This window comes from Phenylobacterium sp. (genome assembly GCF_030698145.1).
GTDB lineage: Bacteria > Pseudomonadota > Alphaproteobacteria > Caulobacterales > Caulobacteraceae > Phenylobacterium.
Map to the genome: position 1 here is coordinate 1 of NZ_JAUYNW010000147.1, position 84,445 is coordinate 84,445.

Annotated in this window: 77 protein-coding genes; 33 read left to right on the forward strand and 44 right to left on the reverse strand. The window is 69.0% G+C overall.

The window, feature by feature from the left end:
• The 5 genes from Q8Q77_RS20270 to Q8Q77_RS20290 form a co-directional block, all read left to right on the forward strand.
• Positions 1–642: UbiD family decarboxylase (locus Q8Q77_RS20270; protein WP_305585870.1), on the forward strand; the 642-nt coding region annotated here is incomplete at its 5' end.
• 234 nt (positions 643–876) lie between these two features.
• Entirely contained in the window at positions 877–1,278 is a 402-nt protein-coding gene (locus Q8Q77_RS20275; protein WP_305585871.1) for an MAPEG family protein, read from the forward strand.
• 48 nt (positions 1,279–1,326) lie between these two features.
• Complete coding sequence (locus Q8Q77_RS20280; protein ID WP_305585997.1) at positions 1,327–2,658, forward strand: TldD/PmbA family protein; 1,332 nt, start codon at positions 1,327–1,329, stop codon at positions 2,656–2,658.
• Positions 2,658–3,452, forward strand: a complete 795-nt coding sequence (locus Q8Q77_RS20285) for a 3'(2'),5'-bisphosphate nucleotidase CysQ (protein WP_305585873.1) — start codon at positions 2,658–2,660, stop codon at positions 3,450–3,452. Before Q8Q77_RS20280 ends, Q8Q77_RS20285 begins: the two co-directional genes overlap by 1 nt.
• Positions 3,453–3,476: 24 nt before the next feature.
• Positions 3,477–3,716 carry a DUF4170 domain-containing protein gene (locus Q8Q77_RS20290; RefSeq protein ID WP_305585874.1) on the forward strand — a complete coding sequence of 80 codons (240 nt, stop codon included), beginning with the start codon at positions 3,477–3,479 and terminating at the stop codon, positions 3,714–3,716.
• Positions 3,717–4,236: 520 nt separating this feature from the next.
• Here the strand turns inward: Q8Q77_RS20290 and Q8Q77_RS20295 are convergent.
• The 3 genes from Q8Q77_RS20295 to Q8Q77_RS20305 form a co-directional block, all read right to left on the reverse strand.
• The gene (locus tag Q8Q77_RS20295) at positions 4,237–4,902 is read right to left on the reverse strand and encodes a beta-lactamase hydrolase domain-containing protein (RefSeq protein ID WP_305585876.1); all 666 of its coding nucleotides are present in this window, start codon (positions 4,900–4,902) and stop codon (positions 4,237–4,239) included.
• 63 nt (positions 4,903–4,965) lie between these two features.
• Positions 4,966–5,391, reverse strand: a complete 426-nt coding sequence (locus tag Q8Q77_RS20300) for a response regulator (RefSeq protein ID WP_305585878.1) — start codon at positions 5,389–5,391, stop codon at positions 4,966–4,968.
• A 45-nt stretch (positions 5,392–5,436) separates the two neighbouring features.
• Positions 5,437–5,829 (reverse strand): hypothetical protein, encoded by a 393-nt coding sequence (locus Q8Q77_RS20305; RefSeq protein WP_305585880.1) that lies wholly within the window; start codon positions 5,827–5,829, stop codon positions 5,437–5,439.
• Between the two features lie 149 nt (positions 5,830–5,978).
• Between Q8Q77_RS20305 and Q8Q77_RS20310 the strand changes: the two genes are divergently transcribed.
• The 5 genes from Q8Q77_RS20310 to lpxK are packed head-to-tail and all read left to right on the forward strand — an operon-like array spanning position 5,979 to position 11,697.
• Complete coding sequence (locus Q8Q77_RS20310) at positions 5,979–7,751, forward strand: ABC transporter ATP-binding protein (RefSeq protein ID WP_305585881.1); 1,773 nt, start codon at positions 5,979–5,981, stop codon at positions 7,749–7,751.
• A complete protein-coding gene (locus Q8Q77_RS20315; RefSeq protein WP_305585883.1) occupies positions 7,748–8,464 on the forward strand; it encodes a lysophospholipid acyltransferase family protein in 717 nt (238 codons plus the stop codon). The genes Q8Q77_RS20310 and Q8Q77_RS20315 overlap by 4 nt, the downstream gene beginning before the upstream one ends.
• Before the next feature lie 11 nt (positions 8,465–8,475).
• Positions 8,476–9,447, forward strand: a complete 972-nt coding sequence (locus Q8Q77_RS20320; protein ID WP_305585884.1) for a cation diffusion facilitator family transporter — start codon at positions 8,476–8,478, stop codon at positions 9,445–9,447.
• 7 nt (positions 9,448–9,454) lie between these two features.
• Entirely contained in the window at positions 9,455–10,711 is a 1,257-nt protein-coding gene (locus Q8Q77_RS20325) for a 3-deoxy-D-manno-octulosonic acid transferase (RefSeq protein WP_305585886.1), read from the forward strand.
• A complete protein-coding gene (lpxK, locus tag Q8Q77_RS20330) occupies positions 10,708–11,697 on the forward strand; it encodes a tetraacyldisaccharide 4'-kinase (RefSeq protein ID WP_305585888.1) in 990 nt (329 codons plus the stop codon). The genes Q8Q77_RS20325 and lpxK overlap by 4 nt, the downstream gene beginning before the upstream one ends.
• Here lpxK and Q8Q77_RS20335 read toward each other — a convergent pair.
• From Q8Q77_RS20335 to Q8Q77_RS20380, 10 genes are all read right to left on the reverse strand, one after another.
• On the reverse strand, positions 11,694–13,667 hold the full coding sequence (locus tag Q8Q77_RS20335; protein WP_305585890.1) for a transglycosylase domain-containing protein: 1,974 nt from the start codon (positions 13,665–13,667) through the stop codon (positions 11,694–11,696). The two genes, lpxK and Q8Q77_RS20335, sit on opposite strands and share 4 nt — an antisense overlap.
• A 65-nt stretch (positions 13,668–13,732) precedes the next feature.
• Positions 13,733–14,800, reverse strand: a complete 1,068-nt coding sequence (locus Q8Q77_RS20340; RefSeq protein WP_305585892.1) for a phosphotransferase — start codon at positions 14,798–14,800, stop codon at positions 13,733–13,735.
• Between the two features lie 136 nt (positions 14,801–14,936).
• On the reverse strand, positions 14,937–16,211 hold the full coding sequence (purD, locus tag Q8Q77_RS20345; RefSeq protein WP_305585894.1) for a phosphoribosylamine--glycine ligase: 1,275 nt from the start codon (positions 16,209–16,211) through the stop codon (positions 14,937–14,939).
• 31 nt (positions 16,212–16,242) lie between these two features.
• On the reverse strand, positions 16,243–16,716 hold the full coding sequence (locus Q8Q77_RS20350) for a VOC family protein (RefSeq protein WP_305585896.1): 474 nt from the start codon (positions 16,714–16,716) through the stop codon (positions 16,243–16,245).
• A gap of 74 nt (positions 16,717–16,790) precedes the next feature.
• On the reverse strand, positions 16,791–17,480 hold the full coding sequence (gene phoB / locus Q8Q77_RS20355) for a phosphate regulon transcriptional regulator PhoB (protein ID WP_305585898.1): 690 nt from the start codon (positions 17,478–17,480) through the stop codon (positions 16,791–16,793).
• Between the two features lie 11 nt (positions 17,481–17,491).
• Complete coding sequence (gene phoU / locus Q8Q77_RS20360; protein ID WP_305585900.1) at positions 17,492–18,187, reverse strand: phosphate signaling complex protein PhoU; 696 nt, start codon at positions 18,185–18,187, stop codon at positions 17,492–17,494.
• Between the two features lie 8 nt (positions 18,188–18,195).
• Positions 18,196–19,041: a phosphate ABC transporter ATP-binding protein PstB gene (pstB, locus tag Q8Q77_RS20365; RefSeq protein WP_305585902.1), complete on the reverse strand. Its 846-nt coding sequence runs from the start codon at positions 19,039–19,041 to the stop codon at positions 18,196–18,198.
• A 28-nt stretch (positions 19,042–19,069) separates the two neighbouring features.
• Positions 19,070–20,365, reverse strand: a complete 1,296-nt coding sequence (gene pstA / locus Q8Q77_RS20370) for a phosphate ABC transporter permease PstA (protein WP_305585904.1) — start codon at positions 20,363–20,365, stop codon at positions 19,070–19,072.
• Positions 20,358–21,800 (reverse strand): phosphate ABC transporter permease subunit PstC, encoded by a 1,443-nt coding sequence (gene pstC, locus Q8Q77_RS20375; protein WP_305585906.1) that lies wholly within the window; start codon positions 21,798–21,800, stop codon positions 20,358–20,360. Before pstC ends, pstA begins: the two co-directional genes overlap by 8 nt.
• Before the next feature lie 96 nt (positions 21,801–21,896).
• Entirely contained in the window at positions 21,897–23,327 is a 1,431-nt protein-coding gene (locus Q8Q77_RS20380) for an ATP-binding protein (protein WP_371130492.1), read from the reverse strand.
• Positions 23,328–23,537: 210 nt separating this feature from the next.
• Between Q8Q77_RS20380 and Q8Q77_RS20385 the strand changes: the two genes are divergently transcribed.
• The 4 genes from Q8Q77_RS20385 to Q8Q77_RS20400 all read left to right on the forward strand — a co-directional run bounded on the left by Q8Q77_RS20385 (position 23,538) and on the right by Q8Q77_RS20400 (position 28,998).
• Positions 23,538–25,049, forward strand: a complete 1,512-nt coding sequence (locus Q8Q77_RS20385; protein WP_305585910.1) for an OprO/OprP family phosphate-selective porin — start codon at positions 23,538–23,540, stop codon at positions 25,047–25,049.
• Positions 25,050–25,123: 74 nt separating this feature from the next.
• The gene (locus Q8Q77_RS20390) at positions 25,124–26,164 is read left to right on the forward strand and encodes a sulfate ABC transporter substrate-binding protein (protein ID WP_305585912.1); all 1,041 of its coding nucleotides are present in this window, start codon (positions 25,124–25,126) and stop codon (positions 26,162–26,164) included.
• A gap of 96 nt (positions 26,165–26,260) precedes the next feature.
• Positions 26,261–26,536, forward strand: coding sequence for a SemiSWEET family sugar transporter (locus Q8Q77_RS20395; protein WP_305585914.1), 276 nt, complete (start codon positions 26,261–26,263; stop codon positions 26,534–26,536).
• A gap of 146 nt (positions 26,537–26,682) precedes the next feature.
• Positions 26,683–28,998, forward strand: coding sequence for a tetratricopeptide repeat protein (locus tag Q8Q77_RS20400; protein WP_305585916.1), 2,316 nt, complete (start codon positions 26,683–26,685; stop codon positions 28,996–28,998).
• On the opposite strand, the gene Q8Q77_RS20405 is transcribed toward Q8Q77_RS20400, so the two are convergent.
• Genes Q8Q77_RS20405 through Q8Q77_RS20435 form a run of 7 tightly spaced genes read right to left on the reverse strand, consistent with a single transcriptional unit; the run spans position 28,995 to position 34,682 of the window.
• Entirely contained in the window at positions 28,995–29,810 is an 816-nt protein-coding gene (locus tag Q8Q77_RS20405; protein ID WP_305585918.1) for an NAD(P)-dependent oxidoreductase, read from the reverse strand. The genes Q8Q77_RS20400 and Q8Q77_RS20405 overlap by 4 nt on opposite strands.
• Entirely contained in the window at positions 29,807–30,298 is a 492-nt protein-coding gene (locus Q8Q77_RS20410) for a DapH/DapD/GlmU-related protein (protein ID WP_305585920.1), read from the reverse strand. Before Q8Q77_RS20410 ends, Q8Q77_RS20405 begins: the two co-directional genes overlap by 4 nt.
• Before the next feature lie 10 nt (positions 30,299–30,308).
• A complete protein-coding gene (locus tag Q8Q77_RS20415; protein WP_305585922.1) occupies positions 30,309–30,845 on the reverse strand; it encodes a dTDP-4-dehydrorhamnose 3,5-epimerase family protein in 537 nt (178 codons plus the stop codon).
• Positions 30,845–32,086, reverse strand: coding sequence for a class I SAM-dependent methyltransferase (locus tag Q8Q77_RS20420; protein ID WP_305585925.1), 1,242 nt, complete (start codon positions 32,084–32,086; stop codon positions 30,845–30,847). The genes Q8Q77_RS20415 and Q8Q77_RS20420 overlap by 1 nt, the downstream gene beginning before the upstream one ends.
• Positions 32,086–33,144: a CDP-glucose 4,6-dehydratase gene (rfbG, locus tag Q8Q77_RS20425; RefSeq protein ID WP_305585927.1), complete on the reverse strand. Its 1,059-nt coding sequence runs from the start codon at positions 33,142–33,144 to the stop codon at positions 32,086–32,088. The genes Q8Q77_RS20420 and rfbG overlap by 1 nt, the downstream gene beginning before the upstream one ends.
• Positions 33,141–33,914: a glucose-1-phosphate cytidylyltransferase gene (gene rfbF, locus Q8Q77_RS20430; protein ID WP_305585930.1), complete on the reverse strand. Its 774-nt coding sequence runs from the start codon at positions 33,912–33,914 to the stop codon at positions 33,141–33,143. Before rfbF ends, rfbG begins: the two co-directional genes overlap by 4 nt.
• On the reverse strand, positions 33,915–34,682 hold the full coding sequence (locus Q8Q77_RS20435; RefSeq protein ID WP_305585932.1) for a cephalosporin hydroxylase family protein: 768 nt from the start codon (positions 34,680–34,682) through the stop codon (positions 33,915–33,917).
• Between the two features lie 128 nt (positions 34,683–34,810).
• Here Q8Q77_RS20435 and Q8Q77_RS20440 point away from each other — a divergent pair, with 128 nt between their 5' ends.
• Together Q8Q77_RS20440 and Q8Q77_RS20445 are read left to right on the forward strand one after the other, a co-directional pair.
• Complete coding sequence (locus Q8Q77_RS20440) at positions 34,811–35,593, forward strand: sulfotransferase domain-containing protein (RefSeq protein ID WP_305585934.1); 783 nt, start codon at positions 34,811–34,813, stop codon at positions 35,591–35,593.
• 41 nt (positions 35,594–35,634) lie between these two features.
• Positions 35,635–36,681: a M23 family metallopeptidase gene (locus tag Q8Q77_RS20445; RefSeq protein ID WP_305585936.1), complete on the forward strand. Its 1,047-nt coding sequence runs from the start codon at positions 35,635–35,637 to the stop codon at positions 36,679–36,681.
• Positions 36,682–36,937: 256 nt separating this feature from the next.
• On the opposite strand, the gene Q8Q77_RS20450 is transcribed toward Q8Q77_RS20445, so the two are convergent.
• The 4 genes from Q8Q77_RS20450 to Q8Q77_RS20465 all read right to left on the reverse strand — a co-directional run bounded on the left by Q8Q77_RS20450 (position 36,938) and on the right by Q8Q77_RS20465 (position 44,086).
• The gene (locus Q8Q77_RS20450) at positions 36,938–38,620 is read right to left on the reverse strand and encodes a glycosyltransferase family 4 protein (protein WP_305585938.1); all 1,683 of its coding nucleotides are present in this window, start codon (positions 38,618–38,620) and stop codon (positions 36,938–36,940) included.
• Positions 38,621–38,739: 119 nt separating this feature from the next.
• On the reverse strand, positions 38,740–40,770 hold the full coding sequence (locus tag Q8Q77_RS20455; RefSeq protein ID WP_305585939.1) for a hypothetical protein: 2,031 nt from the start codon (positions 40,768–40,770) through the stop codon (positions 38,740–38,742).
• A 221-nt stretch (positions 40,771–40,991) separates the two neighbouring features.
• Positions 40,992–42,362, reverse strand: a complete 1,371-nt coding sequence (locus tag Q8Q77_RS20460) for an HlyD family type I secretion periplasmic adaptor subunit (RefSeq protein ID WP_305585940.1) — start codon at positions 42,360–42,362, stop codon at positions 40,992–40,994.
• Positions 42,359–44,086 (reverse strand): type I secretion system permease/ATPase, encoded by a 1,728-nt coding sequence (locus Q8Q77_RS20465; protein WP_305585942.1) that lies wholly within the window; start codon positions 44,084–44,086, stop codon positions 42,359–42,361. Before Q8Q77_RS20465 ends, Q8Q77_RS20460 begins: the two co-directional genes overlap by 4 nt.
• 10 nt (positions 44,087–44,096) lie before the next feature.
• Here Q8Q77_RS20465 and Q8Q77_RS20470 point away from each other — a divergent pair, with 10 nt between their 5' ends.
• On the forward strand, positions 44,097–45,068 hold the full coding sequence (locus Q8Q77_RS20470) for a DUF6270 domain-containing protein (protein WP_305585999.1): 972 nt from the start codon (positions 44,097–44,099) through the stop codon (positions 45,066–45,068).
• Here Q8Q77_RS20470 and Q8Q77_RS20475 read toward each other — a convergent pair.
• The 3 genes from Q8Q77_RS20475 to Q8Q77_RS20485 are packed head-to-tail and all read right to left on the reverse strand — an operon-like array spanning position 45,065 to position 49,208.
• The gene (locus tag Q8Q77_RS20475; RefSeq protein WP_305585944.1) at positions 45,065–46,246 is read right to left on the reverse strand and encodes a hypothetical protein; all 1,182 of its coding nucleotides are present in this window, start codon (positions 46,244–46,246) and stop codon (positions 45,065–45,067) included. The two genes, Q8Q77_RS20470 and Q8Q77_RS20475, sit on opposite strands and share 4 nt — an antisense overlap.
• A 2-nt stretch (positions 46,247–46,248) precedes the next feature.
• Positions 46,249–47,292, reverse strand: a complete 1,044-nt coding sequence (locus tag Q8Q77_RS20480; protein WP_305585946.1) for a hypothetical protein — start codon at positions 47,290–47,292, stop codon at positions 46,249–46,251.
• On the reverse strand, positions 47,289–49,208 hold the full coding sequence (locus Q8Q77_RS20485) for a hypothetical protein (protein WP_305585947.1): 1,920 nt from the start codon (positions 49,206–49,208) through the stop codon (positions 47,289–47,291). Before Q8Q77_RS20485 ends, Q8Q77_RS20480 begins: the two co-directional genes overlap by 4 nt.
• A 120-nt stretch (positions 49,209–49,328) precedes the next feature.
• Here Q8Q77_RS20485 and Q8Q77_RS20490 point away from each other — a divergent pair, with 120 nt between their 5' ends.
• From Q8Q77_RS20490 to Q8Q77_RS20500, 3 genes are read left to right on the forward strand one after another with little or no spacing between them, the layout of a single operon-like run.
• A complete protein-coding gene (locus Q8Q77_RS20490) occupies positions 49,329–50,387 on the forward strand; it encodes a sulfotransferase family protein (RefSeq protein ID WP_305585948.1) in 1,059 nt (352 codons plus the stop codon).
• Between the two features lie 10 nt (positions 50,388–50,397).
• The gene (locus Q8Q77_RS20495) at positions 50,398–53,598 is read left to right on the forward strand and encodes a glycoside hydrolase family 99-like domain-containing protein (RefSeq protein WP_305585950.1); all 3,201 of its coding nucleotides are present in this window, start codon (positions 50,398–50,400) and stop codon (positions 53,596–53,598) included.
• Entirely contained in the window at positions 53,595–54,734 is a 1,140-nt protein-coding gene (locus tag Q8Q77_RS20500; RefSeq protein WP_305585952.1) for a glycosyltransferase family 4 protein, read from the forward strand. The genes Q8Q77_RS20495 and Q8Q77_RS20500 overlap by 4 nt, the downstream gene beginning before the upstream one ends.
• Here Q8Q77_RS20500 and Q8Q77_RS20505 read toward each other — a convergent pair.
• The 4 genes from Q8Q77_RS20505 to Q8Q77_RS20520 are packed head-to-tail and all read right to left on the reverse strand — an operon-like array spanning position 54,731 to position 58,238.
• Positions 54,731–55,438 carry a hypothetical protein gene (locus tag Q8Q77_RS20505; RefSeq protein WP_305585954.1) on the reverse strand — a complete coding sequence of 236 codons (708 nt, stop codon included), beginning with the start codon at positions 55,436–55,438 and terminating at the stop codon, positions 54,731–54,733. The two genes, Q8Q77_RS20500 and Q8Q77_RS20505, sit on opposite strands and share 4 nt — an antisense overlap.
• An 8-nt stretch (positions 55,439–55,446) precedes the next feature.
• Positions 55,447–56,817, reverse strand: a complete 1,371-nt coding sequence (locus Q8Q77_RS20510; protein ID WP_305585955.1) for a hypothetical protein — start codon at positions 56,815–56,817, stop codon at positions 55,447–55,449.
• Between the two features lie 3 nt (positions 56,818–56,820).
• Positions 56,821–57,183 (reverse strand): hypothetical protein, encoded by a 363-nt coding sequence (locus Q8Q77_RS20515; RefSeq protein ID WP_305585956.1) that lies wholly within the window; start codon positions 57,181–57,183, stop codon positions 56,821–56,823.
• Positions 57,184–57,191: 8 nt separating this feature from the next.
• Positions 57,192–58,238 carry a glycosyltransferase family 2 protein gene (locus tag Q8Q77_RS20520; protein ID WP_305585958.1) on the reverse strand — a complete coding sequence of 349 codons (1,047 nt, stop codon included), beginning with the start codon at positions 58,236–58,238 and terminating at the stop codon, positions 57,192–57,194.
• A gap of 121 nt (positions 58,239–58,359) precedes the next feature.
• On the opposite strand from Q8Q77_RS20520, the gene Q8Q77_RS20525 reads away from it, so the two are divergent.
• The 8 genes from Q8Q77_RS20525 to Q8Q77_RS20560 all read left to right on the forward strand — a co-directional run bounded on the left by Q8Q77_RS20525 (position 58,360) and on the right by Q8Q77_RS20560 (position 66,408).
• Positions 58,360–59,397, forward strand: a complete 1,038-nt coding sequence (locus Q8Q77_RS20525; RefSeq protein WP_305585960.1) for a dehydrogenase — start codon at positions 58,360–58,362, stop codon at positions 59,395–59,397.
• A gap of 27 nt (positions 59,398–59,424) precedes the next feature.
• The gene (locus tag Q8Q77_RS20530) at positions 59,425–60,150 is read left to right on the forward strand and encodes a methyltransferase domain-containing protein (protein ID WP_305585962.1); all 726 of its coding nucleotides are present in this window, start codon (positions 59,425–59,427) and stop codon (positions 60,148–60,150) included.
• Between the two features lie 173 nt (positions 60,151–60,323).
• Positions 60,324–61,082 carry a hypothetical protein gene (locus Q8Q77_RS20535; protein ID WP_305585964.1) on the forward strand — a complete coding sequence of 253 codons (759 nt, stop codon included), beginning with the start codon at positions 60,324–60,326 and terminating at the stop codon, positions 61,080–61,082.
• Positions 61,083–61,210: 128 nt separating this feature from the next.
• Complete coding sequence (locus tag Q8Q77_RS20540) at positions 61,211–61,531, forward strand: hypothetical protein (RefSeq protein WP_305585965.1); 321 nt, start codon at positions 61,211–61,213, stop codon at positions 61,529–61,531.
• Positions 61,532–61,674: 143 nt separating this feature from the next.
• A complete protein-coding gene (locus Q8Q77_RS20545) occupies positions 61,675–62,508 on the forward strand; it encodes an ABC transporter permease (protein WP_305585966.1) in 834 nt (277 codons plus the stop codon).
• On the forward strand, positions 62,505–63,260 hold the full coding sequence (locus Q8Q77_RS20550; RefSeq protein WP_305585967.1) for an ABC transporter ATP-binding protein: 756 nt from the start codon (positions 62,505–62,507) through the stop codon (positions 63,258–63,260). Before Q8Q77_RS20545 ends, Q8Q77_RS20550 begins: the two co-directional genes overlap by 4 nt.
• A gap of 35 nt (positions 63,261–63,295) precedes the next feature.
• Positions 63,296–65,173 (forward strand): hypothetical protein, encoded by a 1,878-nt coding sequence (locus Q8Q77_RS20555; RefSeq protein WP_305585969.1) that lies wholly within the window; start codon positions 63,296–63,298, stop codon positions 65,171–65,173.
• Positions 65,170–66,408: a glycosyltransferase family 4 protein gene (locus Q8Q77_RS20560; protein ID WP_305585971.1), complete on the forward strand. Its 1,239-nt coding sequence runs from the start codon at positions 65,170–65,172 to the stop codon at positions 66,406–66,408. Before Q8Q77_RS20555 ends, Q8Q77_RS20560 begins: the two co-directional genes overlap by 4 nt.
• On the opposite strand, the gene Q8Q77_RS20565 is transcribed toward Q8Q77_RS20560, so the two are convergent.
• The 3 genes from Q8Q77_RS20565 to Q8Q77_RS20575 form a co-directional block, all read right to left on the reverse strand.
• Entirely contained in the window at positions 66,393–67,592 is a 1,200-nt protein-coding gene (locus tag Q8Q77_RS20565; protein ID WP_305585972.1) for an MFS transporter, read from the reverse strand. The two genes, Q8Q77_RS20560 and Q8Q77_RS20565, sit on opposite strands and share 16 nt — an antisense overlap.
• Before the next feature lie 73 nt (positions 67,593–67,665).
• Positions 67,666–67,935 (reverse strand): hypothetical protein, encoded by a 270-nt coding sequence (locus Q8Q77_RS20570; protein ID WP_305585973.1) that lies wholly within the window; start codon positions 67,933–67,935, stop codon positions 67,666–67,668.
• A 38-nt stretch (positions 67,936–67,973) separates the two neighbouring features.
• The gene (locus Q8Q77_RS20575; RefSeq protein ID WP_305585975.1) at positions 67,974–69,971 is read right to left on the reverse strand and encodes a TonB-dependent receptor; all 1,998 of its coding nucleotides are present in this window, start codon (positions 69,969–69,971) and stop codon (positions 67,974–67,976) included.
• A 101-nt stretch (positions 69,972–70,072) separates the two neighbouring features.
• Here Q8Q77_RS20575 and tauD point away from each other — a divergent pair, with 101 nt between their 5' ends.
• Both tauD and Q8Q77_RS20585 read left to right on the forward strand, forming a co-directional pair.
• Entirely contained in the window at positions 70,073–70,951 is an 879-nt protein-coding gene (gene tauD / locus Q8Q77_RS20580; protein ID WP_305585976.1) for a taurine dioxygenase, read from the forward strand.
• Positions 70,948–71,700, forward strand: a complete 753-nt coding sequence (locus tag Q8Q77_RS20585) for an N-acyl homoserine lactonase family protein (RefSeq protein WP_305585978.1) — start codon at positions 70,948–70,950, stop codon at positions 71,698–71,700. Before tauD ends, Q8Q77_RS20585 begins: the two co-directional genes overlap by 4 nt.
• Here Q8Q77_RS20585 and Q8Q77_RS20590 read toward each other — a convergent pair.
• The 3 genes from Q8Q77_RS20590 to Q8Q77_RS20600 all read right to left on the reverse strand — a co-directional run bounded on the left by Q8Q77_RS20590 (position 71,681) and on the right by Q8Q77_RS20600 (position 75,189).
• Complete coding sequence (locus Q8Q77_RS20590) at positions 71,681–72,193, reverse strand: hypothetical protein (protein ID WP_305585980.1); 513 nt, start codon at positions 72,191–72,193, stop codon at positions 71,681–71,683. The two genes, Q8Q77_RS20585 and Q8Q77_RS20590, sit on opposite strands and share 20 nt — an antisense overlap.
• A 135-nt stretch (positions 72,194–72,328) precedes the next feature.
• Complete coding sequence (locus tag Q8Q77_RS20595) at positions 72,329–72,835, reverse strand: gluconokinase (RefSeq protein WP_305585982.1); 507 nt, start codon at positions 72,833–72,835, stop codon at positions 72,329–72,331.
• Positions 72,832–75,189: a transketolase gene (locus Q8Q77_RS20600; RefSeq protein ID WP_305585983.1), complete on the reverse strand. Its 2,358-nt coding sequence runs from the start codon at positions 75,187–75,189 to the stop codon at positions 72,832–72,834. The genes Q8Q77_RS20595 and Q8Q77_RS20600 overlap by 4 nt, the downstream gene beginning before the upstream one ends.
• A 156-nt stretch (positions 75,190–75,345) precedes the next feature.
• Between Q8Q77_RS20600 and Q8Q77_RS20605 the strand changes: the two genes are divergently transcribed.
• Positions 75,346–76,593, forward strand: coding sequence for a DUF1254 domain-containing protein (locus Q8Q77_RS20605; RefSeq protein ID WP_305585984.1), 1,248 nt, complete (start codon positions 75,346–75,348; stop codon positions 76,591–76,593).
• On the opposite strand, the gene Q8Q77_RS20610 is transcribed toward Q8Q77_RS20605, so the two are convergent.
• The gene (locus Q8Q77_RS20610) at positions 76,590–77,279 is read right to left on the reverse strand and encodes a VOC family protein (RefSeq protein ID WP_305585985.1); all 690 of its coding nucleotides are present in this window, start codon (positions 77,277–77,279) and stop codon (positions 76,590–76,592) included. The two genes, Q8Q77_RS20605 and Q8Q77_RS20610, sit on opposite strands and share 4 nt — an antisense overlap.
• Positions 77,280–77,297: 18 nt before the next feature.
• Positions 77,298–77,942, reverse strand: coding sequence for a TetR/AcrR family transcriptional regulator (locus Q8Q77_RS20615; RefSeq protein ID WP_305585986.1), 645 nt, complete (start codon positions 77,940–77,942; stop codon positions 77,298–77,300).
• Positions 77,943–78,048: 106 nt separating this feature from the next.
• Between Q8Q77_RS20615 and Q8Q77_RS20620 the strand changes: the two genes are divergently transcribed.
• Positions 78,049–79,200: a S9 family peptidase gene (locus tag Q8Q77_RS20620; RefSeq protein WP_305585987.1), complete on the forward strand. Its 1,152-nt coding sequence runs from the start codon at positions 78,049–78,051 to the stop codon at positions 79,198–79,200.
• Between the two features lie 67 nt (positions 79,201–79,267).
• On the opposite strand, the gene Q8Q77_RS20625 is transcribed toward Q8Q77_RS20620, so the two are convergent.
• From Q8Q77_RS20625 to Q8Q77_RS20645, 5 genes are all read right to left on the reverse strand, one after another.
• Entirely contained in the window at positions 79,268–80,140 is an 873-nt protein-coding gene (locus tag Q8Q77_RS20625) for a PEPxxWA-CTERM sorting domain-containing protein (RefSeq protein WP_305585988.1), read from the reverse strand.
• A gap of 420 nt (positions 80,141–80,560) precedes the next feature.
• Entirely contained in the window at positions 80,561–81,358 is a 798-nt protein-coding gene (locus Q8Q77_RS20630) for an SDR family oxidoreductase (RefSeq protein WP_305585990.1), read from the reverse strand.
• 25 nt (positions 81,359–81,383) lie between these two features.
• A complete protein-coding gene (locus tag Q8Q77_RS20635) occupies positions 81,384–82,298 on the reverse strand; it encodes a hypothetical protein (RefSeq protein ID WP_305585991.1) in 915 nt (304 codons plus the stop codon).
• 346 nt (positions 82,299–82,644) lie between these two features.
• Positions 82,645–83,187: a putative toxin-antitoxin system toxin component, PIN family gene (locus Q8Q77_RS20640; RefSeq protein ID WP_305585992.1), complete on the reverse strand. Its 543-nt coding sequence runs from the start codon at positions 83,185–83,187 to the stop codon at positions 82,645–82,647.
• A complete protein-coding gene (locus Q8Q77_RS20645) occupies positions 83,184–83,519 on the reverse strand; it encodes a hypothetical protein (RefSeq protein WP_305585995.1) in 336 nt (111 codons plus the stop codon). Before Q8Q77_RS20645 ends, Q8Q77_RS20640 begins: the two co-directional genes overlap by 4 nt.
• A 571-nt stretch (positions 83,520–84,090) precedes the next feature.
• Here Q8Q77_RS20645 and Q8Q77_RS20650 point away from each other — a divergent pair.
• On the forward strand, positions 84,091–84,445 hold a 355-nt coding region (locus Q8Q77_RS20650; protein WP_305585996.1), incomplete at its 3' end, for an Arm DNA-binding domain-containing protein.

Consider the following 84,445-nt stretch of genomic DNA (forward strand, 5'->3'; position numbering starts at 1 on the left):
GACGAGTACGCCGACGAAGGCCCCTACGGCGACCACACCGGCTATTACAACACGGTGGAACAGTTCCCGGTGTTCAAGGTCAGCGCCATCACCATGCGCAAGGACCCGATCTACCTGACCACCTTCACCGGCCGGCCGCCGGACGAGCCCAGCGTGCTGGGCGAGGCCCTGAACGAGGTGTTCATTCCCCTGCTGCGCCAGCAGTTCCCGGAGATTGTCGACTTCTGGCTGCCGCCGGAGGGCTGTTCCTACCGCATCGCCGTGGTCTCCATGAAGAAGGCCTATCCCGGCCACGCCAAGCGCGTGATGATGGGCGTCTGGAGCTATCTGCGGCAGTTCATGTACACCAAGTGGGTGATCGTCGTGGACGACGACATCAACGCCCGCGACTGGAAAGACGTCATGTGGGCGCTCTCCACCCGCATGGACCCGGCCCGCGACATCACCCTCGTGGAAGGCACCCCCATCGACTATCTCGACTTCGCCTCGCCTGAGAGCGGGCTCGGCTCGAAGGTCGGTCTGGACGCCACCAACAAATGGCCGCCCGAGACCAAGCGGGAGTGGGGCGAAAAACTCGGCATGGATCAAGCGACCGTGGCGGCGGTGACCGCGAAATGGGCGCGGCTCGGCCTGCCGGAATAGTCGCGAGCGCCAGATGCTCCCCCTCTGGGGGAGCTGTCAGCGAAGCTGACTGAGGGGGACTTTAACCCTTGCTTGTGGACTTCAACCCCCTCCGTCACGTCGCCAAAGAGAGCGACGCGCCACCTCCCCCTCTACGCGCTACGCGCTGGGGGAGGATCCAAGCCCCTCTTGCCCTTCGCGACGTTCCGCGTCCAACTGCGCGCCATCGCGTGGGGCGACAAAGGAACATCTCACATGGACGCCGTCTCTTCGGGCCATGCGGCAGCGCTATGGACCGGGTTGCATCTCCTCCTCCTGCTGGTGCTGTCGCTGCTGGTCGTGCGCCAGCGCCAGCGTCACAAGGTCCTGCTGGGCGACGAGGGCGTGCCGGAGCTCGCCCAGGCGATCCGCGCCTTCGGCAACGCCACGGAATATATCCCGCCCGCCTTGATCGGGATCGCCGTCCTGGCCATCGTCGACGCCGCACCCCTGGCCATCCATGTGACCGGCTTCGTGCTGTTCGTCGGCCGGGCGCTGCACGCCTTTGGCCTGTCGCGCAGCGGCGGCGGCTCCTTCGCCCGCACCGTCGGCATGACCATGACCTGGCTGGCCTATGTGTTCGCCAGCGTAGCCTTGCTCTTCAACGCCGTCGTGTAGAGTTCGCTTCAGCTTGCCCAAGGGGCCGCATCCCGCCATATGGCCCGGATGGATGAGAGCCTGCTAGCCGATGTCGTGGCCGCCGCGCGCAAAGCCGGGGCCGATGCCGCCGAAGCCGTGGGCGCCGAGCGCCGAGCGCTGGGCATCAATGTGCGCCTGGGCGCGCTGGAAGAGGTGGAGCGCGAGGAGTCGCGCGACCTCGGCCTGCGGGTCTTCGTCGGCCAAAGGCAGGCCAGCGTCTCGGGCTCCGACATCTCCAAAGAAGCCCGCGCCAAGCTCGTGGAACGCGCCGTGGCCATGGCCAGGCTCGCCCCGGAAGATCCCTATGCGGGCCTCGCCATGCGCGAACGGCTGGCCAAGGCCCCCTTCCCCGAGCTCGACCTGCACGACGCCGAGGAGCCCTCCCCGGAATCCCTTGAAGAGATCGCCCGCACGGCCGAGGAGGCCGCCCGCGCCAACCCCGGGGTGACCAATTCCGAGGGCGGTTCGGCCTCGGCCTCCGCCAGCCAGTGGCGGCTTGTCACGTCCGACGGCTTCTCCGGCCTCTACGCGGCCTCGACCTTCTCTATCGGCGCCTCGGTGGTGGCCGGCGAGGGCGAGACCATGGAGAGCGGCTATGACGGTCGCTCCACCCGCTGGCGCGCCGACCTGCCGGCGCCCGGCGTGATCGGGACCGAAGCCGCCCGGCGCGCGGTCGCCCGCCTGGGCGCGCGCAAGATCGATTCGACCACCGCCCCGGTGATTTTCGAGAACCGCCTGGCCACCTCGCTGATCGGCCCGCTGATCGGGGCGATCTCGGGACCCTCCATCGCCCGCGGCACCTCGTTCCTGAAGGACAAGCTCAACCAGCCGGTCTTCGCCAAGGGCGTGAACATCGTCGACGACCCCCATGTCCGCCGCGGCCTGGGCTCGTCGCCCTTCGATGACGAGGGCGTTGCCAACCAGGCCCACAGCTTGATCGACGACGGGGTGCTGACCACCTGGCTGATGAACTCGTCGTCAGCGCGCCAGCTCGGCCTGGTCACCACCGGCCACGCCTCGCGCGGCCTGGCGGGACCGCCGGGCGTCTCCACCTCGAACCTGACCCTGCGCCCCGGCACGACCGACATGGCCGGGCTGATGGCCGACGCCAAGGCGGGGCTGGTCATCACCTCGATGTTCGGGCCTTCCCTGAACGGCAACACCGGCGACTGGTCGGTGGGCTGCGCGGGCTTCTGGTTCGAGAATGGGGAACTGGCCTATCCGGTCACCGAGATCACCGTGGCCGGCAACCTGATCGACATCTATGCGCGCCTGGTCCCCGGCTCCGACCTGGAGATCCGCGGTTCGGCCAACTCGCCCTCGATCCTGGTCGACGGCCTGGCGATCGCCGGCCGCTGATGCCGCACGCCGCCGCCGACCTGGCGCTGATCACCGAGGCGGCCCACGAGGCCGGCGCCCTGGCGCTGAAGATGCGGGCCGAGGGGCTGACGATCGAATACAAGGCCGGCGACTCCCCGGTCACCAACGCCGACCTGGCCTGCGACGCCCTGCTGAAGCAACGCCTTTCGGCCGCCCGGCCGGACTATGGCTGGCTGTCGGAGGAGACCGCCGACGACCCGCGCCGGCTGTCCAAGCGCCGGCTGTTCGTGGTCGACCCCATCGACGGCACCCGCGCCTTCCTCAAGGACCGCCCGTGGTGGGCGGTGTCGATCGCCGTGGTCGAGGACAAGCTGCCCCTGGCCGGCGTCGTGTTCGCCCCCGAGCTGGACGAGACCTACACCGCCATGGCCGGGCGCGGGGCCCGTCTCGACGGATTTGAGATCCACGCCTCGAGCTGCGATGTGGTGGAAGGTTGCGGCATGGTCGGCGACGCGCGGATGTTCGCCCACCCCGCCTGGCCCGCTCCCTGGCCCGACATGCGGATCGAGGCGCGCAACTCCACCGCCTACCGGCTGTGCGTCATCGCCTCGGGCGCCTTCGACGCCACCATCGCCATGGTTCCGAAGTTCGACTGGGACCTGGCGGCCGCCGATCTGATCGCGCGGGAGGCCGGCGCCTTCGTCGGCGACCATCACGGCCGCCCGTTCAGCTACAACGGCCCGAATCCGGCGCAACCGAGCCTCGTCTGCGCGGCGCCGCGTCTCGCCCCATTGATCCTGGAGCGCGTCTCGCATATCGCCCTCCCCAATTGAATCGTTTTGGGAAATGACCCGGCCATGCCTGACAGACAGCTCCTGCATCTCGTCATCGGCGGCGAACTCGAAGAGGTCGAAGGCGTAAAGTTCCGCGACCTCTCCAAGATCGATCTGGTGGGCGCCTACGCCAGCCACGCCGAGGCGCTCGCCGCCTGGCGCGCCAAGGCGCAGTCCACCGTGGACAACGCCCTGATGCGCTACTTCATCATCCATGCCCACAAGCTGCTCGATCCGCACGACGACGAGCCGCACGATCACTAGGCGCCGGGCGCGACCTGCGCGGCGAGGTGGACGGTGCAGCGTCCGCGCGTACTAGGGCGCTGCTCCTCCATGCCAGTTTTCCCAAGCTGCACTTTAGAAGAATCTTAGAATTCCGACGGGAGGCGACAGATAATTCTGACGTCACTCTAGATGCGTCAGAGTATCGCACCGCGCCCACGAATCCGTTAAGGGTTCCGGAGTGACACAGCCATAAGGTGATCGAACATACAGGAGCTCGTTTAGGGGGAGTCCGATGTTCAGAGTCCAATGGCGTTCGATGGGCGCTTCCCGATGGAATATCGGGCCCATAACCATAAGTTTGCCGGCTGCCACCGGTCTGGCGAGCGTGACGGGTCGACAGTCCGGTACGGCTGACGTCCATGTCGTGGAGGACGTGGGGACGCCCGTCGCACACAAGCCCTCGATTGACCATCGCGTTTGAATTGACTTCGGGCACCTGAGGTTCGACCGACGAAGACTGGAACCCGTCGCGCCGACATTGGGGTGAGGGGCCGCGGACCTACTCCCGCTTCAGCAAGCCCTCGGTCAGCAGGCGGCCCCACATCTGGCTGCGGAAGTCTGCCTTGATGGCGGCCTCGTCGTAGGCGTCGCTCCCGACCCAGTCGAGGAAGCTCTGGCCCTTGGGCTCACCCTCGGCCAGGTAGCGTTCGAAGGTGTAGTCCAGCACCCCGGTCTTGCCCTGTTTCACATGCAGGTACTTGAGCGAGAGCTGTTCCAGGGCCTCCCGGATTGGGACCCCCTGGCGGAAGTGCCTGTAGAACACGCTCATGATGCCGGCCCGGTCCGCGCCGGACTTGCAGTGCATCAGGGCCGGATACTCGATGCTCTCGAACAGCGCCTTGGCGCCCAGGACCCGGGCCCGGCTGGGGACTTCGCGCGAGGTGACGGTGAAGTCGACCATCGTCAGCCCCAGGCGCGCGCAGGCGTCCTTCTCCAGCGCATGGAAGCTGGCGTCGAACCCCCCGCGCAGGTTGATGATGGTCTTGATCCCACGCCGCTTCCACTCGGCCAGTTGGTGGGGCCAGGGCTGGTTGGTGCGCACCAGTTCGTCGCTGATCCAGTGGGCGTTCTGGAAGCCCAGCCGCAGATAGGCGTGATCCTTCCAGAGATAATCCAGATAGGTCGAGGTGCGCCCGGCGGGCGTGGTGAGGTCGAAATCGGCCAAGTTAGGTTCCTGCGTCACGCGCCCTAACTAGGGGTTTCGGGCGCCGAGCGGAAGCGCCGCGCGCTACGCGAAGGCGGTCGGCCGGGCGGGCGCGGCCGGTGGCGCGGGCTTGCGCAGCAAGCGGGTCACGCGGTCGAGGAAGTCGGCGCCGCTGAACGGTTTGGTCAGGCAGTCGCGCGCGCCGCGGTTGACGGCGCGCTGGATGTCTTCCGCGCCCAGCTTGCGGCCCATGACCAGGATCGGGAACGGAGGCTTGCAGCCCGGCGGCGTCAGGGCGGTGAGCACTTCGAACCCGTCCATCTCGGGGATGGCGAGCTCCATGACCAGAGCCGCGGGGCGCGTGTTGCGCATGATGTCCAGCGCCGCGCGGCCGGTGCGGGCCGTGGTGGTGTCGTAGCCGGCGACCTCGAGGCGGATCTGCAGCATCTCCAGGACGGCGCGATCATGGTCGACGACCATGAGCTTCAGGCCGCGGGTGTCGAACTGCATTGTCGAAAGCCCCTTCCTGAACGGGTGGCTCGGGCGCTCAAAACCCTAGAAGAGGTCGAGATCGCCCGCGTCCTCACCCTGGTTGACGCCCATCTCTTCGCCGCCGAACGCCGTGGACATGCGATCGGCCAGGACGCCCAGGGTGATGTCGTCGATGGCCGCCTGGACCGGGACCATCACCTCTTCGCAGACGTTCTCGCTGACCTTGCGGGCGAAAGCCGACAGGCCGGTCAGGTGCTGGCTGAGCAGGTCGACGGCCTGCATGCCCTCGATGAGGCGGGTGCGCTCCGACTCCGGCGTGGTCTTCATCAGTTCGCCGATCAGCTTGTCGAGGAAGATGCAGCGCGCGCCGGCCAGCTCGATCTCCCAGGCCAGGGCGTCGAACGTGGTCGCGGCGCTGGCTTCCAGTCCGCCCTCCGCCTGCCGCTGCGCCTGCATGCCGCTCTCCCCGCCTGAACCCGCAAGCTGCACGAGCGGCCTTAACGCCCAATAAACTCTGTCGAACACCGTTCAGTCCAGACGTCGCAGGTCCAGCGGGGCCCTCGGCTCCCTTGACTTCGGGGCCCCGACAGCCGACCCCAAGGGCGATGAGCGAGCCCGCCGCCGAGCTGCCCACCCGCGCCGTGATCGGCCGGATCGCGCGCGTCTATATGACGCCGCGCTGGAAGGGCTGGACCCTGGCCCTGGTCGCCGCCGTGGCCACGGCCTATCTCAGCGCCACCCTCATCCAGATGATGGAGCCGGCGATCAATGATCTGCTGGTGAACCACAAGCCCGGCGCCCTGGTGGCGATCCCGCTGACCATCGCGGCCCTCGCCATCGGCCGGGCCCTGGCCCAGGTGATCCAGGCCAGCGAGGTCAACCGCATCGGCAACGAGGTGGTGGGCCAGGTCCAGGTCCAGCTGTTCGGCAAGCTGGTGCGCGCCGACTTGGCGCGCCTGCGCAGCGAGCATTCCGGCTCGTTCGTCTCCTCGGTGCTCTATGATGCCGGCCTGATCCGCGAAGCCGCCACCTCGGGCGTGATCAACTACACCCAGCACCTGCTGACCCTGGTCGGCGCCTTCATCGTGATGAGCAGCAACGACCCGGCGCTGTCGGTGGCGCTGATCGTCGCGGCTCCCCTGGCCGGCGCCATCATGCGCCGGTTCTCCCGCCGGACGGTCAAGGCGACCAAGGGCGCCATGGTCGAGACCTCGGCCCTCTCCACCGCGATCATGGAGAGCCTGGACGGCGTCCGGGTGGTGAAGATCGAGAACCGCGAGGACTACGAGGAAGGCCGCGTGGCCGAGGTGGTCAAGCGCCGCCAGAAGCACCTGGTGAAGGGCGCTAACGCCCGCGCCCGCGCCGCGCCGGCCACCGAACTGCTGATGACCCTTATCACCGCGGCGGTCATCGCCTATGCCGGCTGGCGCTCGCAGACCGGGGCGATGAACGTCGGCGCCTTCGTCGCCTTCATCATGGCGCTGGGCCTGGCCAGCCAGTCCCTGCGTCAGCTCGCCAACCTGCAGACGGTGATGGCCGAGGGCCTAGCCGCCGCCCGCCGGCTGTTCTCCGCCCTCGACGTGCAGCCCGAGGTGCGCGAGCAGGCCGGCGCCAAGCCGCTGCCCCGCGGCGCGGCGACCATCGGCTTTTCCGCCGTGGGCTTCAGCTATGCGCTCGACGGGCCGCCGGCCCTGCAGGGCGTGAGCTTCGAGGTGCATCGGGGTGAGACCGTGGCCCTGGTCGGCCCCTCCGGTGGCGGCAAGAGCACCATCCTCAACCTGATCCCGCGTTTCTATGACGCCTCGGCCGGCGTGGTGAGCATCGACGGGATCGACGTGCGCGACGTGACGCTGGCTTCCCTGCGCGACCAGATCGCGCTGGTGACCCAGGAGCCGTTCCTGTTCGACGACACGGTCCGGGCCAACATCGCCTATGGGCGGCCCAGCGCCACGGTCGAGGAGATCGAGGCCGCGGCGTCGGCCGCCGCCGCCCATGAGTTCATCGGCGCCCTGTCCGACGGCTACGACACTCTGGTGGGCGAGGCCGGCGCCCGGCTCTCCGGCGGCCAGCGTCAGCGCATCGCCATCGCCCGCGCCTTCCTGAAGGACGCCCCGATCCTGCTGCTGGACGAGGCCACCAGCGCGCTGGACACCGAGAGCGAGGCCCAGGTGCAGGTCGCCCTGGCCCGCCTTATGGCGGGCCGCACCACGATCCTGATCGCCCACCGCCTGTCGACCGTTCGCGGCGCCGACCGCATCTATGTGATCGACAAGGGCAAGGTGGTGGAGACCGGCGACCATGAGAGCCTGGTCAAGGACCGCGGCCTCTACGCCCGTCTCGCCCAGAGCCAGGACCTTGAGGCGGAGAGCACGGCGTGAAGAAGCTGCTGCGCCACCCGGCGACCCAGGTGGCGCTGGGCTGGGTCCTGCACGCCTACATGGTCCTGGTCCGCCGCACGGTGCGCTGGCGCCACGAGAACATCGAATGCGTCGACGGGGTGCTCGCCTCCGACCAGGGCGCGCTGGCCCTGTGCTGGCACGGCCGGATCCCCGTGGCCCTGGCCGTGGCCAAGGTCTGGTGGCGCAAGCCGCGGGCCTGTCTGGTCTCGCCCTCCGGCGACGGCGAGTTCTTCGCCCAGGCCATGGCCCACGCCAGGTTCCCTTCGATCCGCGCCTCCTCCGCCAAGAAGGGTGACAGCGTCAAGGCCCGCGCCCTCGTCGCGGCCTTCCGCGAGGCGGTGAAGTTCGTCACCGGCGGCGGGGTGCTGATCGTCACCCCCGACGGCCCGCGCGGCCCGAGCGAGGTCATGGCGCCGGGCGCGGCCCAGATCGCCCGGCGCACGGGCGCGCCGGTGTTCATGATGGGGATCGCCGTCTCGCCGGCCAGCCGCGCCGGAAGCTGGGACCGGGCGATGATCGGACGGCCCTTCGGCAAGGGCGCGGTAGTCTGGGACGGTCCGTTCCACGCCCCGGCCGACGCCGACGACGCCACCATGGAAGCTCTGATCGCCGACTGGTCGGCGCGGCTCTCGGCGCTCACCCGCCGCGCGGAGGTGCTGGCCGGCTACGTTGATCCGCTAGCCGCGCGGTGACACATAGGGACATGGGCCAGGACCATCACCACGGTCACGATAACAGCCACCATGACCACGATCATGGGGGCCACGGTCATGCCCATGGTCCTGGCGGCCACAGCCACGCGCCCAAGGACTTCGGTCGGGCCTTCGCCATTGGCGTGGGGCTGAACTTCGCCTTCGTCCTGGTCGAGGTCGGAGCCGGCCTGTGGTCGGGCTCCCTGGCCCTGCTGGCCGACGCGGGCCACAACCTCTCCGACGTGCTCGGCCTGCTGCTGGCCTGGGGCGCGACGGTGCTGGCCAGGAGCGCGCCCACCTCGCGCCGCACCTACGGCCTGCGCAAGGTCACCATCCTGGCCTCGCTGGCCAACGCCGTGCTGCTGCTGGTCGCCGTCGGCGTCATCGCCTCTGAGGCCGTGCGCCGCTTCGCCGATCCCGCCGAGGTCGCCACCGGTCCGGTGATGATCGTCGCCGCCATAGGCGTGGCCATCAACACCGCCACCGCCCTGATGTTCATGAAGGGCCATGACGACCTGAACGTCCGCGGCGCCTTCCTGCACATGGCCGCCGACGCCGGGGTGTCCCTGGCCGTGGTGGTGGGGGCGGCCCTGATCGCGGTGACCGGCCTGCTGTGGATCGATCCGGCGCTCAGCCTGCTGATCGCCGCGGTCATCGTGCTGGGCACCTGGGGCCTGCTGCGCGACTCCGTGGACCTCGCCCTGGACGCCGCGCCCAAGGGCGTGGACGTCGAGGCGGTGCGGACCTGGCTGAGCGGGCGTCCCGGCGTCACCGAGGTCCACGACCTGCACATCTGGGCCATGAGCACCACCGAGACCGCCCTGACCGCTCACGTCATGCGGCCCGTCAACGACGACGGCGACGGCTTCCTGCACGAGACCTGCGAGGCCCTGGCCAAAAAGTTCGGCATCGGCCACGCCACCTTGCAGGTGGAGGTCGGCTGCGCCGAGCCCTGCCGGCTCGCTCCCGCGCACGCGGTCTAGAACCGCCTTGCGCCCCTTCTCCCTCGCGCTCTACGGCGCGGTCACCCAGGCCCTGAGCCCGCTCGCCGGCCTGGTGCTGCGACGGCGCGCGGCTAAGGGCAAGGAGGACCTGGTCCGCCTGCCCGAGCGGCTAGGCTATGCGGGCCTGGCGCGGCCGCAGGGCCCGCTGGTCTGGCTGCACGCGGTCAGCGTCGGCGAAAGCGTCTCGCTGCTGCCGCTCGTGGGGGCGCTCAACCGGCGAAGGCCCGACCTGACCCTGCTCGTCACCTCGGGCACCATCACCGCAGCGGCCCTGCTGGCCGAACGGCTGCCGCCGGGCGTGCTCCATCAGTACGCCCCCATCGACACCCCCAGCGCCGTGGGCCGTTTCCTGCGCCACTGGCGGCCCGGCCTGGTGGTCACCGTGGAGAGCGAGCTGTGGCCCAACCTGATCCTGGGGGCCAAGGACGCGGGCGCGAGCCTCGCCCTGATCTCGGCCCGCATGACCCAGACCAGCGCCGACGGCTGGGCGCGCTTTCCGGGCGCCGCTAGAATGCTGCTCTCCGCCTTCGACCTGATCCTGCCGCAGGAGCCGGAGACCGCGCGGCGCCTAGCCGGGCTGGGCGCGCGCCTGGGGCCGCGGCTCAACCTGAAGCAGGTCGGCGAGCCCCTGCCCTTCGACGCCGCCCAGTTCGCTCCGCTGCGCGCGGAGATCGGCGATCGCCAGGTGATCCTGGCCGCCAGCACCCATCCCGGCGAGGACGAGATCATCGCCGAGGCGGTGTCCCGGGCGGCGACCGGCGCCCTGCTGATCGTCGTGCCGCGCCACGTGGCGCGTGGCCCCGCCGTGGCCGAAGTCCTGCGCGCGGCCGGCTTCGCGGTCAGCCGGCGCGGCGCGGGCGAACCGATCGCCGGCGACGCCTATGTGGCTGACACCATGTTCGAGATGGGCCTGTTCTTTCGCCTGGCCGACGTGGTGGTCATGGGCGGCAGCTTCGTTCCCGGGATCGGGGGTCACAATCCGCTTGAGCCGGCGCGGCTGAAGCGGCCCATCGTCACCGGCCCGCACGCCTTCAACGCCGCCGCCATCTACGCCGAAATGTTCGACGAGGTCGCCGCCATCGAGGCGCCCGACGGCGAAGCCCTGGCCCGCCATCTGCGCGGCCTGCTAAGCGAACCGCTGATCGCGCCCCGCATAGCCCAGGCGGCCCTGGCCTACGCCAATCGCCAGCAGGGCGCGCTGGATGAGGCGCTGGCCCTGCTCGAACCCCTGGCGCCGGCATGAAGCTCGCCACGCCGCGTTGGTGGTATGTGCGCGACGGCGCCCCGGCCCCGGTCAGCCGCCTGCTGCTGAAGCCGCTCTCCTGGATCTGGACCTATGTGACGGCCCGGCGGATCGCCACCACCACCCCCGTCGATCCCGGCGTGCCCGTGATCTGCGTCGGCAACCTGACCCTGGGCGGGGCCGGCAAGACGCCGGTCGTGCGCGCCTTGCTGGAACGCCTACCCGGCGCCCACGCCCTGTCGCGCGGCCATGGCGGAACGCTCATCGGACCGGTCCAGGTCGACCCGAGTGTCCACACCGCCCGCGAGGTCGGGGACGAACCGCTGATGCTGGCGGCCGACGCCCCGGTCTGGATTTCCCGCGACCGCATCCCGGGGGCCCAGGCCGCGGCGGCGGCCGGCGCGCGAGTGGTGGTGATGGACGACGGCCACCAGAACCCCAGCCTGGCCAAGGCCCTGTCCATCGTCGTGGTCGACGGCGAGACCCGCGACAACGCCTGGCCCTTGGGCGACGGCGCGGTGTTCCCATCCGGCCCCCTGCGCGAGCCCCTGACCAGCGGTCTGGCCCGCGCCGACGCCGTGGTCCTGATGCTGCCCTCCGACCTGGCCGAGCCGGAGCCGGCGCTGCTCGCCGTGTTCAAGGGCAAGCCCGTGCTGATCGCGCGCCTGGAGCCCGCCGCCCCGCCGCCGCCTGGCCCGCAGCTCGGCTTCGCCGGCATCGGCATGCCCTGGAAGGTGGAGACCGCTTTGAAGGCCGCCGGCTGCGAGCTGGCCGACTTCGTGCCTTTCCCCGACCACTTCGCCTATGACGCCTCCAGCCTGAAGCAGCTGGCCGACCGCGCCGCCGTGTTCGGCGCGGGTCTTGTCACCACGGAGAAGGACTGGGTGCGGCTGCCACCGGCCTGGCGCGCGCAGGTGGTCGCTTGGCCGGTGCGGGCGGTGTTCCAGGACGAAGCAGCGCTGAGCGAGTTGCTGGCGCGGTTCTAGAACGGCGGCTGTTCTGGCGTGGGCGGTTCCGGCGGCGTCGGCTGCGCCGGCGCCTCGAGGGTCTCCGGCGCGACGCCGGGCTCGCCTTCCGCGCCCGGGACCTCCAGGCCCGGCAAGGCCTCCAGATCGACCGGGGCCTGGACCGCGACCGGCGGTCCGCCCACGACCTTGCCAGCCACGCGCACGGCCTTGAGCCGCATGGCCTCGCCCATGTACTCGCGCCAGACCTGGGCGGGCAGCCCGCCGCCGGCCACGCCCTTCATCGGGCTGTTGTCGTCATTGCCGAACCAGACCGCCACCACCAGGTCGCCGACGAAGCCGATGAACAGGGCGTCGCGATAGTCCTGGGTCGTGCCGGTCTTGCCGTGGGCGTACTGGTTGATATTGGCGGTGTTGCCAGTGCCGAACACCACGCTGTTGCGCAGCAGGTCGAGCAGCTGGTCGCGCTCGGTCTTGGGCAGCGGCCTGGGCGCACGTTCGGCGACCTGGACCACGCCATAGGGGGTGACCGGCATGGACCCGTTGGCCACCGCCGCGTAGCCGGCGGTCAGCTCCATCAGGCTCATGGGCGCGGTCCCCAGGGCCAGAGTCAGGTCGTCGGGGAACTTGGCGGTAACGCCCATGTCGCGGGCGGCCTGGATGATGGCGCCGCGCCCAACCTGCTGGGCCAGGCGCACGGCCGCGACGTTCGAGGACGAGGCGAAGGCGTTGCGCAGGCGCACGTCATGGCCGGCGTAGCGGCCCTCGTGGTTCTCCGGCTTCCAGTCGCCGATCTCCACAGGCGCGTCGAGGATCATGCTTTCGGGGGTGAGGCCGTCGCGCAAGGCGGCCTGGTAGACGAACAGCTTGAAGGCCGAGCCCGGTTGCCGCATCGCGTCGACGGCGCGGTTGAACTGGCTCTCGGCGTAGTCGCGGCCGCCGACCATGGCGACCACCCGGCCGTCCGGCCGCATGGCGATGATCGCGCCCTGGGTGACATTGGCCCAGCCCATGCGGGCGATCGCCCGGCGCAGGGTCTTCTCGGCCCGGTCCTGCAGGACGGAGTCGAGCGTGGTCTGCACCCGCACCTCTCCGAAGGCCCGCTCGTTGGCGCGCCGCGCCTGGGGGGTGACCCAGTCGGCGAAGTACGACCCGACGGGCAGCTTCACCCGGCCCTCGCGGACCCGGACATTACGCGCGCCGCGCGCCTGGGCGGCCGTGATCTCGCCCACCTCGATCATGGAGGCCAGCACGATCCGCGCGCGAGCCCGGGCGGCAGGCAGGTCTTCGGTCGGCGCGAGCTTGGACGGCGCCTTGACCATGCCCGCCAGCATGGCCGACTCGCCAAGGCTCAGGGTCTCGGGCGTCTTGTCGAAATAGTGCCGGGCCGCAGCGCGCAGGCCATAGACCCCGTCGCCGAAATAGACCGCCGAGAGGTAACGCGACAGAATCTCGTCCTTGGAGAGCCGCGCCTCCAGATAAAGCGCGATCAGCGCCTCCTGCGCCTTGCGTCGGAAGCTGCGCTGGTTGGTCAGGAAGGCGTTCTTGGCGAGCTGCTGGGTGATGGTCGAGGCGCCCTGGCGCACGCCGCCGGCCTCGGAGTTGCGCTGGACCGCGCGGGCGATGGCGCGGGGATCGATGCCGATGTGCTTGTAGAACCGCCGGTCCTCGATGGCGACGAAGGCCGCGCCGACATGATGCGGCAGCTTGCTCACGTCCACCGGCGCCTCCTTGTAGGAGCCGCGCCGGGCGAAGTCCTTGCCGTCGGCGGTGACCAGGATGAGCGTCGGGCTCTTCAGCGGCTCCAGCGCCCGGCCCAACGGCAGGGACCAGACCAGGAAGATCACGAAGGCCAGGACCGCGAGGAACGCCCCGGCGGCCATCTGCCAGGGGCGACGGCGCCAGATCGGCGGTCGAACCGGCGCCGTCGCGACGGGCGCCTCGGCCTCAGGCGCGCGCGCGGACTCCAGGGAACCGGTCGGATCGCTCATGCGCGGGAAAGCTCGTACGAAACGCGGGGGTCAGGCGCGCTTCATGAACGGTTCCCGCGCTCGCCTCAAGCCCCTGCTTTCTGGGCGTATTTCCAGGCCGACTCCGCCAGCAGCGGCACGCGCGCGGCCATGGCGGTCGCCTGCGGGCTGTTGGCCGTGCCGTCGCGCACTCGGCCGACGATGCCCTGGCAGATCCCGGCCAGGCGGAACATGTTGTAGGCGAAGAACCAGTCGAGGTCGTGCAGGCCCGTCCGGTTGGTGGCCTCGCAATAGGCGGCCACCGCTTCGTCGATGGTGGGGATGCCGTGGGCCTTGAGGTCCGGCAGGGTGGCGATCGTGCCGTTGACCCAGTTCATCAGCAGATAGGTGAAGTCCGCCAAGGGCTCGCCCAGGGTGCCCAGCTCCCAGTCGAGCACCGCGATGACGCGGGCCTCGGTGGGGTGGATGACCATGTTGTCGAGGCGGTAGTCGCCATGGACGATACTGGTCCGCTCCTGGGCGGGCAGCGATTTGGGCAGCCATTCGATGAGCTTTTCCATCTCCTCGAGATGGACGGTCTCCGAGGCCTTGTACTGCTTGGTCCAGCGGTCGACCTGCCGGCCCATATAGTTGCCGGGCTTGCCGTAGTCGCCAAGGCCGATGGCCTCGTAGTCGGTGTTGTGCAGGTCGGCCAGGGTCTTGATCTTGGCCATGAAGATCGCGTGCCGCTCGGCCGGCTCGTACTGCGGGAGCTGCTGGTCCCAGAGGATGCGGCCCTCGACCATGTCCATGACGTAGAACCAGGTGCCGACCACACTGTCGTCGGTGCAGAGGCCGTAGGAGCGGGCCACCGGGAAGCCGGTGGGATAGAGCGCGGTGATCACCTTGTACTCGCGGTCGACCGCGTGAGCCGAGGGCAGCAGCTTGCCCGGCGGCTTGCGGCGCATGACGTATTTCTTGGCGGGGGTGACCAGCTGGTAGGTCGGGTTGGACTGGCCGCCCTTGAACTGGCGGACCTCCAGGGGACCCTGGAAGCCTTCGACATTGGCCTCCATCCAGGCCAGCAGCGAGGCTTCGTCGAACTTGTGGCTCTCGGCCACCGGCTTGGTGCCGCTGTTGAGCGCCTCGCGTTCCTGTTCCGCGGTGTCGGTCATGGCGCTCCCCAAGGGTTCGTACGTTTGTTTGAACCACCTTATCGACCCGCCTGGGTGCGGGGCAAGGCGCCTGGTCAACTACAGACCGGATCTTCGAAAGACAGAGCCGGGCGAGACCAGGCTCCGTCTGGGGTCTCTATCGCGCGCCGAGCGCCCGCCAGCCTATGTCGGTGCGATGGAAGCCGCCCGGCCAGTCGATCCGCGCGATGGCGGCGTAGGCCCGGTCGCGGGCCTCCTGCAGGGTCGCGCCGCGGGCGCAGACATTGAGCACCCGTCCGCCGGCGGCGCGCAGGGTCCCGTCGGGATCGCGCGAGGTGCCGGCGTGGAAGACGACCACCTGGTCGCCGAAGTCCTGCTCGGCGCCGCGGATGATCGAGCCGCCGACCGGGCTCTCCGGATAACCGTCGGCGGCCAGGACCACGCAGATCGCCGCCTCGTCGCGCCACCGGGGCGTCGGGAGGGCGGCCAAGGTCCCGTTGGCGCAGGCCAGCAGGTAGGGAACAAGGTCGCTTTCCAGCCGCAGCATCAGCACCTGGCACTCCGGATCGCCGAACCGGACATTGAACTCCACCAGCTTGGGGCCGTCGGCCGTGGCCATCAGCTCCACGAACAGCACGCCCTTGTAGGGCGCGCCCTCCGCGGCGATCCCGGCGAAGGCCCGCTCGGCCAGCCGGGTGCGGGTCTGTTCGATCAGCTGGGGCGTGAAGACCGGGGCCGGCGAGTAGGTACCCATGCCGCCGGTGTTGGGACCGGTCTCGCCGTCATAGGCGCGCTTATGGTCCTGGGCCTCGCCGAACACGATGGAGTCCCTGCCGTCGCAGAGGGCGAACAGCGAGCCGATCTCGCCCTGCAGGAACTCCTCGATCACCACCCGCGCGCCGGCCGCGCCGAACCGCCCACCCAGGGCGTCGTCGATGGCGGCGTGGGCGGTCGCCAGGTCCTCGGCGATGACCACCCCCTTGCCGGCCGCCAGGCCGTCGGCCTTGATCACGTAGGGGGGCGTGAAGTCGGCCAGGGCGGCCTTGGCCTGGTCGGCGGTGTCACAGACCCGGTAGGCCGAGGTGGGCAGGCCGTGACGGTCGGTGAAGGCCTTGGTGAAGGCCTTGGAACTCTCGAGCTGGCCCGCCTGGGCGACGGGGCCGAAACAAGCGATGGCGGCCTGGTTCAGCGCGTCGGCGAGGCCCACCTCCACGGCGACCTCGGGCCCGATCACCACCAGGTCGGCGGCGATCTCTTGCGCCAGCGCCACCAGGGCCGCGACGTCGGTCGGCTTGATCGCGCGCAGCTCGCCCAGGTTCGCCATGCCCGGATTGCCCGGCGCCATGACCAGGCGCTTGACGAGCGGCGAGGCAGCGATCTTCCAGGCCAGAGCGTGTTCGCGCCCGCCCGAGCCGACGAGGAGGATGTTCATGGGGCCGCTTTGGCGCGCGGCCGGGCCGCGGTCAAGCCTGGGGCTGGTTATGGGCGCCGAGCCACCGCTGGACAGCGCGGGCGGCGCGGGCGGAGGCGGTGTCGGCCGGCCGGGTCGGCGGGGCGGTGATCTCCAGGACCACCCCGTCCGGGTCCTCGAAATAGATCGACTGCTGGGCGCCGTGGTCCTCTTCCCAGAAGCGCACGCCGGCCGTGCGCAGCTTCTTGCGCCAGCCGGCCAGGTCGGCGATCGAGCCCTCGGCCATGGCGTAGTGGCGCACGTCCTTGGGCAGGTCTTTGTACTTGGGGCGCGGCGCGTCCTTCAGCTCGACCAGCACGATCTCGCCGCCGTCCGGCAGGGCGAAAATCATCATCAGCCAGGGATAGGAGCCCCAGTCGTCGCCCTCGTGGGCGTCGACCAGCGGCAGCTCCAGGACATCGCGGTAGAAGGCCAGGCTCTCGCCCGCGTCGCGGACGGGAAACACCACGTGGTCCAGCTTCAGCATCCGGCCCTCCCTGGGAGTCACACGGACGATAGCATTGTTCTACCGGAGTTCGAGACTCCCAACGACACGTGGCCTTAGGCGTCCATGTCCAGGGAGTAGCCCGCCGAGCGGACGGTGCGGATCGGATCGGCCGCTTCCTCGCGGTTGAGCGCCTTGCGCAGACGCCCGACATGGACATCCACCGTACGGGCCTCGACATAGACGTCCGAGCCCCAGACCGCGTCCAGCAGCTGCTCGCGGGAGAACACCCGGCCCGGGTGCTGCATCAGGTAGTCCAGCAGACGGAACTCGGTGGGGCCGAGGTGGATCTCCTTGCCCGCCCGCTTCACCCGGTGGGCGACCCGGTCGATGACCAAGTCACCGATATGGACCCGGTCCTCGGCCAGGCCCGGCCGGATACGGCGCAGCACCGCGCGGATGCGGGCCGACAGCTCACTCATGGCGAAGGGTTTGACGATGTAGTCGTCGGCGCCGGTGTCGAGGCCGCGGATGCGGTCGCTCTCCTCGCCGCGCGCCGTCAGCATAATAATCGGCACGTTGCGGCTCTCGGACCGCTGGCGCAGGCGGCGGCAGACCTCGATGCCGGAGATCTTGGGCAGCATCCAGTCCAGCACGATGATGTCGGGCAGGCGCTCGGAGACCAGGGTCAGGGCTTCCTCGCCGTCACCGGCGACGGCGACCTCGTAGCCTTCCTTGTCGAGATTGTACTGCAGCAGCGTCGAGAGCGCGTCTTCGTCCTCGACGACCAGGATGTGAGGCGTCAAATCAACAGCTCCTAGACGCGCAACGCGTCGGTCTTCGGCCGGTCGGCGGAGATCATCTCCTCGCCGGTGATCTCGTAGTGGATGATCTCGGCGATGTTGGTGGCGTGGTCGCCGATCCGCTCCAGGTTCTTGGCGACGAACAGCAGGTGGGCGCAGGCCGTGATCGTGCGCGGATCGGCCATCATGTAGGTCAACAGCTCGCGGAACAGGCTGTTGTAGTGCTCGTCCACCTCGTCGTCGCGGCTCCAGACGGCCAGGGCACGGTCGAGATCGGAGCCCGTATAGGCGTCCAGCACGTCCTTCAGCCGGCCCAGGACCAAGCGGCCCATGCGCTCGATAGAGCGGGTCAGCGGGGTGATCGGCTCGGCTTCGGTGAGCACCAGGGTGCGCTTGGCGATGTTCTTGGCCAGGTCGCCGCAGCGTTCCAGGTTCGAGGCGATCTTCATCGCCGCCACGGTCTTGCGCAGGTCGTTCGCCATGGGCTGGCGCAGCGCGATCAGCCGGATGGCCTTGCGCTCGATGTCGGCCTCCAGCACGTCCAACCGCTCGTCGCGGCCGACCACCAGCTCGGCGGTGGCTTGGTCGCGCTTGACCACTGCGTCAATGGCGTCGCTGACCTGGGCCTCGCACAGCCCGCCCATGCGCGCGCAGTCGGCGGTGAGGGTGTTCAGCTCGTCTTCGTAGGATTTGACGATGTGCTCGTTCATGACGCCCTCTAGCCGAACCGGCCGGTGATGTAGTCCTGGGTGCGGCTGTCGCGCGGGTTGGTGAAGATCTCGCCCGTCGGGCCCGCCTCCACCAGCTTGCCCAGATGGAAGAACGCTGTCTTCTGCGAGACTCGCGCGGCCTGGGCCATGGAGTGGGTGACGATGACGATGCAGTACTGGTTGCGCAGCTCGTCGATCAGTTCCTCGATCCGCGCGGTGGCGATCGGGTCCAGGGCCGAGCAGGGCTCGTCCATCAGGATCACCTCGGGGGAGACGGCGATGGCGCGGGCGATGACCAGGCGCTGCTGCTGACCGCCCGACAGACCCGTGCCCGGCTGGTGCAGTCGGTCGGCGACCTCGGCCCAGAGGCCGGCCCGCTTCAGGGAGCCCTCGACAATGGCTTCCAGCTCGGCCTTGCCGCTGGCCGTCCCGTGGATGCGCGGGCCGTAGGCGACGTTCTCGAAGATGGTCTTGGGGAACGGGTTGGGCTTCTGGAACACCATGCCCACCCGGGCGCGCAGCACCACCGGGTCGATGGACTTGTCGTTGATGTCCTCGCCGTCCAGCTCGATGCGGCCCTTCACCTTGCAGCCCGGGATGGTGTCGTTCATCCGGTTGATCGAGCGCAGGAAGGTGGACTTGCCGCAGCCCGACGGGCCGATCAGCGCGGTGACCGCCTTTTCCGGCACGTCCAGGCCGACGTCGAACAGGGCCTGTTTCTCACCGTAGAAGACGTTGACGTCGCGGGCGCGGATCTTGACCCCGCCCACCGGGGCGGCGGCGTGGGCGCGGTCGACCGCGATGTGCACGGGCGCCTCGGCATGGGCGGCTGCGTCGTCGCGCTGACTGGGCATTTGGGACCTCGAATGGGGCTTCATGACGCTACCACCGCCGCTCGAAGCGACGCCTCACAAGGATTGCGGCGAGGTTCATGACGATCATGAACACGAGAAGGACGATGATGGCCGCGGCGGTGCGTTCGTGGAAACCACGCTCTGAGGCGGTCTCCCAGATGAACACCTGGACCGGCAGGACGGTGGCCGAGCCGGTGAAGCCCTCCGGCACGCCGGGCACGAAGGACACCATGCCGATCATCAGCAGCGGCGCGGTCTCGCCCAGCGCGTGGGCGAGCGACAGGATGGCGCCGGTCATGACGCCGGGCATGGCCAGCGGCAGGACGTGGTGGAAGACCGTCTGGGTGCGCGAGGCGCCGACGCCCAGGGCGGCTTCGCGGATCGAGGGCGGCACGGCCTTGAGCGCCGAGCGGGTGGCGATGATCACGGTCGGCAGGGCCATCAAGGCCAGGACCAGCCCGCCGACCAGGGGGGAGGAGCGCGGCACGGCCAGCCAGTTGATGAACACCGCCAGGCCCAGCAGGCCGTAGACGATGGAGGGCACGGCGGCGAGGTTGTTGATGTTCACCTCGATCAGGTCGGTCCAGCGGTTCTTCGGCGCGAACTCTTCCAGATAGGTCGCCGCCAGCACCCCGATGGGCACGGCCAGGAAGGCGGTGACGAACAGCATCATCAGCGAGCCGACGATCGCGCCCAGCACCCCGGCCTGCTCCGCCTCGGTGGAGTCCGAGCGGGTGAGGAAGCCGGAGTTGAAGCCCGACTTGATCGCGCCCGCCGCCTTGAGCTTGTCCAGCCAGTCGAGCTGCTGGTCGTCCAGCTTGCGGCTGTCCTGCGGCGTGGAGCGCTTGATCTCGCCCTTGTAGTAGAGGCTGGCGTCCGACTTCACGGGACCGGTGACCGAGACCCGTTTGCCGATCAGCGAGGGGTCGCCGCGCACCTGCGTCAGGAGCTGGAAGCCCAGGTCGTTGGACATGATCTCGAGGATCTTGCCGGATTTCTCCCCGAACTCGTCGTCGGTCTCGCCCAGGGTGGTCAGCAGGGACTCGGCGACCATCTGATCGTAATTGGCCCCGCCGAGGTCGCCCCGATCGATCTTGGCCGGGTCCAGATAGACCGAAACGCTGATCTGGTTGTCGATGAAGGTCGTGTAGCCCTGGTGGATGATCCGCCCCAGGAGCACGGCCAGGAACGACAGGGCGACGATAATGGCGATGCGGCCATAGAGGCGAAACCGCATCTCCTGGGCGTGGCGCTTGACGAGGCGGGCTTCGACGATCCGGCGCAGGTTCGTCGCCGCGGCGGTCGGGAGGGTCGCGTCAGTCATATTGTTCCCGATATTTCTGCACGATGCGCAGGGCCACGATGTTGAGCATCAGGGTCACCACGAACAGCGTCAGGCCCAGGCCGAAGGCCGCCAAGGTCTTGGGGCTGTCGAACTCCTGGTCGCCGGTCAGCAGGGTCACGATCTGCACCGTCACCGTCGTCACCGTGTCCAGGGGATTGAGCGTGGTGTTGGCCTGAAGGCCCGCGGCCATGGTCACGATCATGGTCTCGCCCACGGCCCGCGAGACCGCAAGCAGCAGGGCGGCCATGATCCCCGGCAGGGCGGCGGGCAGCACCACCTTCTTGACCGTCTCCGAGCGCGTGGCGCCCATGGCCAGGCTGCCGTCGCGCAGGGACTGCGGCACCGCGTTGATGATGTCGTCGGAGAGCGAGGAGACGAAGGGGATCAGCATGATGCCCATCACCGCCCCGGCGACGAGCGCCATCTGGTTCTGGACCTGCATGAGATAGAGGCCCAGATCGTTCAGCGGGCCGTCGACCAGCATGGCGCCGATCCAGTTGAAGAAGCCGCGGAACAGCGGCCCCACCGTCAGGGCGGCGAAGAAGCCGTAGACCACGGTCGGGACGCCCGCGAGAATCTCCAGCATCGGCTTGACCACCGAGCGGGTCCAGGGACTGGCGTATTCCGAGAGATAGATCGCCGAATAGAGGCCGATCGGCGCGGCCACGACCATGGCGATCAGCATGATCAGGAAGGTGCCGACGAACAGCGGCACCGCCCCGAACGCCCCGGAGGTCGCGTACTGGTCCGTGCGCATGGCGATCTGCGGATCCCACTCCAGGCCGAACAGGAACTGGAGCGGCGGCACCGCCTGGAAGAAGCGCCAGCTCTCCCAGACCAGGGAGGCCACGATGCCGACCGTGGTCAGGACCGCCGTGACCGAGGAGACGATGAACAGGGCCGCGACCCAGCCCTCCACCCGGTTGCGGGCGCGGAAGTCGGGAGCGATCTTGGGATAAGCGAGAACAAGGCCCGCCAGCGCCAGGACCGCCGCCAGGGACAAGGCCCCGTAGTCGATAAGCTGTTTGAGCTGCGTGGACCGGGCGGCCTTGGCGTCCAGCGCCGTCTTCAGGTCGCCGGCATAGGCGGTTTCGCTGGGGTTGCCGCCGCGGGCCATCGCCCGGGCGTCGTCATAGAACACGTCCTGCTGCGGCGCAGTCAGGGCCTGGACGGAGGCGGGGGCGTCGAGGCGCAGCAGTCCTTCCTCAAGACGGCCGCCGAACATGGCGATCAACAGCACCAGGAGGACCGCCGGCACCCCCGCCCAGAGGGCGGCGTAGGCGCCGTAGTAACCGGGCAGCGAGTGCAGGCCGGCGGTCTTGCCGCCGACCGTGGCCACGGCCCGTCGCCGCGCGGCCATATAGGCCGCCGTTGAAAACAAGATCAGCGCCGCAAGGGCGATCCAGGTGAGCATTGGAATTTCGTGATCCAGCCACAGCTTCTTGCGGGAGCTATCCCTAGTCCCCGCGGCCGGAACCTGCCTGCGGATTGCTGTTCCTGTACGACGGTTTCACGACAGTTTTGTAACGGCGGCCTCGGCTGAGGTCGGCGGCTCCGACGGCGCTCCGCGCAGCATGGGGAAATAGGCGGTGAAGGTGGCCCCCTTCCCCAGCACGCTTTCCACGGTCAGGCCGCCGCGGTGGCGGTTCATGATGTGCTTGACGATGGCCAGGCCGAGCCCCGTCCCGTGCCGCTCGCCGCTCTTCTGGCCCTCGACCCGGTAGAACCGCTCGGTGAGCCGCGGCAGGGTCTCGCGCGCCAGCCCGACGCCGGAATCAGTCACCCGCAGGGACGCGTAGAGATCGGGTCCGTGATCGGGGGTCAGCAACGACAACCGAGCGGCGTGAGGATCGCGGGGCGCGGCGGCGGCGTCGTGCGTCAGGGCCGCGCGCAGGCCGACCTGCACCGTCGCGCCCTTGGGCGTGTACTTGATCGCGTTGTCGATCAGGTTCTGGATCACCTGGATGATCTGGTCGCGGTCGCCTGCCACCAAGGCCTGTCCCCGGCAAGGCAGGTCAGTGGCCAGCTTCACGTCACGTTCGCGAAGCAACGGCGCCACCCCGTCGACGACATCCATCACCGCGGCGGCCAGGTCGGTCTCACCCTCTGGCGCGATGTGTTCGTTCAACTCGATGCGGCTCAGCGACAGCAGGTCGTCGATCAGGCGCGCCATGCGATCGGCCTGGGCCTGCATGATGGCCAGGAACTTGTCGCGCGCGCCCTCGTCGGTCCGGGCGTGGCCGCGCAGGGTCTCGATGAAGCCCGAGAGCGAGGCCAGCGGGGTGCGCAGTTCGTGGCTGGCGTTGGCCAGGAAATCGGCTCGGGTTCGTTCCGAACGGCGGATGTCGGTCTCGTCGCGCAACACCAGCAGGGCCAGGCGCGCGCCATCGGGCGCCACGCCCAGCGGCTTGGCGATGGCGCGCAGGACTCTCTCCTGTGCGCCGCGCATCTCATATACAGCCTCGGAATCGAGGCCTCCGAACAACGCCTCGTCGACCGCCTCCAGGACCTCGGGATCGCGGATCGCCGTGACCAGCAGCCCTGCGTCATATTGTATCCTGAAAGTCTCCCGGGCCGCGGCGTTAACCAAGACGAAACGTCGACCCGTGAGGTCATCGGGCTCATGGGCGGCGATCACCAGCACCGGGTCCGGCAGGGCGTTGATAAGGCTCGCATAGGGCGGCGCGTCTTCGTGCGCCGGCCGCATGGCCGCCGTCGCGGCCGAGGCGCTCTCGTGGGCGTTGACCTGCTCGGCCACATGCCAGGTGAGCAGGCCGGTCACGCCCGCGGCCAACAAGACCATCCATGAGGCAAGCCGCGCATCCGCGCCGGAAGCGATCGCCAGGCCCACGATGCCAAGGATTCCAGCCGCGCCGGCGCTCAGCACCGGCCACAGCGGCGAGAGCCTGGCCGGCCAACCCGGCGTCGAAGACGGCGACAACAGCGCCAAGCGAATCTCCCGATGGGCAAACATCGACCTGGCCCGAAGCTTATGTCACCGCGATGACACCAACCCAAGGGCGCGACACATCAGCGGCGTCCTTGTCAGGAAATCTGCGATCGCCTGAAATCATTCTCTATTTGTCCGATAGGATTTATAGTGTCTTCATGTGAGCGAGTTTTGAACGAACTCAAACAAGCCGAGGGGACTATGGCGCTTAAGAACAAACTGATCGCAGGGGCCGCCGTCATGGCGCTCTGCTGGCCGGCCATGGCGGCCGCCGACGAGGCGACCGACGCGCGCATCAAGGCGCTGGAGGAACAACTGGCCCTGCTCCAGGGGCAGATCACCGACCTGAAGCAGTCGACGGCGAACAACATCGCCGCGGTGCGCAAGGACGCCACCGCCACCACGGTGTCCCTGGCCAACGGCCGCCCGACCATCGCCACCTCCGACGGCAAGTTCACCGCTTCGTTCCGCGGCGTGTTCCAGCTGGACAGCGCCCACTACGACCAGCGCGCGCCCGGCCCGCTCGGCTCGGACTTCCGCCGCGGCTCGTTCGGCGACGCCGCCGAGAACGACCGCGCCCGCGACCTGAGCGACGGCGCCAACTTCCGCCGCGCGCGGCTTGGCGTGGAGGGCAAGGCCTTCGGCGATTTCGAATACAACTTCCTCTACGACTTCGGCGGTTCCGGGAACGAAGAAGCCGGCAAGATCAGCGCCGCCTGGGTGCAGTACAACGGTCTGCCCTTCGCCAACGCCAAGCTGCGCATCGGCGCCTTCTCCCCGCCCAGCGGTCTTGAGGAGGCGGTCTCCACCAACGGCTCGCTGTTCGCCGAGCGCGCCTCGCCCTCCGAACTGGTGCGCGGCATAGCCGCGGGCGACGGCCGAACGGGGGTGGCCTTCCTCGCCAACGGCGACAACTGGGCCGCCACGGCGGCCATCACAGGCAACATCATCGCCACCCAGACCTTCGACGAACAGACCGCCTTCGTGGGCCGCTTCTCCTTCGTACCGTTCCGGCGCGACGACAGCCTGATCCACCTGGGGGTCAACACCTCCATCGTGATCAATCCGGCCGCCAGCGGCCCGGACGTGGCGGGAACCGCGGTCACCGCGATCCGCCTGCGCGACCGCCCCGAGATCCGCGTCGACGGCACGCGCCTGGTCGACACCGGAAATATCGACGCCAACGGCCTGACCGCCATCGGCGCGGAGTTCGGCGCCCAATGGAAGAGCCTCAACATCCAGTCGGAGTACTTCGACATCGACGTGGACCGGAAGGGCGCGCTGGGCGATCCGGACTTCTCCGGCTGGTACGCCCAGGCGGGCTGGACCATCACCGGCGAGGCGCGCCGCTACAGCAACGCCACCTTCGACGCGCCGCGTCCCGCCAAACCGTTCGACCTGAAGACCGGCGGCTGGGGAGCCTGGGAGCTAGGTCTGCGTTATTCGAAGCTGGACCTGAACTACCTCGCGGGCTCGCCCGGCACGGCTCTGGCGGCCGCGGCGATCCGCGGCGGCGAACAGGAGATCTTCACGTTAGGTCTCAACTGGTACGTCAACAACGCGCTGCGCTTCCAGGCCGCCTACCAGGACGTCTCGGTCGACCGCCTGTCGCCCGGCGGCACGGCCTTCGTCGCCGGCTCCACCCCGTCGGCCGGCGCCCAGGTGGGCCAGGATCTCAGCATCTACTCGCTGCGCACCCAGTACGCCTTCTGACGACGGGCGGCGCTCCCGGCCGCCCCACATCACCGCCACTGCGGCCGAGCCCTCAGAACAAGGATCTCGATACGATGACTCATGACTTGAAGCTCCCGACCCGCCGCGGCGTCGTCGCCGGGGGCGCGGCCGCCGCCACAGCGGGACCGGCGCTCCTGGCGGGCCAGGCCTCGGCCCAGGCCAAGGCCAAGCCGGTCACCCTGCTCAATGTGAGCTACGACCCCACCCGCGAGCTCTACAAGGACATCAACGCCGCCTACGCCCGTTACTGGAAGGGCAAGGTCGGCCAGGACCTGGCGATCAACCAAAGCCACGGCGGCTCCGGTCGCCAGGCGCGCTCGGTGATCGACGGGCTCCAGGCCGACGTGGTGACCCTGGCGCTGGCCTACGACATCGACGAGATCGCCCAGAAGGCCAAGCTATTGCCGGCCAACTGGCAGTCGCGCCTGCCCAACAACTCCACGCCCTACACCTCGACCATCGTCTTCCTGGTGCGCAAGGGAAACCCCTGGAAAATCAAAGACTGGGGCGACCTGATCAAGCCCGGCATCGACGTCATCACCCCCAACCCCAAGACCTCGGGCGGGGCGCGCTGGAACTATCTGGCCGCCTGGGGCTGGGCCCAGAAGAACGGCCGCAACCCCCAGGCCTTCGTCGAGGAGTTGTTCAAGCACGTCCCGGTCCTTGACACCGGCGCGCGCGGCTCGACCACCACCTTCGTCCAACGCGGCATCGGCGATGTGCTGCTGTCCTGGGAGAACGAGGCCCACTTGGCCATCGAGGAGCTAGGCCCCGGCAAGGTCGACATCGTCATACCCTCGCTGTCGATCCTGGCCGAACCCCCGGTCGCCCTGGTCGACAAGGTGGTCGACCGCAAGAAGACCCGCACCATCGCCGAGGGCTATCTGAAGTTCCTCTACAGCCCCATCGCCCAGGACCTGATCGGCAAGAACCACTATCGGCCGCGCAGCGCCGAGGCGGCGGCGAAATACGCCTCGAAGTTCCCGAAGATCCCGCTGGTCACCATCGACGACACCTTCGGCGGCTGGAAAAAGGCCCAGGCGACGCATTTCGCCGACGGCGGTGTGTTCGACAAGATTTACAAGCCGGGCTGACCCTGCGGCGCGGCTCGGGCCATGGGCGCGGAGCTCCCCCTCCGCGCCCTTTCTCGTTTGGCGCAACCTGGGCCGTGCCGGCCCGTTTGAGCAGGCATGAGCCTCTCCGCAGCCGACTGGGTCGGAACCGCCGCAGCCATCTGCTCGATGGCCAGCTTCACCCCGCAGATCGTCAAGATCTGGCGCGAGCGCGACGCAAGCTCGGTGTCACTGCGCATGTACGTGGTCACCGTGACGGGGTTCAGCCTTTGGACCGCCTATGGCGTCCTGACCGGCAGCTGGCCGGTGATCGGGGCCAACGCGGTCTGCCTGACCTTGGCGGCGGTCATCCTTGCCCTGAAGTGGCGGTTCCGCGATCGGAAGGCGGCTTGAGAGCGGTTCGACGCACCCCGGTTGGCGCCGTGGGCCGAGGCCACTAGATTGGCGCGAACGCGCGCCCGATCGGGCGAGGCCCCTCCCCAACTCGCCGCCGCCGGCGCCTCGGATACCCGAGCCCCAGCGCGTGACAGGAACTTTGTATGTCGATGGACAGGTTCGCCGAGGCTGAAGCCGCCTTCAAGGCGGGTGACGCCGAACGGGGCATCCTCCTGACGGAGGCCCAGCTCGAGGCCGATCCCAAGGCCCCGCTGGCGGTCTACAAGAACTTCGGCGGGCTGCTGTTCCGCCGCCAGTTGTACGCGCGCATGGAGCGCTGGACCGCCGCGGGCGTCGCCCTCTATCCGCGCGACTTCGACCTGCTGAACCTGCGTGGCGTGGCCCTGCGCCGCCTCGCCCGCTACGAGGATGCGCTCAAGGCCCTGACCCAGGCCGAGAAGCTCAACCCCAAGAGCGCCGCGGTGCTGAGCAACAAGGGCAACATCTACAACGACATCAAGAACGGCCCGGGCGCGGTGGAGACCTTCACCAAGCTGGTGCGGATGCAACCGACCGTCGCGGAATACCAGCGAGGCCTGGGACGCGGCCTGTGGAACACGGGCGACCGCGACAAGGCGCTCATGCGCTTCAACCTGGCGGTCAAGCTGAAGCCCAACTTCCTCGACGGCTGGCTCGACCTCACCGCCCTCATCACCGAGATGCAGGGGACGGCGGAGGCTCTGGCGACCTTCGATCGCGCCGAGGCCGCGTTGCCGGGTGTCGCCAGGATCCGCGAGGCCAAGGGCATGGCCCTACGGCGCTCTGGCAAGCTGCGCGAGGCCGAGGCCTATTTCATCGAGCAGCTCGCCCTGCATGGCGACCTCGGCTGGATTCACTTCCATCTCGGCGCGACCCTGGCGGACTATGACCGCCCGCGCGCCAACCACCACCTGGAGAAGGCGATCGAGCTGGAGCCGGACAAGACGGAGTACCGGATCGCCCTGGCCGAGAGCCTGGGCCGTTCGCGCTACGGCGACGAGTCGGCGCACCTGGAGCGGGCTTACGAGGTCATCAGGGACGCCATTCCCGAGGGCGAGGAACTCGCCGCCAGCCCGCTGAAGGTGGCGCTGGAGATCATCGTCCGCCTGGCCGACTACGATCGCGTGGAGGCGCTGGGCAGCTTCTCGGAGGTCGGCAACCGCTGGGTCGACGCCGGCCGCCACACCGCCCTGCTGAGCCACCTGGCCCGCGTGCGCACCCCGGAAGACCGCCTGGAGCTGGTGGCGATGCACCGCCGCTGGGGCGAGATGGCCGAGACGGCGGTGACCAAGTGGCCGATCCGCTGGCCCGGTCCGCGGCCGGCGGACGGCAAGATCCGCATCGGCTTCATGTCCTCGGACCTCCGGGCCCACCCGGTGGCCTATTTCGCCATGCCCCTGTTCGAGCACTACGACCGCAGCCGCTTCGAGGTCTATTGCTACTCCTATTATGAAGGTTCGAACGTCGACTCGACCCAGACCCGGATCACCGAGCTGGTCGACGTGTTCCGCTGGACCAAGGACATCACCGAGCAAGACGCGGCCCAGATGATCGCCGACGACCAGCTCGACCTGCTGATCGAACTGGGCGGCTCGACCCACATGAACAAGATCTCGGTCATGGCCTTCAAGCCCGCGCCGCTCCAGGCGAGCTGGCTGGGCTATCCCCACTCGGCGGGGCTGGAGACCATCGACCACCTGATCCTCGACCCTTATGTGTGCCCGCCCAGGCGCGAGCTGGTGATCGAGGAGCCTCTGAAGATGCCGAAGAGCTGGATCGCCATGGGCGAGATGGCCTTCCCGGAGCGGCCGATCACCGAGACCATTCCGCAATCGCGCAACGGCTTCCTGACCATCGGCACCGCCAACAATCCCTACAAGTACAGCCGCGAGATGGTTCAGACCTGGGCGCGGGTGGCCGCGGCCATTCCCGACTCCCGATTTATGTTCGTGCGCCCGGAGAGCGGCACGCCCTCGTTCCGCAAGAACATCACCGCCCTGTTCGAGGCCCAGGGCGTGGCCGCCGAGCGCCTGCGTTTCGAGGACGTCCGCGGCGCGCACATGCCATTCTACAACGAGATGGACATGTCCCTGGACACCTTCCCCCAGACCGGCGGCACCACCACCTGCGAGGCGCTGTGGATGGGCGTGCCGGTGGTCACCATGGTGGGCGAGGCCATGTTCGAGCGGCTGAGCTATTCGATCCTGACCAATGCCGGCCTGGCCGACCTGTGCGCGACGAGCGAAGACGAGTTCGTGGCGATCGCGCTGAAGCTGGCTAATGATCCCGAACGTCGTCAGGCGCTGCGCACGGGGCTGCGGGGCATGCTGAAGGCCAGTCCGCTGGGCCAGACCAAGCAATTCGCCGCCGACTTCTACGAGATGGTCCAGGGCGCCGTGGACCGCGCCAAGGCGGCCGGCAAGATTCCCGTCGCGGCCTAGGTCAGCGGGAAGGCCGGATCGCCCAGCGCCCCGGCCAGCACCTCGCGCACGTCGCGCGCCTGCACACCGAGGGCCGCCAGCCGCGAAACGTCGCAGGTCGGGCCGTGGGGTGGGGCGTCGCCGCCGGCAAGGTCCAGGGTCCAGCCGTGGGCGGCGAACACCTGGGCGATCTGGGCGTTCGAGATGGCCTCCCCGCGGGCGATATTGACGATCCCCTCGGCGGCCTTGGCGTCCATGGCCAGCAGGCCGGCGATGACGTCGTCAGCGTGGATGTAGTCGCGGCCCGCCTGGGGCGAGGAGTCCAGGCTGATCGCCCTCTCCCGCCGCGCGCGCTTCAGGAGGTCCGAGAGGAAGCCGCCGGCGTCGTCGGTCCAGTCGAAGACGTTGGAGAGCCGCGCCACAACCGCACGGCCGCCGGAACGGGCGAGGCACAGGTTCTCACCCAGGGCCTTGGAGAGGTCGTAGACATTGCGCGGCGCGGCCACGTCGAAGGCCAGGACGTCATCCTCGTGGCCCCCACGCTCGCCCAGGCTGTCATAGAGCCGGGTGGAGGAGAGATAGATCATCCGCTCGAACTTCGCGTCGCGCAGCACGTGGGTGAGCAGGCCCACATGGGCGTCCACCGTGTCGAAGGGCCGGACCATGAAATCGCCGGTCAGGCCCGCGCAATAGAACACTCGGCCAAGGTCGGCTGCGAACAACTCCGGATCGCCGCGCGCCGGGGCGTGGACGCTCTCGCCTCGCCCGCGCAGGAAGGCGACCAGCCGCGCGCCGATGAAGCCGCCGGCGCCGATGACGGTGTAGCGGCTCATTCGCCGCGCGCGCCCACGCGCTTGGCCGGGACGCCGGCATAGATCGAATAGGGCTCCAGCTCGCCGCGCACCACCGAGCCCGCCGCGATCACGCAGCCCTGGCCAATCACCGCGCCGTCCAGCACCACCGTGTTGGCGCCCAGCCAGACATCGTCGCCGATGATGATGCCGCCACGCGAGGGCTGGAAGCCCTGGTCGCGGATGCGCTTGGCCTTGTCGCCGAACTCATGATTGGTCGGAGCGAGCGTGCAGTTGGCGGCGATCAGCACGGCGTCGCCGATCTTGATGCCGTTGCCGGTGTACATGACCGTGCCGGAATTGACCGCGCAGTCGGCGCCGATCTCGACGGCGCCCGAACCGCCGGCCGGTTTGATCTTCACGAAGGCGTCGATCATCGTCCGCGCTCCGATGGTGATCGGCGTGCCCCGCGAGGAGGCCTCGATATCCGCCAGGGGGGAGATCTTCGCGGTGGGGTCGATGGTCAGCATCGGCGGCAGTCTAGCTGGCCGAGCCATGGTCCGGATAGGCCGCGTCCCGATCCGACATCACCAGCGGCTTCACAGGCCACGCGATGGCGAAGGCCGGGTCGTCCCAACGCGCGCCGCGGCCGTGGCCCGGCTCGAAGATGCGATCGATCTGATAGAGCACGTCGGTGTCGTCGGTCAGGGTGACGAAGCCGTGCGCCAGGCCCTTGCCGATCAGCAGGGCCCGGCCGTTCTCGGCGGAAAGCTCTGCGCCCGTCCACCGGAGATAGGTCGGGCTGCCCAGCCGCAGGTCCACCGCCACGTCGAAGATCGCGCCACGGGTCGCGCGCACCAGCTTGGCCTCCTCGTGCGGCGAGGCCTCATAGTGCAGGCCGCGCAGGGTCGCGGCCTTCAGGTTGCGCGACAGGCTGGTCTGCAGGGGCGTGAACGGATAACCGGCCGCGGCGAACTCTTCGGGGCAATGCAGCCGTGCGAAGGCGCCGCGTTCATCGCTCATGGCGTCGAGGTCGACGATCACGACACCATCGATGCCGGTCGCCTTGAACCGCATCAGCCGACGACCTTGGTGTCGGGCGCGGCGGTCACGAACTGGCCGCCCCAGTCCTTGATGTAGGCCAGCTGGCCCATGATCTCGTCCTTCAGGTTCCAGGGCAGGATGATCAGGTAGTCGGGCTTGAAGTCGACGATCCTGGCCGGGGCATAGGTCGGGATGTGGCTGCCCGGCAGGTAGCGGTCCTGCTTGTGCGGATTGGCGTCGAAGCAGGCGACGACGTCGACGGCGGTCACCCCTGCATAGTTCAGGAAGGTGTTGCCCTTGGCCGCCGCGCCATAGGCCGCCACCACCTTGCCGTCGGCGCTAGCCTCGGCGAGGAAGGCCAGGAAGCCCTCGCGCACCGCCTCGACCCTGGCCGTGAAGCCGTCATAGCCCGACAGAACGTCCAGGCCCGCGGCCTGCTCACGGGCCCGCAGGTCCTTCAGCGCCTGGGTCTCCACATGGGTCGACGCCTCGTGGGCGCAGAACAGTCGCAGCGAGCCGCCGTGGGTGGGCAGGAGTTCGACATCGAAGGGGCGCAGGCCTTTGGCCCGCAGCACCCGCTCCACCGCCAGCAGAGACAGGTAGGAGTAGTGCTCGTGGTAGATCGTATCGAACTGGACCTTCTCGATCAGGTTCAGCAGATGCGGGAACTCGAAGGTCAGCACGCCCTGCGGCTTGAGCACATGCTGGAAGCCAGCCACGAAGTCGCCGATGTCGGGCACGTGGGCCAGGACGTTGTTGCCGGCCATCAGGTCGGCGGCGACGCCCCGCGCCTTCAGGTCGCGGCCGGTGGCGTCGTTGAAGAAAGTGACCTCGGTCGGGATACCCCGTTCCCGGATCGCGACCTCCGCCGTGTTCCCAGTGGGCTCGATCCCCAGGACAGGCACGCCCATGGCCTTGAAGTGCTGCAGCAGGTAGCCGTCGTTGGAGGCCACCTCGATGACCAGGGACTCGGCGCCCAGGCCGAACCGCGTCGCCATCGCCTCGGCATAGCGCTTGGCGTGGGCCACCCAGCTTTCCGAATAGGCGGAGAAATAGGCGTAGCCGTCGTCGAAGATGGCGTCGGCGGCGACCGGGTCATCGGCCTGGACCAGGAAACATGCCCCGCAGACCCGGGTGCGCAGCGGATAGACGCCCTCGACCCCGGACTCGAGCTGGGCCTTGGTCAGGTAGGAATTGGCCAGCGGCTGCATCCCGAGGTCCACGAAGGTCTGGGTCAGCGGCGCGCGGCAGAAGCGGCAGGCGGGAACGGTCATCAAAGGCCTTCGTAGCGCGTGATCTGGTCGCCGACGAGGGCGAGCGCGTCGCCGCCGTTCGCCTGGTCGCGATACCAGTCCATGGTCCATTCCACGGCGGCCGGGGCGTCCAGCGCGCTCTCGAAGCCCAGCACCTGGCGGGCCAGGCTGGCGTCGATGCCCAGCGCCTTGGCCTCCAGGGAGTCAGGGTCGGGTTCGTGACGCCAGGGTTTGGCGCCCAGGGCCTCGACCGCGCGGGTGGCGAGTTCGCCCACCGTGACCTCCGGCCCACCGGGACGGGGTCCGAAGTTCAACGCCCGGGGCGCGGCGGGATCGCTCGCCAGCCGTTCCAGGAACACCAGATAGCCCGCGACGCAGTCCAGCACGTGCTGCCAGGGCCGGGTGGCTTCTGGATGGCGCAGGACCGTGACGCCCTGGGCTTGGCCGGCGCGGACGATGTCGGCCACCAGCCGGTCGCGGGAATAGTCGCCGCCGCCGATGACATTGCCGCCGCGCGCCGTGGCGACGGGCACATGGGCCTTGTCGAAGTAGCTGCGCGCGAAGCTCTGGACGACGATCTCAGTCGCCGCCTTGGAGGCCGAATAGGGGTCCTTGCCGCCGAGCGGGTCGCCTTCGGCGAAGGCGCGGCCGGTTTCGTTGTTGGCGTAGACCTTGTCCGAGGTGATCGCCAGGACGGCCTTCAGCGCCCCCTGCCCGCGCAAGGCCTGCAGCAGATGCGCAGTACCCATCACATTGGAGGCGAACGTGGCGATGGGGTCTTCGATAGAGGCCCGCACGATGGGCTGGGCGGCCATGTGCAGGACCAGGTCGAATTCGCGTCCGGCCAGGGCCTGCTCCACGTCGGCGGGGCGGCGCAAGTCGACCAGCAGCGAGTCCGTCAGGCTGGCGACGCCTGCCTGAATGAACAGGGCCGGTTCTTGGTCTGGCGCCAGCGCCAGACCTGTCACCTTGGCTCCCATCCGCGAGAGCCAGACCGCCGCCCACGAGCCCTTGAACCCGGTGTGCCCGGTCAGCAGGACGCGCTTGCCCGACCAGAAGGCGGGGTCGGGTCGGCTCATTTCCAGACTTGCCAGGGCGCCTGGCTCGAGGCCCACAGGGCCTCAAGGTGGTTCTTGTCGCGCAGGGTGTCCATGCCGGTCCAGAACCCCGAATGGTGGAAGGCCTGCAGCTCCCCGTCCCGCGCCAGGCCCTGAAGCGGCTCGGATTCCCAGGGCATGTCGTCTCCTGAAATTCGGCTGACGACCTCGGGCTGCAGCACGAAGAAGCCGCCGTTGATCAGGCCCTCGTCGCCCGGCGGCTTCTCGATGAAGCGCTGGACTCCGCCGTCGACGATCTCCAGCGCGCCGTAGCGGCCGGGCGGCGAGACGGCGGTCACCGTGGCCTGCTTGCCGTGCGCCTTGTGGAATGCGGCCAGCGCCTTGAGGTCGACGTCGGCGACGCCATCGCCATAGGTCATGAAGAACGGCTCGCCGGGCGGCAGATAGTCGGCCACCCGCTTCAGGCGACCGCCGGTCATGGTTTCGGCCCCGGTGTCGACCAGGGTGACCCGCCAGGGTTCGTGGTTGGTGGCGTGGTACTCCATCGACCCCTTGCCGAGGTCGACGGTCAGGTCGGCGTTATGGAGCACGTAGTTGGCGAAGTACTCCTTGATCACATAGCCCTTGTAGCCGAGGCACACGATGAACTCGTTGAAGCCGTAGTGTGAGAACAGCTTCATGATGTGCCAGAGGACCGGCCGGCCGCCGACCTCGATCATCGGCTTGGGCTTAAGGTGGCTTTCCTCGGAGATCCGGGTGCCCAGGCCCCCGCAGAGCAGGACGACCTTCATCTAGGCGATCCGCTTGACGAAGGCGTCGGGCCAGTAGGTGACGCGCTCCGTCACGGTTCCCTCGTTGAACGGGAAGGCCGGCTCCTCGACGATGAAGCGCTTGTCCTGCGCCACGAAGTCGTGGACGGCGCGCAGGGGGTTGTTCCAGTCCCAGTCGTCGCCGGTGCGCGGGCCGCCCTTCACCTGGGCCATGATGCCGTCAGTGGCCACCACGTATGAGCCGACCTCGATCAGCTCGCCGTACAGTTTCAGCTCGTCCAGCACGTGGTCGCGGGTGTGGTTGCTGTCGAGCACAACCAGCACCTTTTCGCCGGGCTTGATGAGCGCCTTCACCTTTTCCAGCGTCTCCAGCGCGGTCGAGGAGCCCTCGATCAGCTCGATGCGCTTGAACATCTCGTGGGCCTCGATGGCCTCGCGGTTGTGCTTGCGGATCTCGATATCGATCCCGATCACCCGGCCCTTGCCCATGGCCTCGAACAGGGAGGCGTAGAAGATCAGCGAGCCGCCGTGGGCGACGCCGGTCTCGACCAGGACGTCGGGCTTCAGCTCGTAGATCACCTCCTGGAGGCGGATCATGTCCTCCGGCAACTGGATGACCGGCCGGCCCATCCAGGCGAAGGAATAGACGTACTTGGAATCCCAGGTGGCCCGCAGCCAGGCCTTGGACGCCGCGGCGAAGCCCTCGGCGCTCGCCAGGCTATGGCGGGTTTCGGCCTCGCCGTCCTTGACGACGACTTCGCCGCGCTCTTCGTCGATGATGGTGATCAAAGCTCTCAGCCTTCGGAAATTGTGCCGGCAGGTCGGCGGCTCGCCCGCCCCCGCCGACGAATTGGCCTCCCTATTATCGCGTGTCCTTCGCGCGATGAAGCCGTATCGAAGGACTCAAGGGCGGCGCCATGCCGCAAAGCTGCGAATTTGGGGCCGAGACGGGTTTGGGCGGGGTCGACCATCGGATCAATTTCATCGTCGCCGGCGTGCAGAAGGCTGGAACGACCGCGCTTTACGACTACCTGGCCGAGGACCCGAACATCGGGCTCTCCAAGGTCAAGGAGGTCCATTTCTTCGACGACGAGCGCGTCGACTGGGTCGCGCCGGACTATGGCGCCTACCATGCCCAGTTCGACTGGACCGCCCCGGCGATTCGCGGCGAGGCGACGCCGATCTACCTTTACTGGCCGCGCAGCCTGGAGCGCATCGCCGCCTACAATCCCGCCGCCAGACTCATCGTCATGTTGCGCGATCCGGTGGAACGGGCCTGGTCGCACTGGAAGATGGAATATGCGCGAGGAGCGGAAACCGAGGCCTTCTCCTGGTGCGTCCGCCAGGGTCGGCGGCGGCTGCTCGACGCCGACCCGTGGGGTGTGCATCGCGAGTTCTCCTATGTGGAGCGCGGCTTCTATGGCGAGCAGGTCGAGCGGCTGCTGGGCCTGTTTCCGCGCGGCCAGTTGCTGATCCTGAAGGCCGATGACCTGCGTCGTGATCCCAACACCGCGCTCGCCTCGGTCAACGCCTTCCTCGGCGCACCGCCTCCCGCGCAGGTGACCGCCCGCGACGTCCATGTCGGCCGCGAGATGGACTATGGCGGCGATTTGACAGACGAGGACGCGGCCTTCCTCCGCAGGCTCTACGCCTGCGATCTGGCGCGGCTCGAAGCCCTGACCGGTGTCGTTTTTCCGTGAGGCCACATTTCCGGCGAGACCAGCCGCCAGGATCAGCCATCATGGCCAGATCAATCATTCCCTCCGTAGTTCTCAGCGTCCTGACCGCCTGCTCGGCCGCCGAACCGCAGGGTGGGACAGCGAACGCCGCCACCTCGTCGCCCCCTCCCGCCGCGCCGATCAACGGGCCGCGACTGTCCCTTCCCCTGGCCTGCGTCGTCGGTGAAAGCTGCGAGGTGCAGAATCACGTCGACGCCGATCCGGGACCGGGCGTGAAGGACTACCGGTGCGGCCCGCAGACCTATGAAGCGCACGGGGGTGTCGACATCCGCCTGCTCGACATGGCCGCGCAGCGCCGGGGCGTGGATGTCCTGGCAGCCGCGCCGGGCCAAGTCGCCAGGTTGCGGGACGGAGTTTCCGACGTCTCGGTGAGGGTCGCCGGGCCGGCCTCCATCGCGGGCCAGGAGTGCGGCAACGGGGTGGTTATCGACCACGGCGGCGGCTGGGAGACCCAATACTGTCACCTGGCCCGGGGCAGCATGATGGTGAAGCAGGGCGACACCGTTACGGCGGGCCAGCCGATCGCCCGCGTCGGCCTGTCCGGCAATACGGAGTACCCGCATCTGCACCTGAGCGTCCGCAAGGCCGGGGTGATCGTCGACCCGTATCGTCCGGAGGCGGTCCCCGGGACCTGCGACCCGGCCAGCCCCGGCGTCGGTCTTTGGGATCCTGCGGCGGCCAAGGCCGTGACCTACCTGCCCGGCGCGGTGCTGAACGCCGGCTTCGCCGGCGCGCAGCCGACCATGGAAGCCGTCGAGGCCGGCGACGTCGCGGCGCCTTCTACCGCCGATCCGGCGTTGATCGCCTATGTCCGGGCGATCAACCTGCAGGCGGGCGATGTACAGAGTCTGAGCGTCGCGGACCCGGCTGGCGGCGTGCTCGTTCAGAACACGCTCGCGCCCCTGGGCCGCGCGAAGGCGCAGTACCTTCTCTATGTCGGCAAGCGCACGCCGGCCGGCGGATGGCGGCGCGGCCGATACACCGCGAGCTATGTGGTGACCAGGGCCGGCAAACCGGTGTTGAAACAGAATTTCGAGCTCGCCATTTAGGCGAGAAAACGTGAGTGCAGCAGGGAAATCAGCGCCTTCGAGCTTCACCTCACAAATCCGTTAGGACCCCATTGTAGCGCTGGAGTCTCTTTTACCCGGAGGCGGACTGAGGTACAGTGAGACGTCAGCCTTGCTCTCCAGGGCTGTGTCGCTTTGGCCGGGCGGTAAGCTCGCGGCTTCACCGCCCGGCCTCTCGCGTTTCTCGTTGAAATCCAGGTCGGAACGGCGCGTGGCAAGCGTCTGCGTCAGCGTACGATCAGGAGATGTCGGCCACCGGCGGCGTCGGGCTGAGGTCCAGGATCCCGAACTTCACCAGCCGCAACAGGCTGCGTTCCACGACGCCTCGACGTCCCGGCGGGAACGCCGCCGTCACCTCGGCCACGCGCAACGGACCGCCCTGCGCGACCATGTCGAAAGTCCGCTTCACCTCCGCCCCTGTCGGCAGCGCCCAGCGGCCAAAGCCCGCCAGCGGGTTGGTGAGTCTCTGGATCGCCATGGCCCAGTCCACGCCCGGGACGAGCGAGAGGATCGAGTCGGGCGTCATCGGCGCCGTGGGATAACCGGCGAACAGGGTGAACGGGTCCAGGCGGCGGGGATCGGTCGCGTTCACGAACCGGCGCGCGGGATCAGCCATGGCCGCCGCCCGCCGCGCGGCGAGCTCACCCCAGAGCGCCTGGTACTGCGGGATGACCACCGACCAATCGAAGGTCGCATAGGCGCGTTCACGCGCCGCCGCGCCCATGCGGCGGCGTAGGTCGGGGTTGGCGACAAGGGCCGCCACAGCGGCCGTTGCGGAGGCAAGGTCGACGGCCGTCATCTGGGCGGCGGCGGCGAGGTACTGGTCGTAGGTCACCCAGTTCTGGGCGTAGTGATAGGCGAGATCCTGGCCCATGCCCGGTCGCGGCGCGTGAGTGGCGATGCGGAAGCCGTCCACGCCGTTGCGCACGGTCTCGCGATATCCGTCCCAATCGCTGACCACGCAGGGCAGGCCCGCGGCCATGGCCTCGGCCGGGGTCAGGCCGAAGGTCTCCTGGATGTTGTCAGAAAACGAGATGAAGAAGTCGGCGACCGACCAGATGGAGAACCGGGTGTCGGCGGGCCGGCCGTCGACGGGCCGATACTGCACGCTTGGGCAAAAGGTCTGGGTTTGAGCGTGGAAGCGCTCGGTCTCCTCGTCGGATCCGGCCCAGCCGGCGACCACCCAGTAGATCGTCTTGCCGGTCTCATGGGCCGCGGCCTCAAGAGCCATGGCCATGGCGGCGGGGTTCATTTTCGCCACGGGCGTCAGGCGGCCCAGATAGAAGGCGACGATGGCGTCTTCGGGGATCTCCAACCGCTCGCGCCAGGCCTTGCGGTGTTGTGGCGAGGTCTTGAAGTCGTCGGCGTTGACGCCCAGCGGGATGGTGGCGAGTTGCGGCTGGGGCTTGCGCGTAGCGCCGAGACGCCGCGCCAGATGGTCGTGCACCGCCTCGAACTCGACCTCGACGCTGGCCCGCACGGCGCGCGAGGTGCAGATCAGGGCGTCCCAGGGTTCGACCGGACCGACGATCATGTCGTGCAGGATGTCCATGACCCGATGGGTGGCGGTGGTGTGGGTGACACCACAGAGACTGTAGCGGCGCGAGTCGAAGGGCTGTCGGGTCCAGGCTTCGGGGCCGATATTGGGGCTCGGCACATAGAGGCACCCGGGATCGCGCAAGGCGGGGATCTCGCGCCGTTCAATCCATTTCAGTGACGTACGGGGAGGTTCGATCCGCTGGACCAGCGGCTCGAGCTCCGCTGTCGGCTTCGCCGTCCCGTTGAACAACACCAGCTGGTCGATATCGGCGTTGCGGATGAAGCCACGGAGGAAGCTCTCGCCGGCGGCGTGGCGGCCCATCAGCCGCTGCCCGGTGGTGTCGTAGCCGTCGGGATGGAAGAGGAGCGCGGCGTTGGTCATGCCCGTCAGCCGGTAGCGCGCTTTCGGCCGCGGCACAAATGCCGAACCGTCCAGCCGATCGCGCAAAACAAAAGGGCCGCCCCGAAGGGCGGCCCCAAAGTCTAGTGGTCGATCTCGCCTTAGGCGGTGAAGTCGCCTTCGGTGATCACGCCCGTGACGGTCGTGATCTTGATCGCGTTACCGACCGTGTTGTTGGCCGAGGAGTCGGCGAACACGTAGGTGCCCGCGTCCGCGCCCGTGACGGTGATCACGACGATGTCGCGCGAACCGCCGCCAATCAGCGAGCTCGCATCAGCCAACGCCTGAGCGTAGCTGGTGGCGACCGTGCCGTTGAGGAAGTTCGTCGCGGTGCCGACAACACCCAGAGCGAAGGCGTCATCCGCGACCACGAAGTCGGCGATGGTGTCCGGCGAAGCCGAAACCGAGTCGCCCGAGGCGAAGCTGAAGCGATCGGTGCCGCCGCCGCCCGTCATCGAGTCGAGACCCGCGCCACCGGCGAAGGTGTCGTTGCCGGCCGCGCCGTCGAGGGTGTCGTTGCCAGCGCCGCCGGTCAGGGCGGAGTTGCCCGCGCCGTCGGTGATCTTGTCGCTGCCATCGCCGCCCGTGAGGGTGCTGTCGCCAGCGCCGCCCGAGACGGTGTCGTCACCAGCGCCCGCATCGACCGAGTTCGCGCCGTCGCCGGCCACGATCGTGTCGTTGCCGTCGCCGCCGCCGAGCGTATCAGCGCCCGTGCCGGCCGTGATGCTGTCGGTGCCGAGACCAGCCGCGACGCTGTTGGCGCCGTCGCCGGCCACCACGGTGTCGTTGCCGTCACCCGAGTTGACCGTATCGTTGGCCGCACCGGTGTTGATGGTGTCGTCGCCGAGACCGCCGATGACATTGTCGGCGCCCGCATCGGTGGTGATGGCGTCGTTGCCGTCGCCGCCGTCCACGGTGTTGGCACCGACCAGGTCGCTGACCACGTCGTTGCCGAGACCGGCCACGATGGTGTCGTCGCCCGCGCCGCCGTCGAGGACGTCGTTGCCGGCGCCGCCGTCGAGGCTGTCGACATCGGCACCGCCGTCGAGATCGTCGTTGCCGTCGCCACCAATCAGGGTGTCGTTGCCGGCATCGCCGTTGAGCTCGTCGTTGCCAAGGTCGCCGCTGAGGTAGTCAGCGCCGGCCGCGGCCGTCAGGGTGTCGTTGTCTTGACCGCCGAGCAGGGTGTCGGTGCCCGTGCCGCCGGTGATCTGGTCGTTGCCGATATTGCCGTTCGACCAGTTGCTGGCGCCGGTGCCCGTCGCGATGGTGTCGTTGCCTTGGCCGCCGTAGAGCGAGTCGAGGCCCGTGCCGCCGGTGATGCCGTCGTTGCCGAGGTTGCCGTTCACCGTGGCGTTGCCGGCGACAACCGTGACCGTGTCGTCGCCGTCGCCGGCGAAGATGGTCGAGTTGCCGAGGGTGTTGGTGACGGTGTCGTTTCCAAGGCCGCCGGTGATCGAATCCGCACCGTCGTCGTTGGTGATGGCGTCTGCGCCATCGCCACCGTCAACCGTGTCGGCGCCGGTGCCGGAATTGATCACGTCGGCGCCGAGGTCGCCGAAGATCAAGTCGGCGCCGGCCGCGCCGACGATATTGTCGACGCCTTGGCCGCCGTAGAGGGTGTCGGTGTCGGAACCGCCGGTGACCGAGTCGTCGCCCAGGTTGCCTTGGGCGAAGTTCTTGCCGTCGCCGGTGGCGACGGTGTCGTTGTCAGCGCCGCCGTAGACGGTGTCGTTGCCGGCGTCGGCCGCGATGTTGTCGGCGCCTTGGTTGCCCTGCAGCGAGTCGTTGCCAGCACCGCCCGTGAGCGAGTCGGCGCCGGCGCCGCCGTAGAGGCCGTCCGCGGTGGAAGCGCCCGCCGCGGTGTCACCCGCGCCGGGGTCGCCGATGTAGAGAACCGAGGAGTCGACGAAGACGGTGCCGGCTTCAGTGTAGATGCCGGTGCCGAACGCGACCGTGCGGCCGTTGTAGGTGAGATTGACCGTCGCGGGCGAGGAGCCCGACGCCGGCACGTACACCACCTGAACCTGAGCGCCAGTGGCGCCGGCGGTGGAGAAGACGAGGGTGTCGCCGGCGGCGGTGAAACCCGCAGCCTGCGCAACCGTAATCGTCTCGAAGAAATAGTTAGCCATGCTTCTCTCCAGTCTGTGTCACATGGACCCCCGAAACGCCTGGCCACCATTTTCCCAAATGGAGCGGTCCCAGCGGTCCTGTCCGTTCGCCATAACATGGTCGTGGCGAAGGTTAAACGAGCCCGAGGAAGACGTATCGGAACCGTTGAAAATGCGCAACAGGTAAAAAGGCGCGAAACCGTCACAGGAACGGGCTTTGCCCGCGGGAGATTCACCCCGCGTTAATCTTCCCGCAGAGCGTCGCCGATAGTGTCGGTCAGCGGGCTGACGATGTAGGACAGAACCGTACGCTTTCCGGTGACAATCATGGCCTCCGCAGGCATGCCGGGCGTCATTTTCACGTCGCTCGGAAGCTTTGCGAGTTCCTGTGGCGGAATACGCACATCGGCGCGGAAATAGCTCTCGCCATTCCGCTCGTCCGTCAACTGGTCCGCCGAGATGTTGACGACCACGGCCTCGACCGGCGGCACGCGCTGTGAATTGAAGGCGCTGAGGCGTACGCGGGCCTTCAATCCGGGCCTCACCACGTCGGTGTCCTGCGGCTTGATTCGGACCGTCACGATCAGGGCGGCGTTGGACGGGACGACGCTCATCAGCCGCTCGCCCGGCGCCACGATCCCGCCGACCGTGAACTGGGTCAGATCCAGCACATAACCGTCGGCCGGCGAGCGCACGGTGGCGGCGTTCAGCATCTGGCTGGCGGCCGCCAGCTTCGGTCCGATGTCGGAAAGGCCGGTCTGCATCTGGCGCAGACCCTCGGCGGCCTGGCTGACCCGCTCCTCGCGCAGGGTGTTGAGCTGGAGCCGCGTCTCGCCAATCTGCTGGCGCAGCCGCGTGGTGTCGGCGACCAGCGACCCTCGCCGCCCGGCCAGTTCGGCCAGGGTGCGCTGGTAGCGCAGGATCAGGGTCTTGGGCGCGTAGCCCTTCTCGTAGAGGGTCTGGTATCCAGCCAGCTCCTCCTTGGTCAGCTTGTCGCTCTCGTTCAGCGCGTCGATCTGGGCCTGGACGCCGCCGATCTGGGTCTCGATCTGCTGGAGCCTCTGGCCCAGCACATCGCCCTGGGTGTCGAAGAACTGCAGCCGGGTCATGAACAGGAACTGCTGGTCGCGGATCAGCCCCGACACCCGCGGATCGGTCGCCCGGGCCATCAGCTCCGGCGGGAAGACGAGGACCCGCTGGTTGGTGGCCTCGGCCTGCATCCGCGCGGTCTGGGCCAGCATGGTGTCGTACTGGTTCTGCAGGACATCGACGCTGGCGCGGGTCTGGACGTCGTCGAACCGGAGCAGCACCTGGTTCAGCTTCACGTGCTGGCCTTCGTGCGCCAGGATCGCGCGCACCGTCCCGCCCTGGAGGTGGCGCACGGTCTTGCGATTGTCCTCGACTCGCACGGTGCCGGGCGCGACCACGGCGCTGTCCAGCGGCGAGACTGCGGCCCACAGCAGCATGCCGATCACGAACACCCCGACCACGATCGAGCCCATGATCATCGGGCGCTGCACGCGCCGCTGCAGATTGGGGTCGAGCGGCGCGACGTCGGTGCCGCTGAAGGCGGGGGTCACATAGGGTTTGACGGGACCGAGTTCGAACTTCACCGGCTGGCCTCGATCTTCTGGACCGCGGCCGGCTGGACGACCCGGGCCATGACCTGGTCACGCGGGCCGAACAGCTCCACGCGTCCGTCGCGCAGCAGCAGCATCTTGTCGGCGCTGCGGAATACGCTGGGCTTGTGGGAGACGATCACGATGGTCGCGCCGCCGGCCTTCAGCGCGTCCAGCGCATTGACCAAGGCGTCCTCGCCCTCGGCGTCCAGGGCGGCATTGGGTTCGTCCAGCACCAGCAGGCGCGGGGCGCCAAGCACCGCGCGAGCCAGGCCGACCCGCTGGCGCTGGCCGGCCGACAGCACGTGGCCGCCTTCGCCCAACTCGGTGTCATAGCCGTTGGGCAGGCGCAGGATGAGCTGATGGACGCCCGCCGTCTGGGCGGCCCAGACCACGGCCTCGTCGTCGACGTCGGGGCGGAAGCGGGCGATGTTGTCGCGGATGCTGCCGGAGAACAGCTCGGTGTCCTGCGGCAGGTAGCCGACGTGCTTGCCGAACTCGACCCGGTCCCAGGAATAGACGTCGGCGCCGTCGAGACGGACCGCCCCGCTATTGGGCTGCCAGATGCCGACGAGGAGGCGCGCCAGCGACGACTTGCCCGCGCCGGAGGGGCCGATGATCCCGAGCATCTCGCCGGGCTCGACCTTCAGGCTCACGCCTTGCAGCACGAAACGGTTGGCGCCGGGGGGCGCGAAGTTGACGCCTTCCACCGACAGCTGGCCGATCGGCGTCGGCAGGGAGGTCGCCGGGGGCAGGGGTTTCCAGTCCTTGAACAGGGCCGTCAGCCGCACATAGGAGCGATAGCCCTGGTTGAGGCCGTCCCAAGAGCCGACCAGGCGTTCGATCGGCTGCAGGGCGCGGGCCGCCAGGATCATGTTGGCGAACAGCAGCCCGGAGTGGATCTGGCCCTTCACGACCAGATAGGCGCCGATACCGATGATCAGCACCTGAATCGCCTGGCGCGCGAACTTGCTGACATTGGACAGGGCGCTGGCGCGCTCGCTGGCCACGGCGCTGCGCTCCATGGTGATCGACCGGAAAGCGGCCCACCTCTGGCCCAGCGGCTCGACCATGCCCATGGCCCGAACCACCTCGCCGTTGCGCAGGGCGGCGTCGGTGAAGGCGTAGCTGCGCAGGGCCGCGTCATTGGCGTCGCGCAGGGCCGGCCGGGTGGCCCGGTCCTGGGCGATGGTGATGCCGATCAGGATGACGGCGCCCATCAGAGTGACCACCCCGATCAGAGGATCGATGATGAACAGCACGATGATGAACACCGGCATCCAGGGCAGGTCGAACAGGCTCCCGAAGGCGGGGCCCGTGAGCATCTGGCGGAAGGAGTCGAGGTCGCGCAGGGCCTGCGAGCGCATGGACGGATTGCCCCGCACCACGCCGTCGAAAAGCGCGGAAAACACTTTGCCGCTAACGCGTTGGTCCATGACCACGCCGAAGTTGACCATCACCCTAGCCCGGTAGTCGTCGATCAGGCCGGAGACTACGAAGGCGGCGAGGACGGCGAAGGTGATGACCAGTAGGGTCGGCACGCTGTAGCTCGCCAGCACCCGCCCATAGATCTGGAAGGTGTAGAGCGGCATCGCCATGTAGAGCAGGTTCGACGCCAGGCTGAACCCGAACGCAAACCAGAGGGGCGTGTAGCCCTCTTTGATCGACCGCGTCAGCGGGTTGTCGGGCTGGTCGCCCAGCGGATTGAAGATATTCATGCGCGCCGGGATGTTCCGTGGATGCTCGCGGTCGTTGGACGCCGCGACCATCGGCGATTCTGAGGCTTCAAGTCCAAGGCGATCGCGCCGAAAACGCGCGAGACATGCTTGGGGCTCCGGCCGATGTCAATGGCGCAACCGGCCGCGCCACTCTCCTGGCGCGTGTGCTAGGAAGCCGTATGCGGGCTCTCATCGCCGCGCCCAGGGAGGTCGCTTGTCCAGGATCGCCATCATTGGCAGCTGCATAACGCGAGACTTGTGGCCGATCCTGGGCGAAACGCCGCGGAACCTGCTCTATGTGTCGCGAACCAGCCTCGCGAGCCTGTTCGCGCCGGCGCCGGCTGGGGTGACCACGGCCGGGGAGCCGCCCAACGGAATGCGGCCTCAGCCGCACGCGGCCCTGGTCGCCGACCTGCGCAAGACCGCCCTGGCGGCCCTGGTGGCGCACCGCCCCACACACATCGTCTTTGACTTCATCGACGAGCGGTTCGACCTGCTGTCTGCCGGGGGCGGCCTGGCCGCCCACACCTGGGAACTGGACGTCAGCGGCTATCTCGACCAGGCCGCCTTCGCCGACGGTCATCGCATCGCGCGCACGACGCCGGCCTGCGAACGGCTCTGGCTGCAAGGCGCCGCGGAAATGACCGCCTTCCTGGGCGCCACGCCGCTGCGCGAGGCCAAGATTGTCCTGCACGAGGCGCAGTGGGCGACCCGCTATCTCGACGCCACGGGCGAGATCCGCGAGTTCGAGCCGGTGGTCGATGTGCTGGAAGGCCGGATGACAGTCCTGCGCGACCAGAACGCCATGCTGGGCCGCTATCAGGCCGCCTTCGCCGAGCTTGCGCCCCAGGCGGCGAGGATCAGGGCCCCCGACGACCTGCGCCTGGCCGACACCGGTCACCGCTGGGGCCTCAGCCCCTTCCACTATGTGACGGACTATTATCGCGACATCTGGGGCCAGCTGCGCGAGGCGGGGATCTAGCGCCCGCCCTGCCGGGCCCAGTGCTCCAACGGCGTCATGCCAGGGACCTCGAAATTTGCCCGGTCCAGCCACGGCTCGCCCACGGCCCAGGCGCCGCCCTGCAGGTAGTCGACCAGCGGATTGCAGGTCTCCGGCCGCGCCGCGCCGCGCTGGCGCATATAGAGGGCCGCGTCGAACCAGGGGCTGGGATTGCGGCCCTCCACCCCACCAGCCATGGCGTAGTGGGTCAGCGGCTCATGACCGCCGGCGTCGACGTCCGGATAGAGCGCGCGATAGGCGGTGGGGTCGAACAGCGGGTGGGGCTTACGCCCGGCGGCGGAGCCGCGGGTCAGGTAGTCGACCAGGGGCGGCCCCTCGCCGTTGGCATAGATGTCCGGCGCGAACAGGGGATGGGGCGAGAGACCCCGGAGCCAGCCCTGTTCCAGATAGTGGACGAGGGGGTTCTGGCCGGTCGCGATCAGGTCAGGGGCCTGGACGACATAGTGCTCCAGGCTGAACAACGGATGGGGATCGCAACCCATGGCGGCGCCCTCGCGCACGAAGTGCTCCAGCGGGGTCAGTCCGCTCGCCGCCAGAGCCGCGCCATGGCTGGCGCCGTAGAACCCGGCATGGATGAGCGGATGGGGACTGCGGCCCTCGGCCCCGCCGCGCAGCAGGTAGTGCGCCAGGGGGCTCATGCGCCCGGCGGCGAGGTCGGGGCTCGCGGCCACGTACCAGGCCTGGTCGAACAGGGCCGCCGGCCGGGCCTGCGGATCGGCGCCGCGCCGCGCATAGGCGACCATGCCGGCGAGGTCGCGCAGGCGCGCGCCGAACGACAGGCCGCTGGCGCGCCAAAGTCCGGAACGGGCGATGACCAGGGCCTGGCCCAGCGGGCCGCCCCGCGCCAAAAGGCGGTCGAGAAGGCGGGCGGGCCGGTTGCGACGGCGCGGGCGGATCGTACGGCGGGCGGCGACGCGATAGCCGGCCAGGGCGCTGGCGCGCGCGGCCTGTTCGGCGCGGGCGGTGGCGGCCAGGGCCTCGGCCAGGGCGGCGCCGAGGCGCGCGCGGGTCAGGCCCTCGGCGGCGGCGGCGCGCTCGGCCTCCTCGCGCAACGCGGCGTAGCGCGCGGCGAGGTCGCTCACCTTGCCGGCCAAGCCGCCAGTCTCGGCCGATGGAGTGTCAGATGCGCGTTTGGCCATGGTCAAGCCGCCGTCCGGTGGAGCAGGCCCTCGGCCTCCAGCCAGCCGCGGAAGCCGCCGCCCCCGGTGGCGAAGGGATCGGCGAACCGGGCGCGCAGGTCGTCGCGCTCGCGCCACAGCAGCCGGTGGGCGCGGGCGATCGGCGTGCCGTCGTCGAAGGTCTCATAGGCCCAGTAGCGTTCGGGGATCGCCGGTTCGGTCGCAGCCGTCACCTGGTCCTTGTACCAGCGCCAGATCTCGTAGACGGCGTGGTTGTCGCCCGCGTAGCGCTTGGTCATCACGTCGCCGGTGGGGCCGAGCTTGGTGAAGTGCCAGAACCGCAAAGGTTGGCCGTTGACGGTGATCGCCCCGTCCTTGCCGATGGCCACGGTCCGCTGGCTGAGGTTCCAGCTGGCGACATTGTAGCCCGGATCGCGGACCACCTTGACCTTGTCGAACAGGGCCGGGACGTGGTCGCACCAGCGCTGATCGACGAACAGGCCGGCGGGCATGTCGTCGTAGCAGAACTCGAGCAGCCGATCGTTCCACCACTGGCCGAAGCGCAGCCCCTCGCCGCCGGCGCGCACCGCCACGAAGCCAAGGTTGAAGATGCCGGTCTTCGAGGCCGAGAGGTCGTTGTCGAGGATCGACTCGCGGGTCGTGTTGGGATCGATCAGGTGCGGGGTCAGTAGGATATCGCTCTGCGCCATCAAACCGATCAACGGCTCCAGGCTGGAGAACAGCGCCGTGTCGGGGTCAAGATAGATGACCGCGTCGGCGTCGGAGGCGAGCGCCTGGTGGAGGAAAGGGCCCTTCACCGCGGTGCAGGCCTCCACCACGTCGTGCTTGAACAGCCAGGCCTTGAAGTCCGGGATGGCCAGGTCCTGGGCATAGACCAGCCGGTCGAAAGGCTCGTTCGCGGGATCGAACCGGAATCCGGCCGGTGGATGGTCCGTGACCAGCGCCACCAGCTCCCAGTCGGGATGGAAGCGGCGCAGGGTCGAATAGAGCACGCGCGCGCGGTTCAGGTACGAGAAGGTGAAGCTGGAATAGCAGGTGACCTTCACGCGTTGGCCCTCAGGAGATCGGCGGTCAGGGCGCTGAACCCCAGATCCTGGACGACGGGTTTCCGCACGTCCCGCGACAGGCGCAGGATGTCGCCGGATTCGAAGGCCGCGATAAGGGCGGCCTCGTCGGTCAGCACCAGCCCATGATCATCGGCGCGCGCGAAGGCCTGGACATTGCCGCTGTCAGGACTGGTCACCACCGCGGCTCCGGCGGCTGCGGCCTCGTAGGCGGTGAAAGAGAAGGTCTCGCGGCAGATCGACCAGATCATGGCCGCGTCGATGTCCAGCCGGCGCATCGCGTCGCGCATGGCGAGCGGCCTCTCGGCGGTCACCGACACCGGATGGTGGGAGATCGGCAGGCCGCCGATGGTCTTCTGGGCCAGGTGGACGAACTCGTAGCGCGGGTCGTCGGCGAACCGCAGGGCCAGATCCCGGAAGATCGGCCATCCCTTGTGCGCCGAGGCCCCGCCCGGAAAGGCGAAGCGGAAGGCCCCGGGCTTGCGCGCCTTGGGCCGCGCCCTGGTCGGGATCAGCCGGGCGTGCGGGACGACGATCTCCGCCCGGGCGTCCAAGCCGCCGCGCCGCCAGGTGTCGAGCGCGTTCTGCGAGGGCGCGACCACGGTCAGGTCAAGATAGCTGAACAGCCGCTCGTGCTCGGTGATGTGCAGCGGCCGGCCCGGGCCATAGACGCAGACCGTGCAGGCCGCGCTGCCCGGCGGCGGCGCGCCGCAGTCCTCCACGTCGTTGCGCAGCAGATGCACGCCAGCACAGAGGGCGGTGAAGTCGTGGATCCAGAAGTAGCCAGCGTTCACGCCCGCCGTGCGGACCACGTCGACCACGTCGCGGGCCGAATGGCCCAGCATGCTGTGGATCGCAAAGGTGCGGGCGCCGGGTGGGCCCAGGGCCGCCTTCAGCCCGGCCAGGACAATGGGCGGCGGGAAGAAGCCAAGCGGCGCGCCGTTCAGCATCACCCCCAGCGGGACCTCGCCCTGGCCGGTGCGGACCATGGGCCAGCCGTGGGCCGGATAGAGGTGCAGGTGATCGCGGCCGAGGGTGGCGATCTCGGAGGCCTCGCGCTGGATGCAGAGCTGCAGCCCGCCCACCGTGGCGGCGTAGTTGTCGTGGCTGAAGGTGATGTGCAGGTCGGCGAGGCCGGTCCGCGTGTCGGCCAGGCCCGCCGCCAGGGTCTCGGCCGTCCCCGGCTCGATCTGGCGCGCCCAGTATTCGAAGTCCTCCAGGCGCTGCCGCAGAGGCAGCATCTTGGCGATGATGTCGTGCCGGAAACCGAGGTCGCGCTTGGCGACCCGGCCCTCGGCGCGGCCGTGGCCGATATAGTGCAGGAACGGCTGCACCCCCGCGGCGGCCACGTCCGGATTGAGCTCCAGATAGTCGCGCACGGAAAAGGTGGTGTTGGGATCGCGGCCCTCGCGCCAGCCGACGAACATGAAATGCTCCAGCGGATCGCCGCCGCCCGCCGCCACGTCGGGGTTCTGGCCGAGATAGAACGCAGCGTCGAACTCCACGGCGGCCGCGGCGAACGCCGCTGGACCCATCTGCTCGGGAAGCCTGCCCTCCCGCGCCAGCTTGCGATCGCGCAGCCAGGCGTCGGCGCGGCGCGACCGGGCGATGGTCCGCCCCTCGCGGCGGCCCTGGGTCAGGTAGTGGACGAAGGGGTTCTGGCCGCTGGCCGCCACGTCGGGATTGAGCGTCAGATAGTCGTCCGTGGAGAACCATGCGGCCGGGTCACGGCCCTCGCGCCAGCCGGCGAAACCGTAGTGCGAGACGGGTTCGACCTGCCCGCCGGCCAGGTCGGGATGGGCCTCGCGGTAGAAGTCCGCGTCGAGGCCCAAGGACAGCCACCGGAAGCTGGTATCGGAAAAGGCCTCGGCGGCCATGGGCAGATCGTCTCCGGCCAAGTGGGCCACCTGTGCAACAGTTGGTCGGGGCGATCAACCGCGCCGCGCTCTTGCGAGGGCGCGCGAGCGGCCATACAGCGGGGCCCTGGCTCAACGTCAGAGCGGACGCGCGCAGGCATCATGGCGACCCCCAAGGCCGGAAAGACCAAGACCGACCGCGCGGCCTATCTGGTGCTGGGCATGCACCGCTCGGGCACCTCGGCGGCGACGCAGCTCCTGGCGCTCGCCGGCGCCGAACTGCCGCAGAACGTGATGCCGGGCGACGAGCACAACGCCAAGGGCTACTTCGAGCCCTGGAAGATCGCCATCTTCAACGACGAGCGCCTACGCGCCGGCGGCGGCGCCTGGGACGACGTCTTCGCCTTCCCCTACGCCCCGCTTCCCAAGGCGCAGGAGGCCGCCTGGGCCGCCAAGGCGCTGGATCTCTACGACGCGGAGTTCGGCGAGGCCTGGTTCCCCCTGCTGAAGGACCCGCGCGTCTCGGTTCTGGCGCCGCTGTGGCTGGCCACGCTGAAGGCCCGCAAGATGCCGGCCCGCGCGGTGATCCCGGTGCGCCACCCCCTGGCGGTGGCCGGATCGCTGACCCGTCGCGACAGGTTCCCGGTCGAGAAGTCCGTGCTGCTCTGGGTCAGCTACATGCTGGCGGCGGAGGTCTATTCCCGCGGCATGCCCCGCGCCTTTGTCGGTTATGACAGCCTGTTGGCGGACTGGCGCGCCGAGGTGGTCCGCATCGAGGCTGCGCACGGCGCCCCCCTGCCCCGGCTGAGCGAGCGGGCGGCGACCCAGATCGACGGCTTCCTGACCTCCGACCTGCGCCACAACGCCGGCCAGGGCGACCTCGGCGCCCTGCCGCATGTGGGCGCGATGGCCCAGCGGGTGTTCGACTGGTTCGAGGCCGCCGCCCGCGGCGAGACCCGCGGCCCCGCCGTGCTGGACCAAGCGGCCGCCCAGGTCGCCGACATGAAGGCCGCGATGGGCGTGTTCGTCTCGCCGGTGACCCAGGCGCTGGACCTGGCCCGGGCGGACCTGGCCCAGGAACGGGCCCGCCGGGCGATGGACCAGCGCGACCTGGCCGACCTCGACGCCGAGGTCGCCGGGCTGCGCAAGGAGCTTTCCGACCTGCGGCGTGAGCACGCGGAGATCGAGGCCATGGTCGACACCATGATCGCGGGCCGCTAGAGCCCGTCCCTTGGCCAAACGACCGACAAAACCAAAGCCCGACCCCGCCGCCGCGGACGCCCTGCTTGCCAAGCGGCGCGCCCTGCATAAGGCGCGCCTGGTGGTGGCCGAGGATCGCTGGAACCGGTTCAGCAAGGCCGCCGCCCGCCGGGTGGGGGTGGCCGAGAAGGGCCCGACCGAGCAGAAGTTCGACCGGGTCCTGGCCCGCGCCAAGTGGCCGGGCCGCACGGCGCTGATCGCCCGCTCGGGCCTCTGGGACTTCCGCCTGGACCGCAACCTCGGGCGCGAGGGCGGGGCCGTGAAGGGCCTCGTCGACTACGTCCGGGCCGGCCCTGATTCGACCGCCTTCCCCAAGGCCCTGTTCGACCAGACCTGGTACCTGGAGAAGAACCCGGACCTGGTGGGCACCCGCTGGGCGCCGCTCGCCCACTACTTGGTGGCCGGCGATCAGGAAGGGCGCGACCCGCATCCGCTGTTCGACCTGAAGGACTACCGCAGCCGCCACGCGGTGAAGATAGCCGCGACCGGGTTGTCGGCCCTGCAGCACTTCGTCCATCGTGGCGCCCTGGAGGGCTTCGACCCCCATCCGCTATTCGACCTGCGCTACTATGTCGGCCAGGCCGAGGAGGTGGCGGACACCGGCGAGAACCCGCTGGTCCACTATCTGCGCGAGGGCTGGCGGCGGGGCTATGACCCGCACCCGCTGTTCGCCGGCGACTGGTACCTGGCCCAGAACCCAGATGTCGCCGACCGTGCCATGGCGCCCCTGCTTCATTATGTGACCAGCGGCGCCGTCGAGGGCCGCAGCCCTCACCCGCTGTTCGAGGCGGTCTGGTACGCCGAGCACTATCGCGACGCCGCCCCGCTCGGCTCCAACGCCCTGTCCCACTTCCTCGACTACGGGGCCGATCAGCGCCGCAATCCCTCGGCCCACTTCGACGTCGCCTTCTACCTCGAGCAGAGCCCGGCCGCGCCGTCCGACCAGCATCCGGTGATCCACTATCTGATGGAAGGCGCCTTCCAGGGCGTTTCCCCGGCCGCCGACTTCAACGAGGCGACCTATCTGATCGAACATCCCGAAGCCGCCGAGACGCCGGTGGCGGGCCTGCTGCACTGGGCGCTGTCGCGCACGCCGAAGCCCGAGCCGGGAGCGATCGGCCGCCGGGCCCTGGGCGACGACGGCCTGTTCGAGCAACTGCGCAGTTCGGGGCGGATGCGCGACGCCGGCGCCTATGACATCCAGGCCTATCGCGACATGACCCTGGATCGGCGGCGCGCGAAGGAGACCGCTCTCGCCAAGGTGAAGGCCAGGAAGCCCAAGCTGATCTCGGTGGCCGAACGCGACGTGGAGGCGGCCGCCGCCGACCTCTCCTTCGAGACCGTGAGCCGGCCCAAGGTCTCCATCGTCATCCCGGCCTACAACAACCTGACCTTCACCCTGGAGTGCCTGGCGGCGCTGAAGGCCGGCGGCGGGTTGGACCGGGCCGAGGTGATCGTCATCGACGACGCGTCGGCCGATGCGACCAGCCCCGTGCTGGCCAAGGTCGTGGGCCTCAAGCTGATCACCAACGCCGAGAACCTCGGCTTCATCCGCACCTGCAACAAGGCCGCAGAGAAGGCCAAGGGCGAGTTCCTCGTCTTCCTGAACAACGACGTCCAGGTGCGCGCGGGCTGGCTGGAGGCCCTGCTCGCCCCCTTCGCCGAGGAGAAGGACGTCGGGGCCACCGCGCCCAAGATGCTGTTCCCCGACGGCCGCCTGCAGGAGGCCGGGGCGCGGATCGGGGTCGACGGGACCGCCGAGATGATCGGCCTGTTCGAGGACCCGGACCTGGCGCGCTGGAACGTGCGGCGCGAGGTGGACTACGCCTCGGGCGCCTGCCTGATGGTCCGCCGCAAGGTGTTCGCCGGCCTGGGCGGGTTCGACCTCGCCTTCGCGCCCGCCTATTGCGAGGACGCCGACCTCTGCTTCCGCCTGAGGGAGGCCGGCCTGCGGGTGATCTACGAACCCAGGGCCGAGATCGTCCACCACCTCTCCGTGACCGCCAACTCCATCGACGCCGGCTACAAGCATCGGCTGGCGACCCGGAACCAGCAGGCCTTCGTCGAACGCTGGGGCGAGCGGCTGGAGGCCCTGAACGCGGTGCGCGCCATCGCCTTCCACCTGCCCCAGTTCCACGCCATCCCGGAGAACGACCGCTGGTGGGGCGCGGGCTTCACCGAGTGGACCAACGTCACCCGGGCCCTGCCGAACTATCGCGGCCACTACCAGCCGCACCTGCCGGCCGACCTCGGCTTCTACGACCTGTCGGACCCCGACGTCCTCAGGCGCCAGGCTGAGCTCGCCCAGCGCTACGGCGTGGGCGGGTTCTGCCACTATTTCTACTGGTTCTCCGGCGGCCGCCGGGTGCTGGAAAAGCCGCTGGAGCCGCTGCTCGACAGCAAGCCGGACGACTTCCCGTTCTGCCTCTGCTGGGCCAACGAGAACTGGACCCGCACCTGGGACGGCGAAGCCCGCGACGTGCTGCTGGCCCAGACCTATGAGAAGGGCGACGCCGAGGCCCTGATCGCCGAGATGGCGCCCTATGTCGCCCGCCCCAACTACATCAGGATCGGCGGCAAGCCGCTGGTGCTGATCTATCGGCCGGGCCTGCTGCCCGACGCCAAGGCCTGGGCCAAGGCCTGGCGCGACCATTGCCGCAAGGCCGGGATCGGCGAGATCTACCTGGCCTTCGTCGAGAGCTTCGAGAACGCCGGGGCCAAAACCGATCCGGCCACCCTGGGCTTCGACGCCTCGGTGGAGTTCCCGCCTTCGGGCGCGGGCGCGCTGATCCATCCGCCGGGGCCGCTCTACAATCCGCGCTTCGACGGCCGGGTGAACGACTACCGGGCCATGGTGCGCCGCTATCTCGACACCCCGCCGCCGGCCCATAAGCGGTTCCGGGGCGTGATGCCCTCGTGGGACAACACCGCGCGGCGCCAGGACGGCGGCTGGGTCTATCAGCACGCCACGCCGGGCGCCTTCCAGGCCTGGCTCGAGGCCGTGTTCGAGGAGACCCGCCGCCAGAACTTCGGCGATGAGCGGATCGTCTTCATCAACGCCTGGAACGAGTGGGCCGAGGGCGCTCACCTGGAGCCGGACCAGCGTTTCGGCCACGGCTGGCTGGAGGCGGTGAAAAACGCCCATGACGCCGAACTGGTGGACAGGTCGTGAGCGGCGGCGTCCCTGACCTGGTCCTCGTCGGCCACCCGTTCTCGGCCATCGGCATGGCCGAGCACGTCCGCTCCACCCAGCGGGCGCTGAGGGCGGTCGGAGTGAAGGCGGGGCTGCTGGACGTCTACGGCATGGACCGCGGCAAGGACCCGGACTTCGAGCGCGAGTTCGGTGGCGACGTGGTCACGAGCCTGTCGCCCAGGACCAACCTCTTCTGCATCAACGCCGACGAGGTCGAGCAGGCCATGGGCGTGCTGCGCCACATCGGCTCGGGCCCGGCCTTTGAGCGCGCCCACAACATCATCTACCCGGCCTGGGAGCTGGCGAAATATCCCGAACCCTGGGCGCGGATCCTGGAGCAGTTTGACGAGGTCTGGGCGCCGTCGGAGTTCATCCGCCAGGCTGTCGCCGGCGCGGTGGCCAGGCGCGTGGTCCACATGCCCCTGGCGGTGGAGATCACCGTCTCCGCTTTCCTGGGCCGGCGGCATTTCGGCATCCCCGAGAACGCCTTCGTCTGCCTGTTCTTCTTCGACTTCTCCTCCTACGCCGAGCGCAAGAACCCCTTCGCCATGCTGGAGGCCTTCGAGAAGTTGGCGGCGCTTCGGCCCAATGCGCCGCTGCACGTGGTGGTCAAGTACAAGGGCGGCAAGGACGACAACCCTGGCCGCCGGGCGCTGGAGGCGCGGCTGGCGGCCCTGGGGTCACGGGCCCAGGCCATCACCCGCGAGCTGTCCGACAACGAGATCAAGAACCTGGTCCGCTGCGCCGACGCCTTCGTCTCGTTGCACCGCTCAGAAGGATTCGGGCGCGGGCCGGCCGAAGCCATGGTCATGGGCCGCGCGGCGGTTGCCACCGGCTATTCCGGCAATCTCGACTACATGACGCCGCAGAACAGCCGCCTGGTGGACTATGAGCTGATCCCGGTGGCCAAGGGCGCCTACCTGTTCGGCGAGGACCAGGTCTGGGCTGACGCCAGCGTCGATCACGCGGTGAGGCTTCTGGCCGAACTGGTGGACGATCCGGCCGAAGCCCGCGCGCTCGGCGCCCGCGCCCGGCGCCACATCCGCACCCATTTCAGCGCCCGCGCCATCGGCCTGCGATACAGCGCGCGGCTGGAAGAACTGGCGGACAGTTAGGTCTTCGGCGTCTCGGCGGTCTTGGCCTCGTCCGCGGGCGGCGGCGCGACGCCCAGGGCCTCCGTTCCGGGATTTTCCGTCACCGCGATCTGGTGGATGGTGAAGGTCCCGCCGGCCTGGTCGTCGGTGTCGATCCGCAGGCTGTCGATCAACGAGACGGTCCAGTCCTCGCCGCCCTTCTTCGGGTGGGCCATGTCATAGACCAGCACCACGGTCTCGCCGACCGCCGGCGCGGCGCCCTCGACGGGCTTGGACCGGAAGTCGCCGGACTCCGCGTGATCGGCGGTGGAATAGAAGATCGTCCCGTCCCAGGCCGCGCCGGGACGATGGCGGGTCAGCCGGACCAGCACCAGGGAGTAGCGGCTTCCGTCCAGCTCCAGGCCCTTGGGCGAGCGCAGGATCGGATCGAAGTCCACATTGCGCACCGACAGACCGACCGGGCTGGCGGGAAGCACGCTGCCGCCGGCCAGCACGAATCCCTCGGTCGAGCCGTCGAAAGTCCAGAGCCGGCCGGCCTTGAGCGGCTTGCCGCCGACCTCGAAGCCGCCAGCCGCCTCGTTCCAGACCACCTTCTGGGCGCGGATATTGGCGAGGGTCTGCGGGCCCGGCGGCGCCTTGGCGGGCCTGGCCCACGGCGCCGGCTCGTCGCAGGCGGCGAGGATCAGCGCCGCCGCCGACAGGATCGGAATCAGGATCGCCTTCATGGATACGCTCACGGCCGTCGCGCCAGCCGCAGGACGGGCGGGTCCAAGGCCAGATAGAGAAGCCCCGCCACCGCCGCCAGATCGAGGGCGTAAAGATATCTGTAGTCGCAGGCGATGGAGATCACGAAGAAGCTGGCGGTGAAGGCCAGGACCCCCAGCATCAGGGCGGCCACCACCATGTCGGCGGCCTCGCGCCGGAACACCAGGAAGGCCGCGACGATCAGGGCCGCGGCGGCGAAGGCCAGGTGCGAATAGAACGGCGTCACGTACCACCAGGTCGCGTAGTTGCTCATCGCCAGGTCGGCGGGCTCGCGGCCCGCCGGGACCTGCAGCAGCTCCAGCCGCTCGGCCGGCGCCTCCACCCCCACGAAGATCGGATTGCAGCGCTCCAGCACCGGATTGATCAGCACCTGGACGAAGGCGTCCCAGCGATGGACGAGATAGGCGGCGGGATGCTTGAGGATCAGCTCGAACCACTGGTCGGCGATAGCCTTTTCAGGCGTCAGCCACAGGGCTGTGCCTAGAGCCGGGCTGCGGTCGAGGTAGTCCACGCGCTCGGGCGAATAGACCTTGGGCGCCTCGGCCTGGATGACCGCCACCGCCTTCGGATTGGCCTTGGCGATCGCTTCCAGCTTGAGGCTGGGGTCGTGGGCCACCGCGCCGACGATGTCGTAATGGCGCAGGATGCGCAGGCCGGTGGAGAGCGCCTGGTCGGGACCCGATCCGCGCGGCTGGGCCAGGACCCCCAGGACCTGGGCCAGCAGGATCACGCTGATCAGGCCGCCCACGCCCCAGGCCAGGCCGCCGCGCCAGCCGCCGCCCCGCGCCGTCCAGCCGAGCGCCAGGGCCGCGAAGACCACCAGGACCAGCCCGTTCTGGCGAACCGACATGGCGATGGCGAGCGCCAGGGCCGCGCCGGTGAGCTGCAGCCACGGCCGGCGTTCGCCGTCCCAGGCCTTCGCGGCATGGGCCAGGCAGACGAACCCCGCGACGCTGAGATTGGCGAACAGCACGTCCTTCCAGACGTCGGCCTGGAAGAGCAGCAAGGTCGGTGAGGCGGTGGCGAGGGCGGCGAACCCCACCGCCCACCAGGAGGCGCGGCCGCGCAGGGCGATGAGCGAGATCAGCGACCAGAACAGGATCAAAGCGCTGGCGGTGACGTAGAGGCCCGTGCCCGGCAACACCTCGTCGAACAGCCCCAGGATCTTCGCGTAGACCGCCGGACCGAAGCTCTCGCGAACGCCGAACCGCCCCTCATAGAGCTGGGTCACCGAGTCGGCGGAGAGATGGCCCGGAAGGCCGGTGGCCAGCAGGAAGATGAGGCCCGCCAGCAGGATGGCGCGCACCGCCGCCTCCGGCTTGAGGTTGAGGATGGGCATGCCCTAGGCGCGAACCTGGGTGACGATCACCAGGAACCCCGTCAGCATCAGGGCGTAGCCGATGGCCATGGGCCACGACAGCGGCTCCTTGAAGATCACCCAGGCGGCCACCGGCACAAGGGCCGAGCCGATCAGCGAGAAGATGTAGGCGGCCGACAGCGGCACCCGCGTCAGGACGTAAAACCACAGCAGCGCAGTGGCGCCGTACCAGGCAAACGCCCCCATCAGCGGCCAGTTCTGGACCAGCCGCCAGAGGACCGATCCCTCCAGCCGGGCGCTGTAGATCGCCGCGCCCTTGAACATCACCTGGCCGATAGGCAGGGCCAGGGCGACCAGGGAGCACAGCAGGGCGTCTTTCCATCCCATGGCGGGGCTCACTCGCTGGCGATGCGCTCAAGCGTGCGCAGATAGGGGTGGATCGGCCGGGTCGGCACGTTGATGACGTCGAAGTTCATCGACTGCAGCAGGAGCTGCACCCCGATGATCACCGGCAGGGCGGCGGTCATGACCACGCCGGCGGAGGCCGCCTGGCCCACGTCGCGCACCGCCAGCCAGCGCAGTCCGTAGCCGGCGCCGAAGCTGAGGAAGGCCGCGCCGATCAGCATCTCCAGGGTGGCGACGTTGAAGTCGCGCACGAAGTACTGCCCCAGGATGCGCAGAAAGAAGTTCTTCAGGTGCTTGAGCGCGAAGGGCCCGACTATGGCGCCGATCCGCAGGTTGGAGACCTCGTCACCGTACCGGGCCGGGATCGGCACGTCGCGGACCACCGCGCGCAGGGTGCCCAGGTGATAGAGCAGATCGGTCTCGAAGAAGAACCGTCGCGAGATGCGCTTCTCGATCACCCGCTTGGCGACGCTGGCCTCGATGGCGGTGAAGCCGTTGGTGGGATCGAAGACGTTCCAATAGCCGGTGGAGACCTTCGCCGCGAAAGAGAGCGCCGCATTGCCGAAGATGCGCACGCGGGGCATGGCGGTCAGGTGGCTGATCGAGGTGAAGCGGTTGCCCTTGGCGTAGTCGGCCTCGCCCAGGATGATCGGGGCGACCAACTGCGAGACGTAGGTCAGGTCCATCTGGTCGTCGCCGTCGACCTTGACCAGAATCCGCCCGCCGCGGCGCTCGGCCTCGGCGTAACCGGCGATCACCGCCCCGCCCACGCCCTGGTTCTCGGCCAGACGCACGACCACCACGCGCGGGTCCGGCGCCTCGGCCTCCAGGAAGTCGGCCGTGCCTTCGGGACAGGCGTCGTCGACGCAGACGATGCCCTCGATCCAGGACGGCGCCTTGGCGATGACGCTCAGGATGCGGTCGCGGACCTTGTAGCAGGGCACCACCAGCCAGACGCGGGCGTCCAGCAGGGTCGAATCGGAGGAGGCCGCGTAGCGACCGGCGACCGAAAGCTGGAAGGGTTCAATCGGCTGCATCGGACTTAGGGGCGCCACTACAAGCGGCTGGCTTACACGGCCCGTTCATGGTTGCAAAGGACGGCGCGCGCGACTACCCCGCCCAGGACTGCCGCCGCCAACCCAGGACCGACCGCCGACCATGCGTCATGAGCTGGTGCGCGCCCGCGCCCCCCTTCGACTAGGCTTCGGCGGCGGCGGGACCGACGTCGCGCCCTATTGCGACGAGCACGGCGGGGTGGTGCTGAACGCCGCCATCGACCTCTTCGCCCATGTCACCGTCCAGGCGCGGGCCGACGACCAGGTCCGGCTGGTGGCCGCCGACGGCCAGGTCGAATGGCAGGCCAAGGCCTCCGCGCCCCTGCCCACCGACGAGCCGCTGCGCCTGCTGAAGGGCGTCTACAACCGCTTCATGGCCGATCATGCGGGAGGCCGGGCGATCCCGCTGACCCTGGTCACCTCGGCCGACTGCCCACCGGGCTCGGGCCTGGGCTCGTCCTCGGCCCTGGTGGTGGCCATGGTCGAGGCCATGCGCCGGTTCATGGACCTGGAGATGGACGCCCAGGCCGTGGCGGCGCTCGCCTTCGACATCGAGCGTCGGGAGCTGGGCCTGGCCGGCGGCGCGCAGGACCAGTACGCCGCGGCCTTCGGGGGCCTCAATCTGATGCGGTTCGCCGCGGGCCGGCAGGTCGAGGTCGAGCCTGTCGCGGTCCCCGATCGGGTGATGAAGGAGCTGGAGGCCTCCCTGGTCCTCTACTTCACCGGGGTCAGCCGCGAGTCGGCCGCGATCATCGACGAGCAGACCGCCAAGATGCGCAGCCACGAGGCCAAGTCGATGGAGAGCCTGCACGCGCTGAAGGCCGGGGCCTTCGAGATGCGCGACGCCCTGATCGCCGGCGACCTCGCCCGCTTCGGCGCCCTGCTGGACTCGGGCTGGAGCTCCAAGAAGCAGATCGCCCACAGCATCTCCTCGCCCCATATCGACAAGGTCTATGAGGCGGCCAAGAGCTTCGGGGTGTTCGGCGGCAAGGTGAGCGGTGCGGGCGGCGGCGGTTTCATGATGTTCCTGGTCGACCCCACCCGCCGCGAAGGACTGAAGCGGCTGCTGGCCACCTTCGGGGGCGGCGCCCAGTCCGCCCGGTTCACGCCCGCAGGCGCCGAATCCTGGAACGTGCGGTAGCCCTCGAAACCCGCTAGGACGCGCGACGTGAAAGAGCTCTCCAAATCCATCGTCCGGCGCATGGCCGACCCCAACTTCGCCCGGCGCTGGTTCGTGGGCGAGGGCCTGGACATCGGCGGCAAGCCCGACCCGCTGTCGCTCTATGTCCCGTTCTTCCCGGAGCTGAAGTCCGTGCGCGTCTGGGACTGGGAGGACGGCGACGCCCAGTTCCTCGAAGGCGTACAGAAAGACAGTCTCGATTTCGTCCATTCCAGCCACTGCCTGGAACACCTGGTCGACCCCCGCCAGGGCCTCTCGGCCTGGTTTGGCGCCATCAAGCCGGGCGGCTTCCTGATCGTCACGGTCCCCGACGAGGACCTCTACGAACAGGGCGTCTGGCCCTCGACCCACAACCGCGACCACAAGTGGACCTTCACCATGCTGAAGGCTCGCTCGTGGAGCGAACGCTCGATCAACGTGCTGGAGCTGCTGTCGAACCTCGGCCCCGCCGCCGATGTCGAGAAGGTCGCCCTGCTCAACTCGACCTTCCGCTACGATCTGCCCCGCTTCGACCAGACCCTGACCCCCATCGCCGAATGCGGCATCGAGTTCGTGGTCCGCAAGCGCACGGCCCGCGAGCTGGCCTATGGCGGCCTGGTCCGCGACACGGTCCAGCCCGCCCCGGCCGACCGGAAGCACTTCAACCAGTACCGCGCCGACCACGCCCACATGAAGACCAGCCCGCCGCCCTTCGAGGACGAGGGCGAACTCTAGGTCGCAAGATCGATCTGTTCCAAGCGCCCTCACTAACACGATCTTACTACCTCGCCGACGTTCAGGGCCTATTTGTTCTCTTTTTGTTCTTGTCGCTTTCAATCACAGATGGTAGGTTGGGCGTCCGAGCCAAAGGTGTTCGAATGCAACAAAACCAATGATTGGAGATAGATTTGGCGATGATGCCACGTGGCGAACCGCAATCCGTACCTGATCCGGCAGGCGAGGCCTTCGACGAGTGGGTTCGTCGCAAGCGCGCCGAAGAGCGGGCGCGTGAGGCGGCGGAATACGCGCTGGCGAACACCCCATCTCAACGCTGGGCGGGCTCGCCAGCGCGCACGGAGGCGCACGACGCGCGATCAGCGACGCCGATGAATCCTGAAGCCCTGAGGGCGGCGCCCGCGATTGAACCGGCAATTGAAGCAGTTGACGACGTCAAGGGCGATCGACCCTGGCAGGCCCTAGGAAATGGTGGGCTGGCCATCGCGGACGCGGCGTTGATGGCGACAGGCTTTGGCGTGGCTGGGGCCGTCAGCAGAGGCGCCGCCTGGAACACCGGCAAGATGACCGGCAGAAACGCGGCCAAACAATTGAGAGACAGGGGTGTGGCGGGGTCCGCACATGAGGTTCATCACTCGGTGCCTCTGAGGGGGATGAGCCGGGATATTCCAAACTGGAGGAACCACGTCGCGCTATTGAAGGTCCTGGAAATCGCCAAGCACAAGCGCCTCAGAGGCAAGTGGGACGGCGCGCCGAAGTACGGCCCTGTCGAGGCGCTCCTAGTTGGCACTCCAGATTGGATGAAGACCGTGCCGGCATGGTTCGGCGCCAAGGGGGTTGAGGCGCTGGCGAAGCATCAATCCGAGGCTGGCGCTCAGAAGGCCCAAAAGCCTCGACTGCCTGCGCCCTACGGCGAACGGCCGCTTAGGTGACAGCCTTGGCGCCGCCCAGGTTTCCGGTCCTTTGCTTCACTAGGAACTTGGACGTTACGCCCGTCACCAGCGCGTCCGAACTCGGCGTGTGTGGCCCGAGGACTCTGCGCGAAGAAAAGCTCCTGGGGATGGATATCGTCGATGCCTCAGGAGACTCCTGGCGGGTGAGCGCGATCTCGCAGGTCGGCTATGCACCCTTCTCCTGGCGCTGGCTCAACCCGTTCCTTCCCCGGCTTCGACGGATAGAATACGCGCTCGAGCCGGGGCCGAAATATTCGTTGCACGAGGTTCAGGAGCGAGTGCTCGCCTGCATCGACGCCCACCCCGAGTACTGGCGCGAGGTTTCGTACGACGACGCCGACCTGATTGAACGGAAGGCGGCGGTTCGGAGCACGAAGGCCATCGCCGATTTGCATGATGTGCTGGGCTCGGACATTTTTGGCGACTAGGCCGAACGCGGGGCGGGCCCGAACCCGCTGATTCGCCGCGGATTCCGCCGCGCCCGCCATGCTTGCGCCGCAAAATGCGACCTGTTACCCACCGCGCAGACGGCTTGGGGCGTCCCGCGTCCGGGAATCCGTCGGGAGAGTCGATGCAATCCGTACAGCACATGGTGCGCACCGGCAGGCGCGGGCCCATGCACGAGTTCAGCATGGCGTTTGCGGACCTGCGCGCGTCCTTCGAACGGATCGGCCTAGCCTGGTCTTTGGCCTGGCACGATGTGGTGTCCAGATACCGCGGATCGATCATCGGCCCGTTCTGGATCACGATCTCCATGGGCCTGATGGTGGCCGGTATCGGCTTCCTCTACGCCAACCTGTTCAAGATCCCGGTCCACGACTTCATCCCTTACGTCGCCATCGGCATCGTGTTCTGGGGCCTGATCTCCAACGTCATCGTCGAAGGCTGCGGAGCCTTCGTCGGGGCTTCGGGCATGCTGAGCCAGACCTCGCTGCCGATGATGACCTTCATCTGGCGCACGGTGCTGCGCAACGTGATCAACTTGGCCCACCACCTCGTGATCATCCTCGCCACCCTGATCGTCTACGACCACTGGCGCGACGCCAACGTGGTCCTGTCGGTGCTCGGCGCCATCCTGGTGATGTTCAACCTGGGCTGGGTCTGCCTGGCCGCGGCCATGGCCTCGGCCCGGTTCCGCGACATCCCCCAGATCGTCGCTTCGGTGACCCAGTTCGCCATGTTCATGACGCCGGTGTTCTGGCTGCCCGGCGGACGGCTGGTGGACCATGCCGTGCTGCTGCTGAACCCGTTCTATCACATGCTGGAGGCGGTCCGCGCCCCGCTGCTGGGGCAGCCGGTGGAGCCGCTGACCTACATCATCCTGGGCGGCATGGCCCTGGTCGGCTGGGTGGCCACCTTCTCGATCTTCTCCAACATTCGCCGACGGATCGTGCACTACCTATGAAGGGTCCCCAGGTCTCGATCACCGTCACCGATCTCACCCTGCGCTTCCCCGTCTACGGCGTGGACGCCAAGTCGCTGAAGAAGCGGCTGGCCAGCATCACGGTGGGCGGCAAGCTCGGCCGCACCATGACAGGCGCCACCGAAGTCACCGCGCTCTCCAAGGTCAATATGAAGCTCAAGGCCGGCGACCGGCTGGGCCTCATCGGCCACAACGGGTCCGGCAAGACCACCCTGCTGCGGGCCCTCTCGGGGGCCTATGAGCCCGACGAGGGCACCATCGACGTCCACGGCCAGATCGCGGCCCTGCTGGACCTCAACCTCGGTATCGACCCCTCGGCCACCGGCCTCGACAACATCCGCCTGCGCGGCCGCATCGCCGGCCTGACGGCGCGCGAGATCGAGGACAAGCTGGAGGAGATCGCCGAGTTCACCGGCCTGGGACCCTTCCTGGCCATGCCGCTGAAGACCTATTCGGCCGGGATGCAGGCGCGGCTCGCCTTCGCGGTCTCCACCGCCGTCGAGGCCGATGTGATCCTGATGGACGAGTGGATCGCCGTGGGCGACGCCGACTTCCAGAAGATCGCCCACAAGCGCCTGCTGGGCCTGATGGAACGGGCCGGCATCCTGGTGCTGGCCTCCCATGATCTCGACCTGATCCGCCTCTACTGCAACAAGGTCATGCGGATCGAGGGCGGCGTCGCCTCCCCCGTCACCGACGTCAAGAAGCTGGACGAACTGCTGGCCGCCGCCTGATAGATCGTCGGCCGCCGGGGAGCCCATTAAAGCCTGTGGACGTCATCTTCACCATCGTGTCGCGCAACTATGCGGCCCAGGCGGCGAGCCTGATGGAGAGCCTGGCGGCCGCCGAGCCGAGGGCGGCCCGCGTGGTGGTGACCACCGACGGCCCGATCGCCTTCGCCGATCCGAACATCCGAGTGATCGAGGCCACGACCCTGGTGCCTGACTATGCCCTGATGTGCGCCTATTACGACGCGCTGGAGCTCAACACGGCGGTCAAGCCGCACGCCTTCCGCGCCCTGCTGGCCGAGCCGGGCGTGACCTCGGGCGCCTATCTCGACCCCGACATCTGGGTCTACCGCCCGCTCGACGAGGTGCGCGAGGGTCTGGCCCGCGCGCCCCTGGCCCTGACGCCCCACACCACTCGGCCCCTCTCGGGCGAGGCCAACCCCAACGACCATGTCATCCTGACGTCGGGCGCCTACAATCTCGGCTTCATGGCGGCCCGCGCCGAGCCGCAGATCAACGCCCTGTTGGCCTGGTGGGCGGAGAAGTGCCGGTTCGACTGCCGGGTGGACTTCGCCGCCGGCCTGTTCACCGACCAGAGGTGGATGGACCTGGCGCCTGGCTTCGTCAGCGACCTGGCCCTGCTGCGCACACCGGCGCTCAACCTCGCCTATTGGAACCTGGAGGGGCGCGACCTCGCCAGGACCGGGGACGTCTGGACCATCGACGGCCAGGCGCTGGGCTTCTTCCATTTCTCGGGCTTCGATCCGGCTTTTCCCGGCCTGCTGTCCAAGCACCAGGACCGGGTGAAGGTCGCCGCGGGTTCGCCGCTGGCCGGCCTGCTGGCCGACTATGCCGGCGTGCTGTTGCGCAACGGCCACGAGCAGGCCTCGCAGGTCGCCTACGGCCATCGCGCCTTCCCTTCCGGCCAAGTCGCCACCACCACCCAACGCCGCCGCCTGCTGGCCGCGGCGCGAGCGGGCGAGGACTTCGGCGGCGGCCTGACCGCCCGAGCCGAGACCTGGCTGTCCGTCGAGCCTGGCAGGGGCGAGCGCGACGCCGTCCCGCCGCCGCAAGGTCCCTGGCTGGCCCCGTCAGGGGAGCTGGCGGCCTGGCTGACGGCCGGCCCCGCGAGCCCCGCCATCGACGCGGTGCTGGCCGGTCGCCGGGACCTGCGCGACCGCTTCGTCGCCGATCCCGAGGGCCTGAAGGCCTGGCTGCTGGGTTCGGAATCCCTCGACGGCCGGTTCTCGGCGCGGCTGGTCCCGATCGAGACCTGGGCCGACCCCGACCTGCCCCTGCGCGCTGCGCGCCACGTGGCGGGCGAGACGACCCAGGCGCGGCTTCGGCTGGCGGCCTATGGCCTCGCCGACCGGGCGGGCTGGCCTGCCGCCCTCGCCGCGGACCTGCGCCGTCGCTTCGACGCGCCGGCGCCGGAGCTCGCCCGCGGCCTGCCCTTCCCGCGGCTGTTCCTGGAGATCTGGGAGAGCCGCGGCGACCTGCAGAGACTCTTCCCGCTGCTCACCTTTCGCCAGCGGTTCGCCTTCCTGCGCTGGCTGATCGGCGGCGGACTGGCCGACGCCGGGATCGACCTTTCGGCCCTCCCGGCCAGCGTAGACACCCATCCGGTCTGGGAGCTGGCGCGGCTGACCGTGCGCCGCGAAGCCCCGTCCCTCGCCCGACCCGCCGCCAATGGCCGGATCGGCCAGCTCGTGGTGGTCGAGGCCTGGAGCGAGGGCTGCGCTGGCCGCGAGGCCCTGGTGTTCGACGCCGGCGCCGGCCGCTTCCGGACGCCCGGCGGAGCGCCCGTCGCGCCGCCGGCCCTGGCCGAGCAGGTGATCTACCGGGTCCATCCCGATCTGGTCGCCGCCGACGCCGTGGCTCTGCTGGCCAATGGCGTGACCTGGCGCGGCGCGGCATGAACCTGCTCCCGGCCACGCGCCGTCTGTGGCGGCGGCTGACGCCCGAGCCTGTGCGCCTGGCGTTCCAGCCGATCCTGGGACCGGCGCTCAAGGCCTATGTGCGTGCCCTGGCGCAGCGGCCGCACGAGGCGCAGATCCACGACGGCCCGATCCGGGTGGTCGGCGACTTCGGCGGCTCCTACGGCATCTCGGCCTCGGCACGGTTCGCCGTGCGCGCCTTCCAGGCCCTGGGCGTGCCGGTGGAGGCGGTGGACGTCTCCGGCGCCAAGCTCGACTGGATTGGCGCCTCGGACGCGGCCCGCGCGCCGGGGCCCTGGATCTTCCACATCAACGCCCCGGAACTGCTGGCCGCCCTGGCCTATCTGGGCCCCAAGCAGGTGCGCGGCCCCCGGTTCGGCTACTGGGCCTGGGAGCTGCCCAAGGCGCCCAAGCGGTGGCTGAAGGACGCCGGGCTGATGGACGAGATCTGGGCGCCCAGCGAGTACACCGCCCAGGCCCTGGCGGGGGCCAAGGCGCCAGTGCGGGTCGTGCCCCATCCGATCTTTCTGGAGGACTACCGCGACGTGGCGCCGCTGGCGCGCGAGCCGGGCTTCCTGGCGCTCACCCTTTTCGACTTCAACTCCTCGGCGGCGCGCAAGAACCCAGAGGGCGTCATCGCCGCCTTCGCCCGCGCCTTCCCCGGCGACCCGACCGCGCGGCTGGTCATCAAGACTCAGAACGGCCGCTTGTTCCCGGAGTTGCTGGCCAGGCTGCGGGCCGAGGCGCCGGCCAATGTCGAGGTGCTGGACGCCGTCTGGCCCTATACCCAGGTGAAGGCCCTGATCGCCTCCGCCGACGTGCTGATCTCCCTGCACCGGGCCGAGGGGTTCGGCCTGACCATCGCCGAGGCCATGGCCCTGTCGGTTCCGGTGATCGCCACCGGCTGGTCGGGAAACACCGACTTCATGGACGAGACCTGCGCTCTGGTCGTGCCCTCGTCCCCCGTGGCGGTCGACGATCCTCAGGGCATCTATAGGGGCCAGACCTGGGCCGAGCCCGACATCGACGCCGCCGCCCAGGCCCTGGTCCGCCTCCGGGCCGATCCGGTGCTGGCCAGCCACCTGCGCCAGGCGGGCAAGCGGCGGGTGGCCGAGCGGCTGTCGCCCCAGGCCTGGTTCTCGACCCTGCCCAACGACCTGCGCAAGGCCGCCATGGTCGCGGCCAGCCGGTCGCGGAAGCCTCAGTCGCCTTCGTAGGGCCGGCAGAAGGTGGTGAGCGCGAACACCCCGAGCGCGGTGATGATCGCGGCCGGCACCAGGGTCAGCAGCACCTGATCGGGACCGAAGCCCGCCGCGCGAAGTTCGCCCGCGATCAGCGGACCAGCAATGGAGCCTAACCGTCCGAAGGCGATGGCCGCGCCCGAGCCCGCCGCGCGCACGCCCGGCGGATAGTAGGTCGGGGCCAGCGCGTAGAGGATGTAAAGCCCGCCGACCACGGCGAAGCCCGCGGCCCCAGCGGCGACGAAGAGACCGCCCAGACCGCTGAGCTGCGACAGGGCGTAGAGGGCCACGGCGAGGGCGGCGAACACCGCCGTCATCAGCCCGCGATAGCCGGTACGGTCCGCGACCCAGCCCAGGATCAAGGCGCCGACCACACTGGAGATGTTCATCCAGAAGGAGGCCTGGGCGCCGTCCTGCGGGGTGAAGCCCTTGGCCACCATCAAGGTCGGCAGCCAGTTGAGCAGCAGATAGGTGACCAGCAGGTCGAGGGCGAAGATCAGCCAGATAAGCGAGGTGGCCAGGCCCCGCTTGTCGCCGAACAGCCCCTGGGCCAGACGGCGGTCCACATTCGGGGCGGCGGCGGGCCGGGTCTCGGGCAGGAAGAAGAACACCACCGGCGCCAGCAGCACCGGCAGGGCGCCGCCGATCAGGAAGATGGTCCGCCAGTCCACCGCCGCGCCCCCGAACTGGGCCAGCAGCGCCACGGCCGCGCCCCCGGCCGGCAGGCCGCAGAACATGCTGGTGGTGGTGAGCGCGCGCCGGTTGGGCGGGCTGATCTCGGTGGCGATGGCCATCATGTTGGGCATGGCGCCGCCAAAGCCCAGGCCCGTGGCCAGCCGGGCGATCACCAGGGCCTCGTAGCTCTGCGACAGGGCGGTCGCGACTGAGAAGATGCCGAACAGGGCCACCGACACGGTCAGCACCGGCCGTCGCCCGAAGCGGTCGGCCGCCCAGCCGCCGGTCAGGGCGCCGATCGCCAGGCCGAACATCGCCGCGCTGCCGGCCCAGCCAAGCTGGCTCGGGCCGAGGCCGAGCTCCGGCGCCATGCGCGGCGCGGCTACGCCGAAGGCCTGGATGTCGTAGCCTTCGAGGGCCGCGATGCTGAAGCATATGGCAACGATGAAGCCCGGGCCCAGACGCCCAAAAGCCTTCGCGGTCATGTTGATTCCCTGCCCCTGCGCGGGGCGCATCTGACAGGGCCGTGAGCCTCCGCGCCAGCGGAGATGTTGGGTCCTAGCCGTCCAGCTTGTCGGGCTTGAGGTTCATCAGGCCGCGCCGCTCCAGCTCGCCGATCATCTGGTCGAGCTGGCTGCGCAGCTCGATCATGCAGTCGGGCGTCATGATCAGGTAGCCGGACTGCACCATCTGTTCCTGGCCGGCGGTGTCGGCGACATTGGCCGAGAAGGCCAGCCGGAAGACGCCGGACTGGAATCCAAGCCCCGCCATCTTGTCCCCGAAGATCATCGGAAGGTCGAAGTCTGGCAATCCGGGCGGGCTGGGCATGATCCCAAGATCGCATGATTCCTTCCGGCGTCGGGAACCTAGCGCCGAATCGAGACCCCAATCCGCACCAGACGCGGGGCGGTGAAACTCTCGACGCCGTCGGCGGTCTCGCCCACCTCGATCTCGGCGTCCAGCAGGTTCTCGGCGGCCAGATAGACCTCCGTCGCCGCCGACACGCGCCAGTCGGCGCGCAGGTCGACGCCGAGGGCGGGGGCGAGCTTGCGGCTGTTGAGATCGTCCTCGAAGCGTTCGCCCTCGTAGCGCAGGTCGAGCGCCAGGGTCAGGCGCTCGGACGCTCGCCAATCGGCGCCGGCGGTGATCGTGATCTCCGGGGTCTGGGCGGGACGCTTGCCGGTGAGCTGGGCGGCGGAGGCCCCGCCGTCCACCTCGGCCTTGACCGCCGACAGCGCCGCACGGGCGGTGAGCGCGGCGCCGAGCTCTGCCGAAACGTCGGCTTCGATCCCCCAGGCCTCGATCTGGCCGGCGTTGCGCCGCTGGCGCAGCACGCCGCCCGCCGGGATGAAGCCCGCGGTCGGGAAGGTCCCCGGCCCGAAGCCGATCGTGACATTGGTGATTGGGTCGTCGAGGCGGTTGTAGAACACCGAGAGGTTCCAGCTCAGCACGCCTTCGCCGCTGAAACCGGCCTCGGCGCCGTAGAGGGTTTCGGGTGTCAGGCCGCTATTGGCCTCGGTGACATCATTGCCCACCCGGAACGGGCGGTGCAGTTCGTTGAGGCTCGGCGGCCGGAAGCCGGCATAGGCCGCCCCGCGCAGCCAGGTGTCTCCGGTCAGCCGATGGCGCAGGCCGAAACGGGCGGTGGGCGTGGTCCCCGAATTGTCGGCGGGCTTCAGGTCCAGCAGAACGGCGCCGCTCGCCAGGTCCCGCTCGCGCCGCACGGCTTCGCTGGAACGCCAGCCGTCGATCCGCGCGCCGCCGGTGACCAGCAGGTCGCCACCGTCGTAGACGGCCTCGGCATAGGCGCCGCCCACCAGGGTCTCGCCGCCGGCGATGCGTCCGCGGGTGAAGGCGCCGTTCATCAGACGGAAGCGCTCGCGCACCTCGCCCTCAGCGGCGCGGAAGTCGGCGCCCAACTCCCAGGACCAGGGGCCGGACCTGGCCTGCCAGGCGGCGTTCACGCCATAGCCCAGGGCCGGCGTCGCGTACTGGTCGTTGGCGGGGGTGGTGAGGGCGCGGCCCGCCCCGACGGCCACCGAGGTGTTCTTCAGGTCGCTGGAGCGCAGCCAGGCCTGGACCCGCCAGCCGGCGGCCTCGTCGCTGGGGGCGCGGGCCGCCGTCAGGGTCAACGAGCCGCCGCTGGCGATGGAACGCGCGCCGACCAGCCCCGCGCCGCGCCGTTCCTCATAGGCGCCCAGGCGCACGGCCCAATCGGCCTGGCCGAGACCGCCCTGCAGGCGCGCCGAGATCGCCGCATCGCTGAGCGTGGTGGGCGTGTCGGCCGCGCCAGCCCGGGCGCCGCGCACCGGGACATAGCCGTCGCTGCTGGAGCCGCTGGCCACCACCAGCAGGTTCTGCGTGCCCAGAGCCGCCGCGGCGCGATAGCTTCCCCGTCCACCCGCCGACACCGACAGCGCCGAGAGCCCGTCGCGGGCCCCGGCCTCGCGCAGGGCCACGACGCCCGTCAGCGCGCCCGCGCCATAGGGACCGGCCCCCGCGCCCCGGATCACCGCGGCCCCGTCCAGGCCCTCGCCCGGCAGGGCCGACCAGATCACCCAGCCCCCGAACGGATCGTTCTGCGGCGCGCCATCCAGCGTCACCAGCGCGCGGCCCGCGCCAGACGGCGCTACGGCCCGCAGGGACAGGCCCTGGATGGTCGGATTGGCCGCGTCGCTGCCGGTTCGCCGGAACAGCGACACGCCGGGCGAGCGTTTCAGGGCCACGTCCAAGCGCGGCGATCGGCTCAGGGCCTTGGCGTCGAACGTCTCGACGGAAAAGGCGGCCTCGCCCGCCAGGGGTGGCAACCGGGGCGCTTGGACAATAACGGCGGCGACCTCGGTCGGCGGAGCTTCAATAGGCATGGCGACGTTCTATAGAGCGTTCGCGCGCCTCGGAAAGGCGCCAAGACCTTGGCCCGTCGCATGCGGCGCGCTTAGATGGCGGGCCGCACGGAGCCCAGGCCATGCCCAAGTTCGCCATCAAGCCGCTGACCCCCGCCATCGGCGCCGTGATCGAAGGCGCGGATCTGTCCCAGCGCCTCCCCGACGACCAGCTCGCCGAGATCCGCGGGGCGCTGCTGAAACATCAGGTGATCTTCTTCGAGGACCAGCATATGAGCCCGGTCCAGCACCGGGACTTCGCCGCCCGGTTCGGGGCCCTGCACACCCATCCGCTCTATCCGGGCGTGCCCGAGGCGCCGGAGCTGTTCATCTTAGACAACCACAAGGACAACCCTACCGACAACGACAGCTGGCACACCGACGTCACCTTCATCGAGACCCCACCCATGGCCTCGATCCTCTACGCCAAGCATCTGCCGCCGTCGGGGGGCGACACCATCTGGTCGAACATGAAGGCGGCCTATGAGGGCCTGTCGCCAACGTTCCGGGAGTTCCTGTCGCCCCTCGACGCCGTCCATGACTTCGCGCGCGGCTTCCCGCAGCGGGGCATCGTCGCCAAGGGCGCGGGCGAGGACAAGCACGCCAAGGCCCTGGCCGAGCACCCGCCCGTGTTGCACCCCGTCGTCCGCACCCATCCGGAGACCGGCGAGGACGGGTTGTTCGTCAATTTCGGCTTCACCGACCGGATCAAGGGCCTGCGCCGCAAGGAGAGCGACGCGATCCTGAACATGCTGTTCGAGCACATCCAGAAGCCGGAGTTCCTGATCCGCTGGCGCTGGAGCGACAACGCCGTGGCCTTCTGGGACAACAGGGTGACCCAGCACTATGCGGTCAACGACTACCTGCCCCACCGCCGGATCATGAACCGCGCCACCGTGCTGGGCGATCGCCCCTACCACCGCTCGCGCATGCCGGCCGGCGTCAAGGCGGCGGCGGAATGAAGGTCCATCCCCTCGAATGCGGACGCCTCACCGCCCCCCTCGAACTGATGGAGGAGGGCAAGAGCGGCGGGACGAACATGCCGGTCATGGCCTTTCTGCTGGTCCATCCCGACGGGCGCATGGCGCTGTTCGACGCGGGCCTCGTGCCGGAGATGGACGGGACCGTCGCATCGGGCGCCTTCCACATGTTCCTGCCGCCGGGACATGACGTCGCCTCGCGCCTGCGGGCCATGGACGTCGATCCCGGGCGCGTGGACCGCCTGGTGGTCTCCCACAGCCATTTCGATCACATCGCCGGCGCGGCCCTGGTTCCCAACGCCGAGCTGGTCATCCACCAGGCCGAGCTGGACGCGGCGCTGCAGACCTCGACCAAGGGCTACGCGCGCCGGACCCTGGACCTGGGCCACGCACGGCGCACGACCGGAGACAGCTTCGACCTGTTCGGCGACGGCTCGGCCGAGGTGTTCGCCACGCCCGGCCACACCTGCGGCCACCAGTCGCTGCGGATCCGGCGGCGTTCGGGCTGGGACGTGCTAGCCGGCGACGCCTGCTATTTCTGCGTCACCCTGAGCGAAGAGGGCGTGCAGCCCTATGCCCACGACAAGGCCGTCTATCTCAGCTCGTTGCGGCGGCTGAAGCAGATGGCGCTGGACGGCGACCTGATCGTGCCCGGCCACGACCTGGGGTTCATGGACCGGCTCCCGGCCGACACCACCCTGCAGGCCCCGGCTACTGCCGCGACGGGCTAGCAGCCATGGCGAACTCGCGGCCGCCCAGATTGGCCAGGGCGGTGGCGCAGGCGCGGTTGGCCGCGCTCTGGTCGTCAGCCTTGTAGCGAAGGGTGGTGATCGCCAGGGCGCCGGCCTTGCCGTCGAGCATCTCGATGGCTGTGTCGGCCAGGGTCTCACGCGTATAGACCGCGCTCAGGCAGGCATCGCGGACCTCGCCCGGAGCCTGGGCCTTCTGCAGGGCGCCGAAGGCGGTGAGGCAGGCGTCCTTGGCGCCGGCCACGGCGACTCGGGCGGCGGCGCGCGGCGAGGCGGCGGCGGCGAGTTGGCCGATGTCGCCGCTGGCGCGGTCCATGGCGGTTTCGCAGGGCTCGACGATGCCGCGCACGTCCTGGGCGACTTGGGCGGCCGTGGGAACGGCGGCGGCGACCTGGGTCAGGCGAACGTCGCGGGCCGGCTGGCTGCAGGCGGCGGTCAGGACCAGTAGGCTGGCGAGGAGGATGTTTCGGAACACGGGGAGGACTCCGGCGACGTCAGAGGTACGGAGCCCGAGACAGAATTGACGCCTCCCCGCGTCAAAAATCCTTGGGCAGAGCTCCAGATAGTAGCGCCCAGGGGTTACGCCAAGGTTGCGAGACGTTTCAAATTTCTAATGTGGCGCGAACGCCTCGACCGCGACGCACACCGCGGCGACCACGACCTCGAGCGGTTGGGCGACATCCACCGCCGCGGCGTCCGACGGCGGGGTCAGGGCGGCGAACTGGCTCTCCAGCAGGGCCTGGCCCGCGAAATGACCGCGCCGGGCGGCGAGGCGTTCGCCGATCAGGTCCGAATCCCCCGATAACAGGACATAGCGCACCTGGCCATCGAACCCAGCTTCCAGCCAGTCGCGCACCGCCGGGGTCAGGGCCGAGCAGGCCAGGATCGTCACCGGATCGGGCGACCGCGCCAGGGCCGCGGTCAGGCTCGCGATCCAGGGCTTGCGGTCGGCGTCGGTCAGGGCCGCGCCGGCAGCCATCTTCTCGCGGTTGGCCTGCGGGTGGAAATCGTCGGCTTCGACGAATGGCAGGCCCAGGCGCTCGGCGACCGCCCGGCCCACGGTGGACTTGCCGCTGCCGGCCACACCCATGACCACGATGAGCGCGCGCGGCCTCATGCGTCGTGGAGGAACAGGCCCGCGCAGGCCTCGACGATGGCCTGGGCGTCCAGGCGGTAGCGCCGATAGAGGTCGGGCAGGTCGCCGACCTGACCGAACTCGTCCAGGCCCAGCGGACTGACCCGTTGGCCCAGCACCCCGCCCAGCCAGGAGAGCGCGCCCGGCGAGCCGTCGATGACGGTGACCAGGCCCGCCCCGGGCGCGAGCTTCGAGAGCAAGGCCGCCGCGTGGCTCCGGCGCGGGACGCCGTCCGTCCAGCGCGCCCGCTGGCTGGCCATCCAGTCGCGGTGGAGCAGGCCCGGGGAGACCACGTTCAGCACCCCGATCCCGCCGAAGTCCTCGGCGAGCTGGTCGGCGGCCTCCAGCACCTCAGGCGCAACGGCGCCGCAGAACGCGATGGCCGCCTCGGCGTCCGGGCCCGGCTCGCGCAGCCAATAGGCGCCCTTCAGCGCCTCGTCGCGCCAGGCGTCGTCGGCGCGCTCCACCTGGGGGAACGACCGGGTGGTCAGCCGCAGATAGACCGAACCGCCGTCGTCGGCCTGCATGTGTTCGAAAGACCAGCGCATCACCTCGGCCAGCTCGTCGACGAAGGCCGGCTCGAAATAGGTGAGCTTGGGCTGGCCGATGCCGATCACCGGCGAGTGGATCGACTGGTGCGCCCCGCCCTCGGGGCCGAGCGTCAAGCCGGACGGCGTGGCCACCAGCATGAAGCGGGCGTCCTGGTAGCAGGCGTAGTTCAGCGCATCGAGGCCGCGGGCGATGAAGGGGTCGTAGACCGTGCCGATCGGCAGCAGCCGCTCGCCCCAGACCGCGCCGGCCAGGCCGAGCGCCGCGAGGTTGAGGAACAGGTTGTTCTCGGCGATGCCCAACTCGACATGCTGGCCGGCCGCGCCGCCGCCCCACTTCTGGGTCGAGGGGATTCGCGCGTCGCGGAACACGTCGGGGGTCTCGCGGCGGCGGAACAGGCCGCGATGGTTCACGAACCCGCCCAGATTGGTCGACACTGTCACGTCGGGCGAGGTGGTGACCAGGCGCGCGGCGATGGGGTGGTCCATCTTCGACAGGTCCAGCAGGATCCGGCCGAAGGCGGCCTGGGTCGACTGCTCCCGGCCGTCCGGCACGGGGAACTCGGCGCGGCCGGGGATCGGGATCACCGGGGCGACGGGCCTCCGGTCGGAGGCTTGCGCGAAGGGCGAGGCCTCCACGAAGGCGCGCAGGTCGCGGGCCTCCTGCGCCGGCACGCCGGCATAGGGCTCCCATTCCTGTCCCTCCGGCACGCCAAGGACCTGGCGCAGGGCCTCCACCTGGTTGGGGGTCATCAGGCCTGCGTGATTGTCCTTGTGGCCGGCCAACGGCAGGCCGAAGCCCTTGATCGTGTAGGCGATGAACAGGGTCGGCGTGTCATCCTGAGCCGCCTCGGCATAGGCCTCCAGCAGGGTCTCCACGCAGTGGCCGCCGAGGCCGGTCATCAGAGCCGCCAGCCCCGGCTCGTCATAGCTGTCCAGCAGGGCCTTCACGCCGGGCCGGTCGCCCAGGTCGCGCATCAGCCGCTCGCGCCAGTCGCCCTGATAGGTGAGCGCCGCATAATCGGCGTTGGGGCAGGCGTCGATCCAGGTCCGCAGGTGTTCGCCACCGGGTCGGGCGAAGGCCGCGAGCTGGGCCTTGCCGTGCTTCAGGTTCAGCACCCGCCAGCCGAAGGTGGCGAAGATGTCGTCGAACCGGTCGAACATCCGGTCGGCGGTGGTCGCGTCCAGGCTCTGGCGGTTGTAGTCGACGATCCACCAGGTGTTGCGGATGTCGTGCTTATAGGCCTCGATCAGGCACTCGTAGATGTTGCCCTCGTCCAGCTCGGCGTCGCCCAGGGTCGCCACCATCCGGCCCTCGCGGGCGGGGTCCAGCCAACCGTGGGCCTTCAGATAGTCCTGGGTCAACGAGGCGAAGGCGGTGACCGCCACCCCCAGCCCCACCGAGCCGGTGGAGAAGTCGACGTCGTCGTGGTCCTTGGTCCGCGAGGGATAGGACTGGGCGCCGCCGTAAGACCGGAAGCGCTCGAGCTGGTCGCGCGACTGGCGGCCCAGCAGGTGCTGGATGGCGTGGAACACCGGGCTGGCGTGCGGCTTGACCGCCACCCGGTCCTGGGGCCGCAGGGCGTGGAAATAGAGCGTCGCCAGGATGGTGGTCATCGAGGCGCAGGAGGCCTGGTGCCCGCCTACCTTCAGCCCGTCACGGCTGTTCCTCAGATGGTTGGCGTTGTGGATGGTCCAGGTCGACAGCCAGCGCAGGCGTTCGTCCAGCCGGTTCAGGTGCTCGACGGTGCGGTCGGCGGCGGCGGGCTTCGCGCTGGCGCGGGGCATGGATCGGCGGCTCCTGTCGGTCGCCTTGGCGTAGCATGGCCTCCGGCGGAGAAAATGCCAAAGACAGACGCTCGAGACCCGCGTTCGGGGCAGATTGTGCCTGCACGACCCGGCGAGATTTGGCACAAGGGCCGAAAATCAGGATTGGGGAACCAGATGGGCGACGGCATGGCGGAGGGCGGGCTGCGCGCAGCGGCCATGGAAGCCTGGATCTACGGCCTGCCGCTTATCGAGATGGCCATGACCCGCCAGAACCGGGCGGGATTCGGCGGGGCGCAGAACGTCTTCGGCCACATGCGCGACCTGGCCGACCACAGGATGCGGGCCGTCACCACGCCCAACAACGACACCCTCTACACCAGCGCCCAGATCGACCTGACCCAGGGCCCGGTGACCATCACCCTGCCCCGGTCGGGCGAGCGCTACCTGTCGCTGGCCCTGATGGACGCCTACACCAACAACTTCGCCATACTGGGCACGCGCACCACCGGGCCCGACGGCGGGACCTTCCGGCTGATCGGCCCCTGGGACGCCGCCGAGCCGGGCGACGCGATCCGCAGCCCGACCCCCTGGGTCTGGGCGCTGGCCCGCATCCTGGTGGACGGCCCCGACGACCTCGAGGCCGCCCGCGCGGTCCAGTCGGGAATATCGCTACAGGGGCCGCCCGGCCCCGCCATCGGCCAGTCCTTCGCGCGGCGCGCCGCGCCCTGGCGGGACTATTTCGCGTCACTCGACGCCCTGATGACGCTCAACCCGCCGCCGGCCACGGACCGGGCGATCCTGAGCCGCATGGCGCCCTTAGGCGTCGGCGCGGGCTTCACTCCCGATCGGTTCAGCGACGCCGAGGTCGCCGAGATCGAGGCCGGGGTCGCCGACGCCAGGGTCGGCTTCACCCGCGGCGCCTTCGGCTCGGTGATCGACGGCTGGTCGTACCCGCGCGCGGAGCTGGGCGACTTCGGGCAGAACTACGCCTATCGCGGGCTGGTTGCGGTCGCCGGGCTGGCCGCCCTGCCGCCGGTCGAGGCCATGTACATCCGCGCCATCGGCAAGGGCCGCGGCGTCTTCGACGGCCTGCGCGACTGGCGGCTGCACTTCCCCGCGGGCGAGCTCCCGCCCGTGGAGGCCTTCTGGTCGCTCAGCATCTACGAGGCGACGCCGGACGGTCAGTTCTTCTTCGCCGAGAATCCGCTGGGCCGCTACGCCATCGGCGACCGCACGGAGGGCCTGGAGATCAACGAGGACGGCTCGCTGGACATCTGGATCGGCTCACGCCGGCCCGCGCGCGACAGCAACTGGCTGCCGGCGCCGGAAGGGCCGTTCGGTCTGTTCTTCCGCGCCTACTTCCCCAAGCCCGCCCTGCAGGACGGAAGCTGGCGCCTGCGGGCCCTGGAGGAAGTCGCCTAGGCTGGCTCCTTCACCGGCGGCTCGGAATATGAGGCTGAGGCCGTGATCACCTCGTCGGGGACCGAGATCATCCGCAGATAGGCCTCCTTCGGATAGGCCATGTGCGGCTTGTCCTCGGCATAGGGCGGTTGGGCCACGGGGCTGGCGCCGGCATAGGCGGCCGGCGCCTTGAAGCGTTCCGCCTCCTCGGCGTCGATCCCGGCCTTGGCCAGGACCGCCGGATCGATCCAGCGGACCGGGTCGATGGCCTCCTGCGAGGTGGCGACCTCCAGGGTCATCTGGTCGGGGCCGGCGAAATAGATCGAGCGGCACATGCCGTGGTCGATGGGGCCGATGACATTGATCCCGTGGCTGCGGATGCGGTCGCGCATGGCGATCAGGTCAGCATCGGTGTCCACCCCGAAGGCCAGGTGCTGCAGCGTCCCGGGCGCACTCGGCAGGGCGCCGTTGCCGGCGTGGGTCTTGCCCAGCTCGATGGGGATCTTGTCGACGTCGGGAAGCTGCACGATCGAGAAGTAGGAATGGTCGTTCATCCGCAGGAAGGCGTGCAGCCCGCCCGGCACGCCGTGCATGTCGAACAGGGCCACCAGCGGGCAGCCCATGACCTCCGAGAAGAAGGCGATGTGCTTCTTGATATCCCCGGCCATGAAGGCCAGGTGGTGGATGCCGGTCGGTTGCTGCGCCATGGTTTCCTCCCTGTCGGCTTATGTCGTGCGCGTGATGAGCAGGCCGCCCAGCAGCGCGTCGATGATCAGGCGTTCGTGCGCCTCCCGGGCCGCCGGCTCCGAAGGGTCGAGCCCGAAGCTCTTGCGCATCATGGGCGCTAGGTTGATCACCCCTGCGCCCGCCGCTTGAAGGGTGATGATCATGGTGGCGGCCGGAAAGGGCTTCAGCGCCCCGGAGTCGATGGCGGCCTGGGCGAGTTCGGCCAGGCGGCGGTTGCGCGGCCCGATGAGGTGGGCGTCCAGCCAGTCCAGCCGCTCGCCCCCCGCCATGCCCTCCAGGGCCACGATGCGGCCGAGCGCCGGGTGGTTCCAGGAGATCCGCAGGAAGAGCCGCATGGCCATGCGCAGCTGGACCTCGGGGGTGGCGTCGGCGGCGGCCTCCAGCAACCGCTCCTCCTCGGCGATGACCGCCCGGATCTGCAGCATGGCGGCGCGCCAGAGCTGGTCCTTATCGGCGAAGTGGTAGTGGACGGTCGCCTGGGAGACCCCGGCCTCGGCGGCGATCTCGGCCATGGTCGTCCGCTCGAAACCCAGCCGCGAGAACAGCTCCAGCGCCGCCTCGCGTATCCGCGCCGCGGTCTGGGCCCCCTTCTTGGCGGGACGTTCGGCGACCGCCACGGACATCGGCCTTGACTCCATTGCCAGTATTCCTGATTGCAAGTATTTCTGACTTTAAAATCAGAAAATGAGGTTCGCCGCAAGCACCGCGGACGACGCCCGGGAGGAAGCGATGGCCATCGTCCGTGAGCCCTACGGCTATTCCTACGCCGAGAAGAGCCGGCTGAAGGAGACCTATGGCGGTCCCGAGGGCCAGGTCTTCGTCGAGTGCATGCGCATCCGTCCCGACAGCGGCACATCCAAGACCGTCATCCTGTTCAGCCACCCCATCGGCGGCGGCTCGTTCCTGCCGCTGGTGAGCGCCCTGGCCCGCGCCGGGCGGCACGTCATCTATTGCAACACCCGCTACCGGGGGAACGACACGGCGCTGATCCTCGAGAAGTGCGTGTTGGACCTGGGCGCCTGCGTCGCCGACCTGAAGACGCGCTTCGGCTATGAGAAGGTCGTGCTGGGCGGCTGGTCGGGCGGCGGCTCGCTGTCGCTGTTCTACCAGGACCAAGCGACCCGCCCGACCATCACCGCCACCCCGGCCGGAGACCCGGTCGATCTGGTAGGCGCCGGCCTGCAGCCCGCCGACGCCGTCCTGCTGCTGGCCGCCCATATCAGCCGCTCGGTGACCATGACCGAGTGGATCGATCCCTCGATCCTGGACGAGGACCGGCCCTTCGACCGCGACCCCGAGCTCAATATCTACAGCCCCGATTGCCCGAACCAGCCGCCCTATTCCGACGCCTTCGTGGCCCGGTTCCGCGAGGCCCAGATCGCTCGTAACCGCCGCATCACGGCGCGGGCCAAGCAGACTCTGGCGGACCTCAAGGCCGGCGGCGATCCCGACATGGAGCGGCCCTTCGTGGTCTACGGCACCATGTGCGACGTGCGCTGGACCGACCCGACCCAGGACCCCTCCGACCGGCGGCCCTACACCTGCTATCTGGGCGAGCCGCGCATCGCCAATGACGGGCCTGTGGGGCTCGGCCGCTTCACCACCCTGCGCTCGTGGCTGTCGCAGTGGAGCTATGACGAGAGCCGGGCCAACGGAGTGCTGAACGCCGCGGGCGTCACCTGCCCGACGCTGACCATCAACAACACCGCCGACCTCGCCTGCACCCCCAGCCACGCGCGGCGGCTGTTCGCGGCCCTGGCGTCGAGCGACAAGACCTATGTCGATATCCAGGACGCCGACCACTACTACATGGAGCGCCCAGACCTGCTGCCCCAGGCGACCGCGGCGGTCACCGGCTGGCTGGACGCACGGGGGTTCTAGTCCGCGACGCAAGACGGCCGGACGGGTCGCCCCGTCCGGCCGCCGGCCGCAGCCTCGCTTCGTCGGGTCAGGCGTTGAGGGCCGCCAACCTGCGACGGCGGAGGGCGACACCCGCCAGACCGAAGCCCGAGATCATCAGCGCCCAGGTCGCGGGCTCCGGCACCGCCGAGACCTCGAAGTCGAAGCTCGCCGTGTCGCGTCCGAAGGCGAAGCTGACATTGTCCACCGCGCCGACGAAGGTGCCGCCGTTCCAGCCCGAGCCGACCCCGGTCGAGAAGCCGATCACCTTGGCGCCGGTGTTGGCGGCCGACCATTCGGCCAGGGTGTGCAGGCACGACTGGCAGGACGGACCGACGCCGCCGGGGGCCGGAATGGTGAAGTTGAGCCCCGTGGCCCAGAACAGCGAGGTGGAGGTGTCGATCAAGGTCGTCTGCCAGGCGTCTGTCGCCACCGTGCCCGGGGGCTGGTTGTAGGGCTCGTAGACGAAGTAGCCGAAGCCGCCGGCTGCGTTGTTCATGATCAGTCGATAGGCCGGCGCGGGCGCCGAGCCGATGGTCGAGGCGCTGTCGCGAAGCCAGTCGTAGCCGCCGCCGGTGAAGTCCGACAGCAGTTGCGGCGTGGAGAAATAGTACTCCATGTCGGCCTTGGAGGGGTTCGACCCGTCGGTGCTGAAATAGATGGAGCCGTTGCCGCCGTTGGCGTCGGCATAGTCGGTGGTGATGCCCACCACGCCGTTCTGGCGGACATTGCGCTGCTGCCACTCGTCGGCCGCCGGAGCTTCGCTCCCTAGGGTGGCGCCGGCGTTCGTCGACCGGGTTCCCGCGGAATCCGTCGTGGTCGTCCCCGGCGCGATGGCGCCCAGTTCGGTGTCGTAGACAATGGTCGGGGCGGCATGGGCAGCCGTCGCGAAAACCACCGCCATGGCCGTGGCGGCGAGCATCGTTCTGATATGCAGCGGTACCCCCATTTGTTGAGAAACGTCGACCCTCGATAGCGAAATTCTTGCTCTGGGTGTGGCGACGTTAACCATGCTTAACAGCCCTGGGGTCAGGATTCCCCTCGAGGTTGACTCGCTTGGGCCCACACGGCTGCGATGGCGAACCCGGACGCAGAAAGGCCCGGCCCCGCCGTGGCGGAACCGGGCCTCCATTGAGCGCTCGGTGGCCGGCTCGGGAGCCGCTATGGCCGAGACGAACTCGTCGAAGCGACCAGCGCCGACAACGGGACCTATAGCGTCCGGCAGGGTTCAAGCGCGTGGACGGCCGGCGCCGCAGGAATGGGCCCTGGGCGGGTATGTTCGCCGATCAGCGCATAGACCGGGTTGTCCGGCCAGGAGCCGCCCCCGTCCCGAGAACCGATCTCACGCCAATGAGGCGCCCGTCATCTTTCCCCGTAGCCGGCGCATGCCGCCCAGCCAGCGGTCGTAGTCGCCAGCCTTGCGCTGCATGTAGCTGAGCACGATCGGGTGCGGCAGGATCAGGAACGTCTCCGCCGCCAAGCCCTCGATCACGCTTTCGGCCACCGCGTCGGGGGTCAGCACGCCGTCCAGGTTCTGCGGCTGGGACGCCGCGTCGCCCTGGCGCAGCATGGCGGTGTCGACGCCCTGTGGGCACAGGATCGAGATCTTGAGGCCCTGGTCGCCGTGGGTGATCGCCAGCGACTCCGCGAAGCCCACCGCGGCGTGCTTGGTCGTCGAATAGACCGCCCCGCCGATCTGCGAGAGCAGACCCGCGGCCGAGATGGTGTTCAGGAGATAGCCGCCGCCCCGCGCCTGCATGCCCGGAATGACCGCGCGGGCGGCGTGCACATGGGCCATGACGTTGACGTTCCAGGCCCGCTGCCAGATCGCGTCGGGCGACGAGGCCGCGTTCTGCCGGTCGGGATCGCCGTCGCCCACGCCGGCGTTCGAGCAGAAGAGGTCGATGCCGCCGTGGCGCGCCTCGACATCGGCCACCATGGCCGCCATGGCCTCGCCGTCGCTGACGTCCAGGGTGGCGGCCTCGCCGCCGATCTCGCGGGCCACCGCGGCAGCCCCCTCGCCGTTGCGGTCCGCCACGACCACGACCCGCGCGCCCTCGTGGGCGAAGCGGCGGCAGAGCGCCGCCCCGATCCCGTCGGCGCCGCCGGTCACAACGACGACCTTGTCCTTCACATGCATCGGTAGCGTCCTTCTCGATCGGAGGTCAGTTCGCTTCGGCGTAGCCGGCGAACGAGTGTTTCAGGGTGGCGTGGTTCAGGAGCATCTCGGCCACCGGCTTCTCGCCGCGCGCGTCGAAGGCCCGCGTGCGCACCCAGTAAGACTCGGTGCGCTTGCTCTCGGCCAGTGCGACGATCTCGCGCCGCAGGATGTAGTCCTCGCCCACGAACAGCGGCCCGTCGATCAGCCGGATCTCCTGGTCGGCGAAAAGGCCAACCGCCGGTCCCTTCACCGGGAAGGCGGCCTCGCGGCTGGAGTGTTCGAACAACACGCTCAGCATCTCGAACGGGATGATCGCCCGTCCCCAGGGCGATGCCGCGGCGTCAGAATACCAGGGCGAGGTCTCGGTGATCGCCGCTAGCTTCTGGTTCAGGCTGAAGGGATAGAGCGCTCCCATGTTCTTGTCGGGGTCCATCCGCACCCGCTCGTCCTTCGCGCCGGTCATGCCGACATTCAGGTCCTCCAGGATCAGCAGCCGGCCGGGCGCGCGCAGGGCCGCCATGCGAGTTTCCAGCAAGGTCGGTCCGGCGTCGGAACCCAGGCTCGCGCTCGCTTCCAGGACCGGCGTGCCGTCCGCCTTCTCGGCCCACACCCGCGTGGACGTGGCCCCTGCAGGCGGGATCTCGGCGAAGGCGCGGACCTCCTCGCCCTCCACGACCATGTTCAGGAAATGGGACGAAAGGCAGCCGCGCTCGAACCAGGCCTGTCCCCAGATCCGGGCGAGCAGCGGCTGGAACTGGCTGAAGTGCGTAGGCCCCTCGATCGGCCCCGCGCGGAACCCCAGCTTCTCGGCCATGGCGTCGTCGTGGATCGACGAGTGCCCGCCATATTCCTGGTCGGACAGCATCTGCCTGGGTCGGCGCAGGGGGCCGGCGAGGCTGAGGGGGGTCGCGAAGCTCATGCGCGTCTCCTTCCACTGCAGCAGCGCGCGGTCTGCGTCTGCATCTGCGTCCACCGGCGCTTAGAGCCGGCGCAGCAGGATCTACATAGACGCTCACAGATGGAATCCAAACAATTGTTTGAATCTCGAATAGGCTTTGCGCGAAACTGCTGCGCCGGAGATCCGGATACGCGCGCTGGCCGAAGCTGGAGTCGAGTGGCCAGGCGAAGGTGTCGGATGTCTAGGGGCAGCCACGCCGACTCAGCTCGGCAGTCGCCTTCAACCGGGACTCGTCCTTCTCATCGACCGCGAAGGTGAAACACGGCCTGCGGAATGTAGCCGGGGCGCATCCGAGAGAGGTCCGGCGCTAGGCTCCCGTTGCGTCGCCGGTGATCCGCCAGGTTCCGTCGCGCAGCCAGCCGGCGGCTTCGAAAGGATGCGCCAAGATCATGGTTCCCCCGCCGCGGGTCAGTCGGTAGGTGCGGCCCTCCAGGACAATTTCATCGTCGTCTTGAACGAAATCCTGCAGGTTCGCGGTCACGAGGACGTCGGCCCGGCCGGCCCAGGCTGTTTCGAGCACATGCCGATCCTCGATGTCGTGGATAGGGATAACGCCGACGCGGCCAAGCGTGAGAGAGGGGCCGATGTGGGCATAGCCCGCGATCGCGTCCACCAGCGCGCTCGCTTCCGAGAGATCGAATTGGAGCTGGCCCACAAGAACGAGCTTTAGGCGTTCGAGCATGCCCCAGGAGACGACGAGTTGCAGCGGCTCACGCCCGGCTTGGCCCGATCGCGCCGCTTCTACTAGAGTTTGCGATGCGGTCCCCTGCCGGCCGGCGCGATCGGCGAGATAGGCGGCGCACCAGACGTTGAGATCCAGGCAAATCCTAACCACGGAATGGCCAGTCAACGGCGGCGCGTGATCCGCACGGCCTCCGAAAGGATATCCTCCTCGGAGGCATCCGCCGGCAAGGTCGAGGGCGCACGGCCAAGACCCGCCTTGAGGGCGTCCTCGTATTGGCGGTCAAGCAGCGTTCGGCCAACAGCCCACGCAGCTTCGTCGATCGCCTGATCGCCTTGGGCTTCGATCCGGCGCAGGGCGTCGCGCGCCGACGCCGGCAGGCGCACGTACCAGCGCACCGCAGCGGCGGTGATCTGTGAAGACGTGCGGTCTTCGAGCTTCGCCATTTCACTGACGCGCGAAGCCGTGGCCTCATCGGTGTGCGCGGACAGCGTCGCCATGCCGGTTCTCCAGATCCTATAGGAGCTATATATAGATCGCCGAGCCATAGCTGACAAGCCACCCAGCGTCATGGAGTGCGTCAGCGCTGAAATTCGCAACCCCGACCGTTCGAGAAGGCCGCCTCGTCGAGTCGCCGGCCGCTAGCCCGGGAAGACGGCTATCTCGCGGCAGTTTGGCGGTCGACGCCTTAGCGGATGCGCATCAGCTACCTGGGTTACGACTGAGTTCTCTGCGGCCAACGTCGACAACAAGCACCACGCCCGACCCAATACCCCGGAGTAAAACGCCAACGAAACTAGGCGGCCGAGCGCGCGCTGCTCTAGTCGGTTGATTCACAGGAGAATTTGGCGCGCCCGGAACGATTCGAACGTCCGACCCTCAGATTCGTAGAATATATCCAGCCGTTTTCGGGGCCACTCTACAGTACTACTGCTTTCATTTTCTGGATATTTATGCCATTGTTCCGTAAGGCATTTTTCGTAGTCTGGCGAATGTTGGCGCGATCGAACTGAGTACACCCTCGGAATCGGCTTCCCCCGACTAATCCCCGACTAAAATTCTGAGGGCCTCATGGCATCTCAACAGCTTCTGCTGACCGACAAGGCGATCATCCGGCTGCCCTTCGCGACGTCAGGCCAGTACAAGGCGCGTGACACCGAACTTGGAGGGTTCTTCGTCCAGGTTGGCAAGCGCTCCAAGACCTACATGGTCGAGGGCGAGTTCTGGCGCCATGGCGTCCGCGAAATCCGCGCTCAGATCAAGCTAGGCGAGTTCGGGGACATCACCACTCGCGAGGCTCGCACCAAGGCCAAGGAGGCGCTCGCGTCGATCGCGCGGGGCGAGCGGCCCGGCGAAGCGGCCAAACCCAGACCCGGGGCGATTACGCTCCGCGGCGCATGGGAGCGATACAGGGACGCCCACCTGA

Excerpts from the sequence above, each read along its gene's own strand:
- Q8Q77_RS20550 (WP_305585967.1), top strand. The coding sequence starts at position 62,505 with ATGAAGGGTCCCCAGGTCTCGATCACCGTCACCGATCTCACCCTGCGC.
- Q8Q77_RS20520 (WP_305585958.1), bottom strand. The coding sequence starts at position 58,238 with ATGCAGCCGATTGAACCCTTCCAGCTTTCGGTCGCCGGTCGCTACGCG.
- Q8Q77_RS20400 (WP_305585916.1), top strand. The coding sequence starts at position 26,683 with ATGTCGATGGACAGGTTCGCCGAGGCTGAAGCCGCCTTCAAGGCGGGT.
- Q8Q77_RS20545 (WP_305585966.1), top strand. The coding sequence starts at position 61,675 with ATGCAATCCGTACAGCACATGGTGCGCACCGGCAGGCGCGGGCCCATG.
- Q8Q77_RS20615 (WP_305585986.1), bottom strand. The coding sequence starts at position 77,942 with ATGTCCGTGGCGGTCGCCGAACGTCCCGCCAAGAAGGGGGCCCAGACC.
- Q8Q77_RS20505 (WP_305585954.1), bottom strand. The coding sequence starts at position 55,438 with ATGAAGGCGATCCTGATTCCGATCCTGTCGGCGGCGGCGCTGATCCTC.
- pstA (WP_305585904.1), bottom strand. The coding sequence starts at position 20,365 with ATGACTGACGCGACCCTCCCGACCGCCGCGGCGACGAACCTGCGCCGG.
- Q8Q77_RS20395 (WP_305585914.1), top strand. The coding sequence starts at position 26,261 with ATGAGCCTCTCCGCAGCCGACTGGGTCGGAACCGCCGCAGCCATCTGC.
- Q8Q77_RS20595 (WP_305585982.1), bottom strand. The coding sequence starts at position 72,835 with ATGAGGCCGCGCGCGCTCATCGTGGTCATGGGTGTGGCCGGCAGCGGC.
- Q8Q77_RS20390 (WP_305585912.1), top strand. The coding sequence starts at position 25,124 with ATGACTCATGACTTGAAGCTCCCGACCCGCCGCGGCGTCGTCGCCGGG.
- Q8Q77_RS20540 (WP_305585965.1), top strand. The coding sequence starts at position 61,211 with ATGGATATCGTCGATGCCTCAGGAGACTCCTGGCGGGTGAGCGCGATC.
- Q8Q77_RS20620 (WP_305585987.1), top strand. The coding sequence starts at position 78,049 with ATGGCCATCGTCCGTGAGCCCTACGGCTATTCCTACGCCGAGAAGAGC.
- Q8Q77_RS20525 (WP_305585960.1), top strand. The coding sequence starts at position 58,360 with ATGCGTCATGAGCTGGTGCGCGCCCGCGCCCCCCTTCGACTAGGCTTC.
- Q8Q77_RS20410 (WP_305585920.1), bottom strand. The coding sequence starts at position 30,298 with ATGCTGACCATCGACCCCACCGCGAAGATCTCCCCCCTGGCGGATATC.
- Q8Q77_RS20645 (WP_305585995.1), bottom strand. The coding sequence starts at position 83,519 with ATGGCGACGCTGTCCGCGCACACCGATGAGGCCACGGCTTCGCGCGTC.
- Q8Q77_RS20285 (WP_305585873.1), top strand. The coding sequence starts at position 2,658 with ATGCCGCACGCCGCCGCCGACCTGGCGCTGATCACCGAGGCGGCCCAC.
- Q8Q77_RS20405 (WP_305585918.1), bottom strand. The coding sequence starts at position 29,810 with ATGAGCCGCTACACCGTCATCGGCGCCGGCGGCTTCATCGGCGCGCGG.
- Q8Q77_RS20565 (WP_305585972.1), bottom strand. The coding sequence starts at position 67,592 with ATGACCGCGAAGGCTTTTGGGCGTCTGGGCCCGGGCTTCATCGTTGCC.
- Q8Q77_RS20575 (WP_305585975.1), bottom strand. The coding sequence starts at position 69,971 with ATGCCTATTGAAGCTCCGCCGACCGAGGTCGCCGCCGTTATTGTCCAA.
- Q8Q77_RS20280 (WP_305585997.1), top strand. The coding sequence starts at position 1,327 with ATGGATGAGAGCCTGCTAGCCGATGTCGTGGCCGCCGCGCGCAAAGCC.
- Q8Q77_RS20465 (WP_305585942.1), bottom strand. The coding sequence starts at position 44,086 with ATGAATATCTTCAATCCGCTGGGCGACCAGCCCGACAACCCGCTGACG.
- lpxK (WP_305585888.1), top strand. The coding sequence starts at position 10,708 with ATGAAGCTCGCCACGCCGCGTTGGTGGTATGTGCGCGACGGCGCCCCG.
- Q8Q77_RS20350 (WP_305585896.1), bottom strand. The coding sequence starts at position 16,716 with ATGCTGAAGCTGGACCACGTGGTGTTTCCCGTCCGCGACGCGGGCGAG.
- Q8Q77_RS20340 (WP_305585892.1), bottom strand. The coding sequence starts at position 14,800 with ATGACCGACACCGCGGAACAGGAACGCGAGGCGCTCAACAGCGGCACC.
- Q8Q77_RS20570 (WP_305585973.1), bottom strand. The coding sequence starts at position 67,935 with ATGCCCAGCCCGCCCGGATTGCCAGACTTCGACCTTCCGATGATCTTC.
- Q8Q77_RS20420 (WP_305585925.1), bottom strand. The coding sequence starts at position 32,086 with ATGACCGTTCCCGCCTGCCGCTTCTGCCGCGCGCCGCTGACCCAGACC.
- Q8Q77_RS20470 (WP_305585999.1), top strand. The coding sequence starts at position 44,097 with ATGTTCCGTGGATGCTCGCGGTCGTTGGACGCCGCGACCATCGGCGAT.
- Q8Q77_RS20625 (WP_305585988.1), bottom strand. The coding sequence starts at position 80,140 with ATGCTCGCCGCCACGGCCATGGCGGTGGTTTTCGCGACGGCTGCCCAT.
- Q8Q77_RS20445 (WP_305585936.1), top strand. The coding sequence starts at position 35,635 with ATGGCCAGATCAATCATTCCCTCCGTAGTTCTCAGCGTCCTGACCGCC.
- Q8Q77_RS20310 (WP_305585881.1), top strand. The coding sequence starts at position 5,979 with ATGAGCGAGCCCGCCGCCGAGCTGCCCACCCGCGCCGTGATCGGCCGG.
- Q8Q77_RS20385 (WP_305585910.1), top strand. The coding sequence starts at position 23,538 with ATGGCGCTTAAGAACAAACTGATCGCAGGGGCCGCCGTCATGGCGCTC.
- phoU (WP_305585900.1), bottom strand. The coding sequence starts at position 18,187 with ATGAACGAGCACATCGTCAAATCCTACGAAGACGAGCTGAACACCCTC.
- Q8Q77_RS20475 (WP_305585944.1), bottom strand. The coding sequence starts at position 46,246 with ATGGCCAAACGCGCATCTGACACTCCATCGGCCGAGACTGGCGGCTTG.
- pstB (WP_305585902.1), bottom strand. The coding sequence starts at position 19,041 with ATGCCCAGTCAGCGCGACGACGCAGCCGCCCATGCCGAGGCGCCCGTG.
- pstC (WP_305585906.1), bottom strand. The coding sequence starts at position 21,800 with ATGCTCACCTGGATCGCCCTTGCGGCGCTGATCTTGTTTTCAACGGCG.
- Q8Q77_RS20455 (WP_305585939.1), bottom strand. The coding sequence starts at position 40,770 with ATGGCTAACTATTTCTTCGAGACGATTACGGTTGCGCAGGCTGCGGGT.
- Q8Q77_RS20275 (WP_305585871.1), top strand. The coding sequence starts at position 877 with ATGGACGCCGTCTCTTCGGGCCATGCGGCAGCGCTATGGACCGGGTTG.
- Q8Q77_RS20415 (WP_305585922.1), bottom strand. The coding sequence starts at position 30,845 with ATGCGGTTCAAGGCGACCGGCATCGATGGTGTCGTGATCGTCGACCTC.
- rfbG (WP_305585927.1), bottom strand. The coding sequence starts at position 33,144 with ATGAGCCGACCCGACCCCGCCTTCTGGTCGGGCAAGCGCGTCCTGCTG.
- purD (WP_305585894.1), bottom strand. The coding sequence starts at position 16,211 with ATGAACATCCTCCTCGTCGGCTCGGGCGGGCGCGAACACGCTCTGGCC.
- Q8Q77_RS20605 (WP_305585984.1), top strand. The coding sequence starts at position 75,346 with ATGGGCGACGGCATGGCGGAGGGCGGGCTGCGCGCAGCGGCCATGGAA.
- Q8Q77_RS20300 (WP_305585878.1), bottom strand. The coding sequence starts at position 5,391 with ATGCAGTTCGACACCCGCGGCCTGAAGCTCATGGTCGTCGACCATGAT.
- Q8Q77_RS20600 (WP_305585983.1), bottom strand. The coding sequence starts at position 75,189 with ATGCCCCGCGCCAGCGCGAAGCCCGCCGCCGCCGACCGCACCGTCGAG.
- Q8Q77_RS20440 (WP_305585934.1), top strand. The coding sequence starts at position 34,811 with ATGCCGCAAAGCTGCGAATTTGGGGCCGAGACGGGTTTGGGCGGGGTC.
- Q8Q77_RS20635 (WP_305585991.1), bottom strand. The coding sequence starts at position 82,298 with ATGAGCTTCGCGACCCCCCTCAGCCTCGCCGGCCCCCTGCGCCGACCC.
- Q8Q77_RS20320 (WP_305585884.1), top strand. The coding sequence starts at position 8,476 with ATGGGCCAGGACCATCACCACGGTCACGATAACAGCCACCATGACCAC.
- Q8Q77_RS20515 (WP_305585956.1), bottom strand. The coding sequence starts at position 57,183 with ATGGGATGGAAAGACGCCCTGCTGTGCTCCCTGGTCGCCCTGGCCCTG.
- Q8Q77_RS20510 (WP_305585955.1), bottom strand. The coding sequence starts at position 56,817 with ATGCCCATCCTCAACCTCAAGCCGGAGGCGGCGGTGCGCGCCATCCTG.
- Q8Q77_RS20610 (WP_305585985.1), bottom strand. The coding sequence starts at position 77,279 with ATGGCGCAGCAACCGACCGGCATCCACCACCTGGCCTTCATGGCCGGG.
- Q8Q77_RS20305 (WP_305585880.1), bottom strand. The coding sequence starts at position 5,829 with ATGCAGGCGCAGCGGCAGGCGGAGGGCGGACTGGAAGCCAGCGCCGCG.
- Q8Q77_RS20585 (WP_305585978.1), top strand. The coding sequence starts at position 70,948 with ATGAAGGTCCATCCCCTCGAATGCGGACGCCTCACCGCCCCCCTCGAA.
- Q8Q77_RS20490 (WP_305585948.1), top strand. The coding sequence starts at position 49,329 with ATGGCGACCCCCAAGGCCGGAAAGACCAAGACCGACCGCGCGGCCTAT.
- tauD (WP_305585976.1), top strand. The coding sequence starts at position 70,073 with ATGCCCAAGTTCGCCATCAAGCCGCTGACCCCCGCCATCGGCGCCGTG.
- Q8Q77_RS20335 (WP_305585890.1), bottom strand. The coding sequence starts at position 13,667 with ATGAGCGATCCGACCGGTTCCCTGGAGTCCGCGCGCGCGCCTGAGGCC.
- Q8Q77_RS20290 (WP_305585874.1), top strand. The coding sequence starts at position 3,477 with ATGCCTGACAGACAGCTCCTGCATCTCGTCATCGGCGGCGAACTCGAA.
- Q8Q77_RS20450 (WP_305585938.1), bottom strand. The coding sequence starts at position 38,620 with ATGACCAACGCCGCGCTCCTCTTCCATCCCGACGGCTACGACACCACC.
- Q8Q77_RS20630 (WP_305585990.1), bottom strand. The coding sequence starts at position 81,358 with ATGCATGTGAAGGACAAGGTCGTCGTTGTGACCGGCGGCGCCGACGGG.
- Q8Q77_RS20560 (WP_305585971.1), top strand. The coding sequence starts at position 65,170 with ATGAACCTGCTCCCGGCCACGCGCCGTCTGTGGCGGCGGCTGACGCCC.
- rfbF (WP_305585930.1), bottom strand. The coding sequence starts at position 33,914 with ATGAAGGTCGTCCTGCTCTGCGGGGGCCTGGGCACCCGGATCTCCGAG.